The 111206-nt window shown below is 64.1% G+C and carries 104 protein-coding genes, 1 tRNA gene and 3 pseudogenes (2 of these 108 running past the window's edge); 55 read left to right on the top strand and 53 right to left on the bottom strand.

Annotated elements, in window-relative coordinates:
* A protein-coding gene (cysK, locus tag ACRQ5Q_RS21060) for a cysteine synthase A (RefSeq protein WP_439399845.1) crosses the window boundary here: on the top strand, positions 1-643 show its 3' portion. The gene continues 335 nt to the left of window position 1, outside the view; only the last 643 of its 978 coding nucleotides appear in the window; the start codon falls outside the window, past its left edge; the stop codon is at positions 641-643.
* 3 nt (positions 644-646) lie between these two features.
* A complete protein-coding gene (locus ACRQ5Q_RS21065; protein ID WP_027575366.1) occupies positions 647-886 on the top strand; it encodes a BrnA antitoxin family protein in 240 nt (79 codons plus the stop codon).
* A gap of 206 nt (positions 887-1092) precedes the next feature.
* Here the strand turns inward: ACRQ5Q_RS21065 and ACRQ5Q_RS21070 are convergent, their stop codons facing one another.
* Together ACRQ5Q_RS21070 and ACRQ5Q_RS21075 are read right to left on the bottom strand one after the other, a co-directional pair.
* Positions 1093-2526 (bottom strand): caspase family protein, encoded by a 1434-nt coding sequence (locus ACRQ5Q_RS21070; protein WP_439368179.1) that lies wholly within the window; start codon positions 2524-2526, stop codon positions 1093-1095.
* A gap of 201 nt (positions 2527-2727) precedes the next feature.
* Entirely contained in the window at positions 2728-3600 is an 873-nt protein-coding gene (locus tag ACRQ5Q_RS21075) for a DMT family transporter (protein WP_439392211.1), read from the bottom strand.
* Between the two features lie 150 nt (positions 3601-3750).
* On the opposite strand from ACRQ5Q_RS21075, the gene ACRQ5Q_RS21080 reads away from it, so the two are divergent.
* Positions 3751-4149 (top strand): RidA family protein, encoded by a 399-nt coding sequence (locus tag ACRQ5Q_RS21080; protein ID WP_439368178.1) that lies wholly within the window; start codon positions 3751-3753, stop codon positions 4147-4149.
* A 51-nt stretch (positions 4150-4200) separates the two neighbouring features.
* On the opposite strand, the gene ACRQ5Q_RS21085 is transcribed toward ACRQ5Q_RS21080, so the two are convergent.
* The 3 genes from ACRQ5Q_RS21085 to ACRQ5Q_RS21095 form a co-directional block, all read right to left on the bottom strand.
* Positions 4201-4746, bottom strand: coding sequence for a hypothetical protein (locus tag ACRQ5Q_RS21085; protein ID WP_439368177.1), 546 nt, complete (start codon positions 4744-4746; stop codon positions 4201-4203).
* On the bottom strand, positions 4691-5041 hold the full coding sequence (locus ACRQ5Q_RS21090) for a hypothetical protein (RefSeq protein ID WP_439368176.1): 351 nt from the start codon (positions 5039-5041) through the stop codon (positions 4691-4693). Before ACRQ5Q_RS21090 ends, ACRQ5Q_RS21085 begins: the two co-directional genes overlap by 56 nt.
* Positions 5042-5237: 196 nt before the next feature.
* A complete protein-coding gene (locus ACRQ5Q_RS21095) occupies positions 5238-5825 on the bottom strand; it encodes a formyltransferase family protein (RefSeq protein ID WP_439392212.1) in 588 nt (195 codons plus the stop codon).
* A 696-nt stretch (positions 5826-6521) separates the two neighbouring features.
* Between ACRQ5Q_RS21095 and ACRQ5Q_RS21100 the strand changes: the two genes are divergently transcribed.
* Positions 6522-6740: a hypothetical protein gene (locus ACRQ5Q_RS21100; RefSeq protein ID WP_439392213.1), complete on the top strand. Its 219-nt coding sequence runs from the start codon at positions 6522-6524 to the stop codon at positions 6738-6740.
* Positions 6741-6893: 153 nt separating this feature from the next.
* Complete coding sequence (locus ACRQ5Q_RS21105) at positions 6894-7244, top strand: hypothetical protein (RefSeq protein WP_439392214.1); 351 nt, start codon at positions 6894-6896, stop codon at positions 7242-7244.
* Positions 7245-7250: 6 nt separating this feature from the next.
* Here ACRQ5Q_RS21105 and ACRQ5Q_RS21110 read toward each other — a convergent pair whose 3' ends face one another.
* Positions 7251-7553, bottom strand: a complete 303-nt coding sequence (locus ACRQ5Q_RS21110; protein WP_439368172.1) for a hypothetical protein — start codon at positions 7551-7553, stop codon at positions 7251-7253.
* A gap of 199 nt (positions 7554-7752) precedes the next feature.
* Between ACRQ5Q_RS21110 and ACRQ5Q_RS21115 the strand changes: the two genes are divergently transcribed.
* Entirely contained in the window at positions 7753-7968 is a 216-nt protein-coding gene (locus ACRQ5Q_RS21115; RefSeq protein WP_439368170.1) for a hypothetical protein, read from the top strand.
* 6 nt (positions 7969-7974) lie between these two features.
* On the opposite strand, the gene ACRQ5Q_RS21120 is transcribed toward ACRQ5Q_RS21115, so the two are convergent.
* Together ACRQ5Q_RS21120 and ACRQ5Q_RS21125 are read right to left on the bottom strand one after the other, a co-directional pair.
* Positions 7975-10023, bottom strand: a complete 2049-nt coding sequence (locus tag ACRQ5Q_RS21120; protein WP_439392215.1) for an acetoacetate--CoA ligase — start codon at positions 10021-10023, stop codon at positions 7975-7977.
* A 95-nt stretch (positions 10024-10118) separates the two neighbouring features.
* The gene (locus ACRQ5Q_RS21125) at positions 10119-10346 is read right to left on the bottom strand and encodes a hypothetical protein (protein ID WP_439368167.1); all 228 of its coding nucleotides are present in this window, start codon (positions 10344-10346) and stop codon (positions 10119-10121) included.
* 473 nt (positions 10347-10819) lie between these two features.
* Between ACRQ5Q_RS21125 and ACRQ5Q_RS21130 the strand changes: the two genes are divergently transcribed.
* Both ACRQ5Q_RS21130 and ACRQ5Q_RS21135 read left to right on the top strand, forming a co-directional pair.
* Positions 10820-11908, top strand: a complete 1089-nt coding sequence (locus tag ACRQ5Q_RS21130) for an AI-2E family transporter (RefSeq protein WP_439392216.1) — start codon at positions 10820-10822, stop codon at positions 11906-11908.
* Positions 11909-12001: 93 nt separating this feature from the next.
* Positions 12002-12394 (top strand): NUDIX hydrolase, encoded by a 393-nt coding sequence (locus ACRQ5Q_RS21135; RefSeq protein ID WP_439368165.1) that lies wholly within the window; start codon positions 12002-12004, stop codon positions 12392-12394.
* On the opposite strand, the gene ACRQ5Q_RS21140 is transcribed toward ACRQ5Q_RS21135, so the two are convergent.
* Complete coding sequence (locus ACRQ5Q_RS21140; protein ID WP_439392217.1) at positions 12391-12630, bottom strand: hypothetical protein; 240 nt, start codon at positions 12628-12630, stop codon at positions 12391-12393. The genes ACRQ5Q_RS21135 and ACRQ5Q_RS21140 overlap by 4 nt on opposite strands.
* A 197-nt stretch (positions 12631-12827) precedes the next feature.
* Positions 12828-13067, bottom strand: coding sequence for a hypothetical protein (locus ACRQ5Q_RS21145; protein WP_439392218.1), 240 nt, complete (start codon positions 13065-13067; stop codon positions 12828-12830).
* Between the two features lie 627 nt (positions 13068-13694).
* On the opposite strand from ACRQ5Q_RS21145, the gene ACRQ5Q_RS21150 reads away from it, so the two are divergent.
* Both ACRQ5Q_RS21150 and ACRQ5Q_RS21155 read left to right on the top strand, forming a co-directional pair.
* Positions 13695-16799, top strand: coding sequence for a DEAD/DEAH box helicase (locus ACRQ5Q_RS21150; RefSeq protein ID WP_439399846.1), 3105 nt, complete (start codon positions 13695-13697; stop codon positions 16797-16799).
* 458 nt (positions 16800-17257) lie between these two features.
* Positions 17258-17926 carry a hypothetical protein gene (locus ACRQ5Q_RS21155; RefSeq protein ID WP_439375608.1) on the top strand — a complete coding sequence of 223 codons (669 nt, stop codon included), beginning with the start codon at positions 17258-17260 and terminating at the stop codon, positions 17924-17926.
* A gap of 80 nt (positions 17927-18006) precedes the next feature.
* Here ACRQ5Q_RS21155 and ACRQ5Q_RS21160 read toward each other — a convergent pair whose 3' ends face one another.
* Positions 18007-18177 carry a hypothetical protein gene (locus ACRQ5Q_RS21160; protein ID WP_439368162.1) on the bottom strand — a complete coding sequence of 57 codons (171 nt, stop codon included), beginning with the start codon at positions 18175-18177 and terminating at the stop codon, positions 18007-18009.
* Between the two features lie 153 nt (positions 18178-18330).
* Here ACRQ5Q_RS21160 and ACRQ5Q_RS21165 point away from each other — a divergent pair, with 153 nt between their 5' ends.
* Positions 18331-18516, top strand: coding sequence for a hypothetical protein (locus ACRQ5Q_RS21165; RefSeq protein ID WP_439368161.1), 186 nt, complete (start codon positions 18331-18333; stop codon positions 18514-18516).
* Positions 18517-18560: 44 nt separating this feature from the next.
* On the opposite strand, the gene ACRQ5Q_RS21170 is transcribed toward ACRQ5Q_RS21165, so the two are convergent.
* From ACRQ5Q_RS21170 to ACRQ5Q_RS21180, 3 genes are all read right to left on the bottom strand, one after another.
* Positions 18561-18719 (bottom strand): hypothetical protein, encoded by a 159-nt coding sequence (locus tag ACRQ5Q_RS21170; RefSeq protein ID WP_439368160.1) that lies wholly within the window; start codon positions 18717-18719, stop codon positions 18561-18563.
* Between the two features lie 97 nt (positions 18720-18816).
* A complete protein-coding gene (locus ACRQ5Q_RS21175; protein WP_439368159.1) occupies positions 18817-18975 on the bottom strand; it encodes a hypothetical protein in 159 nt (52 codons plus the stop codon).
* A gap of 2286 nt (positions 18976-21261) precedes the next feature.
* Positions 21262-21609 (bottom strand): response regulator, encoded by a 348-nt coding sequence (locus ACRQ5Q_RS21180; protein WP_439368158.1) that lies wholly within the window; start codon positions 21607-21609, stop codon positions 21262-21264.
* Between the two features lie 227 nt (positions 21610-21836).
* Here ACRQ5Q_RS21180 and ACRQ5Q_RS21185 point away from each other — a divergent pair, with 227 nt between their 5' ends.
* Positions 21837-22463, top strand: coding sequence for a hypothetical protein (locus tag ACRQ5Q_RS21185; protein WP_439392219.1), 627 nt, complete (start codon positions 21837-21839; stop codon positions 22461-22463).
* Positions 22464-22473: 10 nt separating this feature from the next.
* Here ACRQ5Q_RS21185 and ACRQ5Q_RS21190 read toward each other — a convergent pair.
* The 3 genes from ACRQ5Q_RS21190 to ACRQ5Q_RS21200 all read right to left on the bottom strand — a co-directional run bounded on the left by ACRQ5Q_RS21190 (position 22474) and on the right by ACRQ5Q_RS21200 (position 26456).
* Positions 22474-22546 (bottom strand) — tRNA-Lys (locus ACRQ5Q_RS21190).
* A 433-nt stretch (positions 22547-22979) separates the two neighbouring features.
* The gene (locus ACRQ5Q_RS21195) at positions 22980-25649 is read right to left on the bottom strand and encodes a glycosyltransferase (RefSeq protein ID WP_439368157.1); all 2670 of its coding nucleotides are present in this window, start codon (positions 25647-25649) and stop codon (positions 22980-22982) included.
* Between the two features lie 213 nt (positions 25650-25862).
* Entirely contained in the window at positions 25863-26456 is a 594-nt protein-coding gene (locus ACRQ5Q_RS21200; protein WP_439368156.1) for a beta-1-3, beta-1-6-glucan biosynthesis protein, read from the bottom strand.
* A 326-nt stretch (positions 26457-26782) separates the two neighbouring features.
* On the opposite strand from ACRQ5Q_RS21200, the gene ACRQ5Q_RS21205 reads away from it, so the two are divergent.
* Positions 26783-28342 carry a beta-(1-6) glucans synthase gene (locus ACRQ5Q_RS21205; RefSeq protein WP_439392220.1) on the top strand — a complete coding sequence of 520 codons (1560 nt, stop codon included), beginning with the start codon at positions 26783-26785 and terminating at the stop codon, positions 28340-28342.
* On the opposite strand, the gene ACRQ5Q_RS21210 is transcribed toward ACRQ5Q_RS21205, so the two are convergent.
* Both ACRQ5Q_RS21210 and ACRQ5Q_RS21215 read right to left on the bottom strand, forming a co-directional pair.
* Entirely contained in the window at positions 28302-28682 is a 381-nt protein-coding gene (locus ACRQ5Q_RS21210; RefSeq protein WP_439368153.1) for a hypothetical protein, read from the bottom strand. The two genes, ACRQ5Q_RS21205 and ACRQ5Q_RS21210, sit on opposite strands and share 41 nt — an antisense overlap.
* Positions 28683-28833: 151 nt before the next feature.
* Positions 28834-30204 carry a hypothetical protein gene (locus tag ACRQ5Q_RS21215; RefSeq protein ID WP_439392221.1) on the bottom strand — a complete coding sequence of 457 codons (1371 nt, stop codon included), beginning with the start codon at positions 30202-30204 and terminating at the stop codon, positions 28834-28836.
* Between the two features lie 174 nt (positions 30205-30378).
* Between ACRQ5Q_RS21215 and glmU the strand changes: the two genes are divergently transcribed.
* The gene (gene glmU, locus ACRQ5Q_RS21220; RefSeq protein ID WP_439368151.1) at positions 30379-31734 is read left to right on the top strand and encodes a bifunctional UDP-N-acetylglucosamine diphosphorylase/glucosamine-1-phosphate N-acetyltransferase GlmU; all 1356 of its coding nucleotides are present in this window, start codon (positions 30379-30381) and stop codon (positions 31732-31734) included.
* 45 nt (positions 31735-31779) lie between these two features.
* Positions 31780-31965 carry a hypothetical protein gene (locus tag ACRQ5Q_RS21225; protein ID WP_439368150.1) on the top strand — a complete coding sequence of 62 codons (186 nt, stop codon included), beginning with the start codon at positions 31780-31782 and terminating at the stop codon, positions 31963-31965.
* Positions 31966-31974: 9 nt separating this feature from the next.
* On the opposite strand, the gene ACRQ5Q_RS21230 is transcribed toward ACRQ5Q_RS21225, so the two are convergent.
* On the bottom strand, positions 31975-32193 hold the full coding sequence (locus tag ACRQ5Q_RS21230) for a hypothetical protein (protein ID WP_439368149.1): 219 nt from the start codon (positions 32191-32193) through the stop codon (positions 31975-31977).
* 221 nt (positions 32194-32414) lie between these two features.
* Here ACRQ5Q_RS21230 and glmS point away from each other — a divergent pair, with 221 nt between their 5' ends.
* The 4 genes from glmS to panE all read left to right on the top strand — a co-directional run bounded on the left by glmS (position 32415) and on the right by panE (position 37223).
* Entirely contained in the window at positions 32415-34241 is a 1827-nt protein-coding gene (glmS, locus tag ACRQ5Q_RS21235; protein WP_439368148.1) for a glutamine--fructose-6-phosphate transaminase (isomerizing), read from the top strand.
* Positions 34242-34320: 79 nt separating this feature from the next.
* The gene (locus ACRQ5Q_RS21240) at positions 34321-35091 is read left to right on the top strand and encodes a DUF502 domain-containing protein (RefSeq protein WP_439368147.1); all 771 of its coding nucleotides are present in this window, start codon (positions 34321-34323) and stop codon (positions 35089-35091) included.
* Between the two features lie 104 nt (positions 35092-35195).
* The gene (locus ACRQ5Q_RS21245) at positions 35196-36053 is read left to right on the top strand and encodes a DUF1932 domain-containing protein (RefSeq protein ID WP_439392222.1); all 858 of its coding nucleotides are present in this window, start codon (positions 35196-35198) and stop codon (positions 36051-36053) included.
* 240 nt (positions 36054-36293) lie between these two features.
* Positions 36294-37223, top strand: a complete 930-nt coding sequence (gene panE, locus ACRQ5Q_RS21250) for a 2-dehydropantoate 2-reductase (RefSeq protein ID WP_439368144.1) — start codon at positions 36294-36296, stop codon at positions 37221-37223.
* On the opposite strand, the gene recG is transcribed toward panE, so the two are convergent.
* Complete coding sequence (gene recG, locus ACRQ5Q_RS21255; RefSeq protein WP_439392223.1) at positions 37220-39328, bottom strand: ATP-dependent DNA helicase RecG; 2109 nt, start codon at positions 39326-39328, stop codon at positions 37220-37222. The genes panE and recG overlap by 4 nt on opposite strands.
* Positions 39329-39512: 184 nt before the next feature.
* Between recG and ACRQ5Q_RS21260 the strand changes: the two genes are divergently transcribed.
* Positions 39513-39803, top strand: a complete 291-nt coding sequence (locus ACRQ5Q_RS21260; protein WP_439368142.1) for a succinate dehydrogenase assembly factor 2 — start codon at positions 39513-39515, stop codon at positions 39801-39803.
* Entirely contained in the window at positions 39800-43318 is a 3519-nt protein-coding gene (mfd, locus tag ACRQ5Q_RS21265; protein WP_439368140.1) for a transcription-repair coupling factor, read from the top strand. The genes ACRQ5Q_RS21260 and mfd overlap by 4 nt, the downstream gene beginning before the upstream one ends.
* Before the next feature lie 131 nt (positions 43319-43449).
* On the opposite strand, the gene ACRQ5Q_RS21270 is transcribed toward mfd, so the two are convergent.
* The 3 genes from ACRQ5Q_RS21270 to ACRQ5Q_RS21280 all read right to left on the bottom strand — a co-directional run bounded on the left by ACRQ5Q_RS21270 (position 43450) and on the right by ACRQ5Q_RS21280 (position 48156).
* Positions 43450-44673 (bottom strand): GGDEF domain-containing protein, encoded by a 1224-nt coding sequence (locus tag ACRQ5Q_RS21270; protein WP_439392224.1) that lies wholly within the window; start codon positions 44671-44673, stop codon positions 43450-43452.
* An 83-nt stretch (positions 44674-44756) separates the two neighbouring features.
* Complete coding sequence (locus ACRQ5Q_RS21275; protein ID WP_439392225.1) at positions 44757-46283, bottom strand: AMP-binding protein; 1527 nt, start codon at positions 46281-46283, stop codon at positions 44757-44759.
* Positions 46284-46287: 4 nt separating this feature from the next.
* Positions 46288-48156: an extracellular solute-binding protein gene (locus tag ACRQ5Q_RS21280; RefSeq protein ID WP_439399847.1), complete on the bottom strand. Its 1869-nt coding sequence runs from the start codon at positions 48154-48156 to the stop codon at positions 46288-46290.
* 260 nt (positions 48157-48416) lie between these two features.
* Here ACRQ5Q_RS21280 and ACRQ5Q_RS21285 point away from each other — a divergent pair, with 260 nt between their 5' ends.
* Positions 48417-49247, top strand: a complete 831-nt coding sequence (locus tag ACRQ5Q_RS21285) for an invasion associated locus B family protein (protein WP_439368137.1) — start codon at positions 48417-48419, stop codon at positions 49245-49247.
* Positions 49248-49324: 77 nt separating this feature from the next.
* On the opposite strand, the gene hspQ is transcribed toward ACRQ5Q_RS21285, so the two are convergent.
* Positions 49325-49657 carry a heat shock protein HspQ gene (gene hspQ, locus ACRQ5Q_RS21290; RefSeq protein WP_126257599.1) on the bottom strand — a complete coding sequence of 111 codons (333 nt, stop codon included), beginning with the start codon at positions 49655-49657 and terminating at the stop codon, positions 49325-49327.
* 106 nt (positions 49658-49763) lie between these two features.
* On the opposite strand from hspQ, the gene ACRQ5Q_RS21295 reads away from it, so the two are divergent.
* Positions 49764-50717: an AEC family transporter gene (locus tag ACRQ5Q_RS21295; protein ID WP_439392226.1), complete on the top strand. Its 954-nt coding sequence runs from the start codon at positions 49764-49766 to the stop codon at positions 50715-50717.
* Positions 50718-50736: 19 nt separating this feature from the next.
* Here the strand turns inward: ACRQ5Q_RS21295 and ACRQ5Q_RS21300 are convergent, their stop codons facing one another.
* Positions 50737-51921, bottom strand: a complete 1185-nt coding sequence (locus tag ACRQ5Q_RS21300; RefSeq protein ID WP_439392227.1) for a UbiH/UbiF family hydroxylase — start codon at positions 51919-51921, stop codon at positions 50737-50739.
* 87 nt (positions 51922-52008) lie between these two features.
* On the opposite strand from ACRQ5Q_RS21300, the gene pcsA reads away from it, so the two are divergent.
* From pcsA to ACRQ5Q_RS21315, 3 genes are all read left to right on the top strand, one after another.
* Positions 52009-52776, top strand: coding sequence for a phosphatidylcholine synthase (gene pcsA / locus ACRQ5Q_RS21305; protein WP_439368133.1), 768 nt, complete (start codon positions 52009-52011; stop codon positions 52774-52776).
* Positions 52773-53507, top strand: a complete 735-nt coding sequence (locus ACRQ5Q_RS21310; protein WP_439392228.1) for a TerC family protein — start codon at positions 52773-52775, stop codon at positions 53505-53507. Before pcsA ends, ACRQ5Q_RS21310 begins: the two co-directional genes overlap by 4 nt.
* Before the next feature lie 76 nt (positions 53508-53583).
* Positions 53584-54558: a quinone oxidoreductase family protein gene (locus tag ACRQ5Q_RS21315; protein WP_439368130.1), complete on the top strand. Its 975-nt coding sequence runs from the start codon at positions 53584-53586 to the stop codon at positions 54556-54558.
* 91 nt (positions 54559-54649) lie between these two features.
* Here ACRQ5Q_RS21315 and ACRQ5Q_RS21320 read toward each other — a convergent pair whose 3' ends face one another.
* A complete protein-coding gene (locus ACRQ5Q_RS21320; protein ID WP_439392229.1) occupies positions 54650-55846 on the bottom strand; it encodes an acetylornithine transaminase in 1197 nt (398 codons plus the stop codon).
* A gap of 561 nt (positions 55847-56407) precedes the next feature.
* Between ACRQ5Q_RS21320 and ACRQ5Q_RS21325 the strand changes: the two genes are divergently transcribed.
* Positions 56408-57355: a hypothetical protein gene (locus tag ACRQ5Q_RS21325; protein WP_439392230.1), complete on the top strand. Its 948-nt coding sequence runs from the start codon at positions 56408-56410 to the stop codon at positions 57353-57355.
* Positions 57356-57479: 124 nt separating this feature from the next.
* Here ACRQ5Q_RS21325 and rimO read toward each other — a convergent pair whose 3' ends face one another.
* Positions 57480-58799 (bottom strand): 30S ribosomal protein S12 methylthiotransferase RimO, encoded by a 1320-nt coding sequence (gene rimO, locus ACRQ5Q_RS21330; protein ID WP_439392231.1) that lies wholly within the window; start codon positions 58797-58799, stop codon positions 57480-57482.
* Positions 58800-59407: 608 nt separating this feature from the next.
* Between rimO and ACRQ5Q_RS21335 the strand changes: the two genes are divergently transcribed.
* From ACRQ5Q_RS21335 to ACRQ5Q_RS21365, 7 genes are all read left to right on the top strand, one after another.
* Complete coding sequence (locus ACRQ5Q_RS21335; RefSeq protein ID WP_439368123.1) at positions 59408-59980, top strand: nucleoside deaminase; 573 nt, start codon at positions 59408-59410, stop codon at positions 59978-59980.
* A gap of 217 nt (positions 59981-60197) precedes the next feature.
* On the top strand, positions 60198-60467 hold the full coding sequence (locus ACRQ5Q_RS21340; RefSeq protein ID WP_439392232.1) for a hypothetical protein: 270 nt from the start codon (positions 60198-60200) through the stop codon (positions 60465-60467).
* Positions 60468-60675: 208 nt separating this feature from the next.
* Positions 60676-61266: an ANTAR domain-containing response regulator gene (locus ACRQ5Q_RS21345; protein ID WP_008564898.1), complete on the top strand. Its 591-nt coding sequence runs from the start codon at positions 60676-60678 to the stop codon at positions 61264-61266.
* Positions 61263-62426 carry a CmpA/NrtA family ABC transporter substrate-binding protein gene (locus ACRQ5Q_RS21350; RefSeq protein ID WP_439392233.1) on the top strand — a complete coding sequence of 388 codons (1164 nt, stop codon included), beginning with the start codon at positions 61263-61265 and terminating at the stop codon, positions 62424-62426. The genes ACRQ5Q_RS21345 and ACRQ5Q_RS21350 overlap by 4 nt, the downstream gene beginning before the upstream one ends.
* A 335-nt stretch (positions 62427-62761) precedes the next feature.
* Positions 62762-64543, top strand: coding sequence for a NirA family protein (locus ACRQ5Q_RS21355; RefSeq protein ID WP_439392234.1), 1782 nt, complete (start codon positions 62762-62764; stop codon positions 64541-64543).
* The gene (locus ACRQ5Q_RS21360) at positions 64540-66147 is read left to right on the top strand and encodes a sulfite reductase subunit alpha (RefSeq protein WP_439392235.1); all 1608 of its coding nucleotides are present in this window, start codon (positions 64540-64542) and stop codon (positions 66145-66147) included. Before ACRQ5Q_RS21355 ends, ACRQ5Q_RS21360 begins: the two co-directional genes overlap by 4 nt.
* A 327-nt stretch (positions 66148-66474) precedes the next feature.
* On the top strand, positions 66475-66627 hold the full coding sequence (locus ACRQ5Q_RS21365) for a hypothetical protein (RefSeq protein WP_035666020.1): 153 nt from the start codon (positions 66475-66477) through the stop codon (positions 66625-66627).
* Between the two features lie 52 nt (positions 66628-66679).
* On the opposite strand, the gene ACRQ5Q_RS21370 is transcribed toward ACRQ5Q_RS21365, so the two are convergent.
* From ACRQ5Q_RS21370 to pxpB, 3 genes are read right to left on the bottom strand one after another with little or no spacing between them, the layout of a single operon-like run.
* Positions 66680-67450 (bottom strand): LamB/YcsF family protein, encoded by a 771-nt coding sequence (locus ACRQ5Q_RS21370; protein WP_439392236.1) that lies wholly within the window; start codon positions 67448-67450, stop codon positions 66680-66682.
* A gap of 30 nt (positions 67451-67480) precedes the next feature.
* Positions 67481-68518, bottom strand: a complete 1038-nt coding sequence (locus ACRQ5Q_RS21375; protein ID WP_439392237.1) for a biotin-dependent carboxyltransferase family protein — start codon at positions 68516-68518, stop codon at positions 67481-67483.
* Positions 68515-69246 (bottom strand): 5-oxoprolinase subunit PxpB, encoded by a 732-nt coding sequence (gene pxpB / locus ACRQ5Q_RS21380; RefSeq protein WP_439392238.1) that lies wholly within the window; start codon positions 69244-69246, stop codon positions 68515-68517. The genes ACRQ5Q_RS21375 and pxpB overlap by 4 nt, the downstream gene beginning before the upstream one ends.
* A gap of 259 nt (positions 69247-69505) precedes the next feature.
* On the opposite strand from pxpB, the gene ACRQ5Q_RS21385 reads away from it, so the two are divergent.
* Both ACRQ5Q_RS21385 and ACRQ5Q_RS21390 read left to right on the top strand, forming a co-directional pair.
* Complete coding sequence (locus ACRQ5Q_RS21385; RefSeq protein ID WP_439368112.1) at positions 69506-70204, top strand: ribonuclease activity regulator RraA; 699 nt, start codon at positions 69506-69508, stop codon at positions 70202-70204.
* 23 nt (positions 70205-70227) lie between these two features.
* Entirely contained in the window at positions 70228-70632 is a 405-nt protein-coding gene (locus ACRQ5Q_RS21390) for a (R)-mandelonitrile lyase (protein WP_439368111.1), read from the top strand.
* A gap of 65 nt (positions 70633-70697) precedes the next feature.
* On the opposite strand, the gene ACRQ5Q_RS21395 is transcribed toward ACRQ5Q_RS21390, so the two are convergent.
* The 3 genes from ACRQ5Q_RS21395 to ACRQ5Q_RS21405 all read right to left on the bottom strand — a co-directional run bounded on the left by ACRQ5Q_RS21395 (position 70698) and on the right by ACRQ5Q_RS21405 (position 73078).
* Entirely contained in the window at positions 70698-71054 is a 357-nt protein-coding gene (locus ACRQ5Q_RS21395) for a hypothetical protein (RefSeq protein WP_439368110.1), read from the bottom strand.
* A 177-nt stretch (positions 71055-71231) separates the two neighbouring features.
* On the bottom strand, positions 71232-72056 hold the full coding sequence (locus ACRQ5Q_RS21400) for a DUF2147 domain-containing protein (RefSeq protein ID WP_439392239.1): 825 nt from the start codon (positions 72054-72056) through the stop codon (positions 71232-71234).
* A gap of 227 nt (positions 72057-72283) precedes the next feature.
* Positions 72284-73078 carry a transporter substrate-binding domain-containing protein gene (locus tag ACRQ5Q_RS21405; RefSeq protein ID WP_439368107.1) on the bottom strand — a complete coding sequence of 265 codons (795 nt, stop codon included), beginning with the start codon at positions 73076-73078 and terminating at the stop codon, positions 72284-72286.
* A gap of 113 nt (positions 73079-73191) precedes the next feature.
* Here ACRQ5Q_RS21405 and ACRQ5Q_RS21410 point away from each other — a divergent pair, with 113 nt between their 5' ends.
* Positions 73192-73689, top strand: coding sequence for a DUF1993 domain-containing protein (locus ACRQ5Q_RS21410; RefSeq protein ID WP_439399848.1), 498 nt, complete (start codon positions 73192-73194; stop codon positions 73687-73689).
* Positions 73690-73911: 222 nt separating this feature from the next.
* Here ACRQ5Q_RS21410 and ACRQ5Q_RS21415 read toward each other — a convergent pair whose 3' ends face one another.
* From ACRQ5Q_RS21415 to ACRQ5Q_RS21440, 6 genes are all read right to left on the bottom strand, one after another.
* Positions 73912-74403, bottom strand: a complete 492-nt coding sequence (locus tag ACRQ5Q_RS21415) for a hypothetical protein (protein ID WP_439392240.1) — start codon at positions 74401-74403, stop codon at positions 73912-73914.
* Between the two features lie 167 nt (positions 74404-74570).
* On the bottom strand, positions 74571-75560 hold the full coding sequence (locus ACRQ5Q_RS21420) for a hydroxyacid dehydrogenase (RefSeq protein WP_439368104.1): 990 nt from the start codon (positions 75558-75560) through the stop codon (positions 74571-74573).
* Positions 75561-75595: 35 nt separating this feature from the next.
* Positions 75596-76696, bottom strand: coding sequence for an ABC transporter ATP-binding protein (locus ACRQ5Q_RS21425; protein ID WP_439368102.1), 1101 nt, complete (start codon positions 76694-76696; stop codon positions 75596-75598).
* Between the two features lie 6 nt (positions 76697-76702).
* On the bottom strand, positions 76703-77614 hold the full coding sequence (locus tag ACRQ5Q_RS21430; RefSeq protein WP_439368100.1) for a carbohydrate ABC transporter permease: 912 nt from the start codon (positions 77612-77614) through the stop codon (positions 76703-76705).
* The gene (locus ACRQ5Q_RS21435) at positions 77614-78552 is read right to left on the bottom strand and encodes a carbohydrate ABC transporter permease (protein WP_439368099.1); all 939 of its coding nucleotides are present in this window, start codon (positions 78550-78552) and stop codon (positions 77614-77616) included. Before ACRQ5Q_RS21435 ends, ACRQ5Q_RS21430 begins: the two co-directional genes overlap by 1 nt.
* Before the next feature lie 148 nt (positions 78553-78700).
* On the bottom strand, positions 78701-80041 hold the full coding sequence (locus ACRQ5Q_RS21440; RefSeq protein WP_439368097.1) for an ABC transporter substrate-binding protein: 1341 nt from the start codon (positions 80039-80041) through the stop codon (positions 78701-78703).
* A 502-nt stretch (positions 80042-80543) separates the two neighbouring features.
* Here ACRQ5Q_RS21440 and ACRQ5Q_RS21445 point away from each other — a divergent pair.
* On the top strand, positions 80544-81374 hold the full coding sequence (locus tag ACRQ5Q_RS21445) for a Spy/CpxP family protein refolding chaperone (RefSeq protein ID WP_439368096.1): 831 nt from the start codon (positions 80544-80546) through the stop codon (positions 81372-81374).
* Between the two features lie 112 nt (positions 81375-81486).
* On the top strand, positions 81487-81864 hold the full coding sequence (locus ACRQ5Q_RS21450) for a response regulator (RefSeq protein WP_439392241.1): 378 nt from the start codon (positions 81487-81489) through the stop codon (positions 81862-81864).
* Positions 81865-81970: 106 nt separating this feature from the next.
* Here ACRQ5Q_RS21450 and ACRQ5Q_RS21455 read toward each other — a convergent pair whose 3' ends face one another.
* The 3 genes from ACRQ5Q_RS21455 to glk all read right to left on the bottom strand — a co-directional run bounded on the left by ACRQ5Q_RS21455 (position 81971) and on the right by glk (position 83600).
* A complete protein-coding gene (locus tag ACRQ5Q_RS21455; RefSeq protein ID WP_439392242.1) occupies positions 81971-82126 on the bottom strand; it encodes a hypothetical protein in 156 nt (51 codons plus the stop codon).
* Between the two features lie 143 nt (positions 82127-82269).
* Positions 82270-82473 carry a hypothetical protein gene (locus ACRQ5Q_RS21460; RefSeq protein WP_439368094.1) on the bottom strand — a complete coding sequence of 68 codons (204 nt, stop codon included), beginning with the start codon at positions 82471-82473 and terminating at the stop codon, positions 82270-82272.
* A 149-nt stretch (positions 82474-82622) separates the two neighbouring features.
* Complete coding sequence (gene glk, locus ACRQ5Q_RS21465; RefSeq protein ID WP_439392243.1) at positions 82623-83600, bottom strand: glucokinase; 978 nt, start codon at positions 83598-83600, stop codon at positions 82623-82625.
* 268 nt (positions 83601-83868) lie between these two features.
* Here glk and pncA point away from each other — a divergent pair, with 268 nt between their 5' ends.
* The 8 genes and pseudogenes from pncA to ACRQ5Q_RS21505 all read left to right on the top strand — a co-directional run bounded on the left by pncA (position 83869) and on the right by ACRQ5Q_RS21505 (position 91538).
* Positions 83869-84495: a bifunctional nicotinamidase/pyrazinamidase gene (gene pncA / locus ACRQ5Q_RS21470; RefSeq protein WP_439392244.1), complete on the top strand. Its 627-nt coding sequence runs from the start codon at positions 83869-83871 to the stop codon at positions 84493-84495.
* 16 nt (positions 84496-84511) lie between these two features.
* Positions 84512-85627, top strand: coding sequence for an alpha/beta fold hydrolase (locus tag ACRQ5Q_RS21475; RefSeq protein ID WP_439368090.1), 1116 nt, complete (start codon positions 84512-84514; stop codon positions 85625-85627).
* Between the two features lie 143 nt (positions 85628-85770).
* Complete coding sequence (locus ACRQ5Q_RS21480; RefSeq protein WP_439392245.1) at positions 85771-87804, top strand: NAD(+) synthase; 2034 nt, start codon at positions 85771-85773, stop codon at positions 87802-87804.
* 36 nt (positions 87805-87840) lie between these two features.
* Positions 87841-88224: a GrlR family regulatory protein gene (locus tag ACRQ5Q_RS21485; protein WP_439368087.1), complete on the top strand. Its 384-nt coding sequence runs from the start codon at positions 87841-87843 to the stop codon at positions 88222-88224.
* Between the two features lie 260 nt (positions 88225-88484).
* Positions 88485-88795: pseudogene (locus tag ACRQ5Q_RS21490) on the top strand (ABC transporter permease subunit); the annotation flags it as partial.
* Positions 88795-88975 (top strand): annotated as a pseudogene (locus tag ACRQ5Q_RS21495) (ABC transporter permease); the annotation flags it as partial. The pseudogenes ACRQ5Q_RS21490 and ACRQ5Q_RS21495, both read left to right, overlap by 1 nt.
* Positions 88976-89126: 151 nt before the next feature.
* Positions 89127-90977, top strand: a complete 1851-nt coding sequence (gene ilvD / locus ACRQ5Q_RS21500) for a dihydroxy-acid dehydratase (RefSeq protein WP_439392246.1) — start codon at positions 89127-89129, stop codon at positions 90975-90977.
* A 237-nt stretch (positions 90978-91214) separates the two neighbouring features.
* Positions 91215-91538 carry a hypothetical protein gene (locus tag ACRQ5Q_RS21505; protein ID WP_439375605.1) on the top strand — a complete coding sequence of 108 codons (324 nt, stop codon included), beginning with the start codon at positions 91215-91217 and terminating at the stop codon, positions 91536-91538.
* Positions 91539-93098: 1560 nt separating this feature from the next.
* On the opposite strand, the gene ACRQ5Q_RS21510 is transcribed toward ACRQ5Q_RS21505, so the two are convergent.
* From ACRQ5Q_RS21510 to ACRQ5Q_RS21525, 4 genes are all read right to left on the bottom strand, one after another.
* The gene (locus ACRQ5Q_RS21510) at positions 93099-93563 is read right to left on the bottom strand and encodes a Rap1a/Tai family immunity protein (RefSeq protein ID WP_439368081.1); all 465 of its coding nucleotides are present in this window, start codon (positions 93561-93563) and stop codon (positions 93099-93101) included.
* A 333-nt stretch (positions 93564-93896) separates the two neighbouring features.
* A complete protein-coding gene (locus tag ACRQ5Q_RS21515; protein WP_439368079.1) occupies positions 93897-94610 on the bottom strand; it encodes a hypothetical protein in 714 nt (237 codons plus the stop codon).
* Positions 94611-95098: 488 nt separating this feature from the next.
* Entirely contained in the window at positions 95099-95683 is a 585-nt protein-coding gene (locus ACRQ5Q_RS21520) for a protein-S-isoprenylcysteine O-methyltransferase (RefSeq protein WP_439392247.1), read from the bottom strand.
* Positions 95684-95688: 5 nt separating this feature from the next.
* Positions 95689-96927, bottom strand: coding sequence for a hypothetical protein (locus ACRQ5Q_RS21525; protein ID WP_439368076.1), 1239 nt, complete (start codon positions 96925-96927; stop codon positions 95689-95691).
* A 116-nt stretch (positions 96928-97043) separates the two neighbouring features.
* Between ACRQ5Q_RS21525 and ACRQ5Q_RS21530 the strand changes: the two genes are divergently transcribed.
* Together ACRQ5Q_RS21530 and ACRQ5Q_RS21535 are read left to right on the top strand one after the other, a co-directional pair.
* Positions 97044-97829, top strand: coding sequence for an SGNH/GDSL hydrolase family protein (locus ACRQ5Q_RS21530; protein WP_439368074.1), 786 nt, complete (start codon positions 97044-97046; stop codon positions 97827-97829).
* Positions 97830-98010: 181 nt separating this feature from the next.
* Positions 98011-98271 carry a hypothetical protein gene (locus tag ACRQ5Q_RS21535; RefSeq protein WP_439368073.1) on the top strand — a complete coding sequence of 87 codons (261 nt, stop codon included), beginning with the start codon at positions 98011-98013 and terminating at the stop codon, positions 98269-98271.
* Positions 98272-98281: 10 nt separating this feature from the next.
* Here ACRQ5Q_RS21535 and ACRQ5Q_RS21540 read toward each other — a convergent pair whose 3' ends face one another.
* Complete coding sequence (locus ACRQ5Q_RS21540; RefSeq protein ID WP_439368071.1) at positions 98282-98425, bottom strand: hypothetical protein; 144 nt, start codon at positions 98423-98425, stop codon at positions 98282-98284.
* A gap of 94 nt (positions 98426-98519) precedes the next feature.
* Here ACRQ5Q_RS21540 and ACRQ5Q_RS21545 point away from each other — a divergent pair, with 94 nt between their 5' ends.
* Positions 98520-98855, top strand: coding sequence for a hypothetical protein (locus ACRQ5Q_RS21545; protein ID WP_439392248.1), 336 nt, complete (start codon positions 98520-98522; stop codon positions 98853-98855).
* Between the two features lie 608 nt (positions 98856-99463).
* Here ACRQ5Q_RS21545 and ACRQ5Q_RS21550 read toward each other — a convergent pair.
* Positions 99464-99799, bottom strand: a complete 336-nt coding sequence (locus ACRQ5Q_RS21550; protein ID WP_439392249.1) for a hypothetical protein — start codon at positions 99797-99799, stop codon at positions 99464-99466.
* Between the two features lie 630 nt (positions 99800-100429).
* Between ACRQ5Q_RS21550 and ACRQ5Q_RS21555 the strand changes: the two are divergent.
* A pseudogene (locus ACRQ5Q_RS21555) lies at positions 100430-100528 on the top strand (phosphate acetyltransferase); the annotation flags it as partial.
* Positions 100529-100615: 87 nt separating this feature from the next.
* On the opposite strand, the gene ACRQ5Q_RS21560 reads toward ACRQ5Q_RS21555, so the two are convergent.
* From ACRQ5Q_RS21560 to ACRQ5Q_RS21570, 3 genes are read right to left on the bottom strand one after another with little or no spacing between them, the layout of a single operon-like run.
* Complete coding sequence (locus ACRQ5Q_RS21560) at positions 100616-101833, bottom strand: ABC transporter permease (RefSeq protein WP_439392250.1); 1218 nt, start codon at positions 101831-101833, stop codon at positions 100616-100618.
* Position 101834: 1 nt separating this feature from the next.
* Complete coding sequence (gene rbbA / locus ACRQ5Q_RS21565) at positions 101835-104615, bottom strand: ribosome-associated ATPase/putative transporter RbbA (protein ID WP_439392251.1); 2781 nt, start codon at positions 104613-104615, stop codon at positions 101835-101837.
* Positions 104612-105637, bottom strand: coding sequence for an HlyD family secretion protein (locus ACRQ5Q_RS21570; protein ID WP_439375604.1), 1026 nt, complete (start codon positions 105635-105637; stop codon positions 104612-104614). The genes rbbA and ACRQ5Q_RS21570 overlap by 4 nt, the downstream gene beginning before the upstream one ends.
* Positions 105638-106015: 378 nt before the next feature.
* Between ACRQ5Q_RS21570 and ACRQ5Q_RS21575 the strand changes: the two genes are divergently transcribed.
* The 4 genes from ACRQ5Q_RS21575 to ACRQ5Q_RS21590 all read left to right on the top strand — a co-directional run bounded on the left by ACRQ5Q_RS21575 (position 106016) and on the right by ACRQ5Q_RS21590 (position 111074).
* Positions 106016-108286: a DUF3141 domain-containing protein gene (locus tag ACRQ5Q_RS21575; protein ID WP_439368063.1), complete on the top strand. Its 2271-nt coding sequence runs from the start codon at positions 106016-106018 to the stop codon at positions 108284-108286.
* A gap of 46 nt (positions 108287-108332) precedes the next feature.
* Positions 108333-108761 carry a hypothetical protein gene (locus ACRQ5Q_RS21580; protein ID WP_439368061.1) on the top strand — a complete coding sequence of 143 codons (429 nt, stop codon included), beginning with the start codon at positions 108333-108335 and terminating at the stop codon, positions 108759-108761.
* A gap of 346 nt (positions 108762-109107) precedes the next feature.
* Positions 109108-110721: an NAD(P)-binding domain-containing protein gene (locus ACRQ5Q_RS21585; protein ID WP_439392252.1), complete on the top strand. Its 1614-nt coding sequence runs from the start codon at positions 109108-109110 to the stop codon at positions 110719-110721.
* 161 nt (positions 110722-110882) lie between these two features.
* The gene (locus ACRQ5Q_RS21590; protein ID WP_439368059.1) at positions 110883-111074 is read left to right on the top strand and encodes a hypothetical protein; all 192 of its coding nucleotides are present in this window, start codon (positions 110883-110885) and stop codon (positions 111072-111074) included.
* Between the two features lie 42 nt (positions 111075-111116).
* On the opposite strand, the gene ACRQ5Q_RS21595 is transcribed toward ACRQ5Q_RS21590, so the two are convergent.
* A protein-coding gene (locus ACRQ5Q_RS21595) for an AAA family ATPase (RefSeq protein WP_439392253.1) crosses the window boundary here: on the bottom strand, positions 111117-111206 show its end. Its footprint extends 3240 nt past the window's final position; the window shows 90 of its 3330 coding nt (coding positions 3241-3330); its start codon lies beyond the right edge, outside the window; its stop codon occupies positions 111117-111119.

Consider the following 111206-nt stretch of genomic DNA (forward strand, 5'->3'; position numbering starts at 1 on the left):
GGAATCCATGTCGATCGAACGGCGCAAGATGCTGGCCTTTCTCGGCGCCGAGCTGGTGCTGACCCCGGCCGCGCAAGGCATGAAGGGCGCGATCGCCGCCGCCGAGGAGCTCCTGAAGACGACGCCGAACTCGGTGATGCCGCAGCAGTTCAAGAATCTCGCCAATCCCGAGGTCCACCGCCGCACCACCGCCGAGGAGATCTGGAACGACACCGGCGGCAGTATCGACTTCTTCGTTGCCGGCGTCGGCACCGGCGGCACCATCACCGGCGTCGGCCAGGTGCTGAAGCCGCGCAAGCCCTCGCTACGGGTGATCGCGGTCGAGCCGGAGGAGAGCCCCGTGTTGTCAGGCGGCCAGCATACGCCGCACAAGATCCAGGGCATCGGCGCAGGCTTCGTGCCTGATATCCTCGACCGCTCGGTGATCGACGAGATCGTGAAGATCAACTCGACCACCGCGATCGAGACCTCGCGCGCGCTGGCGCGGCATGAGGGCATTCCGGGCGGCATCTCCTCGGGCGCGGCGATCGCAGCCGCGCTCCAGATCGGCAAGCGGCCGGAAGCTGCGGGAAAGACCATTTTGGCGATCGTGCCGTCCTTCTCGGAGCGGTATCTTTCGACGGCTCTGTTCGAGGGAATCTAGGATATGGCGGATCAACCGAGGCGGCCACGCACGCTTGGCGATGCCAGGACCGAGGCCGAGGCGGCGTTCAAGAAGGTGACGGCCAAGGTCGCCGCGGCGCCGCCAAAGCAGAACGCCGTTCCCGGCATCAAGGAGCAGGTCACGCTGCGCATCGACCAGGACGTGCTGGAGTTCTTCCAGGAGGGCGGCCCCGGTTGGCAGGACCGCATCAACGAAGCGCTGCGAAAGGCGGCGGGGAAGTAAGAGAGCTCGTCATTGCGAGCCAACGGGTCCGCGCGAAGCGCGGCCCGATGACAGGCTCCGCGAGTCCAGAATCTTTCCCCGGGGGTGGCCTCAATTGCTTCGTAGCAAGGGCTCCTCGCAATGACGGAGTATGCTGCGACGCCGTCCGCACCAACGAAAAAGCTCGGCGTGAGCCTGGCTTTCGCTTTTGACGCTGCCGTCCTGGCTCACCGGCGGAACATGCCGCCCATCATGCCGCCGACGACGCCACCCACGAAGGCCGCACCGGCCGCATCGCCCGGGCTGCTGCGTTGTTGGGGCGCCGGTGCCGGCGCGCTGCCGGGCGCGGGGGTACTGGCGCGCCGGGCCGCCTTCTGGCTGTTGTCGCTCGCCGTTGGCGGTGTGGCCGCGACTTCCGAGAGCAGGGCCTTGTGCTGGGGCTTGTTGAGATAGCCGGAGGCGGGATAGCCGCGTGCGGCCTGCCAGCGCTTGAGCACCGCGCGGGTCTCGTCGCTGAATACGCCCGTCTGCTTGGTGTCGAAGCCGAGCCCGGTGAGGCGACGCTGCACGTCGCGACGCTGGTTCTTGTCGAGGCCGATCTGGTCCTCGGTGAGCTGAGAGGCCTCATCGGTGAAGGCGGCGGGATCGACGCCGGCATTGAGGGTGCGGGTCGTCGTCGACGGTCCGCTCTTGATCGCGGCAAGCCGCGCCAGCGCCAGCGCCTTGAACTGGCCGTTGGGATAGGCGGTGAGGTAGGCGTTGAGCTCTTCCGGCTTGTTCGACTCCTTCACCGAGCGCCAGTATTCGAGCTCGACGCCATCCGAGCTGCCGCCGGCCGCCACGGGGACGCTACCAGCGGCTGTCGGTGCCGCATTGGCGACTTGGGTCGTCGGTGCCTGATTGAGATAGACGGCGCCGATCAGGTTGGTATGGCCCCAGGGCAGCTGGCCCTTGTGGGTCTCTTCATTGACCTGGGCGCGGACCGACGTCATCGCCTGCTGGATCTCGACGCCGGGCCTGGTGATGTTGTCGATCAGTGCGCGGGTGAACGGGCTGTTGTTGCCCTCCTGGCCATCAAGCGCGGTCTGGCCCGGGCCAGTCGCGAACGCGATCAGCGTGCCTTCGCCGGACTTCATCTCGGCCAGACCGCTCTGCACGTTGACGCTGCGGGTCGCCGAGTTCGACTTGATCTTGGCGGCGAACGGATTGTCGCGGCAGGCGTCGAGGAAGACGAGCTTGACCTTGGCATCGCCCATGGTCTGCTCGAGCGTCAGGTCGATGTTGATGGCGGCCCCCAGCTTGACGTCCATCTCCGACTTGATGTCGGCATCGACAGGCAGCAGATAGTTGGTGCCGCCGACGGCGATGCCGTGGCCGGCATAATAGAACAGCGCGATATCGGAGCCCTGCGCCTTGCGGCCGAAGTCGAGCAGCTTCTCCGTCATTTGGTCGCGGGAGAGATTGGAGCCCTCGATCACCTCGAAGCCGACATTGCGCAGCGTGGATGCCATCGCCTTGGCATCGATGGGCGGGTTCGGCAATTGCGCGACGTTCTTGTAGGAGCCGTTGCCGACGACGAAGGCGACGCGACGGTCGGCCTTCGCGGCACTAACCGACAGTGCCACGCATACGAGCGAGGCGAGCAGGGTGAGATAGCGCATTCTGAAATCCCCAGAATCGAATTGCAGGCAGCAACAAATCGGCGGCGAACCTACACGAAGTGCCCGACTTCGCACCACCAAAACGGCGGTACGTCGCGTCCAACCCGCTGCTGTGTGGCCGAATGTGCACGATGGAGAGGCTCTCCAACGTGATCCCAATCACACGGCGACTTCGTTTTGTCGCGTGAGGCGGCGCGAGGTTCACTGCGCGCGAGCGGGAACCGGCGCCGGCTTCAAGTTCAGGAGATTGCCGCAGAGGATCAGCGCCGCGCCGAGGACCGTCCAGGCGTCGAGCCGCTCCGAATACAGCAGCCAGCCTGCGGTTGCTGTCAGCGGAACCCGGAGGAAGTCCATGGGAACCACGATCGTCGCATCGGCATAGCGCATCGCGCTCGCGAGGCAGTAGTGCGAGAAGGTGCCGCAGACGGCGATCACGCCGACCCAGGCCCAGGCGTAGGCCGACGGCCAGGTCCAGACCAGCAGCGTCGGCACGAAGCCCGCGACCGACTGCACCACCAGCATCCAGAACAGGATCGAGAGCGCGCTTTCGGTGCGGGTCAACGATTTGACCAGCGCCATCGACACGCCGAACCCCATGGCGGCCCCGAGCGCGATGAGCTGGCCCGGATTGATCTCGCCGGTGGCCGGCCGCACGATCACGATCACACCGACGAGGCCGAGCACGATGGCGGCGATCTTCCACGGCGTCATGTGCTCGGAGAGGAAGCTCGCCGCGAGGATTGCGGTCCAGATAGGCATGGTGAACTCGATCGCGACGACCTGGCCGATCGGGATCAGCGTCAGCGCAAAGAACCAGCCGAGCTGGGCGACATAGTGAACCAGGTTGCGCGCGACGTGGTGCTGCAGCCGCGATGTCCTGAGCACCTTGAAGCCTCCGGCGCGACAGATGATCGGCGCCAGCAGGACGAAGCCCGCCAGCGATCGGATCTCCATGATCTCGAAGACGTTGAGCTCGCGTGTGGTCTCGCGCCCGGCCACCGCCATGATCAGCATCAGCGACAGCCAGCCGGCCATCCACAGTGCAGCCATCGTTTTGGACGGTGTCGTGCTCATTGCAGTGGATGCGGAAGGGTGGAATCCGAAGGGACGGCCGGTATCCGCGACATCATCGCCGTTTGCAACCGCCAAATCTGCGGATGCAGCGATGCAGGGCGGCATGTTAATGCATCATCGAACAACGAGAACAATGCGGAGACATTGCCCATGCGCATCTTGCAGCCGGCCGAATGGCAAAAACCACGCGGCTTTTCCCATGGTGTCGTGGTCGAGGGGCCAGGCCGCTGGGTGGTGCTCGCCGGCCAGACCGGCGGCGACGAGGCGGGCAATTATGCGCCCGACATGGCGGCGCAAGTGGCGACCGCTCTCAAGCGGATCGTCAAGCTTCTCGGGGAAGCCGGCGCGGGCCCCGAGCACATCGTACGCTTGACTTGGTATCTGACCAGCCGCAGCGAATACCAGGCCGCAGGTCCTGGCATCGGTGCGGCCTGGAAGCAGACGCTCGGGCGCAATTTTCCGCCTTCGACGCTGCTCTATATCGGCGGCCTCGTGGACGAGCGGGCCAAGGTCGAGATCGAGGTCACCGCGTTCCTCCCTGGCACATAAAAAAATCGACCCGGCGAGGTCGCCGGATCGATTGTCGCATCACTTATTGTCTTACTTCGACAGCGAGATGTTCGCGCCGCGGAACTGGCTGTCCGCGCGGATTGTGACGGTCTGCTTGTTGCCGCTGGTTTTGAGCGCGATGTTGGCGTTGAAGCCGGCGGTGGAGGCGACCACCTCGAAGTTTCCGCCGCCGCCGCGGCCCTGGAGCGCACCGGAGATGTTGCGACTGGCCTCGGACCAGCTGCCGGTGATGGCGCTGCCCTCGGCCCTGACGTTGGCCGCGAGGTTGAACTTGTAGGCGTCACTGGCGCAGGTCAGCGACAGCTCCATGGTGGGTCCGATCGGAGCGTATTTGGCCCGGCAGCGGATCCGTTCGCTCGAACCGTCATCCAATGTGACGGTGCCGCCGCCGCTCCAGCTGCCCGCCATCGGGGCGAACGGGCCGGACTGGGCCTTGCTTTCAGAGTTGATGATCCCCGCTGCAAACAAAACGGCGGCCGCCATCAGCAGCCGCCGGTTCCGGGCGCGAGCCTCGATTGGTTTATTGGCGCGACGCTTCCCACCGCCCGCTGCACGGTATGCCTGCAGATGCTCCATTCCACTTCCCCGATCCGGCGTTGCCGTTGAGTTGACCATTGGCATATGCACCATTGATCGAAACTTTCACAAGTCCCCCGCTGCCGATGGTCCCGGAAACGTTAGCGCCGGGCGCGGTGATCTTGCCGTCGGCAACCGTCAGCATCGAGCTCGCGGTCGGCTCGCACGAGCCGCTCTTGGTCACGATGGTGACCTGCCAGTTGCCGTCATAGGGGCTCTGGGCCATGGCGGGAGCGGCGAGGGTGCCGGCGAAAACTGAAGCGGCACAGAACGCCGCGATGCGAGCAAAACGCATGAATTCCGTCCTTGAATTTGTCTGATATGCTGACGCTTATTCGGACGAAATGTGACGGAAATTTGTTGCGATGCCAAATGGAAAATTGTTCCTGTGGAAACAATGGTTTATTTGCGTTCTCGACTCCAATTTTCAAAGCAGAATCAAGGCCCGCTCACGTTAAGGGTAAACGCCGGCAGAGACTGAGGGCAAAGACTCAGCAGAGGCTTGGCGCCGAGGTCGCGAACTGTTCGTCCTGGACCCTCGACGGCAGCGCCTTGTGAACCTTGATATAATCGATCACGTCGGCCAGCAATTTGAGCCCGAGCGGGGCGAGCGCACGCTCCCAGAGTTCGCGGGCGGTCTCGCCCTTCTTGACGAAGCACCAGTCCTGCGCGGCGATGGCGCCGGCATCCATGCGGTCGGCGAGATGATAGATGGTGCCGCCGGCGATCGGATCGCCTTCCTTGATGGTCCATTCCACGGCGGCCTTGCCGCGGTGACGCGGCAGCAACGAGGGGTGGTAGCCGATCCCGCCATACGTGGCGGCAGCGAGCGCGTCCTTGCCGATCCGGGCATGGCTATGCGCCGTGATGATCAGATCTGTGTCGGGAGCGATCTCGGAAGCCACCACCAGCTTCGGATTGGCCTGCACCACGACCTCGATGCCGGCGGCCTTGGCCGCCGCGGCCAGGCGATCCTCGGCGTCCGCCACGACGACCCGTACGATCGAGACGCTGTGCTCCCGGAGCATGTTCAGGGTGGTCACACCGAAATGGCGGGAACCGACGATGGTAATGCGCATGGGGTCCGATCCGTCTCGCAACTGCGTCATACCCGATAACACGTCCGGGCGCCCTGTCACCAGCTGCGGGCCGTTTGCGGCGGTTATCAACAATGCGCCGGGCGCGGGACACGCTGATTTCCAAGATTGCGCAGCCGGTCGTTCCGGTGCCCTCCATGGCCCATTGCAGCTGTCTGGAGCGAGTGCGACGCTGATTGCGCCCCACCTGGGATGCCTATCGCTGTCCTGAAGGGCTGCCCTACAATTTCTACCACGGCGCCTATTATGGCGAGGAGCCGCCTACGATCTACCGCGGTTACCCCTATCGGCCGTTACTACCGCTACAGCGCCTATCGCAATCGCCGCGGACATGTTTTTGCCAGCGTTGCCAGGCGGCCACGGTCGGACGGCAGATCGCGTCATGCGGTTCCTGTGTTTCATTCCGAACCGAAGCGATCCCCGTCTGCCGCTAGAACATATCAACCGGGGCTGGCCACATTTCAATCCGGATCCATTTTCGAACCCGGCTGTAGCCGCTGGCGCAAATGCCAGCGGCTTTTTCATGCCGTGCGTCACGAAATCATCTCACGGTAATACGTTCTCAACCAGCTTGTCGTATCGACCAATCCGTCGCGGATTTGTATTGCGTACCGCGACACCGAATATCTCCCGCCCGAGTGGGTGCGCCGCGCGGGCCTTTTCGCCGGGACCGATTTCATGCCGAGCGCGATTGAGCAGATCGTGGACGCCTATGTGCGTCTGAAGAACCGTCGCGGGCTCGACGCACTGATGATGCACAGGCAGCGGCTCGCGGTCGATTTGAAGAGCAGGTCCGGCTACGATTTCAGCGTGTCGATCGGCCAGATCGAGGAAGAGATCGCGATCATCGAGGCGGGTCTCAGCCGGCTGAAGGCGACGAATTCCACGGCGATCTGACCAGGGGGACTTGTCGCAAGGGCCGGGATACGACGCGTTGTCGCAGCCCAATTCCGGTTCATGCAGGGTTCAGCCCGCCCATGCGTCAATCGGCAGATCGTTTCGTGGGGTGCGAATCCTGCCGGGTTCGTCCCCCATCATTGGAGAGTCGTTATGATTGAACTCGCGCTGGCCGGCCTGATTGCGTTTGCAAGCGTGCCTGCGGCATCGCCGGAGCCGATGGTGGAACAGGTCCAGTTCAGAGGCGGGCCGGGCGGGCAATGTCCGGATGGTTATGATTTCAACCACTCGAACGGCCGCTGCTATCCGAACGACTATCACGCGCCGGGTTACTACACGGCCCCCCAGCCGACCTACCGAGGGAGGGGCTACTATCGAGGCAACGACGACGGTCCCGAGTACTATGGCCGTGGCGGCCGCTGTCCTGATGGCTACGACTACAATTATTCGAACGGACAGTGCTTTCCGAACGGCGCACGCGCGCCCGGCATGTACCTGCGCTAGGACGCCTTAGGAGGATTTGCCGCCATCGATCACCGTGAACAGCGGTCGGGCCTTGGTCGGCTCGACCAGTAGCTCCTCGACCATGGCGCTCGCGGCCTCGACATACCTCCGTGTCGGCTTGTCCAGCGGCCGTTGCGCCTCGTCGTCGAGCGCGACTTTGGCGGCTTCGACCAGCTTGCGCATGCGCTCGGCATGATCGTCGCCTGCGGTCAGCGTCGCGCGCGCCAGCGAGCGCAGCACGAACAGCTCGCCCTCGAGGCGGAGCAGGCGATCGTTGAGACGGGCAAGGACGGCGTTGAGTTCGGCCATTTCCGTGGTTCGTCGCTGTGAATTCCTCCTGATCTAGCGGCGATCGGTGAACGGAGTGCAAACGGTATCGGCGCAATTGGGCCGATCGTTCGCATGGTCTGGTGCCGCCGTTGTGACCGGTCGTGACGGCGCTCACGCGTGGGCGCAGCATGGTTCCCGCACCACATGCCAGCCTGGGTGAACGACTGGAGCCCACGTGATGCGGTCTGTCCCGATTGTGATCCTCTTGATGTCGGCATGCGCGGCGGCCGCCGCCGCCGCGCCGGCGCATCACGCCCGCACGCACCATCCCGTGGTCATCCGTCCGTCCGAGGACGCGCCGGTGCCGCCCGGTTGGTACAAGTTTCCCGGGTGGCCGCCGATCCCGCCGTCGGAGAACAGAAATCTCGATCCCTCCAATTTCGGCGGAGGCTGATCAAAGCTACGCGGCGGTTCGCGCCAGATAGTCGCGGGCGAAGGCGAGGTACCAGTCGAGGCAGCCCGGGTTGGCCATCGCCTCCTTGTTGATGACTTTCTCGACGGGCTGGCCGAGCAACAGCTTCTTGATCGGCAGCTCCTGCTTCTTGCCCGACAGCGTGCGCGGGATCTCGGCGACTGCGAAGATCTCATTCGGCAAGAAGCGGCGTGATAGGCCAGCCTCGATCGCCTTGTTGATCTTGGCCTGCATCGGGGCGTCGAGTGCGACGCCCTCGCGCAGCACGACGAACAGCGGCATGTAGCTGTCCCGGCCGAGATATTCGAGGTCGACGACGAGGCTATCGAGCACCTCCGGCAGCGCCTCGATCGCGGAATAGAGCTCGCTCGTGCCCATGCGCAGGCCATGCCGGTTGATGGTGGCGTCGCTGCGGCCATAGATGATGCAAGAGCCGTCGGGATTGACCTTGAGCCAGTCGCCGTGCCGCCACACCGGCCCGCGGCCGCTGCCGTCGAAATTATCCGGATAGGTCTCGAAATAGCTGGCGCGGTAGCGCGCGCAGTCCTTGTCGTTCCAGAAATAGAGCGGCATCGACGGCATCGGCTCGGTGCAGACGAGTTCGCCGACCTCGTCCATGACGGCACGCCCCTGTTCGTTGAAGGCTTCGACGGCCGCGCCGAGCAGACGGCACTGCATCGCGCCCGGCGTCTGCGGCAGTTGGCGATTGCCGCCGATGAAGGCGCCGGCGAAGTCGGTGCCGCCGGAGATGTTGGCCCACCAAATGTCGGCCTGCGCCTTGCTGCCGTTGGTCTTCGACAGAGCTGCGAAGCGCGCGTTGAACCAGGCCTGCGTGTCGGCGCTGAGCGGCGAGCCGGTCGAGCCGAGGCAGCGCAGCAGCGACAGATCGCCGGCGGCGGCAAGGTCGATCTCGGCCTTGGCGCAGTTGGCGAAGAACGCCGCGCCGGCGCCGAAGAAGGTCGCTTTCGCCTGCGCCACGAAGCGCCACAGCGTGGTCCAGTCCGGCTTGTCCCTGCTGCCGCCGGGGCTGCCGTCGAAGATGCAGCAGGTGGTGCCGCTGAGCAGGCCGCCGACCTGGCTGTTCCACATGATCCAGCCGGTCGAAGAGTACCAGTGATAGCGCTCGCCGAACGAGTTCGGGTGATAGGAGCAGCCGATGTCGTTGTGCAGGCCGAGCAGCGCCAGCACCACGATGACGATGCCGCCATGGCCGTGCACGATCGGTTTCGGCAGGCCGGTGGTGCCGCTGGAATAGACGATCCAGAGCGGATGATCGAATGGCAGCCACATCGGCTCGAACGCGTCGATCGCCGCGCCCGTCCTGGCCAGGATGTCGGTGAGCAGGGCGTCCGGCGCGGCAGGCGCTTGGGCCTCGCTGTGCAGGATGACGTGCTCGACGGTGGGAAGCGATCCTCGCAGTTCGGCCAGCACATCGTGCCGATCGTGGCGCCGGCCGGCATAGGTGACGGCGTCGCAGGCGATCAGCACTTTCGGCTCGATCTGCTTGAAACGGTCGATCACGGCGGGTGCGGCCATGTCGGGCGCGCAGACGCTCCAGACCGCGCCGATGCTGGCGCTGGCGAGAAAACCGATGATGGTCTCAGGGATGTTGGGCAGATAGGCTGCGACGCGGTCGCCCGGCTTGACGCCTTTCTCCTTCAGATGCAACGCGAGCGCCGCGGCGTTGCACCGCAGCTCCGGCCAGCTGGTTTCCCTGAGCTTGCCGTCTTCGCCGCTGCTGACGATCGCGGTCAGGCCGGCGGCATCGGCCGCCTGGACATGCCGGAACACCTGCCGGGCGTAGTTGACCTGCGCACCCGGAAACCAGACCGCGCCCGGCATCTTGCGCTCGGTGATGACGCCCGCAAACGGCGTCGGCGATTGCAGGTCGTAGTAGTCCCAGATGCTGCGCCAGAAGGCGTCGAGGTCGCGCACCGACCATTGCCGCATGTCCTCGTAGCTCGCGAAGGACAGGCCGCGCTGCTCGGCCAGCCAGTTGCGATACAGGGCGATCTGCGGAATGAAAGGAGCGGTCATCGCGTGTCGGCATCAGTTGCGGGGAGGCAATTGTAGCTTGCTCCGCAGACCAGCAGAAGCCATCGTTCGTGCAGACCGCAATGGCCGTCTTCAGCCTACCACTCCACGCCCGCCCAGCGGCGTCCGAACACCGGCGGCTTCGTCTTCACCGCCTGCCAGCCGAAGAAGTGATGCTTGCCGGACCAGCTGTGCACCACGCTGCTGCAGATGTTGCACTTGAAGTTGCCGACATGCGCTTCGGCATGTTCTTCCCTTGTCGCGGTGTAGTTCATGCTGCAACCGGTGCAGGTGAATTCTTCGATCGTCCAGATGCTGTTGGCCATTGCACAGAATGTTTCCTGGGACCTCGCTGCAGGGTAGAGACGGGCGTTTGCATCGGCGTAAACCTGTCAGGGGAAATCCGGTTAATCGCCGTTAGCCAAACCGCGCCGATGTCACTGCTCGGTCCGACCCGGCCGCATGTCGCGGTCGATGGACGCGCCGGATGGCGAGCAACGGCAGCCTGCTTTGCACCCGGCCGGTGCGGACCTTGTCATCGATAGCGTAGGCATGGCCCCAATAGCCGGGAGTGCCGTTTGGCTTGATCGAAAAGCGGCCGCCGCGGTGAATTCCCGCATGCTGATCGGGCGCTCGAGCGCGGCTCGGCGTTGTCACGGAATGCTTTTCGGCCGATGCGTTCCTGATCCGGCGGTCGGCGGGTCCGAAGCGAACGGCGGTCGTCTTGACGCCCGGCCCGGGGCTGGCAATAACGGCCGGTGCAAGTGCCGGAACCCGCGTCGATGCCGCAAGGAAGGTCGTGCCCGTGAAAAGCCTCCGTCAGCTCCTCACGGGAGAGGACATCATCCAGCTCGTGATCCGGCTTGGCTTGCTTGCCCTGCTGATCATCTGGACCTTTCTGATCATCCGGCCGTTCGTGCCGATCCTGGCCTGGAGCGGGGTGCTTGCGGTTGCGTTCTATCCGGCCTTCAGCTGGGTCGCCAAAGTCCTCGGGGGACGTCCCAAGACTGCGGCGGCGATCCTCACCCTCATCACGCTCGGTATCGTCATCGGCCCGGCGACCTGGCTTGGCATCAGCGCGGTGGACGGCGTGCGCGAGCTCGCGCACCAGCTCGGCACCGGCGACCTCGCGCTGCAGTCGGCGCCGGAGCAGCTCAAATCGTGGCCGCTGGTCGGCCCCTGGCTCTATGAGCTCTGGGACCAGGCCTACACCAACATCCGCGCAGTGCTGCGCGAAGTGGCGCCGTATCTTCAGCCGCTGGCGGGGCCGCTGCTGTCGCTGGCGGGCGATGCCGGCGTCGGTACGCTCCAGTTTCTGGTCTCGGTATTCGTGGCCGGCTTCCTGTTCCCGCATGGGCCGCGGCTGGTGGCGGCCGGCCGCGGTTTCCTGTTTCGCATCGTGCCCGAGCAGAGCGAGCATTTCCTGTCGCTCGCCGGTGCGACGATCCGCGCCGTGGCGCAAGGCGTGATCGGCGTTGCGATCGTGCAGGCGCTGCTGGCCGGCATCGGCTTCAAGCTTGCGGCCGTGCCGAGCGCGGGTCTGCTCGCCTTCATCGTGCTGCTGCTCTCGATCGTGCAGATCGGCGCCTTCCTCGTGCTGCTGCCTGTCATCATCTGGATCTGGACCGCCAAGGACGTCACCACGGCGTTGGTGCTGACGGTGTTTCTGGTCCTGGTCGGCTTCATCGACACCATGCTGAAGCCGCTGGTGATGGGGCGCGGCCTGACCACGCCGACCATCGTCATCTTCGTCGGCGTGATCGGCGGCACGCTTGCCCATGGCATCGTCGGCCTGTTCATCGGGCCGATCATCCTGTCGGTGGCTTGGGAGATGATGATGGCCTGGATCAGGACGGAGGACACAGCAGCGGGCGCCGGCGACGGGTGATCTCGCAGCCTGTGATCAAGAGGCGCCCCGAACTTGTCTATGCAATTAGACAAGTTACGATCGCGGACGATTCTATTCTCGATTGCGACAGCAATGGCGAAGTCTTCCAAGCTGGTTGCCGCCAAGCGCGGCAAGGTATTGTTGGTCAGACGCCGGTCGGACGGACTGTGGATGTTCCCGGGCGGCCGCAAACGCGCGCGCGAGTCCCAGAAGGACTGCCTGCGGCGGGAGATCAAGGAGGAGCTGCCCAAGCTGAAGCTCGGCCGGATCAGCCTGTGGAAGGAAGTGAAGGCCAGGAACAAGCGCTCCGGCCGGAAGATGAGCGACGCGATCTTCATCGCCAAGGGCGCCAAGGGCAGGCTGGCAATCGGCGACAAGAAGGAGATCGACCGCGCCGCCTGGCAGAAGCCGCGCGGCATCCGCCTTACGCCGACCTCGCGCTACATCCGCGATCGCCTGTTTCCGAGGAAGCGGCGGCGCAGCTAGTCCTCTCGTCCCGCCGCTCGCACCCGCCCGGCGAATGATCGGGCCATGCGCGGCTCCGGCGCGGCGCGCCTTACCGCCTCGGCCTCGCGCAGCTCCTTGCGTGCCTTGCGCGCACTGCGCATCGCACGCTTGATGAAAGGGTGTTGCGAATCCTCGGCGAAATACAGCACCACCTCGCAACTCGGACATTGCCGGGAATAGCCGTCCTGCAACCGCATGGCGCGATCGCGGAACATGACCTTGCAGCGCGTGCACTGAATCTGGACGAAACTCATGCGCGACCGACAATGACTGATGGAAATGGACCATCAGCTGATCGCAAATGTCTGAAGAAAGCCTGAAGGGCTTTTGCGCATTCACCACCAGCTTGCCGCAAAGCCGATGCAGCGGGCGCGAGCATGTCGGCGATGCTCGCGTCACGCGCGCGGCGAGGCTATTGCTTGGCCGCCATCGTCTCCAGGCACTGATTGAGAAATGCGGTGCGATCTCTCGGCAGCACCTTCTCGAGATCCGCCTTGAGTGCGCATTCGCGCTGCCGGATCTGCTCGGCACGGCGCTTCTCGGCGGCTTCGCGGAATTCGGGGGCGACCTTGCTGGGATCGACCAGCGCCTGCGAGCCGGCGGGTGTGGCCACAAGCAGCACGATGGCGGCGATGAAAATGAATGGTCTCAAATGGGCCTCCTTAAAAAAAGGCATGCTGGCGCGCGGCGTGCCAACGCTCAAACCGGAGCCGCGCGGTACCCCGTTCCGCCGCGGCAGCGCTGACAGGGCGTGTGAACCAGTTCACGGGCGCTCCACCAATTCGCTGCTATGAAAGCGTCATTGCCTGACCAAATCATTTTCCAACGAAACGCCCCGGCGTCCAAGCGCCGGGGTTTTTCGTATTGGCGATGCGATCTTCGATCGCATCGGCCGTTGTTCAAGTGAGACACGATCGACGCCGCGTTGTAAGGTGCGGAGGGGGTCCCGGTTCCCTTCTTTCCATGCACGGAACGTTGCCGCGAGGCGTGCGTTCGCCGGGCAAATCCCATATGCATGGCGGCGCGTCGCCGAATCGAAACGCGGGCGGCGCGCGTACAGTTGGCGGCGGTTTACGACCAGAAACGGATTCACGTGAGGCTTGCAAAGAAGGCGCGGGCGGCCAAGGCATCGCTAAAGAGGGCATCGCCAAAGACCGGGATATCGCCCAAGTCCAGGACATCGCTCAAAGCCAAAGCATCGCTCAAGACCAAGGCGTCGCCAAGGAAGAGCGAAGGGGCGCAGCGCGCCACGATCTCGTCCTCGTCGCCGCTCGGTTCGATGGCGCTTCATCTGCTCTCGCAATGGAAGCAGTCCGGACCCAGCGGCATCGTGTTTCTCGCCGAGAACGAGAGCAGGGCGGAGCGGCTGGGCAGCGTCATTCACGCGCTCGATCCATCCTGCGAGGTGCTGGTGTTTCCACGGCTGAACACCTTGCCGTTCGATCAGCTCGAGCCCTCGCATGAACTCGCGGGGCGCCGAGCCTCGGTGCTGCGGCGCCTCGCAAGATCCAGGAAGCCGCTGTTTCTCGTCTCGACCGCGGAAGCGGTGATGGAGCGCCTGCCGCCGCCCCCGAGCCTCTTGCGCCTCAGCGTCAGCTTGAAGGTGGGTGGCGCATTTTCCGAGCAGGACCTCGAGAGCCGTCTCGAAGCCCTCGGATACGATCTCGACGACGAGCCGGACTATCCAGGCGGGGCGCTGTTTCACGGACAGACCTTCGAGATATTTCCCGCAGGCGCGCTCGGTCCGTTCCGCGTTGAACATTCGGATCGCGTGATCGACCGGATCGTGGCGTTTGATCCGAAAGAGCACGACATCATCTTCGAGACGAAGGAGCTCGTGGTCGATCCGATGTCGGAGCGGCTTGGCTTTGCCGGCAAGGGCGGCAAGCGCGGCAGCCTGTTCGACTACTGCGGACGCGCCAAATGGATCGCCGATGCAGGGGTCCCGGCGCATGCCGATGGCTGGCTTGATACGATCGAGGAGGCTGCGCCGCGCGCGGAGCGGGAGCGCGAATATCTCGGACGCCGCGACTGGAAGCAGCTCTCCAGGGGCATGAAGGTGTTGCCGCGGACCGCATCGTTCCCGGCCGTGCCCGAATTCTCGAAGCTGACCTCCGCAAGGAAGGCGCTGCGGGCTTTCGTCGAGGAGACGCGGCGGGCCGGTTCGCGACTGATCCTCGTCGCTGCGCAGGAGGACGATCTGCGCGTCATGGAGCGGATGAGCGGCGTCAAGGCGCAGCGCTGCGAGGATTGGGACGAGGCGGCGCGCGGGGGAAGCGGCGAGGCGGCGCTTCTGGCCGATCTCGATGCGGGCTTCGTCGTGCCGGGGCGAAAGCCTCTCGTCGTCGTGACGGCATCCGACGTGCTCGGCAGCCGGGCGCATCATGCGCAGCCGATGGCGCGCGCCTGGAGCGCGGCCTTCGACCACGCCGATGTGCCGGAGCAGGGCACGGTGGTGGTCCATCTCCAGCGCGGCCTTGCCGTGCTCGACGGCCTGCAGACCGTCAACACCGGCGGCGGCGCCATGCGGGAGATGATCCGCCTCAAGTTCGCAGGCGACAATGCGGTTCTGGTGCCGCCGACGGATCTCGCCTTGATGTGGCCTTACGCCGCCGAGCTCGGCAAGCTGGCGCTCGACAAGGCGGACGGCAGCACATGGTGGGCACGGCGCAGCGAGGCCGAGCGCGAGATCCAGATCGCCGGCAAGGTGCTGGCCAAGCACATCAGCCAGCGCCGCCGGCGGCGCGCGGAAAAGCTGGTGCCGCCGGGATCTGCCTACGAGAAGTTCGTCGCGCGGTTTCCCTATTTCACGACGACCGACCAGGCCAAGGCGATCCACGACGTGCTGGATGATCTTGCCTCCGGCCATCCGATGGACCGGGTGGTCTGCGGCGACGTCGGCTTCGGCAAGACGGAAGTCGCGCTGCGCGCGGCGGCCGCCGTGGTGCTGTCCGGCAAGCAGTCGGCGATCGCGGTGCCGACGACGGTGCTGGCCCGGCAGCATGTCGCAACGTTCCGGAAACGCTTTGCCCCGTTCGGCATCGAGGTCGGGAATTTGTCGCGGGCTACCTCTGGCGCGGAGCTGCGCGAGACGAGAGAGGGGCTGCGCAGCGGCCGGATCAAGGTCGTGGTCGGCACGCAGGCGCTCACCGCCAAGGACGTGAAGTTCGACGATCTCGGCCTCGTCATCATCGACGAGGAGCAGCATTTCGGCGCGGCCGAGAAGGCAAAGCTCGCCGGCCTCGCCAAGAACGTCCATGTGCTCATGATGAGCGCAACGCCGATTCCGCGGACGCTTGCTGCCGGACTTGCCGGCTTCCGCGACCTCAGCGTGATCGCCTCGCCGCCGGTGCACCGGCTTCCGGTCGCGACCAGGATCGCGCCCTTGTCGGATGCCGCCATCGCCTCCGCGCTGCTGCGCGAGCAGCGCCGCCACGGCCAGAGCTTCCTGATCTGCCCGCGCATCCAGGATCTCGATCCGATGCTGGCCCGGGTGCAGGCGGTGGCACCGGACCTCCGCATCGTCTGCCTGCACGGCAGACTGGCGGCCGACGAGATCGACGATCGCATGATGAGCTTCGTCGAGGGCAGGGCCGACGTCCTGCTCGCAACCAACATCGTCGAGAGCGGCCTCGACATTCCCCGCGCCAACACCATTGTGGTGTGCTGGCCCGAGAAGTTCGGCCTCGCCCAGCTGCACCAGCTGCGCGGACGGGTCGGCCGCGGCGGCATCCGCGCCTTCGCCCATCTCCTGACCGAGACGGAGTCAGGGCAGTCCGAGAAGCGGCTGGCCGTGCTCGAGGAGTTCAGCCGGCCGGGCGCCGGCTTTGCCATCAGCGAGCGCGACCTGGATCTGCGGGGCGCGGGCGATCTGTTCTCGGAGCAGCAATCCGGCCATGTCCAGGTGTTCGGGCCCGTGCTCTACAGCCACCTGCTGAAAATGGCCTCGGAGAAGGTCGACGAGGAGCGTGCCGCGGTGTGGGTGCCCGACCTCAACCTGCCGGTCGGCGACATGCTCCCCGAGGCCTATGTGCAGTCCGAGCCCGTGCGGCTCGAGCTCTATGCGCGCGCCGCACGGTGCAGCAACGAGGACGATCTCGAGGATCTCGAGGAGGAAACCTCCCGCCGCTTCGGTCCCTTGCCGAAGGTCGCCCGCGACTTCTTCGCCGCGGCCATGCTCAGGATCGAGTGCAAGCGGCGCGGCATCATCCGTCTCGACGTCGGCCCCGGTGCGGTGGCGGCAACGTTCCTGCCCGGGCGGTTGCGGAAGTCGAGAGGGAAGTCGCTCCAGCGCGACGGCGACCGCGTCGTCTATCACAGCCCGATGCGCGATGCGCCTTTCGATCGGGTGGAGGAGTTGTTCGAGGCGCTGGACGAGGGGTAGGGCGCCTGAAATCTGAAAACAACCCCATGCACAGTAGCCAAGGGCTGCTGGCGCAATGTGTTCTGCAGCCGGCGGAAAGGCTGGCCCGGGCCCATCATCAGGTTCAACCTCTCTCCGGCACGTCGCATCGTTCGACGCCATACTTCCGGCCCGCTGCCGGTTGACCCGTCGGGCAAAACAGTGGCATTCTGTCACCTTCGGAAAATCGGCCGCGGCGAAGGCTGCTTCGTGCGGAGCCGGTTCGGTCGGCCGCGGCGACACCCATTGTCGGCTTAGCCCCCAGCTATCTCGGTCATCCCGTCGCATGGACCCGTATTCGGCGGGGGTCGCCGGCCGGCCCGCTAACGTGGAATTAATCCAAAAAGCTTACAATTCTAGGCAGGTGTATGGGTGCTGCGTAAAGGATGCGTCACGACGACGTTCCGGCGACGGCTTCCTTTTGCTCGCTCACGAGGTCAATGCAGATGACCAGGACGTCCGAAGCGCAAGGCTTTGTCGAACAGCTCGATCCCGCAGCCCTTGCAGCCGCCGCAGCAGTCCCCGAACCCGCAGCTCTCGAAGCTCCGGTGCCGACCAGGCGGTCCAGCCGGAAATCGGTGCTGGCGCTCTCGGTGTGCGCACTCGCCATCAACGGTTCGGCGGCCATCTATACATGGCCGTCCGAGCTTCCGTCGCTGAATGTCCGCAAGTTGGCCGAACTGTTGCCGCGTCCGGAATCGTCCGCAGCAAAACCGGATCCGGTGGTCGCCGCCTTGAAGGATATCCAGTCGGCCCAGCAGCAACACACGGCTTCGCTGCAGGAGAACAACCAGGCCTTGCAACAAAATGCAGCCCTGCTGCAGCAGGATTCGATGGTGCTGCTGTCCCTGCGACAGAGCATCACGGACGAACGGGTCGATGTGAGGAAGATATCTTCGCAGCTCTCCACGCTGATCGCGAAGGTCGACGCGCTGCAAAATACGATGATGTCGGACGTCACATCCTCCATTCGACGCGCGAATGCGCGCTATGGACTGTCCGCAGCGATGCGCAAACGGCTGGCTCGGGAATCGAAGCCCCTCGGGCCGGTGTCGATTGGCGGAGCTCCGCTGAGCATGCCGACTGCGGCGCCGGCGCCGGAAAGCTGAAGGCGACTGTAATCGGTTGGGTTGTCAGGCCACGCCAGCAATCCGATGGGACCGATTTCCGAAGAGCGAAGGCGGAGTGGCTAGGCAGCCTGCTCCTCGAACGAGGTGTAGACCCGGCCGGTCGGATCCACGATCTGAACGTCCCAGCACCCGTCCTCGACAAGCTCTCTGGCCTTCTTGAGGGCGGCCGCAAGTGACAGCCGCTTGAGGCTGACGACGCCTGCCGTGTCGAAACCGGTGATTTCAAACATGCCGCTCCCTCCTGTTTTCTGGAATCCTACACCTTTCTTGCGTGTTGTCTCGCGCCGTTTTGGGGGAGGGCAGGTCCTCCTCCGCAAGCTGGATTGACTCTGCAGCTCCCCTGTCGAACTATTCGGGAAAAAGTAGCAGTCGGGCAGTGAGCGATGAAAGACTACCAGGCTCAGCTGGAGAAGTTGCGCACGGACGCGGCCGAGTGCGCACTGATCCGCGATCTTGCGACCGACAGAGCCAAGCGCGAGCTGTTTGAGCGGCTGGCCAATCATCTGACCGTGCTCGCGGAACAGGTCGAGCTGGCGATGCTGGAGCGACACAAAGGCGCTGGAACGTAAGGCCCCTCTGGCAGCCGAGTGACCGCCGAGGGCGAGCGCAAGGGTTACCGGGTCGGAAGCGCCTTCCATCCATAGGACTGGCGCGCGATCTGGCCGGTGACGTCGAGATCCTTCTCGTCAGAGACGCGCCAGGCCGCCACCCCGAAGCAGACGGTGAGAACGACGGCGGCCACTAGCAGCAGCATCGATAGAAACTGGCTCACGCCTACACCCCTGAACGCGACGCATGAGCGGAGCGACCACGGAATGTCGATTCGGAAAATGCAGGCGCACTGACCCATCGCCGATTTTCCCCATGACTCACGCCGGACCAAAAGCGCTTACGAGTCCGATCGTGATCGGGACCAGCGCCACCACGGTCCAAAGGACGGGCGAGCCAGAGGAAAGGCCAGCGATCAGTATCGAGGCACCGAAGCCCACGAGGAGCGCTGAGATGGCATAGGCAACGGCTTTGTCCATCGTTCGATCCACGAGCAAAAAAGGACCGATTGCGACTGTAAGATTCCCGGCGTCCGGAAAGGTTCCTATTGCGCCGCGACGGCGATGGATGGGGCCGGAGGGGATGGTGGTTCAATACGTTTAATTGCGTAATGGCGTAGGGTGTTCGCCGACGCCGATACGGTGGGGCCGCGAATTTCGTTTCCGATGGGCTCTTTTGTACGACAAACTCGATCTCACCGCAGACCCAAGGCTGTCGCGGTGACTTACGGGGGCCGCGGCGATCACCTTCACCAACACGATTGTCGAGAGTGGTCCATACGCCGGAGCTGGCTTGTTAATCAACGCCGGCGCGGCGGTGAGCGCAATGGGGTGGCATTCCGAGAATATGGACGGCGCGCGCCGGCGCCCCCTCGAAACTGTTCGGATACGCCAGCTCCGCCTTAACAATTTTCTGCTCGGGTGTAGCCTCTGGCTCGGGGCGGAGCTTGATTCGTCATGCTGGAAGCCATTCTCATTCTGCTCGTGATCGGAGCCATGGCCCTTCTCCTCATAGCGTTTTGGGGGCTGCATAGGCACGTATGAGTGGCACGGCCCAGCCAGCACCAAACCGGCCGGGGCTCGAAGCTCGGGCAGGCCAGATTTGATAGTCCTGCGCGTGGAAGGTCTCCGCGCGTGCCGGGTCTCGCAACGATCTGAGGTCTTCGTCTGGGCGTGGAATGGAAAACCTGATCGAGCTCGTCAGGTTCTACAAAGAAAACCCCAAGCTGCTCACGCGCTGGCAACGGGAGTGATCCACTAGCCTGCGGCCTACGCCGGACGCGTACCCTGCAAGCCGCTCAGGCGAGGAGGATGACTAGAGCTAGCCGTATTCCTAAGGCGACCCGTAGAAGGAGCGTTCGTCGGCAGTCATAGTTAGGCTGGCCGTTCCAAGGCGACAATCGAATTTGCTGCCTCGACATCGTTGGAAGCTCGCATCCGATCGCTTTAGGGATGTCCAGCATCGCGGCATTGGAGCAACAGTATCACAGCACTTTGCAGCAGTGCATGATTGTTAATTTGCGTCGCCTGCGCGATTCAGGCCTGTTCTTTCTACAAGCCAAACAGAATGTTGGGAGACGGCGAGGATGATCGTACGGGCTGGGGTCACTGTTGCGTTGTTGCTAACTGCCCTAGGATCGGAAGCCTTCGCTTCGCGGCAGCACAGACCTACGGGGCGCATCTCTTGCGGTGAGGTCCGATACTATGTCGCCAAATATTCGGCGACAGTGGCTGAGATGTACGCCCGTAGTCACGGCGCTACCGACGCACAGATCGAACGAGCGCGACGCTGCCTGGCCTCGAACGAGACTGCCGAAACCCAGCAACCCCGCGCTTATACTGATTGAACTGGTATATCTTCCCCGGACACTCAGCTGGGCAGATGCGTGTCAAGGCTGCTCGAGCGCGCTATCAGTTCAGGTCCATAAGTATTGCGGACCAGGGCTAGAAGCCAAACCCGCGACTGATCTCCCGCGCTAACTTGAGTGCAGCGTCGGTATTGCGACCAGAGAAAACCAACTTGTCAAACTGTGACAGAATGGTCATTCCAAATAGCGCTATAGCAATGCCTCTAAACATGGTTGTAGGTCCGGGTTGAACGATGCTGTGAAAGTTCAAACGGCCCCAGCCGCAGGATTGGGGTAAACAGCCGGGGCCGGCATTCCCATTCCATGTGCCGCATCGGCGGTAGGCGGCACGTGTTTAGACTAAGCACACAGGAGCTAACGAACCATTTCCGAAGACCATCCTTGGCAAGGAGGCGCGGCGTTGGGCGCCGTCGTGGAGCGAGGCCGCAAGGGTTCACCGTAACCAAACACTCGGACGGACCATCGGTCTCGTCGATGCCGAAAGGGAGGCGTGCAAGGCGTGAGGCCGAAGGCAAGGGCCGCGCGGCCTGGTATGAGGAACGGGAACAATCGGCAATCCGGTGGGTTGGCGTATTGCTCCGGCCCATGCCCCCCTGCGTCCGGAGCGTTCCACGGCCCCAGCCCGCCGCCAAGCTGGGGCCGTTGTTTTAGGTCCGGCGCTTCGTGTCAACGATATGGTCGTCCGGCAGGGGACGTCGTCGGGGTTGCCCAACTCGGTCCGATTGCGGACCGCGCATGGCTCGCCCGGAGCGCGGCATGGGCAAGCGCGATGGCCAAAGATGGGGGGATCTGGATGAACTTCACAAACCCAGCGGATGTTGTGCGCAAAACTTCATGAAAAGCATACGTGATGCCGCGCCGTTGGTTTCACCGACGAGACGGCGAAGCGTCGGCCCGGCTACTTGCCAATCAGCGACTTCATTGCCTCAAGTAGGCGTTCAAGTCTGAAGGGCTTGTGGAGCATGATACTGCCCGACACCGGACGCGGCGCAATGTGGGTGTAGCCGGTGGCGTAGATGACCGGGATGCGTGGGTGTGCCTCGCGGCATTGAATGGCGACATCCCATCCTGACAATGCGCCCGCCAGCCTGATGTCGGTGAAGAGGAGATCGGGTGCGGCCTCGGCGCAGAGCTGTAGCGCGCGCTCGCCGCTATCCGCTTCCATAACCTCGTGCCCGTGCGTCTGCAGGATGTCCACGACTACATCACGGATCAGGTCTTCGTCCTCGGCTACAAGAATCCGCAACTCTCATCCTCCGGTCGTGCTCTTCGTCCACGACAGGAGGACCTTGAGCAAAAGCGTGGTCCCGGCTGGTGCAAGCCGGGCGATGCGACGAACTGATCAGCGATAGCGAATACCGTCCCGAGATAGAAGGTCGTGACCATGGCGATGGGCAGCGCTGATAACGCGGAAAGCAAGTGCTCTGAAAGAGTGAAGTATGCGAACCCGCCGAACGGCATAAACCTGCCGACTTGGAAGCTTATGGCAAGTGCACTCGCGATTGCAGGTACAACGAGAACGATTTCCTTCAGCTCGAATGGGCTTTTTTCCACCATTTCCGTCATCGGATGAGACTCGATTGCTTGCTCCAAAGCGAAGCTATTGAATGGGCGCGAGCCGAAGATTCGGCAACCGATGCGTGCAGTTCCCCACGTTGCCGCGCTAATGCAAAGGCGCTCGCCCGGTTGGTTGAATCACCGTCTCGCTGCGGTGAGCTACCGTTTCTTACCGTTGAACAGGCTGAATGCCTCGCTCAGTCTTTCGGGCGTGCGAGCGCCATCCGGATGCAGGCACATCAGGATGGTCTTGAACTGGTCGAGCGTGAACGGCGGCTTGGGCGGCTTGTGGTTGTTGATATCGTCTCACCACCATTTTTCAGTCTTCCTAACCACGGCCTCTCGTTCCTTGACCATCGCCAGGATGATCCACCTCTGCCCGGTCCGCTTACCTTTTGGCGTTCCACCGCCGCCAACATCTGCCCAATCGCCAGCGTGCTTGTTCGCGGCGACGATAGTGGACTTGCGCCCCATACGCGCCCCGCGATCCGGAATTACCGAAACAATGAGGCGCTTCCTTTGAATAAGCTCTTGATTTTATGAGGTTTCTTAGTGAGCGCGCTGGGGCTCGAACCCAGGACCCCGTGATTAAAAGTCACGTGCTCTACCGGCTGAGCTACGCGCTCCCATGGCCGCGGATGGCTCGATGAAGAGATCGCCATCGTCTTCGGACATTCGAGAAGCATGTCTTGCCGCCACGCTGAACTCGCGTTGCGGGGAAAACCGGCCGTTTCCGGAACATGCTTTCGGCCCGCGCTGTGTAGGGGGAGTGGCTGCGGAGGTCAATAGCGGGGGTGTTTGCCGAAACTGGCGGCAGTAGCTGGGATTTGCTTGCGGCGCCCGCGGCTTGAGGCGGAATTTTCGACCCGATTGGCGGGCCGCCATCCACGCCGAACTGCCGGGGGGCCCGGAAGGGTTCGGCCTGCATGGTTCGAGACGCCCGCTTTGGCGGGCTCCTCACCATGAGGGTCTGATAGCCTGCTGGGAAGCTTCACCCCATCCTGACGGCCCGCCGCAGGCGGGCGTCTCGAAGGATGGCCGCAGGCGAGCTTCGGCTCGTCAATTCGCCTCGCGCCGGACCTCGTTCGGCACTGCTTGCGGCGTGCCGGCGGGGGTCGGCAGGGCGACCGGGCGCAGGCCGATCAGCTCGGCGGTGCGGATCGCGCTGTCGCGCCAGAACTGGAAGGAGTTGATGCGGCTGAGCTCGAGGATGGCGATCGCGACCGCGGCGAGGAACGGCAGGCTTTGCAGCACCAGGACGCCGGCGAAGATGTAGATCTCGGTGATCTGCCGGAAGCTGTTGGACGCGACCAGCACGCCGGCGCCGACCAGGAGCAGGATGCCGATCACGGCCTCCCAGAACGCCTGGAACTCGATCGACATCCGGCTGAGGCCGCCCTTCGAGGTGCGCGCGAAGGCGATGTGCTCGGTGATCAGGCCCTGCGCCACCGCGCGCGACACCGTCCATTGCACGCTCATCGCTGCGATCATGGCGCCCAGCATCTGGCCCGGCTTGATCGCGACGCGGGCGCGGTACATCGACAGGAAGTGCACCAGCGAGACGATGAAGGCGCCGATGATCGGCAGCGTCAGGATCTTGTCGGGAATGGCGATGTCGGCAAAGGCGACGATCGGCACCCAGACGAGGTTGAGCAGCGCCACGACCACGCCGAGGCTTTCGGCGCCCAGCCAGTTCAGCCAGCCGAGGCCGTATTCGCGCTTCTGGTCGGAGGTCAGCCGGCTCGCGCCGGGCAGGAAGCGGCGCCAGTGCTTCTTCACGATCTGCAGGCCGCCATAGGCCCAGCGATGGCGCTGCTTCTTGAACGCCTCGTAGGTGTCCGGCAACAGGCCCGCGCCGTAACGGGTGTTGGTGTAGTGCGTGACCCAGCCGAGCTCCTGGATCGCAAGGCCGAGATCGGAATCCTCGCAGATCGTGTCGCTCGACCAGCCGCCGGCCATGTCCATCGCGGCGCGGCGGATCAGGCACATCGTGCCGTGCACGATGACGGCATTGAGCTCGTTGCGCTGGACCATGCCGATGTCGAAGAAGCCGGCATACTCGCCGTTCATGATGTAGTGCATGATCGACAGATCGCCGTCGCGATGCTCCTGCGGCGCCTGCACGAGGCCGACGCGCGGGTCGGCGAAAGCCGGCACGAGGTCCTTGAGCCAGTCGGGCTCGACGACATAGTCGGCGTCGAGGATGCCGATGATCTCGGCATCGACCGCGGTGCGGTCCATCGCGATGCGCAGCGCGCCGGCCTTGAAGCCCTGCACCTTCTCGGCGTTTATGAACTTGAAGCGTTCACCGAGCGCGCGGCAATGGTCCTGGATCGGCTGCCAGAAGGCGGGATCGGGCGTGTTGTTGATGATGACGACGCATTCGTAGTTCGGATAGTTCAGCCGCGACAGCGCATCGAGCGTCTGCTTGAGCATGTCGACCGGCTCGAAGTAGGCGGGGATGTGGATCGAGACCTTCGGATAATAGTTTTCCGGCACGTTCTCGACCGGCTTGCCCCTGGCGAGCAGCCGCTGCGGCGGCCGGCCGAAGGCTACCGCCGCGATCTCGTCGATGCGCGCCATCGCGATCAGCACCAGCGGAACGAGCAGGATCATGCCGAGCGTCAGCGCGAAGGCCGAGCCGAAGATGAAATAGTGGCTGTTCCAGAACGCGAACACGGTCGCGGCCCAGGCGCCGACGCCATTGGCGGTCGCCGACAGCAGGAAGGCCTGCTTCGCGGTCGGCTTCTCAAGCCGCAGGATCGGCAGCGACAGCAGGATGCCGACGAGCAGCGCGAGTCCCATCAGCTTCCAATAGTCGGGGTTCTCCACCGGGCCGGTCCAGGCGAATTTCGGCTCGCGGCTGGCGTTGAGGATGCCCCAATACGGGCCGACGCCGCCTTCGAAGAATTTCCAGGGCTGATCGATCGCCTCGACGATGTTGTATTCCATGCCGATGGCTTCGGCGCGGCTGACGAAGTTGCGCAGGGTCAGCGCCTGCTGGAACGGACCGGGGTCGGCGTTGCGCAAATTGTAGCCCTGGCTCGGCCAGCCGAACTCGGCGATCACGATGCGCTTGCCGGGGAACAGATTGCGCAGCAGGTTGTAGCGGTCCACGGCCTGGTCGACCGCCTGGTCCGAGCGGAAGTTTTCCCAGTAGGGCAGCACGTGGGCGGCGATGAAATCGACATTGGAGGCAAGGTCGGGATTGTCGCGCCAGATGTTCCAGATCTCGCCGGTCGTGACGGGCACGCGGACCGAGCCCTTGACCTTCTTGATCATGTCGATGAGGTCTTCGACCTTCTGCTCACCGCGGTAGATCACCTCGTTGCCGACCACGACGCCGACGACGTTGCTGTTCTTGCGGGCGAGCTCGATCGCGGCCTTGATCTCGCGCTCGTTGCGATCCTTGTCCTTGTCGATCCAGGCGCCGACGGTGACCTTGAGGCCGAACTCGGCCGCGATCGGCGGCACCAGCTCCACGCCGCCCGTGGATGAGTAGAGGCGGATCGCGCGCGTCATGGTCGACAGCGTCTTGAGGTCGGCGCGGATTTTCTCCACGCTCGGGATGTTGTCGATGTCGGGATGGGCCGAGCCTTCGAACGGCGCGTAGGAGACGCTGGGCAACAGGCCCCTGAAATCGGGAGCGGGTTCCCTGTCGCGCAAGACTCCCCAGAGCCCAGCATGAAGCGCGGACACGAGCAACAGAACGGCGGCGACAACGCGCATCGCGGCTAAACCAAAAGGGGCTGAGGTGGCAGGGAAGCGGATCCGACCCCGAGATCCGACCGAGTCCGCGGCAAATGGAGCATACCTCTGCCGCGCGGTTTCACAACTGTCATGGGCTCATGTCCTTATGAGGGCATGGGCTTTTCGAACGCGCGGCAGTGCCAACCGCGACTATGCCCGATCGTTCCTGAACGAGAGCTGAAACGAACGCGACTATTTCTGGGGCGCGGGTGTCGGGCTTGCCGCAGGCGAGGGGCTCGCGGCCGGCTGCGGGGCCGGCGCATTGCCGGCGGCCGGCGCTGCCGGCTGGGAAGCAGCAGCGGCTGCCTGCTGCGGCTGGGAGGCCGGGTTGATCCAGCAAGCGTGCACGCGGCTATCCAGGGTCTCGGCGACCTTGGGATCGATCTGGCCGCCGAAGCGGGTCAGGCAGCGGAAAGCCGCCTGGATGTGGCCACCGGGGCAGCCGAAACGGTCGTAGAGGTCGAGATGGCGGAACGCGGTATCGAGGTCATCCCGCCACATCAGCCGCACCACGCGCCGGCCGAGCCAGACGCACTCAGGATTGCCGGCCGGGCCGTTGATGACCTGGGCGGCTTCGGCGAATTCGTCGGTGCGGCGCTGGTTCTGGGCGGCGTCCTTGGCGGCGTCGGCGGGCTGGGCGGCGGCCTTGCCCTGGTCGGGGGCCGGCGCGCCGCTCTGGGCTGAGGCACCATCAAGGCCGGCCAGACCGAGAAGGGCGGAGACGGCCAAGGTGGCGGCGAACTGCCGCAGGACCGCATTACGTGACTGACGCACCCGTTGCCGCATGAATTCCCCAACTTCTCCACTGACCGCCCGCGTCAGGATCCCGCGGACGCGCCCTGATGGCGTCCAAATGGGTCTCCAATGCGGCGGAAAATTCCCGCGGAGTCCCATGACCTGTATTTCGAATTTTGTCCAGCAAAGTCACGATCCTAGGCCTCTGTCGAACGGCCGCAGGTAAATTCCTCGGAGGAGGGAGGGATCCGTCCGGAGTGCCCCCTTGGCAGACGGCGTGCGAGCAGGTAATCGACTGCCCTTCGCGGAGGACGGAACCGATTTCTCTTCGTACGCCACTGGCGCTTCTGCTCGTTTCACTGGGTGCGATTGCTGCCGTGTGGTGGTGGCTGGCCACGCCAATCACGCTCGCGCGCGCTCCGATCGATCCCGCCGAGAAGGTTCAATGCGTCTCCTATGCGCCGTTCCGCGGTGAACAGTCGCCGCTGAACGCATGGACCCATATCGAGGCCGATCAGATCGAGCAGGACCTGCGCCAGCTCAAGGAGATCACCGACTGCGTCCGGACCTATTCGATGGAGAACGGGCTCGACCAGGTTCCGGCGATCGCCGCCAAGGTCGGCGGGCTGAAGGTGCTGCAGGGCATCTGGCTCTCCAGCAACCGCACCAAGAATGTCGAGCAGGCTGCGCTCGCCGTCCGTCTCACCAAGGACTTCCCCAACGTCATCACCGCGGTCATCGTCGGCAACGAGGTGCTGCTGCGCGGCGAGATGACGACGGCCGACCTCGTCTCCATCATCCGCTCGGTGAAGGCGCAGGTCAGCGTGCCCGTCACCTATGCCGATGTCTGGGAGTTCTGGCTGAAGAACCGCGAGGTCTATGACGCCGTCGATTTCGTCACCATCCACATCCTGCCCTATTGGGAGGACTTTCCGGTCAAGGCGAAATTCGCCGCCTCCCATGTCGAGGCGATCCGCGAGCGCATGGCGGTGGCTTTCCCCGGCAAGGAGATCCTGATCGGCGAAACCGGCTGGCCGAGCGCGGGGCGCATGCGCGAGGGCGCGCTGCCGTCACGCACCAACCAGGCGCGCGTCGTTTCGGAAATCCTCAGCCTTGCAAAGGCGAACAAGTTTCGCGTCAACCTGATCGAGTCCTACGACCAGCCTTGGAAGCGCAAGCTGGAAGGGACCGTTGGCGGCTATTGGGGACTCTATGACTCGGTGCGCCGGAATCTGAAATATCCGCCGGGGCAGCCGATCAGCAATTTCCCGTACTGGAAGTGGTACATGGGCGCCGGCATGGGCCTGTGCGTGCTGGTGTTCGCAGTGGCGCTGATCACGCTGCGCCGGCGGCCGTGGACGCCGCGCTTCTCGGCCTGGCTCGGTGTCGCGATCTCGGCAACGACGGCGGGGAGCCTGCTCGGGATCGGCGCCGACAAGATGTACTATGAGAGCCTCGGGCTCGGCGGCTGGGTGCATTGGGGCGCGCTGCTGCTCGCCGGCATCCTGTCGCCGATCTTCTGTGCGCAGGCGATGGTGATCGGCCGCAGTCTGCCGACCTTCCTCGATCTGCTCGGTCCGCGCGAGGGCCGTAAGTGGTCGAAGCTCACCGCCGTGCTCGGCCTGACGCTCGCGGTGACCGCAGTGATCGCGGCCGGGACCGCGCTCGGCTTCGTTTTCGACCCGCGCTACCACGATTTCCCCTACGCCTCGCTGACGATGGCGGTTGTCCCGTTCGCGCTCTTGATGCTGAACCGGCCGCAGATCGGCCTACGTCCGATCGCGGAAGCGGTATTCGCCGGCGTGCTCGCGCTGTCGGCGATCTATGTGCTCATCAACGAGGGGCGCGACAACTGGCAGTCGCTGTGGACCTGCGCGATGTTTCTGTTGTTCGCGCTCACGCTGTGGCGGGCGCGGGCCGAGCAAATCCAAGAATGAGCAGGCCAATCGCAAGGCCCGACAGCACGACATTGTAGAGCACGATGCCGAGGCCGGCGGCGATGATGCCGACGGTCAGAAGCACGATCGACGGCCGCATCAGGTTGAGCGTCGCCACCACCAGCGCGACGATGCCGAACACCGAATTCTTGAACAGCACGGTCGACACCGAGCGCGCCTTGCAGATCAGCGTCTGCAGGCCGGCGTCGCAGGCAAGGCCGACGGTCGAGAGCTCGATGCCGAGATAGCGCAGGTAAAGCGCATAGCCGACGGAGGCGAAGCCGACGACGATCAGGAACTGCACCTGGTAGGGCGTGAGGCGGAAGGGCTTTTTGGTCATGGCCGCAATATGGTCGGGAAAAGGGTAGGGGGCAACCGGGCAGGTGTGTGGTTTTCGGCGAGTCTGCGTGAGAAAATCTGGAACGAATTCACAGCGTGAATGTGTTGCCGATCGCCTGCGCTTCGACTTTGCTTCCCAAGTGGGAAGCCCGCTACCGCCTGAAGAACGACGTCAGCGTCGATCCCGTTGACGCCGTCTCCGACTTTGCCTGCGGGGCGGGCTGCTGCGGCGCCGGGGCAGGCGCGGGCTCCTCTCGTTTCGACGAGCGCTTGGAGGAGTAGCTGCGCCGTCGCTTGTCCGGTTTTGCATTCGGTGCCGGCGCTGGCGCAGTCTCGGCTTGCGGCGCGGTGTCCTGCGTCTTCTCGGAGTTGTTCTCCTGCACGCGGTCCTGAGACTTGTCTTGTGCCTTCTCTTGTCCCCTCTCCGAACCGCCACGCATCGACAGCCGCTGTCCGTCGAAGACGGTGGTCTCGCAGTGGCGGTTGCTCTCGGATAGCCCGGCGCAGAGCTTTGCGGCGGCGGCGGCGTTGATCAGCGGGCCGGCCCCCAAGCGCAGCTGCATGCCGTTGCCGCCCTCCTTGATCATGATGATCGGACGCAGCGCTGCCACTTCCGGATTGGATTTGGTCACGCCGCGCCAGAGCGCGCGCAGGCCGTCGATCGAGTTGGCGCCGCCGAGCTCGATCGCAAAGCGGGTCTGCTGGACCGCGATCGCCGGCGCTTCGGCTTCGGCAGCCTCCGGCGGCTTGGCCGGTGCGACAGCGGCGACTTCGGTCGGGGCGGGCGTGGCCTCGGGCTTCTTCTCGGTGGCTTTCTCGGCTGCTTCCGGCTGAACCAGCCTGGATGCGGCGGGATCGGGCGGGGCCATGATCGACTTGGACGGCAAAAGCGGAAGCATCGGCAGGGCCGAGGTCATTGCCGGCGCCTGCGACACCAGCGAAGCGGCAGCAGCAGTCTGCGGCGGCGGATAGGCCGGATCCTTTGCAGCGTCCTTTGCGGGCTCCTTCGCCTGGTCCTTGGCGGTCGCGCGCGGCTTCTCGGCGGACGGCGCCGGCACCGAGGCCACCGGCCCGACGCTGGGTGCAGCCGATGCGGGCTGGGCGTCAGGCGCCGGCGCATCGAGTGGCTTTGCGCTCTGCCTGGCGATGGCGCCGGTGACGGAATCCAGGCCCTGCTCCAGCACGGTGACGCGCGAATAGAGCCGGTCGCGATCGGTGTTCAGCGTCTCGATGGCGGCGGCGAGGCGGCGCGCCTCGTTCTGGCTTTCCTTGGTCAGCAGCTGCAGCCGGTCGGCCTGGCGCGCGAGATCGGCCGAGGCCACCTGGTCACGGCGCCAGCCGAGCTGGGCCTGGTTGGCCATCACGGCAATGACGACGGCGCCGACGGCGGTCACTCCCCACGAGCCGAGCCGCCACAGCATGCGGCGATCGAATGCGGCTTCGTCGGCCAAAAGTCCGGAGAACAGCCCGCCGGTCTCCTTGGCGCCGAAGGCATCCGCCAGTGGGTCGGAATCCTTTGCCATGAACGCTAAATGCCCAGCCCCAGTCCGGCTTCCACGAATCAATCAGGAAACATTAACAGGAAAACTCCGTCGCACTTGAATTCCGGGCGTTTGCGGAGGTAGCAAGGCGGCAGCTCACGAGGCGGCGCACCGCCTGCCGCGCCAATTGATTCGGCCGTATCTCACAGGATTGCGATGACCGCCCGTTCCAGCCTCACGATCGTGCTCGCCGCCGGTGAAGGCACGCGGATGCGATCGAGCCTGCCGAAGGTGCTGCATCCGGTTGCACACCAGAGCCTGCTCGCCCATGTGCTCGCCGCCGCACCGAAGGGAACCGGCACATCCCTCGCTGTCGTGATCGGACCGGATCATCAGGTGGTGGCGGACGAGGCGAAGCGCATCCGCCCCGACGCGCTCACCTTCGTGCAGGGCGAACGGCTCGGCACCGCGCATGCGGTGTTGGCGGCGCGCGAGGCCATCGCGCGCGGGGCCGACGATCTCCTCATCGCGTTCGGCGACACGCCGCTGATCTCGGCCGAGACCTTTGCCCGGCTGCGCGCGCCGCTCGCCAGGGGCGCGGCCATTGCCGCGCTCGGATTCCGCGCCGCCGATCCCACCGGCTATGGCCGCTTCATCGTCGAGGGCGACCGCCTGGTCGCGATCCGCGAGCAGGCCGATGCCGACGCGGAAGAGCGCAAGATCGATCTGTGCAATGCCGGCGTGATGGCGATCGACGGCCGCCGCGCGCTTGAAATTCTAGGGCAAATCGGCAATGCCAATTCCAAGGGCGAATATTATCTGACGGATGCGGTCGAAATCGTCCGCAAGCAGGGATGGGAGTCCGTGGTGATCGAAACCAGCGAGGACGAAGTGCGCGGCATCAACACCAAGGCGCAGCTCGCGGAAGCGGAAGCCGTGATGCAGGCGCGCTTGCGCAAGGCGGCGATGGAGGCCGGCGTCACGCTGATCGCGCCGGAGACCGTATATCTGTCCGCCGACACCGTGTTCGGCAAGGACGTCACCATCGAGCCGTTCGTGGTGATCGGTCCGGGCGTGTCGATCGCCGACGGCACCGTGATCCATTCCTTCTCGCATATCGTCGAGACCACGCTCGGCAAGAAGGTCTCGATCGGCCCCTATGCGCGGCTGCGTCCCGGCACCTCGCTCGGCGACGGCGCGCGCATCGGCAATTTCGTGGAGACCAAGGCGGCGACACTGGAGGCCGGCGTCAAGGTCAACCATCTCTCCTACATTGGCGATGCCACCGTCGGCGCCAATTCCAACATCGGCGCCGGCACCATCACCTGCAACTACGATGGCTTCAAGAAGCACAAGACGGTGATCGGGCAGGGCGCCTTCGTCGGCACCAACTCATCGCTGGTCGCACCGGTCAAGATCGGGAATGGCGCCTATATCGGCTCGGGCTCGGTGATCACGCGCGACGTGCCCGACGATGCCATGGCGCTGGAGCGCAACCAGCAGACCATCCGGGAAGGCGGTGCGGCGCGGTATCGCGAGATGAAGACCGGCGGCAAGAAGCCGGGGAAGTGAGCGGCCGAGTGCCGGCCCCCGATCGGTGTTGCCAGGGCTGGGCTCATGGACGACGACGTCGTTGACGATACGATTGCGTTCCTGGTCAAGCGCGTCGTGATGCCGCCGGGACGATGGGTGCTGGAACAGGTCGGCGATCCCCGCCCGACCGAGATCGCATCACTGGTCACCGGACTGGCGTTCTGGACGTTCGTCGTTTTTCTCGTCTTTGCCCTGGTGCTGGGGTGGTGAGACGCGCCGCTATTCCTCGTCGGCGAATTCGGAGAAGATCGCGCGGGTCAGGCGCCAGCCGCGCGGCTTGGCACGCTTGGCGGGTTCGCCTTGCTTATGCTTGACGAAGACCGGCTTGCTTTCCTTGCCGCGCTGGGGCGGCGGCCAATGTGCGAGGTGCGTGCCCGAGGTCTCGCTGGCACGCAGATACAGTGACGACAGCCCTTTGCGGTCGGATGAGCCTTTCATGGCCTTGTTCTCCTACCCCGGAATCGTTGGTCAAACGTGTTGACAACAAGTTAATGTGCGGGGTTAAAGGCCGGCCACATCGACGCAGGCCAGGCAATGGTGCATGCGAATGCTGTCTCAATCAGCAATAATTATTGAGTATATGGGTCCGTCAGAATTTCGCTAAAAACCGAGCGCGTCGTTTTGGCGATTTTTCGACGATTTGGGGGATATTGGTCCGCATGTGCGGGATTGTCGGCATTCTCGGGCGCGAACCGGTTGCAGAGCAATTGGTGGATTCGCTCAAACGTCTTGAATATCGCGGCTACGATTCCGCGGGCGTCGCCACGCTCGAAGGCAAGTATCTCGAGCGCCGCCGCGCCGAGGGCAAGCTGAAGAACCTGGAGAAGCGGCTGGAGGCCGAGCCGCTCAGGGGAACGACCGGCATCGGCCACACGCGCTGGGCCACCCACGGCAAGCCGACCGTCAACAACGCGCACCCGCACGCGACCGAGCGCGTCGCCGTGGTCCACAACGGCATCATCGAGAATTTCCGCGAGCTGCGCGAGGAGCTCGAGAAGAAGGGCACGGTGTTCCACACCGAGACCGACACCGAGATCGTGCTGCATCTCGTCGACGATTTGCTCACGCGTGGCAACAAGCCCGTGGAAGCGGTCAAGCTCGCGCTGGGGCGCCTGCGCGGCGCGTTCGCGCTCGGCTTCATCTTCGCCGGCGACGACGACCTCATGATCGGCGCCCGCAATGGTCCGCCGCTCGCGATCGGCTACGGCGACGGCGAGATGTATCTCGGCTCCGATGCCATCGCGCTCGGCCCGTTCACCGACACGATCAGCTATCTCGAGGACGGCGACTGGGCCGTGCTGACCCGCAAGAGCGCCACCATCTTCGACAAGGACGGCCACGCCGTCCAGCGCGAGAAGATCAGGCACGCCGCCTCGACCTCGCTGGTCGACAAGGCCAATTATCGCCATTTCATGGCCAAGGAAATCCACGAGCAGCCGGAGGTGGTCGGCCACACGCTGGCGCGCTATGTCGACATGGCGGCCGAGCGGGTTGCGCTGCCGGTCAAGCTGCCGTTCGACTTCAAGACCATCCAGCGCATCAACGTCACCGCCTGCGGCACCGCGAGCTATGCCGGATTCGTCGCAAAGTACTGGTTCGAGCGCTTTGCGCGCGTGCCGGTCGAAGTCGATGTCGCCTCCGAATTCCGCTACCGCGAGGCCCCCTTGCGCAAGGGCGATCTCGCCATCTTCATCTCGCAGTCGGGCGAGACCGCCGATACGCTGGCGGCGCTGCGCTACGCCAAGGCCGAAGGCGTGCACACGATCGCGGTCGTCAACGTGCCCACCTCGACCATCGCGCGCGAGAGCGAGACCGTGCTGCCGACGCTGGCCGGCCCCGAGATTGGCGTCGCCTCGACCAAGGCCTTCACCTGCCAGCTCATGGTGCTCGCCAATCTTGCCATCGCGGCCGGCAAGGCCAGGGGCGAATTGTCCGACGAGGAGGAGACCAAGCTGGTCCATGGCCTCGTCGAGGTTCCGCGCCTGATGTCGGATGCGCTCACCACCGAGCTGCAGATCGAGAAGCTCTCGCGCGAGATCGCGAAATCGCGCGACGTGCTCTATCTCGGCCGCGGCACCAGCTTCCCGCTCGCGCTCGAAGGCGCGCTGAAGCTGAAGGAGATCTCCTACATCCACGCCGAGGGCTATGCCGCGGGCGAGCTCAAGCACGGGCCGATCGCGCTGATCGACGAGACCATGCCGGTCGTCGTCATCGCGCCCTTTGACCAGGTATTCGAGAAGACCGTCTCGAACATGCAGGAGGTCGCCGCCCGCGGCGGCAAGATCATCCTGATGACCGACGCCAAAGGCGCGGAGGAGGCGACCGTCGACTCGCTCGTCACCATCGTCATGCCCGACATGGCGGCGGCGTTCACGCCGATGGTCTACGCCGTCCCGGTGCAGCTGCTCGCCTATCATACGGCTGTCATCATGGGTACGGACGTCGACCAGCCGCGCAATCTCGCGAAATCGGTGACCGTGGAATAGGCAGAAGGGACCGGGCTGCACTCTTCCAAAACCTGCTAGAAGACCGTAGCTTGAGTGCAGCGACCGACCTGGAACCCGAATGACCCCCCGCGACGACGTCCCTGCGCCGCTTGATCCCGCTCCGGAACCGCATACCGGCCTGATTGGCCGCTTCCGCAATTACTTCCTGACCGGCCTCGTGGTGACGGGTCCGATCGCGATCACGCTCTATCTCGTCTGGTGGTTCGTCACATGGGTCGACGGCGTGGTGCGGCCGTTCGTCCCGCTGGCCTATCGGCCCGAAACCTATCTGCCCTACGGCGTTCCCGGCTGGGGACTGATTGTCGCATTCTTCACGCTGACCCTGGTCGGCTTCCTCGCAGCCAACCTGATCGGCCGCACGCTGGTGGATGTCGGCGAGACCTTCCTCGGCCGCATCCCGGCGGTGCGCGCCATCTATCGCGGCCTGAAGCAGGTGTTCGAGACGCTGTTCTCGGGCAAGGGCTCGAGCTTCCGCAAAGTCGGCCTGGTCGAGTTTCCCTCGCCGGGCATGTGGTCGATCGTGCTGATCTCGCAATCGCCCAGCGAGGACATCGCCCGCAGCCTGCCGGGGCAGGAGGAGCACGTCTCGGTGTTCCTGCCGTGCTCGCCGAACCCGACCACCGGCTTCTTCTTCTACGTGCCCAAGAGCAAGATCATCGAGGTCGATCTCAGCGCCGAGGATGCCGCAACGTTGATCATGTCGGCGGGCGTGGTGCAGCCGGGCTCGGCGCCCGACCCGAAGAAGGCGGCCGCGCTCGCAGGCATGGCCAATGCCGCGCGCATCGCCAACGCCTCGACGCTCAAGCCTCAGCCTGCGAAGGTGGAGTAGGGCCATTCCGCTGCGGGATGGCCACTTTCACGCAAGGACTCGCATCCTCTGCTAGTCTCCGGTCGGTCCGAGCGCCTCGCTCGGAATTCGACCTGGAGTGCACCATGTCAAAGACCATTGCGATCCTCGCACCCGGCGCCATGGGCAGCGCCGTGGCCCGCCGTCTCAGCGAAAACGGCGCGCGGGTGCTGACCTCGCTGAAGGGGCGGAGTGAGACGACGCAGAAACGCGCTGCGGACGCCGGCATGATTGGCGCCGAGGACGAGGCGATCGCAGACGCCGACATCATCCTCTCGATCGTGCCGCCGGGTGAAGCCGTTGCACTCGCCGACCGTCTGGCCGCACTGATCGTCCGGCGCGCGAAGAAGCCGGTCGTGGTCGACTGCAACGCGGTCAATGTCGATACCGTGCAACGGATCGAGGAGATCATCGGCTCGGCGCAGGCGCCGTTCGTCGACGGCGGCATCATCGGCTTTCCGCCGCAGCGAGGTGGCAAGAGCCCGGCCTTCTACATGTCCGGCGAGCATGCGAAGGACGTCGCGGTGCTCAGGGATCTCGGCCTCGATATACGGATCGTCGACGGACCGGTCGGCGCCGCCTCCGCCCTGAAAATGTCCTATGCCGGCATCGTCAAGGGCCTCGCCGGCATCGGCTCGGCCATGGTAATTGCGGCGACAAAGGCAGGCGCCGCCGATGCGCTGCGTGATGAACTCGCGCTGAGCCAGCCCGCAATTCTGGCGCGGCTCGAAGTGGCGCTGCCGGACATGATTCCGAAGGCCTATCGCTGGGTCGCGGAGATGCGGGAGATTTCCGGCTTCCTCGGTACGGATCACCCGGCCAGCCAGATCTACGAGGGTTTTGCGCGCTGGTTCGAGCACCTCGCGGAGGATGCGAAGGGCGAGGCTGTGGATGCAGCGCTGATGAAGGCATTCGCGGCAAGCATCGCGCAGAAGAAGACCTAGTCGTCCAGAGCTGCCGAAACCGACTCCGGAAAGCCCTGGATGTCCCGGTCGCGTCTCAAGCGTACAACGTGTGCCGAGCACCGCCCCCATCGTCATTGCGAGCAAAGCGAAGCAATCCAGAGTCTTTCCGCGGAGGGATTCTGGATTGCTTCGCTGCGCTCGCAATGGCGAGGATGAGACGGCGCGGAGGCCATCTGCTATTGTCTCTGCAGACGCAGTTCCTCTGCAAGGGGAGTTCGAATGAGAGTGCTTGTCATCGGCGCGGGGGCGATCGGCGGCTATTACGGAGCTTGCCTTGTCCGGGCTGGCCGCGAGGTGACCTTTCTGGTGCGCGAGAAGCGGGCCGAGCAATTGCGGCGGAATGGATTGCAGGTCGTGAGCCCGCACGGCGACTTCGCCCTGCAGCCGAAGGTCCTTCTGGCCAGCGATCTCAAGGAACCGTTCGACGTCGTGCTCGTCGGCGTGAAGGCCTACTCGCTCGACGAGGCGATGAACCAATTTGCGCCGGCCGTCGGTGCCAACACGATGATCCTGCCCATCCTGAACGGGTTGAAACATATCGACGCTCTGACCGCCAGGTTCGGCGCCGCTCGCGTCCTCGGCGGGCTCGCGAATGTCAGTGCCGGGCTCGATGCGGATGGCCGCGTCGTCCAGTTCATGGCCAACCAGACGATTGTCTTCGGCGAGGTCGAGGGTTCGCTCACCGAGCGCGCGCTCGCCCTGGAGAAGCTGCTCCAGGTTCCCGGCATCGACGTGCGCGCCAGCGAAGCGATCATGCAGGACATGTGGGAGAAGTTCGTCCAGCTCTCGACGCTGGCCGGCATCACCTGCCTGATGCGCGCAAGCATCGGAGACATCCTGGCCGTACCGAACGGCGAGCAGTCCATCTTCCGCCTGTTTGCGGAATGTTGCACTGTTGCGTCGGCCTCAGGTTTCGAGCCACGCGCACCGTTCATCGAGTTCGACCGAAAACTGTTCACCACGCTGGATTCGCCGCTGAAGGCCTCGATGCTGCGCGATATCGAGCGCGGTTCGATCACCGAGGCAGAACATATCCTGGGCGACATGGCCAATCGGGCCCATACGCTCGGCATCGACACACCGCTGCTGGACCTCGCCCGCGCGCATGTGGCGGCGTATGAGATCGGGCGACGAAGGGCAGGTGGCTAACCCGCGCCGATCAGCGGGATCGCCTCATCGCGTTCGTAGAGATACAACAGGCAGCGCAGCGCCTCGCCGCGCTCGCCCTTCAGCTTCGGATCGTCCTTGAGGATGCGCAGCGCTTCGTCTCTGGCCTGGGCGATGAGCTGGCCGTGAACCTCCGGGCGCGCGATGCGGTAGCCGGGCAGGCCGCTCTGGCGGACCCCTAGTACGTCGCCTTCGCCGCGCAGCTTCAAATCCTCCTCGGCGATGCGGAAGCCGTCGGTGGTCTCGCGGATCACTTTCAGGCGTGCCTTCGACATCTCGCCGAGCGGCTCGCCGTAGAGCAGGATGCAGGTCGAGGCTTCCGATCCGCGTCCGATGCGGCCGCGCAGCTGGTGCAACTGGGCAAGGCCGAAGCGTTCGGCATTCTCGATCACCATGATGGTGGCGGCCGGCACGTCGACGCCGACCTCGACTACGGTGGTTGCAACCAGGAGGCCGATCTCGTGCCCGGCGAACTGGCCCATCACCCGGTCCTTCTCGGTGCCCTTCATCTGGCCGTGGACGAGGCCCACGCGGTCGCCGAAACGTTTTTGCAGGCTCTCGAACCGCTTGGTCGCGTTGGTGAGGTGCTCGGTGCCCTCGGCCTCGGATTCCTCCACCAGCGGGCAAATCCAGTAGACCAGCTTGCCGGCTTCGAGCGCGCGGCCGACACCTTCCATGACCTCGCTGATACGGCTCATCGGCACCGCGCGGGTGTCGATCGGCTGACGGCCGGCCGGCTTTTCGCGCAGCTCGGAGATGTCCATGTCGCCGAAATAGGTCAGCACCAGCGTGCGCGGGATGGGCGTCGCGCTCAGCACCAGCACGTCGACGGCTTCGCCCTTCGAGGTCAGCGCAAGGCGCTCGCGCACGCCAAAGCGGTGCTGCTCGTCGACGACGGCGAGCGCGAGATCCCTGAAGAGCACGTCGTCCTGGATCAGCGCATGGGTGCCGACGAGGAGATCGATCTCGCCCTCGGCAAGCCGGGCGATGATCTCGCGCCGCTCCTTGCCCTTTTCGCGGCCGGTGAGGATCGCGACGCGCAATCCCGCGCGCTCGGCGAGCGGGGCAATGGTCTTGACGTGCTGACGCGCCAGGATTTCGGTTGGCGCCATCAGCGCGGCCTGCTTGCCGACTTCGGCCACGGCTGCGGCCGCGAGCAGGGCCACGACTGTCTTGCCGGAGCCGACGTCGCCCTGGAGCAGCCGCAGCATGCGCACCGGCTGCTTCAGGTCCTCGGCAATGGCGGCGGCGGCGCTGCGCTGGGAGGGTGTGAGTGCGTAAGGAAGAGCGTCGATGATCTTGTTGCGCAGATGCCCGTCGCCGGCATTGCGCACGCCGGCAGGGCGGCGCAGCTGCGCGCGGATCAAGGCGAGTGCGAGCTGGCCGGCCAGGAGCTCGTCGAAGGCGAGGCGCGACCAGAACGGCTGGTCCGGCAATATGTCCGTCAGCTCGACGGGCTGGTGCACGCGATTGAGCGCCTCCGCAATTGGCGGGAAGTGGCAGCGGCGCAGCACGTCGGGGCTGATCCATTCGGGCAGGGCGGGAAGCTTCTGCAGTGCCCGCGCGATCGCGCGGCGGAGCGAGCCGAGCGCAAGACCCTCCGTCAGCGGATAGACGGGGTCGATGCCGGAGAGCTTCGAGATCGCCTCCTCATCCAGCACGCGATCGGGATGCACGATCTGCGGGATGCCGTCATACATCTGCAGCGTGCCGGACACGAAGCGCTTCTCGCCCACCGGCAAAAGCTTCTCGACATAGCCGGGCTTGGCGCGGAAGAAGGTCAGCACGACGTCGCCGGTCTCGTCGCTGGCATAGACCAGATACGGCGCGCGCGAATTGCGCGGCGGAGGTGGGCGGTGGCGATCGACGGTAACCTCCAGCGTCACCATGGTTCCAACGGCCGCGTCGCGGATTTTTGGCCGCGCCCGGCGGTCGATGACCTGGCTCGGCAGGTGCAGCAGCAGGTCGACGAGCCGCGGCGTCTCGTTGCGGCTGAGCAGGTACTGCAACAGCTTGTCCTGCTTCGGACCGACGCCGGGCAGGCTGGTCACGGGAGCAAACAGCGGATTGAGCAGGCTGGGGCGCATGAGAGCGAATCTAGGATCGTTTCGGCCCGTCATGCCCGGCTTTGTGCGGGGCATCCACGTCTTTTTTCGTAGCCCTTCGCGGGCTCCGGCCATGCCAAATCGAGGGCTGACATGGCCACCCCGAGTGGCTATATCAGCCCCGCCCGGCACGTCCGGGCTTTCTGCGTTTGACTGGATTTGAGACATGACGGGAACGACACGATCGAGTAGCGGGCTGGATGACCGCCGCAAGCGGCTTTTGTTCCGCTGCTGGCACCGCGGCACGCGCGAGATGGACCTGATCCTCGGCCGCTTCGCGGACGCCGAGATCGGCAAGCTGTCCGACGCCGAGCTGACGCAGCTCGAGCGGCTGCTCGAGGTCAACGATCCCGATCTCTATGCCGCCATCACCGGCGACAAGGTGCTGCCGGCTGACGTCACCGGTGCGCTGTTTGCCCGCATCAAGGCGTTTCCGATCGCGGATGGCAACGCATGAAGCAGGGAATGAAATCGCCGGCCGAGCTGCTTACGCCCGGCCGCGCGCTGACGCTCGCCAATGTCGCGGAAGGCGCCGAAGGCCTCGTGGTCTCGGATCTCGCCCGCGCGATCGCGGCGCGGCCGAAGAAGCCGGCAGTCAGCCTCGCTGTCGTCTGCCGCGACGGCGGGCGGATGCAGCAGCTCGAACGCGCGCTGCGGTTCTTCGCGCCGGATCTTCCGGTGCTGACCTTTCCGGCCTGGGACTGCCAGCCCTATGACCGCGTCTCGCCGCATGGCGGCATTCTCGCCCAGCGCCTGACCACGCTGGCGCGGCTTGCGTCCCTGACCGGCAGCGACAAGCCGCTGATCGTGCTGACCACGGTGAACGCGGTGGTGCAGCGCGTGCCCGCGCGCGAGCTCGTCGCGGCGCAGGCGCTGTCGGTCGCGCCGGGCAATGTCGTGCCCATGGACACCGTCGTCGCCTGGCTGGAGCACAACGGCTACAATCGCTCGTCCACCGTGCGCGAACCCGGCGAATATGCCGTGCGCGGCGGCATTCTGGACCTCTTTCCGGCCGGCCTCGAGCAGCCGGTCCGCTTCGACTTCTTCGGCGACAGCCTGGAATCGATCCGCTCTTTCGATGCCGAGACCCAGCGCACGCTGCTGGACATGCGCTCGCTCGATCTCGTGCCGGTCTCCGAGTTCCAGCTCGTCACCGATACCATCCGCCGTTTCCGCATGGGCTATGTCGCCGAGTTCGGCGCGCCCGAGCGCGACGATGCGCTGTACGAGGCCGTCAGCGAGGGCCGCCGCCATCCCGGCATGGAGCACTGGCTGCCGCTGTTTCAGGAGCGGATGGACACGCTGTTCGACTATCTGCAGGGCGCCGCCGTTGCGATCGAGCCGCAGGCCGAGGACGCCGTCCGCGAGCGCTTCAAGCAGATTCTCGACTACTATCAGGCCCGCCGCGAGGCGATGGAACATCCCGGCGCCGGCGCGATCTACAAGCCGCTGCCGCCCGACCGGCTCTATCTGACCGACGAGGAATGGACCAAGCGCCTCGGCGAGATCCCGCTGGCCCGGCTGACGCCGTTCTCGGTGCCGACAGACGGAACCAGCGTCGTCGATGCCGGCGCGCGCAAGGGCCGCGACTTCGCGCCGGAGCGCAACGACACCACCGTCAACGTGTTCGAGTCCGTCGTCAGCCACGTCATGGCGCTGCAGGCGCAGCGCAAGAAGGTCGTGATCGCGCTCTGGACCGAAGGCTCGCGCGACCGCATGACCTCCATGCTGCGTGACCACAAGCTCGCCCATACCACCAGCGTCAACAGCTGGCGCACGGTGCAGGCGACCCCGCGCAACGAGACCATGCTCGCCGTGCTCGGCCTCGAGAGCGGTTTCGAGACCGACGAGATCGCTGTCATCAGCGAGCAGGACATTCTGGGCGACCGCCTGGTGCGGCCGCGCAAGGCGAGCCGCAAGCTCGACAATTTCATCTCGGAGGTGACGAGCCTTGCCGCCGGCGACATCGTCGTCCATGTCGAGCACGGCATCGGCCGCTTCATCGGCCTGCAGACGCTCGATGTTGCCGGCGCGCCGCATGACTGCCTCGAGCTGCATTATGCTGCTGAGACAAAGCTGTTCTTGCCCGTCGAGAACATCGAGCTGTTGTCGCGGTACGGCTCCGACCAGACCACGGTCGAGCTGGATCGTCTGGGTGGCTCGGGCTGGCAGACCCGCAAGGCGAAGCTGAAGAACCGGATCCGCGAGATCGCGGGCGAGCTGATCAAGATCGCGGCCGAGCGGATGCTGCACGAGGCGCCGAAACTGCCGGTGCAGCAGGGCCTCTATGACGAGTTCTGCGCGCGCTTCCCGTATGACGAGACCGAGGACCAGCTCGGCGCGATCGAGTCCACGCTGAGGGACCTCGAAAAGGGCCGCCCGATGGATCGCCTGATCTGCGGCGACGTCGGATTTGGCAAGACCGAGGTCGCGCTGCGTGCCGCCTTCGCCGTCGCACTCGACGGCAAGCAGGTCGCGGTCGTGGTGCCGACCACGCTCCTGGCGCGCCAGCACTACCGGACCTTCAGCGAGCGCTTCAAAGGGTTCCCGGTCAACGTCGCACAAGCCTCACGCCTGATCCCCACAAAACAGCTCAACGAGGTCAAGAAGGGCATTGCCGACGGCTCCGTCGACATCGTCGTCGGCACCCATGCTCTGCTCGGCAAGGCGATCAAGTTCCGCGACCTTGGCCTCCTGATCGTCGACGAGGAGCAGCACTTTGGTGTCAGCCACAAGGAGCGGCTGAAGGCGCTGCGCGCCGAGGTGCACGTGCTGACGCTGTCGGCGACGCCGATCCCGCGCACGCTGCAGCTTGCGCTGACCGGCGTGCGCGAGCTCTCGATCATCGCCTCGCCGCCGGTTGATCGCCTCGCGGTCCGCACCTTCGTCGCCCCGCACGATCCCCTGATGATCCGCGAGGCGCTGCTGCGCGAGCGCTATCGCGGCGGCCAGGCGTTCTACGTGGTGCCGCGCATCGATGACCTCGCGGAGGTCAAGGATTTCCTGGACAAGAACGTGCCGGAGATGAAGGTCGCGGTCGCACACGGCCAGATGCCGCCCGCCGTGATCGAGGACATCATGACCGCGTTCTACGACGGCAAGTTCGACATCCTGCTGTCGACCACCATCGTAGAGTCCGGCCTCGACATCCCCAACGCCAATACGCTGATCGTGCACCGCGCCGACATGTTCGGTCTCGCCCAGCTCTACCAGCTCCGTGGCCGCGTCGGCCGCTCGAAGCTGCGCGCCTACGCGCTGTTCACCTTGCCGGCGCAGCAGAAGATCACGGCGCAGGCCGAGCGCAGGCTCACCGTGCTGCAATCGCTGGAGACGCTGGGTGCGGGCTTCCAGCTCGCCTCGCACGACCTCGACATCCGCGGCGCCGGCAATCTCCTGGGCGAGGAACAGTCCGGCCACATCAAGGAGGTCGGCTTCGAGCTCTATCAGTCGATGCTGGAGGAGGCGATCGTCAACCTCAAGGCCGGCGTCTCCGAGCCCGCCGCCGACCGCTGGTCGCCGTCGATCACCATCGGCATGCCGGTGCTCATCCCGGAGGATTACGTCAGCGACCTCTCGGTGCGCCTGTCGCTGTACCGGCGGCTCGCTGATCTCGACACCGAGGAGGAGATCGAGAACTTTGGCGCTGAGATGCGCGACCGCTTCGGCGTGCTGCCGGACGAGGTGCGCTACCTCTTCAAAGTCGCTGCGATCAAGGCGTTCTGCCGCAGGGCCAATGTCGAGAAGATCGATGCCGGCCCGAAGGGTGCGGTCATCGTCTTCCGCGACAATTCCTTCGCCTATCCCGATCGTCTCGTCACCTTCATCCGCAGCTACGGCCAGGCCGCCAAGGTGCGGCCCGACATGAAGGTGGTGTTCCTGCAGGACTGGGAGACGCCGGAAGAGCGCCTCGCCGGCACCACCGAGATCATGCGCCAGCTGGCGCAGCTCGCGGAAAGCAAGAAGGCGGCCTAGCGCACCAGCCTCGCCACGTCATTGCGAGGAGCCCTTGCGACGACGCAATCCAGAAGCTTTCCACGGAGACAGTTTGGATTGCTTCGCTGCGCTCGCAATGACGGTGGTTGTTAGGGCAGCTCGCGAGAGAGCTAGGACGCCGCCCTTGATGGGTCAGCCGAGAGCCGCGCCAGCAGTGACCTTGCCGTGTCCGATGGCGAGAGCGAGTCGACGCTGATCACGGGATCGCTGCGCATCTCGTGCTTGCCGTTCGACGTATGCCGCATCACCGCCGACAGCCGGCGGGCGATCATGTGCGCGGTGCGGAAATCGGTCTCCGCGAACACGACGATGACCGAGCCGTCCTTCTGGGCCACGCCGAAATCCATCTGCCGCATCAGGCGGCTGAGGATGCGGGCGGCATCGAGCTGGGCGCGGGGATTGTTGGGATCGAAGGCGAAGCGCGCCACCGACAGGCCGCCGCCGCGGGCCTGCGTCTGCTCGACCGCCTTGGCAAAATCGCGGGCGAAGGCTTCCGTGGTGAGCAGGCCGCTGCGCGCATCGAGCCAGCCGCCGGCGTCGATCGAGCGCAGGGTGCGGCTCAGCTGTGCCTCCATCGCGTGCTGGCGGATCAGCGGCAGCGCGTTGGCGGCGATCCTCGCCGGCTCGCCCCCGATCAGCTCGAGATTGGGCAGGTCGTAGGTCTGAGTCAGCTGGTGCGCGGTCACGACCACGGGCAGGGTGCGGAAGCGGGTGTCCTCGGCGAGCACGGTGAGGAAGGCATCGGTCACGCGCGCGGTGAAGCCTTCGGCGAGCACGACGCCGTCGATGTCGCGGGTGTTGAGATGCTTCGCTGCGGCCTCGATCGAGAGCGCGCCGACCACGCCAACGCGCTCGCCGAGCGCGACGGAGAGCGCGGGATAGGCCGCGCCGCGGCCGATCAGGAGCACGGTGGCATCGCGCGACGGATCGCCCTCGGGCAGCGCAACCTTCGCCTCGGGCAGCCGGCGCAGCACGGTCGAATGCAAGGTGCGGACGCGCAGCGCGGCGCGTAAGCGCGCACTCAGGCGATCGGGATGGCCGCCGCGCGAAGCGAAGGGCAAGGCGTTGTGCGGCAACGTGCCCGCCGCATCCAGAGCCACGAAGGGAAGGTAGGGAGATTGGTCGGCGATCTTCCTGGCGAGCAACGCCAGATGCGGCTCATGTCCGCTGTGCATCGCGGCGAGCACCGCGGCCGGCTGCACCTGCTCGACCGCGCGCGTCGCGCTGGCCCAGTCGGTGTCGACCACGGGGAAGAGCCGGGCCTCGTCCAGCGCCGCAACGAAGGCGGGACGCCCGGCATTGGACACAAATAGGATAGGGCCCGCCTGGGACATCGAAAAACTCTGATCACGCAACAGGTGCTGCGCAATCTAGTTTGGTCGCCTTAATGCGGCGTCAACGGAGCCTTAATGCGGCCTCAACGGAGCCCTTGAAACTGTGTTGAAGCCGGCCCGGAGCGGTCGCGAAAAGCCTCGACCATCAGGGGGTTGAGTCCGAGCTCGCTGAGCGCCTCGCGGGCGCGCGCATTGTCCTGGGCCCGTCCTGCCAGCCGGTGCCCGGAGAGGCGGTCGGGCAGCGCAGTGAGCAGGGCGCCCTGGCCGAGTCGGCGCGCCCATTCCTGGAGGTCGTTGGAGAGGAAACGGTAGCCGCCGACGGCCATGATGCCGGAGGGCGGTGCGGTGATACAGATCGCGCCGCTCGCCCGGTCGAGCCGCGCCGCATAGCCGGTGTCTACATAGTCCCGCGGCGGCTGAGCGATCAGTGTCTCGCCGACCGGCCGCGGCGGGGCATACGCCGCGATCGGCACCATGGCACCGCGCAGGCCGAGCGTGCCCTTCGGCGTCACCAGGATCTCGCCCGCGATGGAGGAGCCGGCCTGCTCGCGCGGCGCGCCGTGCGGCCCCGGCATCACCGGCACCGGCATGCCGTCCTCGCCGCGGCGGGCGCCGAACAATCCGGCCTCGCCGAACAAATAGACGTCGGTGAGCGGCGCATGCGGCGCGATCCAGGCATCGCTCGCCGCCACCTGCTCCGGCGCGCGCCACAGGCCGATGACGTTGCGCAACGTCGGCATCCGCGCCGCCAGATCAGCATCGCCGAGCCGCAGCGCGAGCTGCGCCGGCGCGATCAGCACCCCGCATTCGTGCATGTTGATCTGCTGCTCCAGCACGTCGTTATCGAACGGGTGATGCAGCGCCAGCGTGCCGCCCGACAGCAGCCACACCGCGAGCGAGGAGGCGAGGCCCGCGAACGACATCGGCGTGAACGCCGCCATCACCGTCGCGCCCTGCTTGACGTCGGCTTCGAGCGACATCGCAAGACCGCCGGCGATCAGGCTGAAATGCGGCCGCGGCACCGGGCGAAAGCCCTCCGCGGTGACGTCGAAGGAGATCATCGCCGCCTTGCGGCCGTCCTGGATCACGGCGCGCGTGGTGCCGGGCGGTCGTGCCAGCACGTCGTCGAGCGAGGCCATGCCTTCGGGCAGGTCGCGTCCGAAGCCGTAGACATGACGGATCGAGAACGCCTCGGCGGCGGCGTGCATCGCGAGGTCGGCATAGCTGACGCCATCGACCGTGCTCATGGTGACGATGGCGCGCGCCGCGGTGCGGTTGAGCGCCGCGGTCAGCTCCGCGTGCCGCCACAGCAGCGGCAGCACGGCGACGACGAGGCCGGCGCGATGAGCGGCGAGCACGGTGAGCACGAACTCGACCGTGCTGGGCAACTGGATCGCGATGACGGAATTGGCCGGCAGGCCCGATTCGACGAAATGGGCCGACAGCGCCTCGATGGCGGTGTCGGCCTCGGCATAGCTCATCCGCCGCGGCTGATGTCCGGTGATGCGTGCCTTGTTGAGGGGGTCGAGCAGAGCGGTCGCGTGCGGCTGCCGCATCAGCGTGCGCTGAAACAACGTGTCGAGCGTCGGCGATACGGCTGGCTGGTTCACGGCGTCACTTCGTTTGCGTCGCTTGAGGCTCACCCTTCGACCACCAGGTCTCCGGCAAAAAGCCGGACAGCGCGGTGGCCTTTGGCCGTTCTATCCGATTCCAGCGCGCGATCCATTGCTCGGATACGTTAAACAGCGGGATTGTGTAGCAGCCCGCGATCAGGGCGCGGTCCAGCGCGCGCACCGCCGAGACGAATTCCGTATGTTCACGGGCCTCCAGCAGGGCGCCGATCATGGCATCGATGGCGGGATCCCTGGCGCCCATGTAGTTGCGGGTGCCAGGATTGTCGGCGGCAGCGCTGCCCCAATAGAAATACTGCTCGTTCCCGGGCGACAACGACTGGTCCCAGCGGTTCTGGATCATGTCGAACTCGTAAGCGAGCCGGCGCTGGTCGAATTGCACGGGATCGACCGCGCGCACGCTGGCCTCGATGCCGGCGCGCCTGAGGTCGCGCTGGAAGGCGAGCGCGATGCGCTCCTGGTCGCGGGTGGTGACCATGATCTCGAAGGTGAAGGGCGCCCTGGTCGCGCCGTTGCGCAGCACGGTGCCGTCGAGATCGTAGCCGGCCTCTGACAGCAGTTTCAGCGCGGCGCGCAGCGTGGTGCGGTCGCGGCCCGAACCATCGGTTACCGGCAGGCGGTAGCTGCCGTCCATGACGTCGGGCGGAATTCGTGCGGCGAAGGGTTTGAGCAGCTCGCGCTCGCGCGCATCTGCAGGCCTGCCATAGGCCGACAGCTCCGAGCCGGCGAAATAGCCGGCGACCCGCGAATAGAGGCCAAAGAAATAGTTGCGGTTGACCAGCTCGAAATCGAACAGCAGCGTCAGGGCCCGGCGCACGCGGATGTCGGCGAAGACCGGGCGGCGCGTGTTGAAGACCAGGAATTCGGACGGCTGCGGCGTACCTGGCCTGATGGTGTCGCGGATCACCTCGCCGCTCCGGGCGGCCGGAAAATCGTAGCCGTCGTGCCAGCGCAAGGGCTCGGGCTCGACGCGGAAATCGTAAAGGCCGCGCTTGAAGGCTTCGAACTGGCCGTTGGCCTCGCGAAAATAGTCGAGCCTGATCTCGTCGAAATTGTAGAGCCCGCGATTGATGGGGAGGTCGCGGCCCCAATAATCGGGATTGCGCGTGAGCGTCACGCTCGCGCCAGCTTTCATCGCCGTGACGCGGTAGGGGCCGGAGCCAACCGGACCCGTCAGCGTCGTCTCCTCGAAGGTCGCGACATCGACCGCATGCTTCGGCAGGATCGGCATCAGGCCGAGGATCAGCGGCAGCTCGCGGTCATTGGCCCCGGTGAGATCGAAGCGGACGGTGAGGGAATCGGTTGCCTCAGCCTTGGTGGCCTTGGCATAGTATTGCCGCAGGTTCGGGCGGCCGCGGTCGCGCAGCAACTGCCAGGAGAACAGCACGTCCTCGGCCGTTACCGGCTTGCCGTCGGAGAAGCGGGCACGGGGATCGAGGCGGAACGTGACATAGGTCCGGTTGTCGTCGGTCTCGACGGTCCTCGCGAGCAGTCCATAAAGCGTGAAGGGCTCGTTCTGGCCGCGCGCAAGCAGGCTCTCGACGACGTAGCTGCGCATCTGATGCACGGGCAATCCCTTGACGATGAAGGGATTGAGACTGTCGAAGGTTCCGAGAATGCCCCAGATCAGCCGGCCGCCCTTGCGGGCATCGGGATTGGCGTAGGGCATGTGGCTGAAATCGGCCGGCATCGCCGGCTTGCCGTGCATGGCGATGGCATGGGCTTCCTCGGCCCGTGCAGCACCCGCCGACAGGCCCCAAGTGAGCGCAGAAGCGAGCACGCAACCGAGCGCAAAGGCAAGCGCGCAGAGCCGGCGACCGGGGCCCTCGAAGAGGCGCTGGAACATGAACATCGGCATACGTTGATTCGAGGACCCGCGGGCCCGAATCCTATCACAGGGATTTTCACCGGGCGCGGCTGCGGATGTGGTCAAAGGCGCTTGTCGGCATTGATCTTTTCGTCGGCCACGTTAAGAAGGCACCCAATCGCGCAAGAGCGCCGAGCCCGTCACTTATCCGCCTCAATTGACGGGGAGAGAGCCGCGCCCAAGGCGGCTTGGTTCGGTGCTTCGGAGCGGTTCGGGCACTTCCCGTTCAGAAAGGGTTTTCTGCAATGAATTTCCGTTATTTGGCCGCGTCCGTCCGGCCGCGCGGGCGACTTCTCGCCTTGTTGACGGCGACGGCGTTGGCCGTTCCGTTTGCTGCCGAAGCCCAGACCCCGGCGCCGGCCCCCGGTGCGCCCGCCGCGCCCAAGGCGGCTCCGGCCCCGAAGGCGGCAGCTCCGAAGGCTGCCCCCAAGGCTCCGGCGCCCGCCCAGGCGCAGCCGGCCCAGCAGGCTCCCGCGCAGGGCGCTCCGGCGCAGCAGGGTGCGGCGCAGCCGGCCGACCAGCAGATCCAGCTGATCTACGCGCCCTGGACCAAGTTCTGCCTCAAGGGCCAGGACGCCAACGCCAAGCAGGTCTGCTTCACCGGCAAGGACGGCCGCATCGAATCGGGCCAGCCGGTGATCGCCGCCGTGATCATCGAGCCGGAAGGCGAGCCGAAGAAGATCCTGCGCGTGACGCTGCCGCTCGGCATGCAGCTCGTGCACGGCACCCGCATCATCGTGGACAGCAACGCGCCCTTGCAGCAACCGTATGTGATCTGCTTCCAGAACGGCTGCATGTCCGATTACGAGGCCACGCCCGAGCTCATCAACAACATGAAGAAGGGCCAGAATCTCGTTGTCCAGGCGATCAACGCCAACGGCGCGCCGCTGACCCTGCCGCTGCCGCTCGCCGGCGAATTCCAGAAGGCCTATGACGGTCCGCCGACCGATCCGAAGGTGTTCGAGGAAACCCAGAAGAAGCTCCAGGAAGAGCTTCAGAAGAAGGCTGACGAGCAGCGCAAGAAGCTCGAGCAGCAGGGCGGCGCGCCCGGCGCACCTCCGACTGCCCAGAAATAACTGGGACCCAATCCCGGACATGAAAAAGGCGCTCATTCGAGCGCCTTTTTTGCCGGCCCGCCATGTCCGGGCGAAGATCAGTTCAGCGACGGATTGCGCGGGCGGTAGCCGCCATCCTTGTTCTTGATGAAGATCTCGGCGACCTGGGAATGCCGGACCGGCTCGCCGGAATCATCCGGCAGCAGGTTCTGCTCTGAGACATAGGCGACGTATTCCGACTCCGCGTTCTCCGCGAGCAGGTGGTAGAACGGCTGGTCCTTGTGGGGCCGCACCTCCTCAGGGATCGACAGCCACCACTCCTCGGTGTTGTTGAACTCCGGATCGATGTCGAAGATCACGCCCCGGAACGAGAAGATCCGGTGGCGGACGACCTGTCCGATCTGGAATTTGGCGGTCCTCGCTTTAATCATTCCCCGTCGATAGACCAGGATTGTGGCCGATGCTAGTGGCCTTAGCTGGAATTAACCTCCGCGTAAGGGGCGGATAGCCCCAAAGTGCTCAGAAAATACTTCATCAATGGTCGATATCCTCAATCTGGCTCTACCTTATTTCGGTCTGATCTTCGTTGGTTTTGCCTGCGGCAAGGTCAAGGCCCTGCCGGAATCGGGCCTCGCCTGGATGAACTTCTTCCTGCTCTACGTCTCGCTGCCGGCGCTGCTGTTCGCGATCATGTCGAAGACGCCGTTTGCGGAGCTGAACAACCCGCCGTTCCTGATCGCGACCACGCTGTCGACGGTGGGCGCGTTCACGCTGGCGCTGGTCGTCGGCAAGGTGCTGGGACGCCTGACATTGCGCGAGGCGACGCTCGCCGGTCTTTCCGGCGGCTACGGCAATATCGGCTACATGGGACCAGGGCTGGCGCTCGCAGTGCTCGGGACCAAGGCCGCGGCGCCGACCGCGCTGATCTTCTGCTGCGACAGCATCTTCCTGTTCACGATCGTGCCGCTCCTGATCGAGCTCTCCGACCGCGATCATCCCTCGATCGTGCATGCCTTCGGCGTGGTGCTGAAGCAGATCGTGCTCAATCCGCTGATCATGTCGGCCTGCTTCGGCGCGGCGGTGGCCGCGCTCCATATCGAGCTGCCGGTCGCGCTCGACCGCGCCATCACCTTCCTCCAGAACGCGGCTGCGCCGACGGCGCTGTTCGTGCTCGGCGTGACGGTGGCGCTCCGCCCGTTCGACCGGGTGCCGTGGGAGGTGCCCGGCGTGATCGCGGTGAAGCTCCTGATCCATCCGCTCGCAGCGTTCTGCCTGATGCTGGCGTTCGGCCCGTTCGCGCAGCCATGGGCCGCGACCGCCGTGCTGATGGCCTCGCTGCCGCCGGCATTGAATGTGTTCGTGATCGCCCGGCAGAACGAAGCCTGGATCGAATCCGCCTCCGTCGCGGTGCTGCTCGGAACCTTCGCGTCGGTGGTCACGCTCACCGGCGTGATGTGGGCGATCCAGACGGGACGGCTGGCGTTTCCGTGAGCTCCCTTACCTTCCAAAACTACCTTCGCCAGGTCGGCGTCAGTCCCTCGCGCATGGCAAAACGCCGGAGCGGGCCGATGGCGCCGAGCAGGTGCATGCCGATCGAGCGGACCGGCTGCAGCGGCAGGAAATCGTTGAGCAAAGAGCGGTTGGCGATGTCGATCGCAAAGGTCCGGCTCAGGATGTCGGGCCGCCGGGCGCGATCGTAGCGCTTGAGCACGTCATCCGCGCCGGGATCCTGGCCTCCCGCGAGCGCTTGGCCCGCAAGCCGCGCAATGTCGGCGGCATCGCGCAGGCCGAGATTGAGGCCCTGGGCGCCGATCGGCGGGACCACATGGGCGGCTTCCCCGACCAGCGCGATGCGGTCGCGGCCGAAGGATCTTGGACGCTCGATCGCCAGCGAAAACAGGTTACGCCCGGGTTCGACCGTCATGCGCCCGAGGATCGAATGCGACTGCTTCTCGATCGCGGCGGACAGCTCCTCGTCACTCAAGCCGCGCAGCCGCTCGGCTTCCGCAGGCGCAGAGACCCAGACGATGCTGGAGCGGCCGCCGGGCAGGGGCACGAACACGCAGGGGCCGTATGGCGTGTGGAACTCGGTCGAGACGTTGCGGTGCGGCCGCGCGTGGCCGACGTTGAAGGTCAGAGCGGTCTGCGCCAGTTCGCGCCTCGTCACTGCGATGCCGGCGGCCTGCCGGCACAGCGAATGCCGGCCGTCGGCGCCGACCACGAGCCGGGCCGAGAGGAATTGTGCGGAGGTGGTGCGGACCGCGACATCGTCGGCTTCGATGACGACGCTTTCGGCCTCGTCGTCGAAGCGGACGATCCCGTGCAGCTCGGCTGCGCGCTCTTCCAGCGCCAGCATCAGCGAGCGGTTGTCGATGTTGTAGCCGAAGGCGTCGAGCCCGATTTCGTGACAGGAGAAACGGACCTCGGGCGCCCGGAACAGCCTCCCGGTGTCGTCGACGAGCCGCATGACCTCCAGCGCGGCCGCTTTGTCCCGGCAGTGTTGCCAGACGTCGAGGCTCTCCAACAGGTCGACGGAGGCCCCCAGCAGCGCAGTGGTGCGATTGTCGGCATAGGGCAGGCGCCGTGCCACGAGCGCGGTCCGTGCTCCCGCCTGCGCCAGTGCGATCGCCGCTGCGAGTCCGGCCGGTCCACCGCCGATCACGGCCGCGTCAAGATGTGTCGATGCCTCTGTCATGGAACGACATTTGACACGCCCCGCGACAATTTCAAGTCCACCTATATTTCCCTGATTTTATGGCGAATTGTGCGACCGGGCGCCGCAATGGCTTATGTGCAAATCGGCCCCGTTCTGATAGCAGAAGCCATGGACAGCCGAGAGGATTCCCTGAAGCCGACACCCGCGATCCGCGCCGCGGCGTTCTCGGTGCATATCTTCACCGCCTTCGGTGCGGCGATCGCTCTGCTCGCGATGCTCGAGGCCGTGCGCGAGCATTGGGCGGCGATGTTTCAGTGGCTGGGCGTTGCGCTGATCATCGACGCGATCGACGGTCCGATCGCGCGCCGGCTCGACGTCAAGAACGTGCAGCCGAACTGGTCGGGCGACGTGCTCGATCTCGTAGTCGACTTCGTCACCTATGTGTTCGTGCCGGCCTACGCGATCGTGGCGAGCGGGCTGTTGCTGCCGGTCGCGGCGCCCGTGCTCGGCGTCGCCATCATCGTCACCAGCGCACTATATTTCGCCGATCTGCGCATGAAGGCCGACGACAACCATTTCCGGGGTTTCCCGGCGCTGTGGAATGCGGCGGCGTTCTACCTTTTCCTGCTGCACTGGCCGCCGCTGTGGTCCACGCTGCTGGTCGCCGCCCTGGTGGTGCTGACCTTCGTGCCGTTCCACGTGCTGCATCCGGTCCGGGTCGTGCGGCTGCGCTGGCTGACGATGTCGCTGATCGCGATCTGGGCGGTGCTGTCCCTCTACACGCTGGAGATGGATTTTCACGTCGGTATCGGCGTGACCGCCGCGCTGTGTGCGATCGCGCTCTGGATCAGCTTCAGCGACGCGTTCATCCGCTTCGCAAGATCCTTCGCATGATGCATCTGATCACCAGCCCCGAGGCGTGGGCCGCGCTGCTGACCCTGACCTCGCTCGAGATCGTGCTCGGCATCGACAACGTCATCTTCCTGTCGGTGATCGTCTCGCGCATCCCGCAGCAGCAGGCGAACCGCGCCCGCCAGATCGGGCTGGCGCTGGCGCTGGTCTTCCGCATCATCCTGCTCAGCGTGCTGGTCTGGCTGATCGGCCTGACCGCGCCGGCGTTCTCGTTTGCAGGTTATCAGTTCTCCTGGCGCGACCTGATCCTGATCGGCGGCGGCCTGTTCCTGATCGCGAAGGCAACCCACGAGATCCACGCCGAAGTCGAGGCCGATGACGACGAGGGCGATGAGAGATCCGGCGGCAGCGCCTTCTTCTGGGTGATCGTCCAGATCGTGATCATCGACATCGTGTTTTCGCTGGATTCGATCATCACCGCGATCGGCATGGCGCAGGACATCGAGATCATGATCGCGGCCGTCGTGATCGCCTGCCTGATCATGTACATTTCGTCCGGGCCGGTGTCGCGATTCGTCGCCGAGCATCCGACCACGAAGATGCTGGCGCTGGCCTTCCTGGTGCTGATCGGCGTCGCGCTGGTCGCGGATGGATTCAAATTCCACATTCCGCGCGGCTACATCTATTTCGCAATTGCGTTCTCGGCGGCGGTCGAATTCTTCAACGTGCTGGCCAAGCGCAACCGCAGGAAGGCGCGCAACCCGTCGCCCTAGCCCTTCCCGTCGGCGTTGAGTTGACAAGGCGGGCGCGATGCCTTTCGCTCAGCCTTGGAGAAGAGGAGGTCAGGCGATGACCAAAGCCGTCCGTGTGCACAAGGTCGGAGGCCCCGAAGCCCTGGTCTATGAGAGCGTCGACGTACCGGCGCCCGGCCCCGGCGAGGTGCGCATCCGCCAGCACGCGGTGGGTCTCAACTTCATCGACGTCTATTACCGAACCGGTCTCTACAAGGCGCCCGAGCTGCCCTTCATCGCCGGCAACGAGGCCTCGGGCGAGGTGGTTGCGGTCGGGCCGGGCGTCACGCATTTCCATCCCGGCGACCGCGTCGCCTACTACCACAATCTCGGCGCCTATACCGGCGAGCGCAACCTGCCCTGGGAGAAGCTGGTCAAGCTGCCCGATCACATCACCCACGAGCAGGGCGCCGTGCTGATGCTGAAGGGGCTGACGGTGTGGTACCTCCTGCACAAGACCTTCAAGGTCGAGCCGCACCACCGCGTGCTGATCCACGCCGCGGCCGGCGGTATCGGCCTGCTCGCATGTCAGTGGGCGCGGGCGCTCGGCGCCCACGTCATCGGTACCGTCGGCTCGCGCGAGAAGGCCGAGCTCGCGGAGGCCAACGGCTGCGACCACGTCATCCTCTACAACGAGGAGGACTTCGTCGCCCGCGTCAAGCAGATCAGCCGCAACGGGGGTTGCGACGTCGTCTATGACGGCGTCGGCAAGGCGACCTTCCCGGGCTCGCTGTCCTGCCTGAAGCCGCGCGGCATGTTCGTCTCCTTCGGCAATGCCTCGGGGCCGGTGCCGCCGTTCTCGATCGCCGAGCTGAACAATCACGGCTCGCTGTTCGCGACCCGGCCGAAGCTCAACGACTATATCGGCACGCGCAAGGAGCTGCTGGAGGGCGCCGACACGCTGTTCGCTGCGGTCATCAACGGCAAGCTGCACGTGCCGATCAACCATGCCTACGCGCTGAAGGACGCCGCGAAAGCGCATATCGATCTCGAAAGCCGCAAGACGACGGGTGCGTCGATTTTGAAGCCGTAGCGTCTCGTCATTGCGAGCGAAGCGAAGCAATCCAGAATCTTTCCGCGGCAGTCTGGAGTGCTTCGTCGCAAGGGCTGCTCGCAACGACGCTCTAGGCAACGCGTCTCGCCGCTCCCGCCTTGGTCAAGATGCCGTCGAGACAATCGATCATCTCGGCGATCTCCGCGCGCGTGACGTTCAGCGCCGGCATGAAGCGCAGGGTGTCGACCTGCGGGGCGTTGAGCAGCACGCCGGCCTCGAACGCCTGCGCGACGATGCCAGGTGCGATCGGCAGCTTGAGATCGAGCGCCAGCAGCAGCCCGCGTCCCCGCACACCGCCGAGGCCGTGCCGGGCCGAGACCTTCTGCAGCTCGCTTTCGAGCAACAGGCCGGTCTCCGCGACCGACTTCAGGAAATCGGGCTTGGAGACTTCCTCCAGCACCGCAAGGCCCGCCGCGCACATGATCGGGTTACCGTTGAACGTGCCGCCCTGGTCGCCATGCGCGAAGCAGGAGGCACGTTCGGTCGCCAGCAGCGCCGCGAGCGGCACGCCGCCGCCGATGCCCTTGCCGAGCGTCATGATATCGGGCGCGACGCCGGCGTGCTCATAGTGGAAGAGTTTTCCGGTCCGGCCCATGCCGGTCTGGATCTCGTCGAAAATCAGCAGCAGGCCGTGTGTCTCGGTCAGCGCACGCAACTCCCTCAGGAACGCATCGGTCGCAGGCCACACGCCGGATTCACCCTGGATCGGCTCGAGCATCACGGCGATCGTGTTGGCGTTGATCAGCTTCTCGACCGAGGCGATGTCGTTCAGCTTCGCCTTCTTGAAGCCGGATACTTTCGGCTCGAACAGCGGCTCGAACGCCTTCTTGCCCGAGGCCGACATCGTCGCGAGCGTACGGCCGTGGAAGCCGCCTTCAAAGCAGATGATCTCGAACGCGCCGCCCTTGTGCAGGCTGCCATATTTGCGCGCGAGCTTGATCGCGCCCTCATTGGCTTCGGCACCCGAGTTGGCAAAGAACACCTGGTCGAACGCGCTGTTTGCGACCAGTGCCTGCGCCAGCTTCAGGCTCGGCTCGTTGTAGAAGGCAGGGCTCGGGGTCAGCAGCCGCTTGGCTTGCGCGGAGAGCGCGTCGGCGATCGCAGGAGGGGAGTGACCGAGGCAGTTGACGGCCCAGCCCTGCACGAAATCGAGGTAGCGCTTGCGACCGTCATCCCAGAGATAGGAGCCCGCGCCGCGGACGAACACGGCCTTGGGCCGTGCGGTGATGTCCATCAGCGCGTCGTACGGATGGGTGGCGGCGGTCATGTCGAACTCCTCTGGAGGCGGTGGGAAAGGCGACAAAAAAGCAAGAAGGCCGCACTTTGCGGGTGCGGCCTTCTCGAAAACTATGCTGAATGAAGTAGCTTCAGCGGCGTCGTCGGACATGGCGCAACCCATCATCGTCGCGGGTGCGACGACGGAAAGCTGCGCGGCGGTGGGTCCGAGAGTTGATCATGGGGCGCGTCCCTACAGCCGAACGGCCGCACTTGTCAAGCCGGCGTTTCGCGAAACGCCGCGCTCGGCGTGCATCGGCGAGGTCGGCCGAGGCGCTGCTCGTCACTGACCGCGTCGCTGCCGAGGCATCATTGCCGCGCCAGCGCAAGTGATGGGGATTGTGCCGCGGCGGGAAGCGAAGGCAGGATCAACGATGTGCCGATCATGCACAGCCCGGTCCGAATACCAACCTTGTGATTGTATTTCATCGATCGCCGCGCAGAAACCATTGAGCCTCTAGCGCGTTTGTGATCAACGGACGCCAATTGGTTCGAACCGATCATGATGCGGTTCAGACCAAGGGAGACGCGACCAACCAGATAGTTTTCAGCCTTGTCCGATACCCCTTACCCGATTGATCTCGATAGCATTCGTGGCGCATTTCCGCCGGGCATAGAAGCGCCGCCGCTGCTGGTCGACTTTGCCGGCTGGCTCAAGGGGCGCCCTTGGGGCAGCGTCGGCTGCTTCGCCCTGCAGGGCCAGTTCTCCGATTCCGCGCCGATCGTCGACGGCAGCCCGTTGCGCGACAGGTTCTCGCTGTTCATGCGATTGCCCGACGGCTCGGCCGTCGGTGGCTGGTATGGCGCCGGTCTCGACCGCGACAACCCGCCGATCGTCGGACTGGGGTCGGAGGGCCACTACGAGCTGCTCGCACCGAACCTCGACGGGATGCTCGCCAAGCTGACTTCGCAGCAATTCGACAAGGCCTGGAGCGATCTCAAGCCGCATGAGGAGGTCGAGTGCCAGACAGTCGAGCTCGCGCAATGGCTCGCGGAACGGCCGGCCGGCGGGCCGGCTGCGCCTGACGACGGCGCATCGGAGCTGCCCGACTTCCGCGGCTTCGTGGAGAAATGGAGCCGGGATCGCGAGGACTATTGGGCCAACCATCGCCTGATGGCCGAACTCGGCTGGCGGCTTGCCGCCCATCTGCCCAAGGGCAAGAACCCCTGGGACAAGACGCGTTTCGAGATCGCGATCGTAGGTAGCCAATACCAGGCCCGCGTGCTGACGCGCGGACCGCAGCCGTTCGAGGAAGCAGGCTCGATCGAATCCCTGCTGCGCGATCTGCGCGAGGAGATGCGCCGCGCGCAGCCCGAGCTTGGCCTCTGGTACGTGATGAATTTCGGACTCTATGCCGACGGCCGCATCATGCCGAGCTTCGAGTACGATCTGCGCCCGACCATCGACGGCGAACCGGCGAAGCTGTCCGAGGCGAAGGCCGATCTCACCCGCGCCCCACGCCCTGAGCGCTGGGTGCCGAAATGGCTGGCGGCATCCTGAAGCTCGGAATCCCGCGACGCTGCCGCCCAGCCGGCGCCGAAATCTTCCGCTGTCGTGCCATCTTGACTTCGCGGAAAAGCACCTTCGGAGCTATCATCGCTGCGCTCGCAATGACGGAGCGCCCTCAAAACCCCGCGACGCTGCCGTGCAGATCGTATGCGTCGGCGCGCTCGATCTTCGCGGTGACGATCTCGCCGACACGCAACGGGCGGCGGCTGGACAGATAGACCGCGCCGTCGATCTCCGGAGCATCGGCCTTGGAGCGGCCCTTGGCCACCGTCGGGCCGACCTCGTCGATGATGATCTGCTGGCGCGTGCCGACCTTGCGCTTAAGCCGGCGTGCCGAGATCTTCTGCTGGCGGGCCATCAGCGCATTGAAGCGCTCCTGCTTGACCTCTTCGGGGACGGGATTTGCGATCGCGTTCGAGGTGGCGCCGGCGACCGGCTCATATTTGAAGCAGCCGACGCGGTCGATCTCGGCCTCGTCGAGCCAGTCGAGCAGGTAGGCGAAATCGGCATCGGTCTCGCCGGGGAAGCCGACGATGAAGGTCGAGCGCAAAGCGAGATCGGGGCATTCCTGGCGCCAGCGCTTGATCCGCGCCAGCGTCTTGTCCTGCGCCGCCGGACGCTTCATCGCCTTCAGCACTTCGGGGCTCGCATGCTGGAACGGGATGTCGAGATAGGGCAGCACCTTGCCCTCGTTCATCAGCGCGATGACCTCGTCGACATGCGGGTAGGGGTAGACATATTGCAGCCGGACCCAGGCGCCGAGCTCGCCGAGCTCGCGCGCGAGGTCGAGGAATTTGGCGCGGACCTGGCGATCCTTCCACGGGCTCTCTGCATATTTCAGATCGACGCCATAGGCCGAGGTGTCCTGCGAGATCACCAGGAGCTCCTTGACGCCGGCGCCGACCAGGCGCTCGGCCTCGCGCAGCACGTCGTCGGCCGGGCGCGAGACGAGGTCGCCGCGCAGTTTTGGGATGATGCAGAAGGTGCAGCGGTTGTTGCAGCCCTCGGAGATCTTCAAATAGGCGTAGTGACGCGGAGTCAGCTTGATGCCCTGCGGCGGCACCAGGTCGAGATGCGGATTGTGCGCCGGCGGCAGCGCGCGGTGCACGGCGTCGAGCACGCTCTCATATTGCTGCGGCCCGGTGATGGACAGCACGCCGGGATAGGCCTGCTCGATCTGTTCGGGTTCAGCGCCCATGCAGCCGGTGACGATCACCTTGCCGTTCTCGGCCATGGCCTCGCCGATCGCCGACAGCGATTCCTGCTTGGCGCTGTCGAGGAAGCCGCAGGTGTTGACGATGACGATGTCGGCCCCGTCATGCTTGCGGGCGAGCTCGTAACCTTCCGCGCGCAGGCGCGTGATGATGCGCTCCGAATCCACCAATGCCTTGGGACACCCGAGTGACGTGAAAGATATGCGCGGCGCTCTGTCCATGTAATCGCCTGGAGTCTGCATCTGAATTGTCAGGATTTGCGGCCCAAGTAATTGAACCCATGAAAAAATTCAACAACTAACGTATGCGTCATGGCGGCCATTGGAGGATTAGAGCCCTGATGTGGGGAGCTGGTTCCGATCGAGCGAGCTGAGGAACCGAGAGGAATTGCGCCGGCACGCACGTTTTAGTTGTTATTCTGTTTCGTGCTTGATCTGAGGGAGCTGAACTGCGATGCGCCGCTTCATCTTCGGCCTGGCTTTCGTTACCGCTACCTGCGGCGCGATGTTTCCGGTACGGGCTGAATTCCTACGTCGTGCGGCTAGCGGTCTCCGGCCTCAACGAGACGGCGGTGCTGGCCGCCGTGCCACTTCTCGACAAGATGATCGTTGGCGCGAGGATTCCGTGAAGGGCACAAGGCCAGATGACAGCCGCCTTCGGGCGGCTTTCTTTGGGAAGCAGCGCGGGCGTATGGACGGATTGAAGGTTTCCGATATTGACAACTTGGGGTTGCAAGGCCTTAATAACTGTCAATTACACGGCTGGGCCGAAAGCCTGTTAAGCGGAGGATTGATTCATGCGAAAATTTACGACGCGAGCCGCGAATGCAATGCCGGCCGGCAATCCGAAATTCATGGAGGAGGCGAGCCGGCTTGCCATCGAGTCGGTGGAGAAAGGGTGGGGTGGTCCATTCGGTGCCGTGATCGTCAAGGACGGAGAGATTATCGGGCGCGGGCAGAACCGCGTGCTGCTCACCGGCATTCCAGTCTTTCACGCTGAAGTCACGGCAATCATGGACGCGTCCGCACGTCTCAACCCAAAGGCGCTGCTCGGCACCGACTATGGAGCCGGCACGATCCTCGAGATGATTCCGCGTGAAGCGGGTTCGCCCGATCCGGTGGAGCATCGCGCGCGCATGTTGAAAGGGTGCGAGATCTACATCAACGGCGCGCCATGCCCGATGTGCATGAGCGCGATCTATTGGTCGCGCATCGACCGCGTCTACTTCGCCGCCAGCCTGAAGGACACGAGCGCGATCGGATTCGACGATGCCTTTCAGTATGAGGATTTCGCCAAGCCGTGGTCGCAACGCCGGATCGAAGTGGCCGAAAACTTCGAGCGGGAAACCGGTCTGAAGGCATACAAGGCCTGGATGGCCAAGAAGGACCGGCACCCCTACTGAAGAGCGTGTGAGACCGTTGCTACTCTGGGTCACGACCCACGACCCGCAAGACGGGGATCGAACACATGAGTACCCCTTCGCATCCCAAAACCGACATCGCGGCTTAACGAGTACGTGCCGTAATCGATGAGTTGACGGTCTAGATGACACCGCCTTCGGACGGCGGTTGCGCTTTGCACCGCCAAGGCACTAGTTGCTGGTTGGGATCGAAGGGAATATGACTCTGCTAGAGTTGCTCGTGTCCCGGCATAATTGGACGGTGGACGAAACTATTTACGTGGGAGCCTTGAAGCCGAGATGCCGAGGCGCTCCTGATCAGCGAAGCCCCTACGCAACCGATCCGAGCTTCCGGTCGGGCAAGCGCTACGCCTACTTCCTTGAAGGGTTCATCGCTCGCGACTTCCTGGATGACCTAGGGGCATCGACAAACGATGTCAGCCAGGAAGCCTGCGATCAATTGATCCGCTACGCCATCGATGATGCATGAACGCCTGGGCGTGAATTGATCTCCGAAAGTTCACATTCGTTGCCTCAGGAGCACCCGAGCGACACGAAGCTGACCTTGGGCGCAGCCGTCTGATCCATATCTGATCTGCCTGATCGACCGGCCGGAGCTAGTCCCAATTGCCCATAATTACAACCCTTTGCATGGCCCTCCGGCGTGCTATGGATGAATCACCTGCGGTGAGTGAGCCATGAGCGCAGAACAGTCGCCCAAAATCGTGATTGTCGACGAGAGCCCGATCCGGGCTGCGATCCTCGAGGAGGGGTTGCGGGAGGCCGGATTCACCCAGGTCGTGCATATCCGCGAGATGCAGAGCCTGCTTGCCCGTATTTACGCGGTGGACCCCGACATCATCCTGATCGATCTGGAAAACCCCAGCCGCGACGTGCTGGAGGCAATGTTCCAGGTCAGCCGCGCCGTGAAGCGGCCGATCGCGATGTTCGTGGACCAGAGCGATTCAGCCTCGATCCAGGCCTCGGTCGAGGCGGGGGTGTCGGCTTACATCGTCGACGGGCTGAAGAAGGAGCGCATCAAGCCGATCCTCGACCTCTGCGTGTCCCGTTTCAATGCCTTCGCGAAGCTCCAGGAGGAACTCGAGCGCACCAAGTCGCAGCTCGAGGACCGCAAGATCATCGAGCGCGCCAAGGGCATCCTGATGAAGGTGAAGGGCCTCACCGAGGACGAGGCCTATGTGCTGCTTCGCTCGACTGCGATGCGCGAGAAGAAGAAAATCGGCGAGATCGCCCAGTCGATCATCACCGCATCGGAGATGCTGAAATGACTGGACCGCTTCGCATCGGGTTCATCCCGCTGGTCGATGCCGCAGCCCTGATCGTCGCCGTCGACAAGGGATTCACCGCCGCCGAAGGGCTCGACGTCGAGCTGGTGCGCGAGGTGTCCTGGTCCAACGTGCGCGACAAGCTCAATATCGGCCTGTTCGATGCGGCACATCTGCTGGCGCCCGTCGCGATCGCGTCCTCGCTCGGGCTCGGCCACGTCAAGGTGCCGATCGCCGCGCCTTTCAATCTCGGCATCAATGGCAATGCCATCACGGTGTCCCCGGCGCTGCATGCGGCGCTGATGGAGGAGATCGACGGCGATCGCTTCGATCCGCTTGTCACCGCGAAAGCGCTGGCGAGGGTGGTCGCCAAGCGCCGCAAGGCAGGTGCAGAACCTTTGACCTTCGGCATGACCTTCCCGTTCTCGACCCACAACTACCAGCTGCGGTTCTGGATGGCGGCGGCCGGCGTCGATCCCGACGAGGACGTGCGCCTGGTGGTGTTGCCGCCGCCCTATATGGTCGATAGCCTCAAGAGCGGCCATGTCGATGCGTTCTGTGTCGGCGCACCCTGGAATTCGGTCGCGGTCGATCTCGGCGTCGGCCATATCCTGCATTTCGTCTCCGACATCCTCGTGCGCGCTGCCGAAAAGGTGCTGGCGGTCCGTCAGGTCTGGGCCGACAAGAATCAGGATGTGGTTGCTAGCTTGGTGCGCGCGGCGGTGAAGGCCGCCGAGTTCATCGAGCAGCCGGCAAACCTCACCGAGGCGGCTCGTATCCTGGCGCAGCCGGAGCGGATCGACGTCGATGCCGAGGTGATCCAGCGTACCCTCACGGGACGCCTGAAGATCTCGCCCGATGGCACGCTCCGCGAAAGTGGCCGCTATCTCCTCGTTGGCCGTGAAGGGGCAGGGCGCCCCGATCCGGTCCAGGCCGCCTGGCTCTACGCCCAGATGGTGCGCTGGGGGCAGACGGCGCTGACGCCTGACGGCGTCAAGACGGCCATGGCCGTGTTCAGGCCGGACCTCTACGATGCCGCCATTGGCCACAAGCCGCCCTCCGAGGCGCCCGCACCCTTCGGCGCATTCGCCGGCCCCGTCTTCGATCCCGACAATATCCGGGGGCACCTCGAGGCGTTCGAGGTCGGTCGCTGGAAGGCCTGATTCGTCTGCTGCATTGTTTTCAGGCGAACGGGGCGAGCGGCTAAATTTTGAGCCGAGTGCTCGAATTCCGTGTGAGTTCCGGGGCCGGCATTTTCCGGGGGCCGCCGTACCTCGTTGAAACATCAAGAATTTCTTTTCCGAGCGAGCTGGCACGCAACTTGTATGTTGCACTGCGGCCAGCTTGTCATTGGTGCCTGCTGAGCCAAGTCCCACAGCAACGAAGCTGATTGGACCGTCGGGTTGCGAAGCAGGCGTCAAAGCCAGCCGAGTTTCCCGCGGGTCGCACAATTTCCGTCGAAGCCACCGAGGTGGCCGCAGGAGCTTCGTTACCGACCATGAAAATCGATACGGTCTCAGTCGACTTTACCGACGAGCAGAAACGCTACCTCGAAGGCTTCACGACCGGCCTGCAGATCAGCCGGGTCGGTCGCGGCCTCGCTGGCGGCGGCGGCAAGGCGAATGCCGAGCCTGTTGGTCCCGACGCCGTGCACATCAAGGCGCAGGACAAGGTGATCGCGTCGGGCAAGAAGCTCGCCGACCAGGAGAAGTTCAAGCGCGACGAGCATCCCTTCGATGCCTATCCGCGCCTGCGCCAGCAGGCGCTCGACAACGCTCCGCCGAGCCCCGCGGACAATTTCCGCTGGCGCTATTACGGTGTCTTCTACGTCGCGCCGACGCAGGACTCCTACATGTGCCGCCTGCGCATCCCGAACGGCATCATGAAGCACTGGCAGCTGTCGGGCCTTGCCGATCTCGCCGGCGAGCTCTGCGGTCCCTACAGCCACGTAACGACCCGCGCCAATCTCCAGCTGCGCGAGATCCCGCCGAAATACGCGATCAGAATGATCGAGGGCATCCAGGAGCTCGGCCTGTGCTCGCGCGGCTCCGGCGCCGACAACATCCGCAATGTGACGGGAACGCCGACCGCCGGCATCGATCCGCAGGAAATCATCGACACGCGGCCCTATGCGCGCGAGTGGCACTACCACATCCTCAACGACCGCTCGCTCTACGGTCTGCCGCGCAAGTTCAACGTCGCCTTCGACGGCGCCGGCAAGATCGCGGTGCTGGAAGAGACCAACGACATCGCCTTCACCGCCTATGAGGTGAAGGACGGGTTCGGCGTCGAGCCCGGGGTCTGGTTCCGGCTCGGCCTCGGCGGCATCACCGGCCACAAGGACTTTGCGAAATATTCCGGCATCATCGTCAAGCCGGAGCAGGCGACCGCCGTCGCGGATGCCATCGTGCGCGTCTTCATCGACCATGGCGACCGCACCAACCGCAACAAGGCGCGGCTCAAATACGTGCTCGACGCGATGGGCCATGATGGCTTCCTCAAGCTGGTCGAGGAGCGGCTGAAGACGCCGTTCACGCGCGTGCCGGAAGAGGCGTTCGCGCCGCGGCCGGCTGCGGACCGCATGGCCCATATCGGCGTGCACGAGCAGAAGCAGGACGGTCTCAACTGGATCGGCGTGTCGCTGACGCTCGGCAAGCTCAGCTGCGATCAGATGCGCGGCCTTGCCAAGGTTTCGCGCGACTTCGGCGACGGCGAGATCCGCCTGACGGTCTGGCAGAACCTCTTGATCTCGGGCGTGGGCGACGAGAATGTCGAGCTCGCCATTGCCGCGATCAAGCAGATCGGGCTCGCGGTCGAGGCCTCGCACATCCGGGCCGGCCTGATTGCATGCACCGGCAATGCGGGCTGCCGTTTCGCGGCGTCCAATACCAAGCGCAACGCGGCCGAGATCGGCGACTGGTGCGAGCCGCGCGTCGCCATGGACAAGCCGGTCAACATCCATCTGACCGGCTGCCACCATTCCTGCGCGCAGCACTACATCAGCGACATCGGACTGATCGGCGCGCGCGTGCCCGTGAACGAGGAGGACACGGTCGAGGGCTATCATCTCTTCACCGGTGGCGGGTTCGGCCCCGACGCCGATGTCGGGCAGGAGGTCTATCACGACCTCAAGGCGGAGGATGCGCCGAAGACGGTCGAGGCGCTGCTCAAGGCCTATCTCGCCCATCGCTCATCGCCCGACGAAACCTTCCTCTCCTTTGCGCGCCGCCATGACGGCGAAACGCTGCGCAAGCTTGCCGATGCACAGGTGTCCGCATGAACCAGATCACGCCTCCGCCGAAGCTCGACATCATCCCCGCCAGCGCGCCGTTCTCCGAGGCGCAGCGCTCCTGGTTGAACGGCTTCTTTGCCGGACTGCTCTCGCCTGACGTCGCAACGCCGTTGTCGGCGGAGCAGGGCGCCGCCGTCATGCAGGCCGGTGACGGTGACGACGGCGAAGCGCCGTGGCACGACCAGACCATGCCGATCGCCGAGCGGATGAAGCTCGCCGAGGGCCGGCCTCTGCGTCGCAAGATGATGGCGGCGATGGCGCAACAGGATTGCGGCCAGTGCGGCTACAATTGCCACGACTATTCGGAGGCGATCGCGAGCCGCAGCGAAGCGCGGCTCAATCTGTGCGTTCCCGGCGGCAAGGAAACCGCGCGAATGCTGAAGTCGCTCTACGAGGAGCTCGACAAGGCGCCCGCGGCGAAGGCACCCGAGAAGACGGACCCGGTGGCCGCGCCCGCCGTGACCGTGACCATCGCCGAGCCCGGCCGATCGCGCGACAATCCGACCGAAGCGACCTTCCTGTCGCGCCGTCTTCTCAACAAGGGCAAGTCGGAGAAGGAGACCTATCACATCGAGTTCGATCTCTCCGCGAGCAAGCTCGACTACGTGGTTGGTGACAGCTTCGGCGTGTTCCCGCGCAACGACGTCGGTCTCGTGGACCAGATCATCGCGCTGCTCGGCGCCTCCCACACCACCAAGGTCAACGGCAAGACGCTGCGCGAGGTGCTGATCGACGACGTCTCGCTGTCGCCCGCGCCGGACTCGCTGTTCGAGCTGATCTCCTTCATCACCGGCGGCGCGCAACGCGAGAAGGCGCGGGCGCTGGCGCAGGGCGAGGATCCCGATGGCGATGCCGCAACCCTCGACGTGATGGCGGCGCTGCAGAAGTTCTCCGGCACGCGGCCGCATCCCGAGGCCTTCGTCGAGGCGCTGGAGCCGCTGCAGCCGCGGCTCTACTCAATCTCGTCCTCGCACAATGCGACGCCGGGAAAGCTCTCGCTGACGGTCGATTCCGTGCGCTACGTGATCGGCAAGCGCAAGCGCGTCGGCGTCGCCTCGACCTTCCTCGGCGAGCGCATCAAGGAGGGCGAGAAGCTCAAGGTCTATGTGCAGAAGGCGCACAATTTCGGCCTGCCGCAGGATCCGAAGACGCCCATCATCATGATCGGCCCCGGCACGGGCATCGCGCCGTTCCGCGCCTTCCTGCTCGACCGCAAGGCGACCGGCGCGCCCGGCAGGAACTGGCTTTTCTTCGGCCATCAGCGCAGCGATTGCGATTTCTTCTACCAGGAAGAACTCAATGCGATGAAGACCTCGGGCCAACTGACGCGGTTGTCGCTGGCCTGGTCGCGCGACGGCGAGAAGAAGTTTTACGTGCAGGACCGCATGCGCGAGGTCGGCCGCGAATTGTGGACCTGGCTCGCCGAAGGCGCGCATCTCTACATCTGCGGCGATGCCAAGCGCATGGCCAAGGACGTCGAGCGTGCGCTGGTCGACATCGTCGCCCAGTTCGGCGCGCGTTCGACCGATGAGGCCGTGAGTTTCGTCGCCGAGCTCAAGAAGACCGGCCGCTTCCAGGCTGACGTGTACTAAGGCGAGAGTAGATCAGCCTAAATCGCCCCGGCGGCGCAACCGCCGGGCCTTTTCGTCTGGTCCGGCTTGTACTGTGCATGGGGTTGTTTTCGCTATTTCAGTTTGGGCGGGATGACTTGAGTCCGGCTGTCATCCCACCGTCATCCACGCCGGTTCCAACTGGCTCGAATCCTAACGAATAACATTCTCGGAACCCCGCCCCGGAGGAGAATTTGCGCCTGTGCTGAGGCTGCTCCAGAGAAGGCGCATCGCTATTTCTGGCGGCATCTTGCCTCCCGCCAGGGTTGATCCTTCATACTCCCGCAAATGGGGCGTTGGAGATCGACCATGCGCGAACTATCGGCGGAAGCCAGACTGCACTTCTACGCGCGCTCGCTCTCGCGTCGAACCGGGGCGAGCGCCCATCATCTGGCGCTGTACAGCGCCTTTGCCGTGATCGCAGCGATCGTGTTCGGCACGCTATCGGTGCACCCGTTCTAAATCGTTGTTCCGGGGCGGCGAAGCCGAACCTGGAACCTCAAGACGGAAGGCCTCACGCCCCGCGCTTGAACGGCGCGACCTCGATCCCGGCTTCCTTCAATGCCCGACGCAAGGTCCGCGCGATCTCGACCGCGCCGTGCGTGTCGCCGTGGATGCACACCGTGTCCGTGCGCATCTTGATGACCTTGCCGGTCACCGACACCACCGCGCCGTCCTGCACCATGCGCACCACGCGGTCGGCGATCAACTTCGCATCGTGCAGCACCGCGCCGGGCTTCTTGCGCGAGACGAGGTTGCCGTCGTCCTCATAGGCGCGATCGGCGAACACCTCGTGCACCATCGGCAGGTTGGCTTCTTCGCCGGCTTTCACCAGCTTCGAATTGGCGAGGACGACGAAGATCAGGCTGGGATCGACGGCCTTGATGCCGGCGGCGATCGCCTTCGCCGTCATGTCGTCTTCGCAGGCGACGTTGGAGAGCGCGCCATGCGCCTTCACATGCGTGACCTTGTGGCCGGCCGCGGTCGCGATCGCCTGCAGTGCGCCGATCTGGTAGGCGACGAGGTTTTCGATCTCGGAAGCCTTGAGCCCTGCGATCGGATGGCGGCCGAAGCCGTGCAGGTCGCGATAGCCGGGATGCGCGCCGACCGAGACGCCGCGCGCCTTCGCAAGCTCAACCGTCCGGCGCATGATGTCGGGGTCGCCGGCATGGAAGCCGCAGGCGACATTGACCGAGCTTGCGAGCTCGATCATCGCAGCGTCGTTGCCCATCTCCCACGCGCCAAACCCTTCGCCGAGGTCGCAATTGAGATCGATGGTCTTCATGGTGCTCTCCGCCTCTGGTCTTGCTGCCGTTTACGGTTCCGCCGTGACCTGCCACGTCCCGGCATCGACCGCGCTCACCGCGTAGCCGGCAACGTTAGCATCGCTGAGCGCCTCGATGTTGAGCTCGACGGTGTCGGACGAGCGCAGCCGGTCCGGGAGGCTGCGGATCAGCTGGGCGAACTTGCGCGCCTCGTCCTGCGCCTCGGCCATGCTGACCTGCTTGAAGCGGAACGCGGTCCCCGCCGAGGTCTGCGCCAGGCGGCCGACATCGGCCGTGATCACGGTCGCGATCTTCGGATAGCCGCCGGAGGTGCCGCGGTCCATCATCAGCGCGATCGGCGCGCCGTTGCCGGGCACCTGGATGCTGCCGTTGACCGTGCCGTCGGAGACGATGTTGTGGCCGTGCAGGTGCTTGATGGCGGGGCCTTCGAGCCGGTACCCCATGCGATCCGACGTCGCCGAGATCTTCCACTCGCTCCCTAGGAACAGCGCCTTGTCGGCGTCGTCGAACTCGTCGTCCTGCGGCCCGAGCAGCACGCGGATCGGACCTGTCGCAGGCTTCGGTAGCTCGATCCGCAGCTCCGGTGCACCGCTCGCGGCATCGACGCTGAACTCGTCGCCGGCCTGGAGCGGACGCGGGTAGGGGCTGCCGAGGCCGGCCCGGGCGTTGACCGCAAGGCTGCCGAACACCGGCTCGCCTTTGATCCCGCCTTCGATCGCCAGATACGTGAACGCGCCGCCACGGGCAAAGCCCAGCGTCAGCGTCTCGCCGTCCTTCAGCGTCACCGACGTGTCCATCGCGACCGGGCGCCCGGCGACGTCGGCGTTGCGCGGCGCGCCCGCAATGGCGAGGCGCACGGCGCCGTCACACGCGGTGAAGGTCGCGCCGAATGGGCCGATCTCGACGGCTGCCGCGAGCGGCTCGTTACCGACGAGGGTGTTTGCCGCTGCCAGCGACAGCCGATCCATGGCACCGCTGACCGTCAGGCCGTAGCGCTGCGCGCCATGCCGCCCGCCGTCCTGGACGGAACTGGCAGGGCCGATGCTGGCGACGACGAGCCGGCTCATGCATTCACCTGCTCGGCGACGATCTCGCCGGCCTCGGCCGCGCGGTCCATCTCCTCGAACGTTTTGTGGTCGATGGCGAAAAACGTCACGCGATCGCCGGGTTCGGTGAGGAAGGTCGGATTGCGGTGGAGCTGATAGGTCCTGACCGGCGTGCGGCCGAGCAGGTGCCAGCCGCTCGGGGCGGCCAGGCACTGGATGCCGGCCTGGATACCACCGATCGAGATCGTGCCGGCCGGCGTCAGCAGCCGCGGCGACTGCCGGCGCGACATGTGCAGGGACTTGTCGAGCCCGCTGAGATACGACCAGCCCGGCGTGAAGCCGATCATGGCGACCTTGTAGTCGCCGCCCGCATGACGGGCGACGATGTCGTCAGGCGTCGTGTTCAGCGCCTTCGCGACATCCTCGAGGTCGATGCCGTGCTCGCCGCCATAGGCTACGGGAATGCGCCAGCGGCGCGCCTTGGTGGCCGGCGGCAGCGGCCGGGTGGCGATCGGGAGGATCTTCTCGCCGAGCGCGTCGAAGCCGATCCGGCAGGGGTCGTAATGCACGAGCAGCGAGCGATAGGTCGGAACAGTTTCGGTGACGCCGTCGATGGGACTTGCTGCGAGCGCCTTGTCGAGCGCCAGCACGCGCTGGTTGGCGTCGTCATCGATGGTGCGACTGAACTCGACCGTGACGGCACTGTCGCCACTGGGCAGGAGGCGGGGCGGGGGAAGCGTCGAGGCCATGAGCTGTCAGAGCGCTGTCGAAGTCGGGCTTCTCGGGAAACGCGGGCTCGACTTTGAGCTCCGCTTGTCCCTGCTTCGCGTAAATGCGCCGACAAGTCCAATAAATTAATGCAGGGGCAAACGATAAGGCCTTGTTATCGCGTCGCATAACGGCCTTGCGGCCCTGCATCCTTGTGGGTCTTTTGGCTCTTGACGCAAAGCTCGCGGCTCGCAAGATGCGCGCGTTCCTTTCCCGCCTATCCGGAGCTCGTTCTCGTCCATGTCGCTGTCCCCCGAAGCCCGCAAGACCCTCGCCGGCATCACCACTGCCACCATCACCACGGTCCTGCTGAAGAAGGGCCTGCGCAATGTGTGGATGCGCGGCGCGCGTCCGCTGCGCCCGGGCCTGCCGCGCCTGGTGGGACCTGCCTTCACGCTGCGCTTCGTGCCGGCACGCGAGGATCTGGCGACCCCGGAATCCTGGTCCTCGCCGATCTCGACCCGCACCGCGATCGAGGCGATGCCGGAGGGCTGCATCGCCGTGGTCGATGCCATGGGCATCACCGATGCCGGCATCTTCGGCGACATCCTCTGCGCGCGCATGGTCAAGCGCGGCGTCACCGCGCTCGTCACCGACGGCGTGGTGCGTGACGTCGAGGGCGTGCTCGGCACCAACCTGCCGGTGTGGTGCGACGGCTACGCCGCCCCGCCGTCGGTCGCGGGCCTCACCTTCGTCGGCTGGGGCGAGCCGATCGGCTGCGGCGGCGTTGCCGTTTTCCCGAACGACATCGTGGTCGCCGACCAGGACGGCTGCGTGCTGATCCCGCAGGCGATGCTCGACCACGTGCTCAACGAGGGCGTCGAGCAGGAGCGCATGGAAGCCTGGATCGTCAACGAGGTGAACAACGGCTCGGTGCTGCCGGGCCTCTATCCCATGAACGCCGAGACCAAGGCGCGCTACGCCGCCAGCAAGAAGTAACGGATAAGGAAACGAGGACCTCCATGGACATCACGCTCGCCGGCACGCGGCCGACCCGCCGCGCGCCGAAGGAAAACTTCACCGGCACCGTGCTGCAGGACCCCATCAACATGGCGCCCGCGCCGGCGCGGCTGAACGTCTCGCGCGTCTCGTTCGAGCCCGGCGCCCGCACCAACTGGCACCACCATCCGCTCGGCCAGACGCTCTACGTGATTTCGGGCGTCGGCCGCGTCCAGACCAAGGGCGGGCCGGTGCAGGAGATCCGTCCGGGCGATACCGTCTGGATTCCGCCGGGTGAAGTGCACTGGCACGGCGCCTCGCCAAACAACAGCATGTGCCACATCGCCATGCAGGAAGCGCTCGACGGCGTCTACTCGACCTGGCTGGAGCCCGTGACGGACGCGGAGTACGGCGCGCCGGTCGGCTGACGCGCGTGCCCCGGGCACGGCGCATCGCCTGAAGGCGATGCGTCGCCGAGCCGAGGCACGGCAATTCACATCCGCTCCGCCGTCCACGTGCCCGTGCACAGCGCGCCGCGCCAGGTACCGGAGCCGGACGTGCCGCTGAGGTGGCCGAAGCCGACGGCACGCTTGATGCCGGTGCTCAAGGTGACATTGATGCTGCCGGCATCGGCGACGCGGCCCGACGCCGAAACGGCGGCACTGCTCGATGCAATCTGACCGTTGTTGATGCCGATCGCGACGGTCGCGCCGTTGCCGCAGGTCTCGCTTGATGACGAGATACGGACGTTCCACGTGCCGTCGAAAGTGCTTGTCGCAGCACCGGCCTGTGTCAGCGGGAAGGCGGTGGCGACAAGGATAGCGAAGAGTCCTTTGCGAATGCCGTCCATGGCACGCCTCTGTGGTTGACCATGCGGGGAACGTGGCACGGCTCGCGGAAACGGCGATGTGAGGGGGCTCACGCCGGGGCAGGCTCTGTGAGTTGGCACACATCCTGACTGCACGCGCAAAAGCAAAGGGGCCCGGATCACGAGCCCCTCGTTGTGGTCAGAGCGTCGAAGCCGAAATCAGTTCACGCGCGTCCAGGTCTGGCCGCCGCAGAACATGCCGCCGAAGGCGCAGCCCTGCACGCGCAACCTGTCCGTGCCCTTCATGGCGATCGTGGAGTCGTAGGTCGAGCCGGAGTTGGGATCCAGAATGCGGCCGGACCATTTCTGGTCCTTGCCGGGCTTCATGTTGATCAGAACCTGCTCGCCGTTCTGGTTCGACTTGCTGTCGACCGAATAGCCGCAGAGATTGCTGCCGCACTGCTCGATGCGGACCTTGCCTTCCTTTTCCTCGGTGAGCCAGACCCCGAGCGGCGAGTTGAGATCGCGCGTGGATGCGGCTGCCGGAGCCGGCGGCGGCGCCGGGGGCGCGGACGGTGCAACAGCAACGGCGGCCGGCGGGGGCGGCGTCGCAGGGGCTGCCTGCTGCTCGACGGGAGCCGGGACCGGAGGCGGTGCGGGGGGAGGCGCGACAGCCGTAGCGGCCGGCGCAGCATTGGTGGTCGCGGCCGGCGGCGCGGCGGGTGGCGCCACTACGACGGGCGCGGGAACCTGCGTGGCTGCGGGCGGTGCTGCTGCAGCGGCAGGTGGAGGCGCCGGCGCGGCCGGCGCCTGCGGATCGGCCTTGGCCTCCTGCGGCGCCTGCTGGCCCGGGCTCGTCTCGTTTTTCTTGGTGGCCTTCTTGGCCTTGCCCTGGCCGCTGTTGTCGTACACGCCGGGAATCTGCACCGTGCCGCGGTCTGGATCGATGCGGATGGTCCGCCCGCCATACTCGAAGGTGTATTGCGCCTGAGCAGCGGTGCTTGCCAACAAAAGGAATGCGGCCGTGGCCAACAGCTTCCTCATTTCCATCTCCTGAACAGATGTCCCCGCACCAACGCTTACGCGCCGGCTCCATTCCAAAACGTGATCTAGATCACTGTCTCGGTATGAGTCGTCGTCCCAACGTTCCGGGTTCAATAGGCTTGGGGCCGGTCCAAAGTTTGGCAGAGGCAGGCGACAGCAGGACCAGGCCGCAGGCGCCGTTCCGATGGAATCGGAACGGGGCTCGAGATCCAACGCGCGAAAACGCTCTAGTCGAACCAGGCGGCGTAGATCTTCTTGTAGCTGCCGTCTTCCATGGAAATGTGCAGCCACTGGTCGACGAATGCCTTGAGCGCCATGTCGCGCTGGAGCCAGTAGGCCTTCTCGGAGAAGTCGAACGGCTTGTCCGGATGCACCGCGCAGAGCACGCCTTGATGCTGCTTCTGCTGATAGCGCGTCTCGGAGGCGTCCGTCATCATCAGATCGGCATTGCCCTTGGCGATCTCGTCGAAGATCACGGTGTTGTCGGGGAAGACCGTGATCTCGGCGTCCTTGATGTTGGCGCGCGCGAAGCGTTCGTTGGTGCCGCCGGGATTGACGATGACGCGGGTGCCCTTCTTGTCGATGTCGGGGAGTGTCTGGTACTTGCCGACATCGGCGCAGCGCGCGATCGGCGTCTTGCCCTCGCGCATGATCGGCATCGAGAAGAAACCCTTCTTCTGCCGGTCGAGCGTCACGGATACGCCGCCCATGGCGATGTCGAACTGGTCGGCCTCGAAATCCTTCATCAGCTTGGGCCAGGCCGTCGGCACGAATTCGACTTTGACGCCGAGTGCCTTGCCGAGCGCCTCAGCCATGTCGACGTCGAAGCCAGAGAACTGCTGCGTGGCCTTGTCCAGATAGGTGAAGGGCCTGTAGTCACCGGTCATGCCGACGCGCAACGTGCCGCGCTTGATGATCTCGTCGAGGCGCGAGGGCGCGGCCTGCTGGGCGTGGGCCGAAAGGTTCATCAGCAGCGCCACCGCCAAAGCCGCCAACACTCGAACGGATATTCGAACGGTCATCTCTTTTCCACCCACGCCCGAGCTGTCATTGTACAGCTACTCTGACTGGATTTAGACCAGATGCCCGTCGCTGGCGAGGCGGAATTGAAAGGAAGCTCGAGGTGACGATTTCGATCTACGAGGCCTCGGTCGGCCTGTTCGTGCCTTATCTGCGCAATCTGTCCGTCCTGCTCGACAAGGGCGGGGCCTATGCGGAAGCCCGCAAGTTCAATCCGGCGGTGCTGCTCGGGATGCGCCTCGCGCCGAACATGTACGATCTGGCCCAGCAGGTCGGCGAGGCCTGCCGTCACGCCACGGTTGCGCCGGCCCTGCTGGCGCAGCGCGATCCGGTGGTGCTGCCGGTGCTGGAGCACGACATGGCCGGGCTGCAGGCGCGCATTGCGACGTCGATCGAGTTCATCGACAGCCTGCCGCGCGCCGCGATCGATGCCGCGGCCGAGCAGACCGTCTTCTTCAGGCTGAAGAACGGCACCGAGCTGCCGTTCACGGGACGGACGCTGCTGCTGACGTTCAGCGTCCCGCAATTCTTCTTTCACGTCACGACCGCCTACGACCTGTTGCGGCACGCCGGCGTCGAACTCGTGAAGAAGGACTATCTCGGAAGGAAGTAGGGACAGGCTCGCTGTCCTCCCCGACGGGGAGGACCATCGCAGATCGCGTCTTGGTGGCGGCCTGAACAAGCGCCTCATCCTTTGAGACGACCGCTTCCAGCGGTCTCCTCAAGGATGAGGCTAAGCAGCATTAGTCAGGTTGAAACTCGCCCTTATCCTGAGGGCCCGCCATCGGCGGGCGTCTCGAAGGATGCGTTGCGGGCGAGCTATCCGCAACAACGCCTAGGCTTCGCCCTTGCGCTCGTAATCGGCGAGCGAGCTGCGGCCGGCGATCTCGCTGCGGAGCAGCTCGAAGCGCTTGTTCGCCTCCTCCTCATGCATATCGACGAAACGCACGGCGGCCTCGCTCGTCATCGGACCGCTGACAACGGGCGCGGACTGCTCGCCGATGGTCTCGTGGACGTAGTATTGGCCGTCATCGCCCCGATGCACCGTCCATTTGAGGCGGATCGCCACCATCGGTCCCGGTCCGACCTTGCTGTAGCCGTCGGAATCGGTGTGCTCCGGCACCAAGGGTTGCTCGTCGACCACCGGATGGTCCTCAACCGCAGGATGTTCCTCGGCGTGTTCTTCGCCGGCCGGCTGCTCACCGACGACGACGTATTCGGTCTCGCGGACGATCTCGGTTTCGCGGACGACGAGGGCCGGTTCGGGCTGCTCCAGAATACTGGCGATGGTCGCCAGCGCGTGGTCGGTCGGGTCGATCTCTGACAAGGGTCCATCCTCCAGCTCGACGCGGCCGGCAAGTCCGTCCCCCTGCCGCCGCGGCCGGGAACATTAGGCGCGCTTGATTAAGGCTGAGTTGCGGCCCGATCTGCACCAAAATGGGACGCTTTCTGGCGTCCCGAAGGCGGGCAGGAGGCCGCCGGCCTCTCGGTCGCTCAGCCCAGCACGTCCTGATTGATCACGTTCTGCCGGATCGGATCGCCGTCCAGGGCGCTCAGGATGTTGCGCGCGGTCTGCTCGCTCATGCGCTGGACCGCCTCGACCGTGACGCCGGCGACGTGCGGGGCCATGATGACGTTGGGCAGCGCGAACAGCGCGTTGCTGACCGGCGGCGGCTCCACCTCGAACACGTCGATGCCGGCGCCAGCGAGCTTTCCGGACACCAGCGCATCATAGAGCGCCGCTTCCTTCACGATTCCACCGCGCGCGGTGTTGATGAGGTAGGATTTCGGCTTCATGCGGCCGATCCGCGCCGCGTCGAACAGGCCGACCGTCTCCGGCGTCTTCGGGCAGTGGATGGTGACGAAGTCGGCGTGAGGCAGTGCGGCGTCGAGGTCGGTGACCGGCTCGCATCCGGCCGCCTTAATGTCGGCGGCGGGCTTGTAGGGGTCGTAGACCTGCACCTTCATTTCGAACGCCAAACAGCGCTTGGCGGTGCGACTGCCGATGCGGCCGAAGCCAATGACGAGCCCGGTCTTGCCGTAGAGGTCGAACGGCAGCATGCCGAGCCGGTCGGCCCATGTGCCGTCCTTGACGCAGGAATGCAGCTCCTGCGCGCGCTTGGCCAAGGTCAGCATCATGAACAGTGCCGCTTCCGCGACCGAGGGCGAGTTGGCGCTGCCCGCCACCATCAGCGGCACCTTGCGCCGGGAGAGGGCCGGCACGTCGACGGCGTCGTAGCCGACGCCGATGCGAGTCACCACCTTCATGTCGCGGGCGGCCTCGAGCTCGGTCTCGCCAAAGGCGGTGGCCCCGAGCGCGACGCCATGGACCGGCGCATGGCTCTTCAGCAGGGCCTCGAAGTCCTTGGCCGAAATCAGGTTCGAAAATTCGACGAGTTCGATATCGTCCCGCTGGGTGAGGAGGGCGCGCGCCCCTTGCGACAAAGTTTGTGTAACGAAAATCTTCTTCTTGTTGGTCGTCATCGCTCCCGTGCCTGCTCGCGTTTCTTAAGCCGGCGTCACAGCACGACGCCGGTTTCTTCGTTTAGCAGGTGCATGTTGTTGAGGTCCATCGCCAAACGCATGGGAGCCCCGTCCGTAGCGCCGGCATTGGGATCGACGCGGCCGCAGACCGGCGTGCCGTCGAGCCCGAAATAGACCAGGGTCTCCATCCCCATCGGCTCGGTGACGTCGAGCACGGTGTCGAAGGTCTCGACCCCCGGCGCAAGATGCGCGTGGGACTCGGTGAGATGCTCGGGCCGGATGCCGAGCAGCAGCTTGTCGGTGCGCGGCAGCGCGTTGTAGCGCGCGGCGCGGGCGGGCGGCAGCGCGAAGGCGATGCGGTCGGTGAGGCGAAGCTGAAGCGTGCCGCCGACATCCTCGAGCCGGCACGGGATGAAGTTCATCGCGGGCGAGCCGATGAAGCCCGCAACGAAGCGGGTCGCAGGCTTGTGGTAGAGCTCGTTCGGCGTGCCGATCTGCTCGATGCGGCCCTTGTTCATCACCACGACGCGATCGGCCAGCGTCATCGCCTCGACCTGGTCGTGGGTGACGTAGACGGTGGTGGTGCGCACCTTCTGGTGCACCTTCTTGATCTCGATTCGCATTTGCACGCGCAGCTTGGCGTCGAGATTGGACAAGGGCTCGTCGAACAGAAAGACCTTGGGATTGCGCACGATGGCGCGTCCCATCGCGACGCGCTGGCGCTGGCCGCCGGAGAGCTGCTTCGGCTTGCGGTCGATCAGGTCGGTGATGTCGAGGAGGCGGGCGGCCTCGGTGACACGCGCCTTGATCTCTGCCTTCGGGTAGTGCTTCAGCCGCAGCCCGAACGACATGTTCTCGGCGACCGTCATGTGCGGGTAGAGCGCGTAGTTCTGGAACACCATCGCGATGTCGCGGTCCTTCGGCGGCACGTCGTTGACGACGTCGCCGCCGATCATGATGTCGCCGTCGCTGATGTCCTCGAGCCCGGCGATCATGCGCAGCGTCGTCGACTTGCCGCAGCCGGAGGGGCCGACCAGCACGATGAACTCATGATCGGCGATATCGAGGTCGATGCCGCGCACGGCTTCGACATCGTCGTAACGCTTGACTACCTTCCGCAGAGCAACGTCAGCCATGAGTCATCAACCCTTTGTCGCACCGGCGGTCAGGCCGGCAATGTAGTAGTCCATCAGGAATGCATAGATGATCAGCGGCGGCGCGGCGCCGAGCAGCGCGCCGGTCATGATCTGCCCCCAGTTGAACACGTCGCCCTTGATCAGCGTGGTTGTGATGCCGACCGGCAGCACGAGCTGATCCACCGACGTCGTGAACACCAGGGGATAGAGGAATTGCGCCCAGGACACCGTGAAGGCGAAGATGGTCGCGGCGATCAGGCCCGGCAACGCGACCGGGATGAAGATCCGCGTCAGGGTCTGCAGCCAGGAAGCGCCGTCGATGAGGGCGGCCTCATCGAGCTCCTTCGGGATCGAGGCAAAATAGCCGATCATGATCCAGGTGCAGAACGGCACCGTCAGCGTCGGATAGATGAACAGCAGCACGTACCATCGGTTGAGCAGCGTGATGCCGGTGTAATCCTGAACCACACCGAGCATCTTGAACAGCGGGATGAACAGGAGACTGTCGGGGATCAAATAGGTGAGGAAGACGCCGGTGGCCAAGGTAGCCGAGCCCCAGAACTTCATCCGCGCCAGCGCGAACGCGGCGGGGATGCTGATCAGCATCGTGATGAACACGACCACGATCGACACGACCGACGAATTCCAGAAAAAGCGCAGGAACTGGTTCGAGGTCAGCAGCTCGACATAGTTCGACAGCGTCGGGTGGAACACCCACCAGGGATTGGTCGCCGCCGAGATCTCCGCGCTGCTCTTGAGAGAGGTGATCAGCATGTAGATCGGCGGCGTCAGGAAGAAGATCGCGAACAGCACCAGGAAGAAATAGGACCAGCGCAGCGCCCAGGCGCGGTCGCGGCTCATGCTGCCATACTTGACCTTGCGGGAGGGACCGGCCTTGTCGATTGTGAGCGTGCTCATCAGGCTTCATTCCCGCGTTTGTTGACGTCGCGCAGGATGAAGATCGCTGCGACGGCGAGGATAGGCACCATGAACAGCGACACGCAGGCGCCGAGCGGAATGTCGCTGCTCTGGATGCCGACCTGGAATGCCCAGGTGGCGAACAGATGCGTCGTATCCAGCGGGCCGCCTGATGTCAGGATGCGCACGATGTCGAAATTGGCGAAGGTGACGATCAGCGAGAACAGGGTGGTGATGGCGATGATGTTGCGCATCATCGGCAGCGTGACGTACCAGATCCGCTGCCACCAATTGGCGCCGTCGATCGCGGCGGCCTCATAGAGCTGGTCGGGGACCGACTTCAGCGCGGCGAGATACATGATCAGGAAGAACGGCGCGCCGTACCAGACGTTGACGAGGATGACGGAGAAGCGCGCCCAGAAGGTGTCACCCAGCCATGGGATCGGACCGACGCCGAAGAAGGAGAGCGTGTAGTTGAATGCGCTGTAGGACGGATCGAACAGCCAGAGCCAGGCCAGCGTGCTCATCGCCGGCGGAATCACCCAGGGCACCAGCAGCATGCCGCGCCATTTGCGCTGCTTCTTGCCGGGAATGTTGTGGACGAAATGCGCGACGATGAAGCCGATCAGCGCCTTGAAGATCACGGCGGTGATCGCAAAGATGCAGGACTGCTGCACCACCATCCAGAAAGTCTCGCGCTTGAACAGGAAGGTGAAATTGCCGAGGCCGACGAATTTCGTCATCGCCTTGTTCAACGTCGCCAGATAGAGCGAATAGAAGGCGGGGTAGAGCACCAGCAGCGCGATCAGGAGGATCAGCGGCAGCGTCAGGAAGAACGCAACCGTGGATTTTCGCCCGAGCGCATTGCGCAGGCTCTTTCCCTTGCGCGCGCCCGTCGCACGGGCGACGCGACCTCGCTCAACGACGACATCGGCCATGTCAGCATCCCTGGGTCAGTCTTCTTGCAAGTTGTAGGCAGTCCAACCTTGGAGCCGGCCACAGCGGTCGGCCTCAAATCTTGCGGACCGGAAGGCGGAGCCCTGGCGGCTCGCGCGCCTTGCGCAAGCCGCCTTCGCTCATCCCCGCCTAGCTCCGCATGAAGCCTTCGCACTCGCCCTCGGCCCAGGCGAGCGCCTGCTCCATCGTCTCGCCGCGCGCGAACCGCAGCGCCATCTTGGTCAGCGTCGCCTGGAAGTAGATCTGCTGCGCGATCTTGGGCGGCGCGGGCGACGCGGCGATCGACAGCGTCTGGTGCTTGTAGGGGTCAGGATAGTGGAAGAGCGTTCCCTTCGGCGGCCCTTCTTCCGCCCAGGTCGGGAATTTGCTCATGTTCGCATAGGCCGGCAGGTCATAGCCGCCGCTCACCGCAACGAACTTCTCGATCGACGATGGCGAGGACAGGTGAACGAGCAGGCTCTTGGCCGCCTCCTTGTTCTTGCCGAAGCTCCAGACGCCCCAGAAGTAGGGCAGGTACGGTGCGAACCGTCCCTTGGGGCCGGACGGGAAGCCGTGCGTCCAGCACTGCTCGGCGACCTGCGGCGCGTCGCGCTTGGCAACGGCCCAGGCGCTCGGCGGATTGAGGATCATCGCGCCGCGGCCGGAGATCAGCCATTTGTTGTTGGAGGCGTCGTCCCAGGACGGTGCATCCGGCGGCAGGAAGGCGATCAGCTTCTTGTAGAACTCCATCGCCTGGCGAACCTGATCGGTCTTCACCGTGATATCGCCCTTGGCATTGACGAGCTCGGCGCCGAACGACTGGAAGATCGCGCCCGCGGTGTCCACGCTGTCGGTGGTCTCGCCGAGACCGATGCCGAACGCGAAGCCCGCCTTGTGGCAAGCCTCGGCCGCCTTCAGGAAGGTCTCCATGGTCCAGTTTTCGACCTTGGGCGGGCCGCCGACCGGATACATCTCCTGCACGTCGATGCCGGCATGCTTCTTCATCAGATCGATGCGGGAGCAGGGGCCCTTGATCTGGCTGCCGGGTGTCGCGGGCGTCGCGAGCCATTTGCCGCCCGACTGTCCGAGATATTTGACGGTGCCGTTCACCTCGCCGTTCTGCTTGAGCAGCGGCTCCATGATGTCGTTGAGCGGCTCGAGATTCTCGGCATAGGCTTGCGGCCACCAGCTCGGCATCTGCAGGATGTCATGGCCGGACTTGGCCTGCGCTTCGGCCGCCGCGGTCAGCTCGAGCTTCTTGTTGTTGCTGGTGATGTAGTCGATGGAGACTTCGACTTTCTCCTTCGCAGCCCATTCGTTGACGAGATCGGTCGAGGCCTTGTTGGCGCCCGGCACCCAATGGTCCCAGAAGCCGATCGAGAGTTTGCCGGCGGCGTAGGCGCCCCGGACATAGGGCGCCGTGATCAGCGCCGCGGAGGACATTGCAGTGGCAGCCACAAATTGACGTCGCGTAAGTGTCTTTCGTGACATCTCGTTTCCTCGCTTGGGTGTTTTATTGTTCTGGTGTTTCCTCTGAACTCTTCCGAGTTTTGCGTTGATTTTCTTGTTGGCGTTTCTTGTCGGTCGTTCTTGTCGGTGCCGTCAGCGTCGATCTGGATCATGCGCCGCGCGACAAAATTGGTAGCGCGATCAGATCATGATTGATCGCGTCTGTCGAGAAAGGCGAAGGCACTTCATCTAGAACTAACGTTGTGCCTGAAAGCGCGGCAGTGCCGCTTGCATCACGTGCCGGAAGTGAAACGCACGCGCTCGTTTTTGCGATGCACACATCGCCTCGGCCGGTCGGAAACGATCCGTGCGCAATTACGCCGCAGTTCCGAATAAGCCTCCCTAACCGCTTCGCACGCAACGCTTTTCGGGCGTGGACAGCAATCGGCTGCGTCTGGACCTCGAAGCGGCGGAAACGATAGAGTTGCGACCGGCGGGATAGCTCCCACCCGACAGGCCAATGAGTTCGATGATGGAGACGAGAATGATCCACCCGGCGGCGCCAGCGCGACATTACTTGCGACGATCGCTCGTGCTGGGTTCTGTCCTCGCGTTGTTGCTCGGTGTCGCCGCAGTCGCGAACGCTCAAGGATTGGTCAAGGGCGTGCAGGAGGGGGCGGCGGCCGGGAACAAGGCGGCCGGCCCGGTGGGTGGCGTGCTCGGCGGCGCGATCGGCGGCGTGGTCGGCGTGTTCACCGGCGTGCTCGGCGTCGGCAACAACAACACCAACCAGGCGCCGGCCGCCAAGGACGCCAACAAGGACGCCGGCAAGGACGCCAAGCAGCAGGGCGCCGGCAAGGACAAGGATGCCAAGAGCGCCAAGGAGAGCGCCAAGGAGAGCGCCAAGGCAGGCAAAGGCGCAAAGGCGAGCAAAGAAGCCAAGAACGCGCCGAGCTCGCCGCAGGACAACAAGGACAATAAGGATGTCACCGTCCTCACCCAGCCCGGCGCGCCGCAACAGACCGCCGAGCAGATCGTGGCCAACAGCGATTCCTATATCGAGCGGATTAAGACCGAGCTGAACCTCACGCCCGACCAGGAGAAGCACTGGTATGGCTTCTCGAGCGCAATGCACTACTTGGGGCATAATGGTGCAGAGCGCCTCAACCTGCGGGTTGCGCGCGCCAAGCGCGATCCGCCCGACGACATCATCGAGCAGATGCGCAACGAGGCGCAATTCCTGATCGACCGGGCCGCCGATCAACGCAACGTCGCCGATGCCGCCGAGCCGCTCTATTCGAGCCTCGATGACAAGCAGAAGCAGGTCTTCATCCAGGAGATGGTGCGCCTCAGCCACGAGCGCGGCCTGGATTGATCAAGTTGAATCGGATGGCGGGCGCCTGAATGAACGGCGCCCGCCACGAATTCGTGAATCCTCCCCGCAATTCGGGTATGGTTAGCTTCGCGAGGCTGACTGCGGGGTTGATATGGCGGACGGACTCTCCGTTTTCCTGGTCGAAGACGAGGCGTTGATCCGGATGATGATGGCCGACATGGTGGTTGAGCTCGGCCACCACGTCGTCGCGGAAGCGGACAATGTCCGGGACGCGAGCGCCTTTGCGATGACCGCGCAATACGATTTCGCCATCCTCGACATCAATCTCAAGGGTCTCTACGTCGATCCTGTAGCCGACCTGATCGAGCGCCGCGGCAAGCCGTTCCTGTTCGCCACCGGCTACGGGCCGGAATTGCTGCCGTCCCTGCTCCGGCGCAGACCCATCCTGCGCAAACCGATTTCGATCGATCAGCTCAAGGGGATGATCGATTCGCTGTTTCCGGAAGCTACAGCGGAGGTGCCGCGCTGAGCGAGGGCAACGATGCCGCGCCGAACGACGGCAAAGATGCCGCGTAGGATCGCCAACCAAAATGGTCGCCCGTGGGGGCGATTTCACGAAGGAATTGCGCGCGGCCTCAGATCAGGCCGGCGCTGAGATCGATGCCGCGCGCCATCAGGCCGAACGAGGCGAAGAGGCCGGCGCAGCAGAACAGCAAGATTGTCTTGAACGAAGAACTGGCGAAACGCGTTTCGGCGACGGCCGGCATCGCGGCGAGCGAAATCATGCTCATATTCATTGCCCCTTTTGTTGATCCTGAATTGCATCAGGTGAGGGAACTCTTGGAGCAAAAAGTTTGACGTGAGATTGCGAGGGATCCTTAACGGAATCGCAACCGGCACGCATCAGCGCGCGTCCGCCCCGGGCTCGCAAGTCTCAGCTGCGGCCGTTTCTCAGGACGGTTGCGATGGTATGGGCCGTCATGGCGGCGCGATCCGAGGCGCGCTGGGCGGCCAGCCGGTCTCGCGCCTTCTCCTCGATCAGGAGCTCGATGAGGGCCAGCCGCTTGTCCTCGTCGTCCGCCTCGGTCAGCAGGCGGTGATAGCGGCGATAGTCGAATCCAACGTCCTGCTTACGCATGTCACGCCCCCCGCAACCAACGCCACACACTCGGCGGATTGTTTCCCATGGGAAACAATCCGGCAAGCACCATCCTGCGTGGAATCCGGCTTTGGATGCAATCAGCTGTGGATTGGTTAACGGACCGGAAGGTGTCCGCCGGCTGCGCTTCAATCCGGATTGTGGTCGGCGAACATCTTCAGGCCGAGGAAGCTCGCATCGGGTCTGGTGACCAGCCGGGTCGGAATGTTGCGCAAGTAATCCTGGAAGCGTCCCTTGGCTTCGAAGCGGGCGCGGAAGGCCGAGGCGGCGAGGAACTCGGGAAAGCGCGGGGCGATCCCGCCGGCGATGTAGACGCCGCCGCGGGCGCCGAAGGTCACCGCGAGATTGCCGGTGACCGAGCCGAGGGTGGCGCAAAACATCTCCAGCGTCGCGCGGCTATGCGCACAACTGCCGTCCAGGGCCGCCTTGGTGATGGCAGCGGCATCGCGCTGCGGCACCTGGGCGCCGTCGACCTCCGCGAGAGCTTCGTAGAGGCTTTGCAAGCCTGAGCCCGACAGTGCGCCGCGCTCGATCGAGACATGGCCGAGGCGCCGGCGCAAGCACGCGATCACGCGCTCCTCGCGCTCGTTCTCGGCCGGCAGCGTCGCGTGCCCAGCTTCGGTGACGACAGCCAGGCGCGCGCCGTGGCGCTCGACCAGACAGGAGACGCCAAAGCCGGTTCCAGGCCCGACCACCAGCAGCGGTTCTCCGGGCAAGCCGTCCTGTCCGCCGAGCGGGATCAGATCGGCCGCCTGCAAGGCCGGCAGGGACCAGGCCACAACCTCGAAATCGTTGAGCACGTGGACGCTGTCGAAGCCAAGCGCCGGCTGGAGCTCGTTGCCGTCGATGACCCAGGGGCTGTTGGTCATGACGCAGCGGTTGTTGGTGACCGGGCCCGCTACAGCCAGCACGGCGCGTCGGGGCGGCTCGCCGCCAGTTTTGCGGGCCAGCACTTCGACGATAGCTTCCCGGACGGTCGGGAAGTCGGCGACCTTCACGTAGTCGATCGGCCCGGTCTGGCCGCCATCGTGCTGGCTCAGCGCGAAGCGCGCATTGGTGCCGCCGATATCGGCGAGAAGAATGTTTCCTGTCTTGCCGATACCCATGACCCTGCGGCTGCCGCGGCCGTGCCAGCCTACGGGAACCCTGTCTCCGTTCCTGATCCGATCCGCAACGGCGCGGACGGTCCGAGAATCCTCGCTTGATTGTGCCTAGTCAACACGGACTGGGCCGAAGCGTTGCATCCTGGCATGCCCGCTGGCCATCGGTGCGGTATCGCCCCATGCTGGCGGTGGTTGCGAAGCTGCTCCGGAAGATCGACATTGGGCGGAGCGCTCGGCGCCCGGCGCCGGGCGGATCCGATGGAGCCTTGCGATGAAGATTGCCGATCGCGACGTGCTGCTGGTGATCGACGTGCAGAACGATTTCTGCACCGGTGGTGCTCTGGCCGTGCCCGCCGGCGAGAAAGTCGTGCCCGCCATCAATCGCATCGCCCAAAAATTCACCAATATGGTGCTGACCCAGGACTGGCATCCGGCCGATCATGTGTCCTTCGTGCCGAACCATGCGGGCAAGCAGCCGTTCCAGACCGTCGAGCTGAGCTACGGCACGCAGGTGCTCTGGCCGCCACATTGCGTGCAGGGCACGGCCGGCGCCGAATTTCACCGAGATCTGGATGTCACAAGAGCGTGCCTGGTCGTGCGCAAGGGCTTTCGCCGCGGCACCGATTCCTATTCGGCGCTGTTCGAGAACGACCACAGGACGCCGACGGGCCTGCTCGGCTATTTGCGCGAGCGCGAGCTGAAGACCGTCTTCGTTGCGGGTTTAGCGCTGGATTTCTGTGTCCGCTTTTCGGCCGAGGATGCCCGCAAGGCCGGGTTCGAGGTCGCGGTGATCGAGGATGCCTGCCGCGGCATCGACCTCCACGGCTCCATGGCGGCTGCCCATCGCAGTTTTGGCGAGCTCGGCATTTCCGTCATCAGCTTCGAGGCGTTCCTGTGAGGAGTGCGAGATAGACGTGGCACAGAAGACAGGCAAACAGCCGGGCGGACCGGATCCCATCCCCGACGACCCGCTGCTGTGGCCATTTGCAGCGGCCCGGCTCGCCATGGATGCCTGCTTCTGGTGGATGGAGCGGGGACCGCCTGAGCCGGCCGACAGCAGCCTGCCTTGGACGACGCCGAGCACGGTCGCGCTGGAGCTTGCGACCATGCGCCTGCGCGAATGCTCGACGGGCCGCTCCGGCCAGCCGGCGCTGGTCTGCGCGCCCTATGCGTTGCATCGAGCGCTGATTGCCGATTTCGCGCCCGGGCACAGCGTTCTGCAGTCGCTGCAAAATGGCGGCATCGACCGCGTCTATCTCACCGACTGGCGGTCGGCGACGCCAGACATGCGCTATCTCTCGATCGACAGCTATCTTTCGGATCTCAACGTCGCCATCGACGAGATCGGTGCGCCGGTCGATCTCGTCGGTCTGTGCCAGGGCGGCTGGCTGTCGCTGCTCTATGCGGCGCGCTTTCCGGCCAAGGTGCGGCGGCTGGTGCTGGCAGGCGCACCGGTCGACCTGTCGATCGATTCCGCGCTGTCCCGGCTCACCCGCAATGCGCCCGAGATGGTCTATGATCAGCTCGTCGCCCGCGGCGGCGGCAATGTCAGTGGCGAGGAGATGCTGCGCTTCTGGTCGAGAACGCCAAGCCGCGATGATATCGCGGTGGCCATGCAGAGGGAGCTTGCGGACGAGGAGGGGGCGGCGCTGCTCGTGCGCTTCGACCGGTGGAACGTGGAGACGCTCGATCTGCCGGGCACGTATTATCTCGAGATCGTCAACCGGATTTTCCGGGAGAACCGGATCGCCGGCGGCGATTTCGTCGCGCTCGGCCGCAAGATTCGTCTCAAGAACGTCAAGGCGCCGATCTTCCTGCTGGCCGGGCTCGACGACGAGGTGGTGCCGGCGACTCAGGCACTCGCGACCGCCCGGCTTGTCGGTACGCCGCCCGCCTTCATTGCAGCGGCCTCCGAGCCGAGCAATCATCTCGGCCTGTTCATGGGCGCGCGAACCCACGCGCATGCCTGGCCCCGGATCGCGGAGTGGCTGCGGGGCGACCTGTCCGGCGTCCTGGCCCGCAGCGCTTGACGTCGCCGGACGCTGGACCGGCCGGGGCGCAAACCCGTTATGCATGATGGCGGATGGCCTGCACGGGGCCGGATCGATGGGCTACATATGACCGGAGCTGATGGCGGCGGTCGGCCGGAAGAGACTCAAGGGTACTGCGCTCGATGACGTTCCACTCAATCTACACCCACGGATTTGCGCGCGTGGCGGCCTGCGTGACCACCTCCCATGTGGCCGATCCCTCAGCCAATGCGGAGGCGATCCTGGCGGCGGCCAATGCCTGCCACGAGCAGTCGGTGGCGGTGGCCGTGTTCCCCGAGCTGTGCCTGTGCGGTTATGCGATCGAAGACCTGGTGAAGCAGGATCCGCTGCTCGATGCGGTCGAGCGCGGGCTCGCCGCCATCGTCGGGGCCTCTGCCGCTCTGATGACCGTGCTGATCGTCGGCGCGCCGCTGCGTTTTGGTCATCGTATCTACAACTGCGCCGTCGTCATCCATCGCGGCCACGTCCTCGGCGTCGTGCCGAAATCCTACCTGCCGACCTACCGCGAGTTCTACGAGGGGCGCCATTTCGCCTCCGGCGCCGGCATCGCCGGCGAGACCATTGCTTTTGGCGGTCTGCACGCGCCATTCGGCGTCGACCTGCTGTTCGCAGCCGAGGACGTCCCGGGCCTGACCATCGGCGTCGAGATCTGCGAGGACATGTGGATCCCGGTGACGCCGGCCTCGGAGCTGGCGCTCGCCGGCGCCAGCGTGCTGATCAATCTCTCGGGCAGCCCGATCACGATCGGCCGGGCCCGCTCGCGCGCGCTGCTGTGCCAGTCGACCTCCGCGCGCTGCCTCGCGGCCTATGTCTATTCCGCCGCGGGGGCAGGGGAATCGACCACGGATCTCGCCTGGGACGGCCAGACCGCCATCTACGAGAACGGCGTGCTGCTGGCTGAGGGCGAGCGTTTCCGCCAGGGCGGCCAGATCACCTATGCCGACGTCGACCTCGACCTGCTTCGGCAGGAGCGCGCGCTGATGGGCACGTTCGACGACAACCGCCGACAGCGCGAGGCGTTCTTCCGCAAGATCGCGTTCGCCTTGAAGCCGCCGGCCGCCGACATCGGCTTCCTTCGCAAGATCGAGCGTTTCCCGTTCGTGCCGAGCGATGAGAGCCTGCTCGAGCAGGACTGCTACGAGGCCTACAACATCCAGGTCGCCGGCCTCGTGCAGCGCATGCGCGCGACCGGCACCAAGCGCGTCGTGATCGGCGTCTCCGGCGGCCTCGACTCCACGCATGCGCTGATCGTCGCCGCCAAGGCGGTCGATCTGCTCGGCCTGCCGCGTGAAAACATCCTCGGCTACACCATGCCCGGCTTTGCCACCGGCAGCGAGAGCAAGACCAATGCGTTGGCGCTGATGAAGGCGTTGCAGACGAGCTCGCAGGAGCTCGACATCCGCACCACGGCGACGCAGATGCTGAAGGACATCGGCCACCCCTTCGGCAAGGGCGAGAAGGTCTACGACGTCACCTTCGAGAACGTGCAGGCCGGCCTGCGCACGGACTATCTGTTCCGCCTCGCCAATCACCATGGCGGCATCGTCATCGGAACCGGCGACCTCTCCGAGCTCGCGCTCGGTTGGTGCACCTATGGTGTCGGCGACCAGATGGCGCATTACAACGTCAACGCCGGCGTGCCGAAGACGCTGATCCAGCATCTGATCCGCTGGGTCATCGCCTCGAAGCAGTTCAGCGGCGACGTGAACCGGACTCTGGGTTCGATCCTCGCGGCGGAGATCTCGCCCGAGCTGGTTCCCGTGCAGCCCGGCGAAAAGCCGCAGAGCACGGAAGCCTCCGTCGGTCCCTACGAGCTGCAGGATTTCAACCTGTTCTACACCCTCCGCTTCGCCATGCGGCCGTCCAAGATCGCCTTCATGGCACTGCAGGCGTGGAGGGACGTCAGCAAGGGCGAGTGGCCGCCGGCGTTCCCGAGCGACAAGCGCAAGGCCTATGATCTGCCGGAGATCCGGCGCTGGTTAGAGGTGTTCCTGCGCCGCTTCTTCGCCTTCAGCCAGTTCAAGCGATCGGCGATGCCGAACGGCCCGAAGGTCTCGGCCGGCGGCTCATTGTCGCCGCGCGGCGACTGGCGCGCACCATCGGATTCCACCGCCACGGCCTGGCTCGAGGATCTCGAGCGCAACGTGCCGAGCTGATTGGCGCGGCGGATCGATTGCCGGGGAGACGATCTGATGTCGGCCGGGAAAGGCGCAGAAGCAGGTGAGGCGGCCAGCGTCGTCAACGGCCTCTACATCTTCGACATCGAGATGCGTGAGGGAAAGCGCGGGCAGGCGCGAGGCGTGGTCGTGCTCTGCGACGGCCGCATCATGGGCGGCGACAGCTATTTCTACTATACCGGCAGCTACACGTTCCGGAACGGGAAGTGGCGTGGTGACATGATCGTCAACCAGCACACGGAAGCGGTCGGCCGGACGCTTGTGTTCGGAGGCAGGGAGGTCACCTGCGGCTTTTCCGGCGACTATTTCCCCGGCGGCGCCGAGGTCCAAGGCATGGCGCTGGTCGGCAAGACCAGCGTGACGTTCACGGCACGGCTGACGCTGAAGGATGCAATGTGAGCTGACGCCCGCACCGAGCTGTGTCGCGGCAAGCACATGTGAACTCTGGGATATGCCGGCGCCCGCGCTGATGGAAAGCGCGAGGTCCGGAGTGCCTAGGAGTCCGGACCTCGTCACCTCGCCCCAGCCTTCGATCCCACGCCCCATGTGGTCCCCCAACCCCTTGGTGCGCGATCAGAGGGTGATGCCCTGGAACTGGCCGCCGATCGATATCGCGCGATGTACGCGAGATCGAAATAGGATTCCATTCCGGAGCACTACGGACTCGCGCCGTGATGATGACGGCGGTCGCCGGCTTCACGGTCCCGCGCTTCGTCCTCGCGCTGCTGCTGGTTCTGGTGTTCGCGTGCAGCTCGGCTGGTTGCCGTCGAGCGGACAGGACAGCTGGCGCCACGCCATTTTGCCGATCACGACGCTCAGCCTCGGCGACGCGGCGGTGCTGGCGCGCTTCACCCGCAGCGCGATGCTCGAGGTGCTGGGCCAGCGCTATATCCGCACCGCCGCCGCAAAAGGCGTGCCGTGGCGCAAGGTGGTGACGTCGCATGCGCTGCCGAACGCCGCGATCCCGACCTCGGCCTCGGGGTACAGCCGCCGATGACCAGCCTCGGCAACATGGTCGGCTGCTATGGCTGCGAATACCTGACCCACGCGCCCTGGATCATGCTGGCGCCGGCGACCACCATCGACCACGCTGGCGGTCTCGGTGATCGGCGAGTGGCTGCGCGACCGGCTCGATCCGACCCTGCAATAGGCGCCTGTAGCCCGCGCCGGGAGCAGGGGAGCCCTGTCAGGCCCAAGTTCCCGTTGCACCTCGCCGGCCCCTGCGCTATCCGGCCGGAAAGGCCTGAGGCGGCTCCACATTCTTCCGCCCGGCCGATCAAGCCCCGAGGACGGAAACCGCCATGCCAGCCTATCGCTCCCGCACCACCACCCACGGCCGCAACATGGCGGGCGCCCGCGGCCTCTGGCGCGCGACGGGCATGAAGGACGCAGATTTTGGCAAGCCGATCATCGCGGTCGTCAACTCCTTCACCCAGTTCGTGCCCGGTCACGTCCATCTCAAGGACCTCGGCCAGCTCGTCGCTCGCGAGATCGAGCAGGCCGGCGGCGTGGCAAAGGAGTTCAACACCATCGCCGTCGATGACGGCATCGCCATGGGCCATGACGGCATGCTCTACAGCCTGCCGTCGCGGGAGCTGATCGCCGACAGCGTCGAATACATGGCCAACGCCCACTGTGCCGACGGCCTCGTCTGCATCTCCAACTGCGACAAGATCACGCCCGGCATGCTGATGGCGGCGCTGCGGCTCAACATCCCCGCCGTATTCGTCTCGGGCGGGCCGATGGAGGCGGGCAAGGTCAAGCTGCAGGGCAAGACCAAGGCCGTCGACCTCATCGATGCCATGGTCGCCGCAGCCGACTCCAAGGTCAGCGACGAGGACGTCAAGGTGATCGAGCGCTCGGCGTGCCCGACCTGCGGCTCCTGCTCGGGCATGTTCACCGCCAACTCGATGAACTGCCTCACCGAGGCGCTTGGCCTCGCGCTCCCCGGCAATGGCTCGGTGGTCGCGACCCACGTCGACCGCAAGCGCCTGTTCGTCGAGGCCGGCCACACCATCGTCGACCTCGTGCGCCGCTATTACGAGCAGGACGATGCCTCGGTGCTTCCGCGCAACATCGCCAACTTCAAGGCGTTCGAGAACGCGATGACGCTCGACATCGCCATGGGCGGCTCGACCAACACGGTGCTGCATCTGCTCGCCGCCGCTCATGAAGGGCAGGTGGAGTTCACCATGCGCGACATCGACCGGCTTTCTCGTCGTGTGCCCGTGCTCTGCAAGGTCGCGCCGTCGGTTGCCGACGTGCATGTCGAGGACGTGCACCGGGCCGGCGGCATCATGGGCATTCTCGGCGAGCTCGACCGCGCCGGCCTGATCGACACCTCGGTGTCCACCGTGCACGCGCCGACCATGAACGAGGCGCTGGAGCGCTGGGACATCAAGCGCACCAAGAGCGAGGCGGTGCGCACCTTCTACCGCGCCTCGCCCGGCGGCATCCCCACGCAAGTCGCGTTCAGCCAGGAGCGCCGTTACGACGAGCTCGATGCCGACCGCGAGAATGGCGTGGTGCGCGACCTCGCGCACGCCTTCAGCAAGGACGGCGGCCTCGCCGTGCTCTACGGCAACCTCGCGCAGGACGGCTGCATCGTGAAGACCGCCGGCGTCGATTCCTCGATCCTGAAATTCGCAGGCCCCGCGCGCGTGTTCGAAAGCCAGGACGCAGCCGTGGAAGGCATTCTGGGCGGCAAGGTTGTCGCCGGCGAGGTCGTCGTCATCATCTACGAAGGCCCGCGCGGCGGCCCCGGCATGCAGGAGATGCTGTATCCGACCAGCTATTTGAAATCGATGGGCCTCGGCAAAGCCTGCGCGCTGGTCACCGACGGACGCTTCTCCGGTGGCTCGTCCGGGCTGTCGATCGGCCATCTGTCGCCGGAGGCGGCCGAGGGCGGCAACATCGGCCTCGTGCGGACCGGCGACGTCATCTCCATTGACATCCCGAACCGCAGCATCACGCTCGAGGTCTCCGACGAGGAGCTCGCCAAGCGTCGCGCGGCGGAAGAGGCGAAGGGCGATGCTGCCTGGCAGGCGACTGGCCGCAAGCGCAACGTCTCGACCGCGCTGCAGGCTTACGCTGCCCTCACCACCAGCGCCGCGCGCGGCGCGGTGCGCGAGGTGAAGCGGCGCTCGAACTGAGCGCGTTTCGCACATGCATGATCGCGAACGCCGCGATCGCACATGGTCAACGAGTTCTGAACGGCCGGCGAGAGCCGGCCGTTGGCATTAAGGATGCTCCGACGAACTTCAGCAGTTCTGGATTTGACAGCGTATACTGCCAACGACCTTCGCACATCCATTTCGGGCAACTGGGGCACCACCACAATGTCTCGTACTCTTGCTGTCGTTTTCTCAACGGCTGTCGCCGCGATGTCCATGACGGGCGCGGCCTCTGCCGGCTGCTACAATTGCTACACGCCGCCGCCCTGCACGACCTGCTATCAGCAGCAATACATTCCGCCGCAATACCGCACCGTCGATGAGACCGTCATGGTCTCGCCGGGCTCGGTGGTCGCGCATCGCACGCCGGCGCAGTACCGCACCGTGATGGTGCCGCAGACCGTGATGGTGGCTCCGCCCGGCGTCCAGTACGAGCGCATCCCGCCGCAATACGCCACGCGCCAGCGCGTCGAGATGGTGTCGCCAGGCTATTCCTATTACGCCCCGGTGCAGATGGGCTGCGCCTCCTGCGGCTACTGACACCCATACGACAACGAACGAGTTTCGCGCGGCGCTCCGTCGGGGCGCCGCGTTTTCTTTTGGCCGCAAGCTAACGGGGCCCGGAACTGGAGCAGAAACTCAGGCCGGGCCCCGCAACCGGCAACGCCCTGGGCGGTGTCGACGGTCCCACCAAGGCTAGTGCACCGGCCTGACACTCGCCTGACAGATCGATTTCCGTGGGAGCGAGGGGCGGCCCCGGCTATGGTGGGGGGCTTGTGGTAAGGCCGGGGCCGCTGGAGGTGCTTGGACTCTTGGGGAAGGCCAAGCGATCGTAGCTTACTCTGCACGCCCGGCGCGCTTCTGTTCGCTTCAGCACATTGCGGGTTCGTTCCAGACCGGAACTTTTCCAGTTTTTCCCGCGCCGATTCACACAGCTTAATGCAAGCAGAAGGATGGCCGCCTTTCCTTGCTCCGTCGAGCAACCGGGGCGTCACCAATGACTGACAAAGAGCCGACGCAGAGCAGGTTTTTCATTCGAATGGGAGGCAAGGGTTGGATGGTCTATGACCGCGAGCGAATGGGCCCAGCACTGATCGGGACCGACATGGCGGCAAACTTGACGAAGGAGCACGCCGAACGGTTGCTACGTGTCCTCATGTCACCGCGCGCGGGGAGCCGTTAAGCGGCGGGCGCCAGGTATCTCGCGATTTTCCCTGCTTCCTGCCACGGCTTCACCGCTTGGCCGCCCGCCAGTTGTTGCTGCTCGGGGTCGAGCGAGATCGTCGAGAATTGTGGCGCGGCAATCGTTGCGGCGCTGTCGCGTTTTGGGGAAACGGCCCCAACTCCGTGACAGGAGGAGTTGGGGCCGAAGTTGCCGGGCGAGCAAGGCTTACGCTTAGCCCGGAGCGACATTTGGCATCGAAGCCAGGTCGCTCGCGATGGGGCAACCGGCGTACCCCGGATTTGCAGTGCCCTGGATCTCCCTCTGTGTGGGTGCAACCGAAGGGGCCCGGTGGTGTCGGCTTGCGGCGGAGCTGTTCTAACCCATTGGCGGAACGAAGCCGCGGCCCTTAATGCCGAACTGCGGACGGCTCCCTTTGCGAACAAGGTGGGCTGGCACGTGCTAGACAGGCGGCGGGAGCGTGTGCACGCCACCATCTGCGGTGCCCTCGGCTTCGAGCCGCCGGCCATCGAACCCGGCCGTCGCTCGGCCCTGACCGGGCTCGGACCGATCAGGGCCGAGGTCCGGCGGCCGTTCTCCGGGAATGTGAATCGGGGACGGCTCTCTCTTCGGGGCCACCCCGAGCAGCGCGATGGCGCGAACCTCTTCCATGCGGTCGAGCGCGCGCTCGGTCGCCGACGACGGATCTCTACGTCGTCGGGTTCTGGAATCTGATGGACGATCTGGATGCCCACGAGGCCGCGATTCTCGCGGCAATGATCGAGCGCTGGTGGTCACGGAGCTTGATGCGAGTCGAGGCGGACGAGCTTTGGTTGCTCGGCGCAAGCGATGACCTCGTGCGGGATGGGGAGATCAGCGCCCGCCTGATGGTCTTCTGCTTCCCTGACCCTTCATACTCTCTGTCGCCAGGCGATTGGTCATCTCGTTCCACTGTTCCCATCGTTCGCAGGCGATGTAGGCTGTTGCTTTGGCTTTTTCGGCACGCGCTTTTTTTGTCTTGGACCACCTGGCCCCCCGGCTTCGTCCCCATGGCAAGGCCAGGCATCTCTGAACGCCTCGAGGGCTAGGGTAATGCCCGGTTCATTCAGTCGATCCGGATTATTGTCGATGTATTGAAGAAGGACCTTGGCACTTTCCAAGGCACTGCCTTGCGCTGGGGGACATGCACGCACGTCAGCCGGCAGATTTGGTGAAAAGAGCATCGCAGTCTCGATCATTCCCTCACACGAGCCGGCGAGGCGGGCTTCGTCCTGATCACGCAACGACTTCTGAATAAGTAGCCCGCAAGATTTCTGCGCGTCGGTTCCCTTATCGACGACCGTGCCGCTGACCCTTCCAATGAGCAAGAGGGCTAGGCCGGCAAGAATGATATAGACCCGCATCGCGTCCCCGAATACCAGCGTAATGACAGCAGCGATCAGCGCACTGATGGCTTAAATTTCGATCTGGCGCGTCCCTTGCGCGAAAGTTCTAGCGAAACGCTAACCTTCCTCGACGGCGCCATGATTCGCATCGCGGTCGTCTTGATCCCGGGCTATGCGCATCTTGGGCTTTTCGGGGCGGGCCGTCCAACCGATCGACGGTTGGTTGCCAGTTTTCGACGGTCAATCTTGCGCCGCACTTTCTCGGATGACGCCATTGACTGAATTCGTGAAGATCTGGCGCCTATCGAGATGGCTGATCAGGAAGGCCGCATGAGCTCAATGCTGAGCGACCTAGCTTCGTTCGGGTTCAAGCTGCACCGTTTTCCGCCCACCGTTCAGCTCTCTGAGTCGGTTTACGTATTCCTCAGGCTTCAGCAGATGAAACGGAGCGTTGAGGCCCATGAAAGTCGCTATGCGTCCGATAAAAGCAGTGCAGTTGGTCGTTGCTGCATTCCACAGCGGAGAAGTCTGCTGCAGGTGTTTGATATAGGCAAAGACCCTCTTGGCATCGGCCTCATTCAAATAGACGCGATAGCTGGCGGTCAGATATTGCTCGTCAAGATCGCCATAGCTCGCGCCTGTCTCAGAGGGGACAAATATGAGGTGTCCCAAGATGTACGGCACTTCGTCGCCGGCCGGAGCCAGACCAGCGACCTCGACCTGCTTTTCGCTGGTCTTCCCGTACCAGATGAATGCATGACCGTACGTTGCTGCCGTGCGGGCACGAAAATCAACGTAGTAGGGACCTTTGGCAGCAGTACTTCGGACTGGCTTCGCAACTGCTGGCTTCACGTCTGACGTGGCGGGCGTGGCACCCGTAACGGCAGCCATGCTCCCCGCATGCTTCGTCGCCGAATTGAGCAGAGCGTCCCGCTGCTGCTGATCGGGACGCGCGGCGAGTGGTTGTGCGCTGCTGATCCCGGCCCCCAAGCCCACGAAGGCCGCCAGTATGGCGGCCTTCGCAAAAAGCTCCAGACCCGGATATTTCCGAATCAGTCCCACCATCTTCGAATCCTCTTGGATCAAAGATCCGTTGCAAAGGTAGCTAACTACCCAAACGAACGCCGTCGGCGTACGATCGGACAGTCAGATCAACCTTTGGTCACCACCGGGGACGCCACCGGATATTTGCCCACCGGGCTCTTACCGACAGGGTATTTGCCGACCGGGTATTTGCCAACCGGCGCAGGGGCAGCGGCAACAGGCTGAGGCCGCGGCAGGTCCGCAGCAACTGCGGTCCCAACGAAGGCCAAAGAAGCGATACCGAGGATTGCGAATTTCAACATCTTGTCCCCACCATTATTGGAGTAGCTTGGGATTCACCTTACACGCATAGAAATAACCAGAGGCGAGCCACATCGGCAATCACTAGACCGAGGCTTCAGCACCCCCGAGAGCCCTTTTTTCCCGTATGTTGCGGAAATGGCACGCACAAATTGAGGTGTCTGGTTCCATGTCGGTTCCGTGGTCCAGAAGACGTGTCAGGACCCACTTCAGAGTATCCACGGGAAGACCCGGTGGGTCCGTGCCATATACTCGCGATAGCTGTCGCCAAACGTCTGCAGCATCATTCGCTCTTCTCTCGCGACGCGGCCGAAGAACAAAATCCCGAAGCCGGCGAGGCCCGCAAAACCGGCAATCCAATTAGGCAGCAGCAATGCCTGGGCGATAGCCCACAGCCAAAATGCGGAATACATCGGGTGTCGAACCTTCCGGTAAATCCCTTCCGTCACGAGTTCATGGTTTTCACGCACGTCGAGACTTATCGACCAGTTCCGGCCGAGTGCACGGTGAGTCAGGTGAAACACGCCCAAAGCCGCAATCGCAAAGAGAGACCCCAGCCAAGCCAGCGCGGGATAGAAGCTGTGATCTGCGAAATGAGGTATTCCCGTTGCTACGTAGACGAGCGGAACGAGTCCAAGGCCCGAAAGGGATATGAGCAGGAGCGCGGTTTCCAGTGGGCCGCGAGCGCTCCGCACAATCCTCGCGCGGCGGGAGCGCCGCGCGTACTTATAGCGTATGAGGTACCAGCCGATCGCCAGTGCAACGAAAATGATTTTCGAAATGGTGGGCGTCATTTGAACTAGGCTGCCGCGCCTGGACGACTTGGCAGTTCGCCCTCCGACAGCGTCGCGCTCGCGATGAGTCCTCCGTCGTCAGCAATCATCGACACGGCGCCATCGGGGGCAAGCGTCTGGAATTTGGCCGAAATAGGTCCGCATGTCAGCATGAAGTAATCGTACGATGCTCGCTTATCATTTCCACTGACGAACTGGCCGTGCAAGCGGAAGAAATTGAGCCTGATGCGTCGATAGATGTCGTCGTCGAGCATGCGGCTGAATCTCACCACTCTGATGGTCGCTTCGTTTTCCGTCGACAAGCCCATTTCGGCCATCGGCCGGCTTTTGTAAAAGTTCAGGGGGTCGACGAGAGCCTGATAGTCGCCCCAGAATATCGCGGGCGACTTGGCGACGCGTTCCACCGTCGCGCGAAAGCGTGTTGCCTTCGGGTGCAGGCCAATCTTGAGTATGGATGATCCAACGCTCAAGAATGTGACGGGAATTTTGTTCCGACCAAGCGCGGGGTCCAGCTTCAGGGCGCGTCCAAGTAGATCAACCGCAAGTACGGCGCCGAGACTGTGCCCAATAACCAAAATTTCGTCCGCGGCAGAGTTGCCCGACGCAGCCACAAGTTCGGCGGCCAACCTGTCTAGCCTCTGCTCGATTTCCGAATTGCCGTATCGGATATATTCGCGAGAAAAAATCCAATCGTCGAACAAGTCGCCCAGGTGCAGCCACCGCCACGGGCCCGCAAAAACGGCTGCGAACCCGAGGAGACCGCCGCCGGTAGCAATGGGAATTGATCCGGTGATCTTGAATGTGACCACGCCGATCAAGAAGGCGGCCGCGATGAGCAGTACGAACATGGTCAATGGGTAGAGAAAGAAAAGTGCGTAGCGCCAATTGGTCAGCAAGTAACGCCAAAGAGTGCCGGTCAACACGAAATCCAGAAACGTAAGAAGGCCGACAGAAATGCGTGAGCCAATGCTTCGACGGCCGAATGCCTCGATTACGTTGTGCCATCGGACCAGACGGTAATCGGTTTCGACGAGCCAATCGGGGCCGCGGGTCGTCACGTTCCATTGTATCTGGTCGGCGGTTTCATGCAGACCGCCAACTGCCGCCTTCACTGACCAGGCACGTTGGAACCTGCGAATTTCGCGCTCGAATCGTCGTTGTGCGCTGGCATGCGACGTGATTGGATCATAGCCGCCGACATGGAATACCAGCCGCTTCGCTATATGCTTTTCGGACATGGTCATATGGGCGACTCGTGCTTTTCGCTGCTCCGCGTCAATCGACCTGCATCAAACGACAGAACGTTTGACGCCAAGGGTTGTCAAGAGAGAATCGACCGGTTATTGGGGAACATGTGTCGATGTATTTTGCCATTCTTCGCGCAATCCGAACCGCTCGAACAATAGCGTCGATCGGTGCTGCCACCATTGTCGGATTGTCCAGCACGGCGCCCTCTCGAGCACAGGACGAGATATCATCGGGAGAGAGATGCCTTGCGGCAAACTTGGATGTCTCGCTTGGTGCACAATTGCCCCATACGGCAGCGCGTTTGAGATCTGGCGAGCCGTTGAAGATTGTAGCGATCGGATCATCCTCGACAGTAGGACTCTGGGTGCTTAGGTCCGCGGCCACATACCCTGAGGTGATGCGCCGGGAGCTATCGAGGCTTAGATCGAACGCCAAGATCAACGTCATCAACAGCGGTCGAGTCGGCGACACCATTCCGAACAACATCACACGCTTCCATCGTGACGTTTTCGCCCACGCACCTGATCTCGTTATCTGGCAATTGGGCACAAATGACGTGGCCTGGGGTGGCCGGCCGGACCAAGAGCTCAAGAGGAGCGTTCTTGAAGGGGTAAGGGCGCTCAAGGCGGGGGCTGCCGACGTCGTGCTGATGGATTTGCAATATGCGCCGCAGGTGCTCGCGTCCGCCAGCTACCAAACGATGGAGGGCATTATCGCCGATGTCGCGAAGCAGGAACGGGTCGGGTTATTCTCTCGTTTTGCGCTGATGCGAAACTCGATCAATGCCGGAGTTGCGCAAAGCGCGCTTGTAACGTGGGATGGATTGCACAACACCGCCGATGGCTATGATTGCATTGGACGAGCCCTTGCCCGCGCCATCTCAGCGAGCGCGCGTTGAGTGGCCCTAGCTCCGGCAAATCGAAGGCTGCGGCTTCACGTGAGTTTGGACAGCGGCCCTGACAGCGGCGCGAGCGTGCAGATGCCTGCCAACGCGAACAAACACCAATTCCCCTCGACGATCATCGCAGCTCTCGCAGTGGTGACGGCAATTCGTTCCGACGCTGTCAGGAGGTGCGCTCATGCACCAATATGCCAGTCAACTTGTTGACCTATTACTGGTGCTTGTCGCCGCGTGGATGGTGCCAGCGACCATTTTTATTATCTATGCCTATTTCGCTCGTCTTAAGAATCCCGTCAGCGAATCGGTCTTGGGACGTGCGGTCATCATTTCCTTGTTCATCATAACCACGTCGGTTTGGCTCCCGGTCATTTTGGCCGCTATAGCCCTATCACTGACCGGTCATATCTGGTCCCGCTTCAGTATGAAACTACGCAAGTAGGCTAGCTATTCTAAAGGCGCAGAAAGAAAGATTGGAGCGGCACCTCGGCAAACAAAATAGAAAAGCCCGAGCGTTGAGCCAAGTGAATCATGACAATGCGGCGCTCGGCTGCGACAGTGGTGGCGCTGCGGACGACGAGGATTTTGCCAGCCAATCTGCCATCGACGTGGTAGGTGGCGAGCGGTGGGCCTCTATGGAACCATCAGACGTGCAACTGATTGAGCGGTTGTTCTGTAGAGGACCGCTCTGTGACCCACATCGCCCTTATCTTGATCTTACTCGTTGGCGGCGCCTCGTTCGCCTTCGCCCAGAGTGCGGGGCCCGCGCCGAGTGGAACTACGGCCACCGGCTCCGCAGGTTATGCGGGCAGCACCCTATCGACCGGGCATACCGTAAGCGGCACTGCTGGCTCCTCCGGTCCCAACGTGGGCAACGCGCTCAGCCATGCAACGACCGGCGGCGACGTGGATGCTTCCTCGGTTACTCAGGCTCCGACCTCGCATGACAACGCCGTGGATACGCCCGCCGCTGAACGCGCCATGAAGAACTTGGGCAACACCGATGTTGGCATTCTCAAGAAGTAGACCACATCCATGGTCAAACCAGAGGTCTTGCAGCTGGATATCACTGGCCGCAATTCGCGATCCATCGCGGCGGGCTACGGGCGGAAGGGGTATCTTGGCAATGTTGATTCAACTGGGTTTTTCGTGTGCCTCGGGAAGAATAGCCATTGTGTTTGCAACGGTCGTCCCCAGCAATATCTCAACCGTAGTTTTCCGCCCGTGAGCGGGCCTTGCGACCTGCTGCCTTCCTTGCGGGCGCTGATGTTTGTAGGTTGCATACTCCGGAATTTGGCAGTCAACCAGGTTAGAGTGCCAAACCCTGCTTTCGGCAGGCCGCGCACTCTTTGAAATACGCGCCGGCTGGAGGAGCTTTGGGGGCGGAGAGACGGCCCCGACTCGCAGGGGCTAGGGGGTATCGGCCGGGGCCGCTCCGCCGGCTCGGGCGGCGAGCCAGCTAAATGCAACGACGGCTCGACAGCGCGGTTCCTCTGAAGGAGACCACAGCGGCAGATTGTCGTCCGGGCTACAAGGCCTTGAACGCTGGGTAGCCAATGCCAGTTCTGGTGTCCGCTTCGCGCTCAGGTCTCCTGCGACGAGGGATGAGTTTTGATTAGATCAACCCGGATGGCTCAAGTCCGCGGCGACGGTGTCGCAGCGGGCTGCTGAGCCGATGGAGCGGAAGGTTGCTGCTGCGGTGCTGTGACCGGCTGGCGATCGCCGCCACCATGCGGGACACAGGTCCCGACGTTGCTCAGCAGCCGTTTGGCTTCAACCTCGCGAGCCTTCTTGTAGTCCCTGCGTCGGTCGATCCGGGCCGCCGCCATCCGGTCCCACGCATCGAACGCATCAGAGTAATGCTGGCGCATCTGCTCCTCAGCGACGAGACAGTCAGTGAACTTGTCGAACACCAAGTCTGTGTTGACGGGCGAAACGCCGCCAACCAGCACTACCAGCATCCATTTCATAGCTTTTGGCTCGCGTTCGCGGCTGCCCACGGGAACGGCGTGACACGAGCAAAGTTCCGGCTCGGCGATGCCACCCCGCGGTATTGCGTCTTGCGCCTGGATGCGGGGCGTTGCCGGGAGGACAGCCGGGCCCCGCGCACTTCCAAATCTCCTCGCGGCATTGGCGCAAAAAGGTATTGATACCAAAGACTTGGCGGCGCGCATCAGAAACCCAATTTCGATCGGTGGGAGCCCCACCTATGGGCGTGTGACGCGCGTCACAGCGACCGCCGCTTGGGCGCGCGCGGAGATTGCTTCCGGAGGCGCTGAGGGCTCGTGGAGCGAGGCCTTGTCGGAAGGCGGTCAGGATCTGATTGAAGCGGCCGGCAACGACGTCGCGCACCTCCGGATGGGTGAGGATGTAGAGATCATAGCTCTGGATCCCGGCGAGCACGCGCTCGGCCACGTAGGTCGGGTCCATCCCGGCATCAACGAGGGCCGCCATCCAGCGTTCGTTCGGTCGCAGAGTCGGCCTCGATAGATCTGGCGAACGTCCTTCGTTTCGATGAACCGAGGCTTGCGATACTTTCGGCGGTCGAACACGTCACCAAGAAGATCCCATCGACCGTGGAAGCGGCTGCGCTGTGCAAGATGGCGCCGGTGGCCGGCAGAGCGAACATCCTGCTCGTGCCCGACATCGAATCCGGAAACATGTTGGTCAAGCAGCTGACGTTCATGTCGGGAGCCGTTGGCGCGGCCATCGTGCTGGGAGCCCGCGTTCCGATCGTCTTGACGAGTAGTTCGGACAAGCCGCGCGCACGGCGATCTGCCGGCTCCTCAGCCGCTAAAGATCACGCGGCGGAAGCGGTACAGGGCAACGCCAAAAAAGACGCTGCCGATAGCGGTTGTGGCAACGATCTCGGGCCAGACGATGGAAGCATCCGCACCGCGGTAAAGCACGTCCTGCGCGAAAATCACGAAATGCGGGGTCGGGCTGATCACCAACATGATATTTTTCAACCACACCGGCATGCTTTCCAATGGCGTCGTTGAGCCCGACAACAGCATCATGACCAACAACACCGGAATCGACAGGAGGCCGAACTGGGCCATCGTGGAAGCGATGGTCCCGAGCGCAATGCCCAGCGCTGCGACCGTGAAGACATAAAAACACGAGCCTGCCAGAAACAGCAGGGTCGATCCTGCAGTCGGCACCTGCAGCCACCACTGCACCACCAGGACCAGCGATAAGCCGGCCGAGACCACGATGATGACGCCATTGGCAAGGATCTTCGACAGCATGATCTCAACCGGGACAACAGGCATGACGAGGAGGTGCTCGACGGTACCCTGCTCGCGCTCGCGAATGAGCGCAGCGCCGGTGAGCATGACCGTAATCATGGTCAAGTTGCTAATGATCTGCATCACCGCGGTGAACCAGCTCGACTTCAGATTCGGATTGAACTTTGCGTGGATCAGCACCTTGACCGGCATGCCTATCCCTGGCTCGCGTCCTGTAACGAACTGCATCACGTAGTTGTTAACGACGTTCTGGATGTAAGTCATGCCATTGAACGCCTGGGCGGCGGCCGTGGCATCGACATCGATCTGAACAGTAGCCTCCCGCCCGGCGAGAATATCCTCCTGAAACTTGGCAGGAATCTCGATGACGTAAAGGACACGCTGCGCGTTCATCGCGGGATCCAGCTCTGGGGCTGTGAGCTGTATCACCCGCTTGAACGTGGGCGGCGTGAGACCGTCGGCGATACGGCGCGACAAATCGGACTGGTCTTCATCGACGATCCCTACCGAGAGGTTAGTTGCTTCCGTCGAGGCGCCGGTGGCCGCGGCGTAGATCGCGATGCTAAAGGAATAGACGACCAGCAGGATCATGATCGGGTCGGAGCGGAAACTGCGCAGCTCCTTGACCGTAAGACGGTAGATGTTGGCCGCGTGCAGCCGCAGCTTGCCGAACCAACCCTCGCCCCGCTTCTTGGTCTCGGCAGGCGTCGTTGCCTGTTGCCGTGAATCGGCCGCCGGGCGCGCTACCGACATCTTAGGTCTCCTGCTTCTGAAGGAAGATATGAGCCGCAGTGAAGTAAACGAGAAAGAAAACGAAGAGGACGAGGGCATTGAGCCCGAGATCGGAAAAGTTCAGTCCTTTGGTGAAGGTGCCGACGCTGATCGGCTGAAACCAAGCCGCTGGAAATGCCAGACCGATTATCCTTCCCGAGCCGGTCAATGAAGAGACTGGCACGAGCAGACCTGAAAAGTTGATCACCGGAATGAGTGCAATAACCGTGGTCGCAAAGACTGCCGCAACCTGGGTCTTGGTGAAGGTCGAGATGACCTGCCCGAAGCCGCAGGTCGAGAACACGTAAAGCAAGGCTCCCAGCACCAGCGCTGCGAAGGATCCCTTGACAGGCACGTGGAAGACAAAGAACGCCATCAGCAACATGAGGACAAACGCCAGCATGCCGACAACCACATAGGGAAACAGCTTGCCCAGGAGGAACTCAAATTTGGTGATCGGCGTGGACCGGAAATTGGAGATCGAGCCGGTTTCCTTCTCGCGTACGACGCCGATCGTCGCCATGATGGCCGGGATCAGGACCAGGATGATGACGACCACGCTCGGAACCATCGAATAAACGCTTTTGAAAGCCTGGTTGTAGCGGAATCGGTTTTCGATCTTGACGTTTCCGAGATAGACGCTGGATGGCGGATTCGGCCCGTACCGCTCTGTGATAGTGTCCTGCACGTAACGCATGGTCAGGCCAGTGACGTAGCCCTTCGCGGTCTCGCCCCGGAACGGCATGGCGCCGTCGATCCAGAAGGCGACCTCCGGCGAATGCCGACTCGCGACGTCACGTCCGAAGCCGGCTGGAATTTCAACCGTCACGGCCAGCTCGCCGCTGCGCATGCGTCGCTCGAGCTCTTCGACGGAGCTGACCGGAGGCTGTTCGGAGAAATAGTGCGAGCCCGAGAAGCTTTCGAGCAGCCTGCGGCTTTCCGGCGTCCGGTCCTGGTCGAAGGCTGCATATTTCAGGTTTTCGACATCGAATGTGATGCCATAACCCATGGCAAACATCAGAACGACAGGTCCGACGAACGCGAACGCCAGCCGGATCGAATCGCGCATGAGTTCCATGGCTTCACGCCTCGCATAGGCCCAAAGCCGTCCGGGATCAAACAGCTTGGACGATTGCGGCACCGCGGGTCGGGCCGCGGCCGCTGGCAGTTGCGGCTCGGCTTTCTCGGCAGGCGCTGCTGCAGGCTCGGGCTGCTCGGACTTCTTGTCCTTTCCGCCAGCTTCCTCCAGATAGGAGATGAACGCATCCTCGAGAGAGACGCTGCCTCGTTGCTTGACGAGCTCCTTGGGCGCGCCAACCGCGAGCACCCGACCCTGATGCATCAGGGAAATGCGGTCGCAGCGCTCCGCTTCGTTCATGAAGTGCGTCGAGAGGAAAATGGTGACGCCGTCGTTGCGCGACAAATCGATCAAGGTGCGCCAGAAAGCATCTCTGGCGACCGGATCGACCCCCGACGTTGGCTCGTCGAGAATCAGCATGAGCGGCCGGTGCAGCACGGCAACGGCAAGCTGCAGCCGCTGCTTGACTCCAAGAGGCAGGCTTTCCGGCTTGGCGCCGACCACGTCCTTCAGATCATATTTGTCCAGCAGCTCGCCGATCCTGGCATCGATCTCGTTCGCTGGCAGATGGTAGAGGTGGGCGTGCAGTTCCAGATTCTGCCTCACGGTCAACTCGCTGTAGAGCGAGAAGGCCTGCGACATGTAGCCGACGTTCTGTCGCGCTTCCATGTCATCGGCCGCCATCGGTTTCCCGAACAGCTTGGCTGAACCTTCCGTCACGGGCAGAAGTCCCGTCATCATTTTCATGGTGGTGGTTTTTCCGCAGCCGTTGGAGCCGAGGAATCCGAAGATCTCGCCACGCCCGATGCTGACGCTCACATGATCCACGGCGACGAAGTCGCCGAACCGGCGCGTAAGCCCTTGGGTCTCGATTGCCGCCGTGTTGTCGTCGGTCTCGGTGCGCGGCGGTACGATGACCTCCTGATGTTGGCCACGCTTTTCCGGAGGGAGCAGGGCAATGAAGGCTTCGTCGAGGCTGCTCTTGCCTGCCTTGGCGAGGATCTCCTTCGGAGCACCCTGGGCGATGACCTTGCCGTCATTCATGGCAGCGAGCCAGTCGAATCGACTGGCTTCGTCCATGTAGGCGGTTGCGACGATCACGCTCATCTGCGGACGGCGGGCGCGGATCGAATCGATCAGCTCCCAGAATTGCCGTCTCGAGAGCGGATCGACGCCGGTGGTCGGTTCGTCGAGAACGAGGAGATCGGGATCGTGCATCAGGGAGCAGCAGAGGCTCACTTTCTGCTTCATGCCGCCTGAGAGCTTGCCGCAGGGTCGATCGCCGAAGGGGTCGAGGCCGGTGGCCTTGAGCAACTCGTCAATGCGCATGCGGCGCTCGGAGGCGCCCTGGCCGAACAGGCGGCCGAAGAAATCGATGTTGTCGAAGACGCTGAGCGTCGGGTAGAGGTTGCGGCCGAGCCCCTGCGGCATGTAGGCAATGCGCGCGTAACTCTCCCGGCGATGTTGCTCGTCCGCCATGTCGCCGTCGAGCACCGTGACCTTGCCGGTTTGTATCTTTCGCACTCCGGAAATGAGGGCGAGCAAAGTGGATTTGCCGACGCCGTCGGGCCCGATCAGCCCGGCCATGCAATTGGCGGGAATATCGAGCGTGAGATCATCGACCGCCTGCAGCTTGCCGTAGCGGTGCACGACGTGCTCGACTCGAGCGACAAAGGTTCCGGTCATTGCGGGAGCTTTACCTCAAGCTCTTTGGGCCACGCGGTTCTCGGGTCCGTACGCACGAAGGCGAGACCGCGGACGCCTGTTTTTACGAACTTGTGATACTGATCCAGTACCTTCGGATCACCTTGGAGTTTGACGCGAAACATCAGCTTCTCACGCTCCTCCGTCGTTTCCACGCTCTTCGGCGTGAACTGTGCCTCGGTCGCCACGAAGCTGATCGTGTTGGGCAAGACGTATTGCGGCACCGGATCGAGAATGGTCCTGGCCTCATCGCCGATCTTGAGTCGGCCGGCCTGTTCGGCAGGTAAATAGATCGTCATGTAGACGTCTCTGAGATCGAGAATCGTCAGAATGCGCTGCCCCGAGGACACCACTTCCCCGGCTCGAGCAAGTCGATACTGCACGCGTCCGCTCCTCGGCGAGACCAGCGCAAGATCGACAATGATTGATTGAAGCCGTTCGACCTCGGCTTCGGCCGACTTGATCGACGCTTCGGTCTCGTCGCGCTGAGCGTTGGCCGCAACGAAGGCGGCGTCGGCCGCTTCGAACCTGTTGCGCCGCTGGTCGACAACCTGCTGCGCGATATTCCCATTTTGCAGCAGCGTCTTTCCGCGCTCATAGTCGGTCCTCGCGAACGTCAAGTCGCTATTGCGCTGCGCGATCAGAGCGAGAGATTCCGCATAGGCTTGCTTTGCTTTCAGCACCTGGGCCTGCGCCGATCGCAGTTGGGCTTCCGTTTCCGGTGACGAGATGGTGGCGACAACCTGGCCGGCGGTGACCTCATCGCCCTCGTCGACGGATAATGTCGCGAGGCGACCGCCATATTTGGCGGCCACGTCCACCTGGGTGGCCTCGATACGACCATTCGTCTTCACGATGCCCTCGGGCATGTCGCGACCGCGCAGGTGATTGATCAGCGTTTCTACCGCTTTCTTGGCGTCGGCAACGGGGTTCGTCGGCTTCTCCTGGGCGTTGGCGCTGCCGATCGCGAGGGCGGCGGAAATCCCAAGCACGGCCATGAGCATGACCAAAAACGTCTGAAGCAACTTCAGTTCGCGCTGAAGTAAAGTATGTGCGGACACGATACTTCTCCTGTAACCCAATGAACCGTTTTACCAATTGCGATCGAGAATGCTCCGGGCCCGCAACGTCTGGTTCAGGTCCGGATCAACAGAATGATGACAGAAAACAGCACCGGCATGTTGATCCCAATCAAAGTGGCGCGAATCGGCACACACCGCACTATCCGTACCCCGACGAGAAAAGCCTGTCGGCTGTCGATTTTCGCGAGCAACCTCAATCTCGCAAGATGCGGATTGATCTCGATCAACGGATCGCCAGCGAAGCGGAGATAAACATTTAAGAGCCCCGTCGGCGAGTAGACCACACCGAGAGTTTAAGCCATGACAGATCTGAGCTCACTTCAAGCACTGAGGCCGCCCCGCGTCTTAGAGAACGCCTTAAGCCAGATAGGACAGGCGGCGCCAACGGCTCTTCATGAAATCGGCGCGCATGCGCGTGCTTGGGAAAAGTCGATTCCATCCAATGCCGTTGCCGACTATGCGCGCGACTTTTGGCAGAGATCCATTCTTTTCCTGGACATCCTGCGCGAGCGGGGCAACCAGCATGAGGACATGATGGCCCATGGCGCCACTTCTGTCCTGATTTACGACAGCGAACTGGTGATGCGGGGCGACGAGCTTCCTCATCCGGTCAACTACTCCTTGCTGCGCATCATTCCGCCGGCGGGCGTCGAGATCGATGACCGCAAACGCCCGGTCTATGTCGTCGACCCGCGCGCTGGACAGGGTCCCGGCATCGGGGGATTCAAACAGCTGAGCGAGATTGGGGACGCATTCAAGGCCGGACATCCGGTTTACTTCGCCGGCTTCTCCGCCGCGCCCGTCGAGGGCCAGCGGATCGAAGACGTGGCTCGCGCCCATACCATCTTCCTGAAGAAGGTGGCAGACCTGCATCCCGGCGCACTTGGCAAGCCGTTCGTGTTCGGTAATTGTCAAGCGGGCTGGCATGCGATGTTGGCCGCCTGCATGCGCCCCGATCTGGTCGGTCCGATCGTCGTGGCGGGTACTCCGCTGTCCTATTGGGGCGGCGTGCACGGCAAAAATGCCATGCGCTATCTCGGCGGCTGGTATGGCGGAAGCTGGCTCGATCGCATGATGAGCGACATGGGAAACGGCATCTTCGACGCCGCATGGCTGGTCGCGAATTTCGACAATCTCAATCCGGCGAATACGTTTTGGACCAAACAATACAACATCTGGGCCAACCCCGAGCAGGAGAGAAGCCGCTATCTGGAGTTCGAGAAGTGGTGGGGTGATTTCGTCGTCTTGCGCGGAGAAGAGATGCAATGGATGGTCGACAATTTGTTCATCGGCAACAAGCTCTCGACGGGTCAGATCGTGACCAGCGAGGGAATTCGCCTCGACCTGCGCGAGATCAAGGCGCCGATCGTTTGCTTCTGTTCGCACGGTGATAATATTACGCCGCCGCAGCAGGCGCTCGACTGGATTCTGGACAACTATCGAAGTGTCGACGAGATCCGGGACTGCGGACAGCGGATCTTCTATACGATCGATGCCACCGCCGGCCATTTGGCGATCTTCGTAGGCACCAAGATTGCGGCAAAGGATCATGCTCAATTCGTCAACAACATGGAGCTTATCGATGCGATGCCGCCGGGGCTCTACGAGATCGTAATCACGGAGAAGTCCGCAGGCGAGGGAGAGGCTGCCGATTACGATCTGGCTATCGAAGAGCGTGGGCTCGACGACATCCGCGCGCTGGGCTGCAATACGGTAGAGGACGAGCGCGAGTTCGCTGCGGCCGCGCGCATCTCCGAGCTGAACAATGCGCTCTATCAGACCTTCGCGCAACCGTGGGTCAAGATGGTGAGCGGTCCGCAGGTGGCGCGCGCCGTGATTGAGCTGAACCCGTTGCGGGTCGGCTATTCTTTCTTCTCGGACAAGAACTTCATGATGCGGCTCGTTGCGCCGATAGCCGAGCAAGTCAAGGTGGAGCGCAGCCCCGCCTCGGCGGACAATCCGCTGTTTACCGTGCAGCGGCAGTTTTCGTCAGCAATGGTACAGGCTCTGAACTTGCTGCGTGATGTGCGTGATGAGCATGTCGAGCGCAGCTTCCACGCCATCTATGGTTCGCCTCTGGTTCAGGCAACGTGCGGCATTTCGCAAAACGACGGACCACCGCGCCCTCGACCAGGATTATCGCCTTCCGTCCTGATGGCTGCCGAACGGGAGCGGTCGCGGCTCAGGGGAAAGATTGGCGATGGGACCACGATGGATGCAGCCGCTCGTGTGCTGGTCTACGTCGGAAAGGCCCAGCGTCGCATCGAAAAGAGTACATTCGATGCCCTTCGCAAGCTGCTTCTGGCGTATCCGGATGTCACGGAAACCGAGTTCAAGGCCGCCGTGCGCGAGCAGTGGGCGATCCTGGCCGTGGATGAGCCGGCCGCGATCGCGGCGTTGCCGCGGCTGCTGCCGCCGGGGGCCGATGCGCGCCGGGAGTTCTCGGCCCTGGTCCAGAAGGCACTGCCGGTGATGGGAGAACTCAACGTGGAGGGTCGACGGCGCCTCGGTAAAGTTCTGGAGCTGTTAGGTGCGGAAGACGAGGTCGGACGGGAGGTGGCCGCGGAATGAGCGGCTCGATCGATCGCACCGGAGTCGGGGCGGTGGAAAGGATGCCATGACTCCGGCCTACATCTCGGCGCTTTCAGCGCTTTTCGGCTCACTGATCGGTGCGTTTGCTTCGTTGGCAACGACCTGGCTGACCCAGCATCACCAGGATGAGACCAGGCGACGGGCCCAGCAGAACGCCCGCCGCGAGCGCGTCTTCGTCGAATTCATCGACCTGTCCTCCAAAGCCTTCGTGGACGCATTGCAGCAAACTTCCATCGGCGATGCCAAGCACGTCATGCCTCTTTACGCGACCATGGGAAAGCTGCGGCTGTTTGCGTCCATTCGGACGATTGAAGCCGCCGAGCGGGTGATGGACCGGATCATCGCGACCTACTACTCGCCCGGACTTGATACCAAGACGAGGCCCGAATTCGACCGCAAATCCGACGTGCTCCGCGAATTTGCGGAATGCTGTCGAGCCGAGCTGCGGCCTTGAGCGGCGGGGGACCGGAATCGGAGGAACCATTCGCCCTGTAGACCGCAGTGATCATATGGTCCTCACTGCGTCGAGGGATGTGGACGATCACGAGGCTGCCGTGATCGGGTTTGTTGCGCGCCCCAAATCAAGGGTCGAGCGCGCCAACGGCGACTGAATCGGGCAAATACGTAATAGCTGCGGGCAGTCCGACCAGCTCTGCTGTGTCGCCGTCGTTTCGCGGGGCCAAGAACCTGCAGGGTGGGAGCCGAGCGTCGATTTGTCCGAACTTAGACCTATGATAATGGGACAGAACGAAATCGAAGCGCAAGATCTCGTCTAGCGAGATCGCAGGGCAGGGCGTCCCATGAGCGTCTCCCAACTCACGAAGCGCGTTCGGCGCGAGCTAACCTATTTGGACTACCCCGCTCGGGAGTGGACCGTCCCGCGATTCAAGGACGGCGCGCCAGTTCTCGACGTGCTGATTGTCGGCGGCGGACAGAGCGGCTTGGGAATTGCCTTCGGCTTGAGGCTTGAGCGTATAACAAACTTCAGGATCATTGATCGTCGCCGGCGTGGTTTTGAAGGCCCCTGGCGACGTTTCGCTCGGATGAAACAGCTGCGCACGCCGAAAGAGGTGACTGGCATTGATTTCGGCATTCCAAGTCTAACGGTGCGGGCTTGGTACGAGGAAAAATTTGGGAGGCAAGCATGGGGGCGGATAGATACGCTCCATCAGGAAGTATGGCGATCCTATCTGGATTGGTACCGCGACGTCTTGGCTCTGCCGGTCGAAAACGAGGTAGAGTTGATGCTGATTGAGCCCGTGGATGATATCTTCCTTGTCCATCTCCGTCATACTGACCGGATCGAGCGGGTGCATGCAAGAAAGATCGTTCTAGCAACGGGCTTTGAGGGGAGCGGCAGCTGGCGGGCTCCTAAGTCACTTGTTGCTCATTTGTCGGCAGATCTTTATGCGCATTCAGCCGATGATATCGATTTTCGTAGGCTTGCGGGAAAGCGCATCGGCATTCTCGGTGCCGGTGCGTCGGCCTTCGACAACGCAGCCCTCGCGCTTGAGGCCGGTGCCGCCCAAGTAGATCTATGCTTCCGCCGTTCGGAGATGCCTCGCGTCAATCCACTCACCTGGATGAACTTTTCTGGTATGTTGGGCCACTTCGGCGAACTGGAGGACTTGGATCGTTGGCGATTTATGCGCCACATTCTCGAGGAACTCCCAGTCCCGCCCACACAGGATTCCTACTGGCGATGTCGCAGGTTTGAGAATTTTGCCTGGCACTCCGACTGCGGATGGAGCGTCGTCGACGAAGCAGGCGGTATCGCAAGAGCCCGAAGTGGAGATCGCAGCTTTGATTTCGATTTCATTATTTTTGCGACTGGTGTCGAGACGGATCTCTCGGCACGTCCGGAGCTCGCCCTCTTTTATGAAGAGATTGCTCTTTGGCGCGACCGCTTCAATCCTCCACCCGGCGAGGAAAGCGAGTCGCTCGCGCGCTATCCTTATTTGGGCAAGGCCTTTGAATTCGTGGAGCGACGCCCCGGCGCAGCTCCGTTCCTGCGCGGATTGCACAACTTTACCTTCGGAGCCATGCTAAGCCATGGTATTTCGGGAGCCGCCATCACCGGTATAAAGTACGGAGTGCGGCGGCTCGTAAACTGTATCGCGCGGGAATTGTTCTGCGAAGGGGCGGCTGCATATTACAGAGATCTGCTATCATACCGGACGCCTGAACTGCGCACCCTTGACAGTGCATTTGTTTGGTTGAGCCAGCTTGGCCGTGATGCTCTTATTGCCGACAGCCTCGCCAATCAGCTCGATCAACACCGGATTGCAACGCTCGGTGGCTCATTGCCGCGATCAATGTCCCAGCATGACTCGGCGTCGGCGACGTCCAGTCGGCTAGCGCGCACGAAACGCACCCTGCGGCCGTCGCAGCTCAAGAAGAAAAAGCGGCGGTGAGCTTTACGATCTTAGTACCAATTTGCAGCGCTGCCGTGTCCAGTCCGCTCCGCAGACAGGAAGAAATGCAGTTTGACTATAGGCGGGTGATAGCGGACAATATCATATTTCCTTGCACGTAGTGAGCCCCGCCTGACGACCACGCCATCGGGAGGTAGGTAATGGCCTTCATCGCATTTACGAAGGTGATCGATTTTACCACATTGACGGATGAACAGCGAAAAAAGCTCAAGAGCATTCTCGGGAATCGCGAGAAGCAGCTCAAGAAGGCAATAAGGGATGTCGAGACCGCCCTTAGTAAGCTCGAACGTAGTAAGCCTCGAAAGCGAAAGACCGCGAAGGGCAGGCGTTGACGCTGTCCAGGTTTGCGCGACGCGCGAATGTTGCGGCGTTGGCTAGCAGTTGCCGTGGACTGGCTCCCCCTCCAATCCCGAAACTGAGCTCAACTCCTCAACCAGGGTTCTGGCGTCTTCCAGATCTGGCGT

It is taken from the genome of Bradyrhizobium sp. PMVTL-01 (assembly GCF_051861855.1).
Classification (GTDB): domain Bacteria; phylum Pseudomonadota; class Alphaproteobacteria; order Rhizobiales; family Xanthobacteraceae; genus Bradyrhizobium.

Coding starts and splice junctions, on each gene's coding strand:
- ACRQ5Q_RS21065 (WP_027575366.1), top strand. CDS start 647: ATGGCGGATCAACCGAGGCGGCCACGCACGCTTGGCGATGCCAGGACC.
- ACRQ5Q_RS21070 (WP_439368179.1), bottom strand. CDS start 2,526: ATGCGCTATCTCACCCTGCTCGCCTCGCTCGTATGCGTGGCACTGTCG.
- ACRQ5Q_RS21075 (WP_439392211.1), bottom strand. CDS start 3,600: ATGAGCACGACACCGTCCAAAACGATGGCTGCACTGTGGATGGCCGGC.
- ACRQ5Q_RS21080 (WP_439368178.1), top strand. CDS start 3,751: ATGCGCATCTTGCAGCCGGCCGAATGGCAAAAACCACGCGGCTTTTCC.
- ACRQ5Q_RS21085 (WP_439368177.1), bottom strand. CDS start 4,746: ATGGAGCATCTGCAGGCATACCGTGCAGCGGGCGGTGGGAAGCGTCGC.
- ACRQ5Q_RS21090 (WP_439368176.1), bottom strand. CDS start 5,041: ATGCGTTTTGCTCGCATCGCGGCGTTCTGTGCCGCTTCAGTTTTCGCC.
- ACRQ5Q_RS21095 (WP_439392212.1), bottom strand. CDS start 5,825: ATGCGCATTACCATCGTCGGTTCCCGCCATTTCGGTGTGACCACCCTG.
- ACRQ5Q_RS21100 (WP_439392213.1), top strand. CDS start 6,522: ATGCCGAGCGCGATTGAGCAGATCGTGGACGCCTATGTGCGTCTGAAG.
- ACRQ5Q_RS21105 (WP_439392214.1), top strand. CDS start 6,894: ATGATTGAACTCGCGCTGGCCGGCCTGATTGCGTTTGCAAGCGTGCCT.
- ACRQ5Q_RS21110 (WP_439368172.1), bottom strand. CDS start 7,553: ATGGCCGAACTCAACGCCGTCCTTGCCCGTCTCAACGATCGCCTGCTC.
- ACRQ5Q_RS21115 (WP_439368170.1), top strand. CDS start 7,753: ATGCGGTCTGTCCCGATTGTGATCCTCTTGATGTCGGCATGCGCGGCG.
- ACRQ5Q_RS21120 (WP_439392215.1), bottom strand. CDS start 10,023: ATGACCGCTCCTTTCATTCCGCAGATCGCCCTGTATCGCAACTGGCTG.
- ACRQ5Q_RS21125 (WP_439368167.1), bottom strand. CDS start 10,346: ATGGCCAACAGCATCTGGACGATCGAAGAATTCACCTGCACCGGTTGC.
- ACRQ5Q_RS21135 (WP_439368165.1), top strand. CDS start 12,002: ATGGCGAAGTCTTCCAAGCTGGTTGCCGCCAAGCGCGGCAAGGTATTG.
- ACRQ5Q_RS21140 (WP_439392217.1), bottom strand. CDS start 12,630: ATGTTCCGCGATCGCGCCATGCGGTTGCAGGACGGCTATTCCCGGCAA.
- ACRQ5Q_RS21150 (WP_439399846.1), top strand. CDS start 13,695: ATGGCGCTTCATCTGCTCTCGCAATGGAAGCAGTCCGGACCCAGCGGC.
- ACRQ5Q_RS21155 (WP_439375608.1), top strand. CDS start 17,258: ATGCAGATGACCAGGACGTCCGAAGCGCAAGGCTTTGTCGAACAGCTC.
- ACRQ5Q_RS21160 (WP_439368162.1), bottom strand. CDS start 18,177: ATGTTTGAAATCACCGGTTTCGACACGGCAGGCGTCGTCAGCCTCAAG.
- ACRQ5Q_RS21165 (WP_439368161.1), top strand. CDS start 18,331: ATGAAAGACTACCAGGCTCAGCTGGAGAAGTTGCGCACGGACGCGGCC.
- ACRQ5Q_RS21175 (WP_439368159.1), bottom strand. CDS start 18,975: ATGGACAAAGCCGTTGCCTATGCCATCTCAGCGCTCCTCGTGGGCTTC.
- ACRQ5Q_RS21195 (WP_439368157.1), bottom strand. CDS start 25,649: ATGCGCGTTGTCGCCGCCGTTCTGTTGCTCGTGTCCGCGCTTCATGCT.
- ACRQ5Q_RS21200 (WP_439368156.1), bottom strand. CDS start 26,456: ATGCGGCAACGGGTGCGTCAGTCACGTAATGCGGTCCTGCGGCAGTTC.
- ACRQ5Q_RS21210 (WP_439368153.1), bottom strand. CDS start 28,682: ATGACCAAAAAGCCCTTCCGCCTCACGCCCTACCAGGTGCAGTTCCTG.
- ACRQ5Q_RS21215 (WP_439392221.1), bottom strand. CDS start 30,204: ATGGCAAAGGATTCCGACCCACTGGCGGATGCCTTCGGCGCCAAGGAG.
- glmU (WP_439368151.1), top strand. CDS start 30,379: ATGACCGCCCGTTCCAGCCTCACGATCGTGCTCGCCGCCGGTGAAGGC.
- ACRQ5Q_RS21225 (WP_439368150.1), top strand. CDS start 31,780: ATGGACGACGACGTCGTTGACGATACGATTGCGTTCCTGGTCAAGCGC.
- ACRQ5Q_RS21230 (WP_439368149.1), bottom strand. CDS start 32,193: ATGAAAGGCTCATCCGACCGCAAAGGGCTGTCGTCACTGTATCTGCGT.
- glmS (WP_439368148.1), top strand. CDS start 32,415: ATGTGCGGGATTGTCGGCATTCTCGGGCGCGAACCGGTTGCAGAGCAA.
- ACRQ5Q_RS21240 (WP_439368147.1), top strand. CDS start 34,321: ATGACCCCCCGCGACGACGTCCCTGCGCCGCTTGATCCCGCTCCGGAA.
- ACRQ5Q_RS21245 (WP_439392222.1), top strand. CDS start 35,196: ATGTCAAAGACCATTGCGATCCTCGCACCCGGCGCCATGGGCAGCGCC.
- panE (WP_439368144.1), top strand. CDS start 36,294: ATGAGAGTGCTTGTCATCGGCGCGGGGGCGATCGGCGGCTATTACGGA.
- recG (WP_439392223.1), bottom strand. CDS start 39,328: ATGCGCCCCAGCCTGCTCAATCCGCTGTTTGCTCCCGTGACCAGCCTG.
- ACRQ5Q_RS21260 (WP_439368142.1), top strand. CDS start 39,513: ATGACGGGAACGACACGATCGAGTAGCGGGCTGGATGACCGCCGCAAG.
- mfd (WP_439368140.1), top strand. CDS start 39,800: ATGAAGCAGGGAATGAAATCGCCGGCCGAGCTGCTTACGCCCGGCCGC.
- ACRQ5Q_RS21270 (WP_439392224.1), bottom strand. CDS start 44,673: ATGTCCCAGGCGGGCCCTATCCTATTTGTGTCCAATGCCGGGCGTCCC.
- ACRQ5Q_RS21280 (WP_439399847.1), bottom strand. CDS start 48,156: ATGTTCATGTTCCAGCGCCTCTTCGAGGGCCCCGGTCGCCGGCTCTGC.
- ACRQ5Q_RS21285 (WP_439368137.1), top strand. CDS start 48,417: ATGAATTTCCGTTATTTGGCCGCGTCCGTCCGGCCGCGCGGGCGACTT.
- hspQ (WP_126257599.1), bottom strand. CDS start 49,657: ATGATTAAAGCGAGGACCGCCAAATTCCAGATCGGACAGGTCGTCCGC.
- ACRQ5Q_RS21295 (WP_439392226.1), top strand. CDS start 49,764: ATGGTCGATATCCTCAATCTGGCTCTACCTTATTTCGGTCTGATCTTC.
- ACRQ5Q_RS21300 (WP_439392227.1), bottom strand. CDS start 51,921: ATGACAGAGGCATCGACACATCTTGACGCGGCCGTGATCGGCGGTGGA.
- pcsA (WP_439368133.1), top strand. CDS start 52,009: ATGGCTTATGTGCAAATCGGCCCCGTTCTGATAGCAGAAGCCATGGAC.
- ACRQ5Q_RS21310 (WP_439392228.1), top strand. CDS start 52,773: ATGATGCATCTGATCACCAGCCCCGAGGCGTGGGCCGCGCTGCTGACC.
- ACRQ5Q_RS21315 (WP_439368130.1), top strand. CDS start 53,584: ATGACCAAAGCCGTCCGTGTGCACAAGGTCGGAGGCCCCGAAGCCCTG.
- ACRQ5Q_RS21320 (WP_439392229.1), bottom strand. CDS start 55,846: ATGACCGCCGCCACCCATCCGTACGACGCGCTGATGGACATCACCGCA.
- rimO (WP_439392231.1), bottom strand. CDS start 58,799: ATGGACAGAGCGCCGCGCATATCTTTCACGTCACTCGGGTGTCCCAAG.
- ACRQ5Q_RS21335 (WP_439368123.1), top strand. CDS start 59,408: ATGCCGGCCGGCAATCCGAAATTCATGGAGGAGGCGAGCCGGCTTGCC.
- ACRQ5Q_RS21340 (WP_439392232.1), top strand. CDS start 60,198: ATGACTCTGCTAGAGTTGCTCGTGTCCCGGCATAATTGGACGGTGGAC.
- ACRQ5Q_RS21345 (WP_008564898.1), top strand. CDS start 60,676: ATGAGCGCAGAACAGTCGCCCAAAATCGTGATTGTCGACGAGAGCCCG.
- ACRQ5Q_RS21350 (WP_439392233.1), top strand. CDS start 61,263: ATGACTGGACCGCTTCGCATCGGGTTCATCCCGCTGGTCGATGCCGCA.
- ACRQ5Q_RS21355 (WP_439392234.1), top strand. CDS start 62,762: ATGAAAATCGATACGGTCTCAGTCGACTTTACCGACGAGCAGAAACGC.
- ACRQ5Q_RS21360 (WP_439392235.1), top strand. CDS start 64,540: ATGAACCAGATCACGCCTCCGCCGAAGCTCGACATCATCCCCGCCAGC.
- ACRQ5Q_RS21365 (WP_035666020.1), top strand. CDS start 66,475: ATGCGCGAACTATCGGCGGAAGCCAGACTGCACTTCTACGCGCGCTCG.
- ACRQ5Q_RS21370 (WP_439392236.1), bottom strand. CDS start 67,450: ATGAAGACCATCGATCTCAATTGCGACCTCGGCGAAGGGTTTGGCGCG.
- ACRQ5Q_RS21375 (WP_439392237.1), bottom strand. CDS start 68,518: ATGAGCCGGCTCGTCGTCGCCAGCATCGGCCCTGCCAGTTCCGTCCAG.
- pxpB (WP_439392238.1), bottom strand. CDS start 69,246: ATGGCCTCGACGCTTCCCCCGCCCCGCCTCCTGCCCAGTGGCGACAGT.
- ACRQ5Q_RS21385 (WP_439368112.1), top strand. CDS start 69,506: ATGTCGCTGTCCCCCGAAGCCCGCAAGACCCTCGCCGGCATCACCACT.
- ACRQ5Q_RS21390 (WP_439368111.1), top strand. CDS start 70,228: ATGGACATCACGCTCGCCGGCACGCGGCCGACCCGCCGCGCGCCGAAG.
- ACRQ5Q_RS21395 (WP_439368110.1), bottom strand. CDS start 71,054: ATGGACGGCATTCGCAAAGGACTCTTCGCTATCCTTGTCGCCACCGCC.
- ACRQ5Q_RS21400 (WP_439392239.1), bottom strand. CDS start 72,056: ATGAGGAAGCTGTTGGCCACGGCCGCATTCCTTTTGTTGGCAAGCACC.
- ACRQ5Q_RS21405 (WP_439368107.1), bottom strand. CDS start 73,078: ATGACCGTTCGAATATCCGTTCGAGTGTTGGCGGCTTTGGCGGTGGCG.
- ACRQ5Q_RS21420 (WP_439368104.1), bottom strand. CDS start 75,560: ATGACGACCAACAAGAAGAAGATTTTCGTTACACAAACTTTGTCGCAA.
- ACRQ5Q_RS21425 (WP_439368102.1), bottom strand. CDS start 76,696: ATGGCTGACGTTGCTCTGCGGAAGGTAGTCAAGCGTTACGACGATGTC.
- ACRQ5Q_RS21430 (WP_439368100.1), bottom strand. CDS start 77,614: ATGAGCACGCTCACAATCGACAAGGCCGGTCCCTCCCGCAAGGTCAAG.
- ACRQ5Q_RS21435 (WP_439368099.1), bottom strand. CDS start 78,552: ATGGCCGATGTCGTCGTTGAGCGAGGTCGCGTCGCCCGTGCGACGGGC.
- ACRQ5Q_RS21440 (WP_439368097.1), bottom strand. CDS start 80,041: ATGTCACGAAAGACACTTACGCGACGTCAATTTGTGGCTGCCACTGCA.
- ACRQ5Q_RS21445 (WP_439368096.1), top strand. CDS start 80,544: ATGATCCACCCGGCGGCGCCAGCGCGACATTACTTGCGACGATCGCTC.
- ACRQ5Q_RS21450 (WP_439392241.1), top strand. CDS start 81,487: ATGGCGGACGGACTCTCCGTTTTCCTGGTCGAAGACGAGGCGTTGATC.
- ACRQ5Q_RS21455 (WP_439392242.1), bottom strand. CDS start 82,126: ATGAGCATGATTTCGCTCGCCGCGATGCCGGCCGTCGCCGAAACGCGT.
- ACRQ5Q_RS21460 (WP_439368094.1), bottom strand. CDS start 82,473: ATGCGTAAGCAGGACGTTGGATTCGACTATCGCCGCTATCACCGCCTG.
- glk (WP_439392243.1), bottom strand. CDS start 83,600: ATGGGTATCGGCAAGACAGGAAACATTCTTCTCGCCGATATCGGCGGC.
- pncA (WP_439392244.1), top strand. CDS start 83,869: ATGAAGATTGCCGATCGCGACGTGCTGCTGGTGATCGACGTGCAGAAC.
- ACRQ5Q_RS21480 (WP_439392245.1), top strand. CDS start 85,771: ATGACGTTCCACTCAATCTACACCCACGGATTTGCGCGCGTGGCGGCC.
- ACRQ5Q_RS21485 (WP_439368087.1), top strand. CDS start 87,841: ATGTCGGCCGGGAAAGGCGCAGAAGCAGGTGAGGCGGCCAGCGTCGTC.
- ilvD (WP_439392246.1), top strand. CDS start 89,127: ATGCCAGCCTATCGCTCCCGCACCACCACCCACGGCCGCAACATGGCG.
- ACRQ5Q_RS21505 (WP_439375605.1), top strand. CDS start 91,215: ATGACGGGCGCGGCCTCTGCCGGCTGCTACAATTGCTACACGCCGCCG.
- ACRQ5Q_RS21510 (WP_439368081.1), bottom strand. CDS start 93,563: ATGCGGGTCTATATCATTCTTGCCGGCCTAGCCCTCTTGCTCATTGGA.
- ACRQ5Q_RS21515 (WP_439368079.1), bottom strand. CDS start 94,610: ATGGTGGGACTGATTCGGAAATATCCGGGTCTGGAGCTTTTTGCGAAG.
- ACRQ5Q_RS21520 (WP_439392247.1), bottom strand. CDS start 95,683: ATGACGCCCACCATTTCGAAAATCATTTTCGTTGCACTGGCGATCGGC.
- ACRQ5Q_RS21525 (WP_439368076.1), bottom strand. CDS start 96,927: ATGACCATGTCCGAAAAGCATATAGCGAAGCGGCTGGTATTCCATGTC.
- ACRQ5Q_RS21530 (WP_439368074.1), top strand. CDS start 97,044: ATGTATTTTGCCATTCTTCGCGCAATCCGAACCGCTCGAACAATAGCG.
- ACRQ5Q_RS21535 (WP_439368073.1), top strand. CDS start 98,011: ATGCACCAATATGCCAGTCAACTTGTTGACCTATTACTGGTGCTTGTC.
- ACRQ5Q_RS21550 (WP_439392249.1), bottom strand. CDS start 99,799: ATGAAATGGATGCTGGTAGTGCTGGTTGGCGGCGTTTCGCCCGTCAAC.
- ACRQ5Q_RS21560 (WP_439392250.1), bottom strand. CDS start 101,833: ATGTCGGTAGCGCGCCCGGCGGCCGATTCACGGCAACAGGCAACGACG.
- rbbA (WP_439392251.1), bottom strand. CDS start 104,615: ATGACCGGAACCTTTGTCGCTCGAGTCGAGCACGTCGTGCACCGCTAC.
- ACRQ5Q_RS21570 (WP_439375604.1), bottom strand. CDS start 105,637: ATGCTCATGGCCGTGCTTGGGATTTCCGCCGCCCTCGCGATCGGCAGC.
- ACRQ5Q_RS21575 (WP_439368063.1), top strand. CDS start 106,016: ATGACAGATCTGAGCTCACTTCAAGCACTGAGGCCGCCCCGCGTCTTA.
- ACRQ5Q_RS21580 (WP_439368061.1), top strand. CDS start 108,333: ATGACTCCGGCCTACATCTCGGCGCTTTCAGCGCTTTTCGGCTCACTG.
- ACRQ5Q_RS21585 (WP_439392252.1), top strand. CDS start 109,108: ATGAGCGTCTCCCAACTCACGAAGCGCGTTCGGCGCGAGCTAACCTAT.
- ACRQ5Q_RS21590 (WP_439368059.1), top strand. CDS start 110,883: ATGGCCTTCATCGCATTTACGAAGGTGATCGATTTTACCACATTGACG.